We start from the raw sequence: 82,475 nt of genomic DNA, 5'->3' as shown, positions 1-82,475 counted from the left end.
CTCGCCCAGGGCGGTCAGAATGGCGCTCTCGTCGTTGGGGACCTTCTTGCTCCACACCGTTGTCCCGGTGTCGTCGACCGCGGCGAGCCAGTGATGGGCTTTACCGGCGTCGATCCCGACCCATAGGTGGGTCAGCTGCTCGGCCATGTGCGTCTCCTCGGTTCAGGCAGCATGCCGTTCGGTCCGAGGAACACCCGCCGTCAGCTCCGTAAACAGCGATCAGTGCGCAGATCTCAATCAGCGGCCAGGGCGTCCCGAAGAGCGGGGCGGCCACTCCACCGGAGCCACTTGGGCAAGCGACTTTAGAGCCACACCCCACTCTTCCGGACCGCCAAACAACTTACGGAGCCACACCCCACTCTTCCGGACCGCCAAACAACTTACGGAGCGGCTTTGGGGTGGCGCTGCTTTGGGGCGAGTGATCATGGCCCCGTAAGCTTTCGGCGCGTCGGGCAGTCTGTGGACCTGCCCGGTAAAGCACGACGTTGGGGCCATGATCTTCGAGGCTCGCGCCAAAGTGGCTCCGTAAAGCCGTGGAGCCGACCGCCCCAGCCACGGCGTATCCCTTCTCTGGCATCAGGTGGCTGATTGCCGTGCGCGCGGCACGGGCGCCGGCCGGGCTGGAGCGGGGCGGAGACAGGAGCGCAGGCCCGGCCGGGGGCCGGGCCGCGCGCGGTGAGCGGAGCGAGCCGCCTTGAACCCGTGAAGAAGGTTGTTACTCAGCAGCGGCGGGTCAGCGCGGTGGGCACGGTCATGGTCTGCCGCCAGACCGTCTCCCTCGGCCGCCCCTACGCAGGCCGGACGGTGACCGTGCACGTGTCGGACACGACGATCACCGTCGAACTGGACGGGCAGATCCGGGTCATCCGCCGCACGACCGACGTCCCCGTCCGTAACGTGAAAGCGAACAAGCCCCACGGGGCTTCCCACGTTGTCTAGGCCCACCGTCAAACAACAGCTGGGACCAGAACGTCAAGCATCACCTGGGACCCGACAAGTGGATGTGATGCGCCACAAGGGTGCGTCGTACTTCTCCGGGCGGCTGCTGATCAGCAGTTGGCGTAGGTCTTCGCGTAGGGAGCCGTTGAGGTTCAGGGCCTCGGTGATCCGGCGGAACGTCGTGTGGGTGACTCCGCGGCTCCGGGCCTCGGCTTCGAACTGGTCGAGTTGAGCCAGCACGGCCTGGGAGTCGAGCGGTACCGGTGGCTGGTCTTTGAGCCATGCGGCCTTGTTGCGCTCGTAGTCGATTTCCGAGTAGCCGCAGATTTCGCGGCTGTGTGCCTCTACCTCGTCCAGGGTTGCGCTCGTCGTGATGGCACGGGCCAACTGGTTGCGGCTCAGTGCTTCGTCCAGGTCGACCTCATGGACGGTTGGACCTTCGTCAGTGAGAGGGACGGGAAGGCCAGCGTCTCGCATTTCGCACGTGCCGCGTACACCGCGGGCTGTCGCCGCGAGCATCCCGGTTGCCTCGGAGGGGTGCCACTCCAGGACCGAGCTGATCGACTCAACGTCCTTGGCCGTGAAGGTGTGGACGAGCGGGCCGAGCATGCCGTGCAGTTCATCGGGAGGCAGTTCGCCGTCCAGGCCGGGGCCTGCCACCAGGAGGCGGATGGGCGCGTTCACCTGGCAGCACGCGGCAAGGGTGACGGCGTCGGCAAGCGGGCTCTTCAACGTCGGCTCATCGCCTCGGGCGAGGATGTCTCCGCCAACGTCCAGGAGATCGATCGACTCCGGTGACAAGTGGCTCACTAGCTCTTCGAGCTGGCGGGTGATGCCCTCGACTCCGTGGTGTGGGTCGATCAGCGCGAAGGTATGCGGGAGCTCTGCTGCGAGTCGGGGGAGTGTGGAGCCTGCTGGAGCGATCGGGCGGGCCTCGGCCGGCACTGTCCAGACTGCTGGGGTGAGGCGTTGGAGGCCAGTGAAGTTGTCCGGCCCTCGGGGGCCCGGTACCGGATCGATCAGGAGGCGGTCCCACGCGTACGTGAGGACTACCGCCTGGTCCTCGCCGCCGTAGAGGGCGGCGTGAAGCATTGCGGCGGCGACTGCGTCGCCCCCTCCTCCTGCTGCGACGATCAACCGCTTCATGCGGTTCAGCGTACGGGGTCGAGGGTTGACCACTCACTCTATAGTGGCTACTGGCCATAGCCACTTGGGCTGGGAAGATGAGGAGGAGACATGCCTCAGATCGAAGAGGCTCAGCCGAAGTATCTCCAGATCGCGCACTACATCCGTGATCAGATTCTTCGGGGTGACCTGCGGCCGGGGGACGAGGTGCCCTCGGAGCGGCAGTTGGCTGCGAACTGGAAGGTGTCCCGCCCTACTGCTGCGCGGTCGCTGGAGGCGCTGAGCCATCAGGGGCTCGTTGAGAAGCGTCAGGGATCGGGCACGTACGTGCGCAGCCTGGAGGTCAACCGGCGGGCACGGGAGCTGTACGGGAGGGCTCGGCAGACCGGGAAGATCTACACGCCCGGTGAGTACGCGGTGATTACCTCGGCCGGCTGGATGGAAGCACCAGATCACGTTGTCGAGTCTTTGGGCCTGGTCAAGGATCTGCGGGCTGTGCATCGGCGGCGGGTGACGAACAATCAGGACGGGCCGATCACGCTGTCCACTTCGTGGTTCGCTCCGGACGTCGGCCAGCGCGCCCCGAGGCTCCTGGAGCCGGAGCGGATCCAGGAAGGGACGCTCATGTACGTCGAGAACATGACGGGGCGCCAGGGGAGCTATGCCGAAGACCGTATGTGTGCTCGCAGTGCGACGGCGGAGGAGGCGGCAGACCTCCAGCTGCAGGCCGGGTCTGCAGTCCTGATCGTTCATCACGTCGTCTTCGACCTCCAGGACCGGCCACTGGAGTTCGCCGAAGCCACCTATCCGCCGCATCGCTGGGCGTTCGAGCAGGGCTACCCGCTCACCTGATGGCCTGGGAGTTGTGTCGAACCGCTTGCACAGCCCAAGTGGCTAATGCCACTATCCAGCAAGTGGCTAAGGCCACTTGGATTCGGAAGGGGGCACGGAGTGACGAGTCAGCGGCCGGACCAGGGCGCGCGTGCAACTTGCCGGGGATGTCGGGGGCGCGGTTGGAAGCGTGTCGGCTCCCGCACGGCACTGGCGCTCTCCACGGCCAATGACCGCCTCGGTGCCACATCGAAGCGACGCTGCCTCGACTGCGACGGCAGCGGCAAGGAGTGAGTGCGGATGGCCTACACGATCGACCGCTTTCCCTCTGCGGACTCGCCGCGACTCGGCGCCATGACCCTGCACCCTGTCGCGGAGTCCGTACCTCGGGCCCGGCGCTGGTTCCGGAAGTTCATCGCCCCGTACAACCCGGCCTGCTCGATCGACGACTGTGTGTTGATGATCTCGGAGCTGGTGACCAACGCCATTCTCTACGGACGGGCTGACGAGACCTGGACGGTGCGCGTTGCTTGGTACCGCGTGGAGACGTCGCTCCGGATTGAGGTGCATAATCCGGGGTTTCCGGCGAGTGTGCGCATGCGGCAACCGGAGGCCAGTGATGCCCATGGGCGCGGGTTGCTCCTCGTCGACTCCATCGCCGAGTCGTGGCACTCCGGTCCAAGTCGCTTCGGCGGGACAGTCGTCTCCTTCGACGTTGCCGACGCGTGGCCGTCAGATGAGGGCTCCGGGCCGGTTCTGTCCTGACGGCCTAGTTGTCGCTAGTCTGGTTGACCAGTTGACTTGGCCAATCTCGACAGGCGGCGTTCATGGCGTATGAAGTGGCGGCACCGAAGTATGTGCGCCTCGCGCAGACGCTCCAGCGCCGCATCGAGGACGGCACCTATCCGCCCGGCACTCGGGTGCCCAGTGAGAACCAGCTGGTACAGGCCTTCGGGATGTCCCGTCCGACCGTCGTGCGGGCGTTGGAGCTGCTGAAGCGTGACGGTTGGCTGGAATCCCGGCAGGGGTACGGCACGATCGTTCGGGGCCGTCCGGAAGTTGTCGAGCAACAGGATCGGCGGGGGCGAGAAGCCCTGGAGCGCGATGAGTCGCGGGCCTCGGGGCGCTTGGTCGAAGTCGCCGAAGTCCCCGTTCCGGCGCGGGTCGCCTCCGCGCTTGGGCTTCCGAAGCGAGCCAAGGTCCTCATGCGCCGCTTCCTGGTGGAGGGGGACGGCGAAGCGGTCGAGTTGGTCTCGTCGTACTTCCCTGCCGGCCTGGTCGAGGGCACCGAGCTGGCGAGTGCCGAAGCCCTGAGCGGCAGTGTGCGCAAGCATGTGGAAGCTCGGAAGAAAGTCCGCTACGACCATGTGACGGAGCGGGTCTCGGCTCGACTGCCTGAGAGTGGTGAAGCCAAGCTGCTGGGCTTGCCGGACGGGGTGCCTGTGCTCAGTGTCCTGGTCATCGCGTGCGATGCGTCCGGGCAGGCGCTGCAAGTCTCTGACGTGCTGCTTCCTGCCGATCGTCAGGAACTCGAAGACACCTATCGCTTGAACTGACGCCTGATTCAGGCGGGTTCGCCCACAACTTCACTTGACAAGTCAACCTGTCATCTCTAGCTTCGAACTTGCTAAGTCAACTTGTCAGGTGGCGAGTTGATCGACTCGAAGGAGAAATCTCTGTGCGTGTGATCCGCATTGACGCCTCGACCGCCACGATCCTGCTCACCGAAGCGCCGGCGCCGAAGGTGCGCGACCGGCAGACCGGTGAGATCGCCAAGGACGCCGTGAGCGGTGAGGCACTGATGACGGTCGGCGTCGTCTTCATCGACGAAGGCGAGTCGTCCCTGATCCAGGTCACCATCCCCGAGAGCGGGGTGACCGACGGGCTGACGGTCGGTGCTCCCGTCTCGCTGCCGGGGCTCATCGCCCGGCCGTGGGAGAGCGTGTTCAACGGCCAGCAGCGGCACGGCATCGCCTACCGGGCCACCGCCGTGGCTCCGGGCGTCTTCCCGATGGCACAGGCGGGCTGATCGCCATGACCGACCTGGTGACGCTGGCCGAGTGGGGTGCGCCGCTTGCTGCGATAGGCGGCGGCGCGCTCTACGCCCGGCACGCCCACCCTGCGGCGTACTGGTCCACGGTCGGGCTGCCGGTCTCGGTGGCCCGGCTGCTGGCCTCGTACTCCTCGACCATGGACGCGTGCGGCCTGACGGTCCCGCCGTCCCGGTGGCGGGCGCTGGCCGTCAAGGCGGCCACTCGGCGGGAGATCCGGCCGGTGCCGCCTCGGCGGGGCATGATCCGGCCCACCTCGACCGGCCTGCGGCTCCGGCTGCGGCTGGCTCCGGGGCAGGAACCCGCGGATGTGGCGGCCTCGGCCGAACGTCTGCGGCACGCCTGGGGCGTTCACGCCGTGTACGTGCGGGACATCAAGCCCGGGGTCGTGGAACTGCGGCTCGTCGGCTTCGACGTCCTGCGGAAGGTGCGAATGCCTCGCAGGACCGGATCCGGGCCGCTTCGGGTGCCGGTTGCTCTGCGCGAGGACGCAACAGCCTTCGTACGGGACACCGCGCCGTTCCGCATCAACTCGTCCTCGGCGCCACGCTGTCGGGCAAGTCCATGTTCCTGCGCAACCTGCTCACCGGGCTGGCCGCTCAGCCGGTCGTCCTCGTCGGAATCGACTGCAAGCGCGGTGTCGAGCTGGCGCCGTTCGCGGCTCGGCTCTCCGCCCTGGCCACCGATCCGGTACAGGCGGCCGAGCTGCTGCCCGTGCTGGTGAAGGAGATGGAGGACCGCTACGACCTGATCAAGGCCCGGCAGGGCATCGGCCCCGGTACCCCGGATGAGCTGATCACCTCGGACATCTGGGGCCTGCCGGACGACGAACGCCCGTCTCCCATCGTGCTGTTCATCGACGAGGTGGCGGAACTCTTCCTCGTCGCCACCAGGAAGGAAGAGGAACGGCGGGACGAGATGGTCACCCAGCTCATCCGCCTCGCCCAGCTCGGCCGCGCGGCCGGCATCTACCTGGAGGTCTGCGGGCAGCGCTTCGGCGCCGAGCTGGGCAAGGGCGCCACCATGCTCCGCGCGCAGCTGACCGGCCGGGTCTGCCACCGCGTCAACGACGAAGCCTCCGCCAAGATGGCACTCGGGGACATCGCACCTGAGGCGGTCTACGCGGCCTGCGGCATCGCCCCCGAGCTGCCCGGCCTCGCCGTCGTCGGCGACACGTCCGGCGGCTGGTCCCGCATCCGCACGCCTCACCTCTCCCTCGCCGAAGCGGCGGCCATCTGTCGCGAGACGGCCCACCTCGCACCCGACGTGCCCGCGCTCGCGCCCTTCCGCCCCTACGTCCCGCCCGCGCCAGTGGAGACGTCCGGGCCGCCCGTAGCAACTCCTCACCCCGTCGCCGAGTAGCGCACCCGCTCCCACGGTCGGCGCGACCGTCCCGCGCCACGTCCCTACCCCACCCATGCCCGAAACCGGAAGGAGTCGCGCCGTGCCTGCTGCCCTGCCCGTCCGTGTGGACGCCGTACTCGTCCAGGCGCTCATCGCCGCCGCGCTGTCCTTCGCCCACCTGCACGAACTTGCCTCCGCCGCCGGACAGGACGGCTGGAAGGCGTGGGCCTACCCGGTCTCCGTCGACCTGCTGATGGTGGCGGCCTGGCGGCGGCTCCGCTCGGGGGAGGCGAAAGCCGCCGGGTGGTGCTGGTTCCTCGTCGCACTGGTCGCCTCCCTCGGTGCCAACGTCGCCACCGCTGGGCTTCTCGACCTGGAGAACGTGCCTGCCTGGCTGCGCATCGTCGTCGCCGGGTGGCCCGCGGTCGCTTTCCTCGGCGGCACGCTCCTCGCCCACGGCGCACCCAAGACACCCCGCGCCATAGCCGACACCGAACCACCCTCGACCATCACGGACCCGGCGCCCCAACCGGCCACTGCCGCAGAGATGGCGCCGCCCGTGGCCGTGGCCGAGCTGCCATCTGTCGAAGCCGGGTCGGCTCCGCCCTCGTCCGCCCCCGTACGGCCCACTTCCGTACCTCCTGCCCTCGTCGCCCTCGCTCGCAAGGTCGCCGACGAACACCACGCCCGCACCGGCACCCCCATCGACACCTCGACCCTTCGCGCCCGGCTCGGCGTCCCGATGCCACTGGCCGAAGCCATCGCCGCTCAACTCATCTGACTCCGGAGGACTTTCCACCTTGCGACCGTCCACGCTCCGCGCACTCAAGCGTGCCGCCGAGCTGACCCGACAGAACCGCCTCACCGAAGCCGTGCTCATCGCCGAACCGGTGATCCTCACCGCCGACACCTACGAGGGCGACGAAATCTTGCGCTGGCTCGCCGACCACGTCACCGCCTTCACCGGCGAAACCCCCAACCACCAGAAGGAGAACCCCTGATGCCCGCCAACCGCCGCTTCCGCAACCTCGTCCGCATCGGTCCCGTCCAGGTCGGCACCTACTACGACGGCCGTGGCCGCGAGAAGCACACGGCCGCCTGCACCGCCCCGCGCTGCGGCTTCTCGACCGACTACGACAGCCGGGCCGCCGCCGAGCTGGCCGCGCGCACCCACCGCTGCGCTGTCCGCTGAGCCGAGACGACACCCGAGGAGATCCCGTGACCGTCTCGCTTCCGCTCGTCTTCGTCCTGGGCGTCATTGCCTGGGCCGCAATCAAGTTCCTCGGCGTCCGTCTGTGGGTCGCCGCCGTGATCGCGCTGTTCGGCTTCTGGCTCTCGCACACCGTCCTCGCCCCGGCCATCGAGTCCGGGACCCGCTCCGGGGTCGACGTCGTCAACGGCAACCGCGACTGAGCCAACGACCACACACGACCGCAGAGGAGACCCGCTGTGTTCTGTCCCAAGCTGCCCGACACTCCGCACGTCCCGAGCATCACCACCCACATTCCGCAGAACCACGCCCCGGTTCCGGCTCACTCCGCCGGCCGCCCGATCGCCCCGTTCGTGGGCGCCGGTGTCGGCGCGGTCGCCGCCGTGCTCGTCGTCGGCGTCGTCCTCACCGCGCTCCTGGCGGCGGTCGCCGTCTCGGCCATCTCCGTGGCCATCGCCGCCGTCGTCCTGCGCTCCCTCGTCAACAACGCGCACAAGCACTGACCGGCCGCCGGGGCGGCAACAAGCCGCCAAGCATCCCGCCGCCCCGGGGCCGTCCCTCCCAACCGCCGAAACAGCCGAAAGGAACACCCATCATCACCCGGCAGACTCCGCCCCCGCTGGCGGAACTCTCCATGCTCGCCTCACTCGGCACCCTGCCCGAACTGGCCCGCCAACTCTCTGGCCTGGGCGGCTGCACCCACCCCGTACGCCTCGACGGCCACCGCACCGAGTACGCCGTCGACACGACGACCGGTGAGGTCGGGCGCGTCCTGCACCACCTCGACTCCACCGCCCTCCCCGCCGGAAACCTCCTCGTCCGCTGCAACAACCGTCGTGCCACGCGTTGCGCGGCCTGCGCGGAGGTCTACCGCCGCGACACCTTTCACCTGATCACCGCCGGACTGTGCGGCGGCAAGGGCACCCCCGAACAGGTCGGAACGCACCCCCGCGTCTTCGCCACCTTCACCGCGCCGGGCTTCGGCCCGGTCCACAACCGCCCCTCCAGCGGACGGCCATGCCACTGCGGCATCCGACACGACGACACAGACCCGGTCCTCGGCACGCCCCTCGATCCGGACACGTACGACTACGAAGCGGCCGTGCTCTGGAACGCACACGCCGGCGACTTGTGGCGGCGCTTCTCCATCTACCTGCGCCGTGAGGTCGCCAAGCTGGCCGGCCTCACGCAACGCGCCTTCCGCGACCACGCCCGCATCTCCTTCGCCAAGGTCGCCGAGTACCAGAAGCGCGGAGCCGTCCACTTCCACGCGGTCATCCGCCTCGACGGCCCCGAGGGCGGCGACACCTCGCCCCCGGCCTGGGCCACGGCCGAGCTGCTGAGCGACGCCATCCACGCCGCTGCCACCGCCGCCTGTGTCAGTGGTCCGACTGTCGACGGTCGGGCCCACACGTTCACCTTCGGCCGTCAGCTCGACGTCCGCCCGATCCGCTCGGCCGACTTCGACGGCGGCCAGGAGCTGACCGAGCGAGCCGTAGCGGCGTACATCGCCAAGTACGCCACCAAGGGCGCCGAGACGACGACCGGCACCCTTGACCGGCCGATCCGCTTCCTCGCCGAGCTGGCCGGGGCCCGGATCACCGACCACGCCCGCCGCATGATCCGAACCGCCTGGACCCTCGGCGCACGCTCCGAGCTGGCAGACCTCCGCCTACGGGCCTGGGCGCACATGCTCGGCTTCCGCGGCCACTTCTCCACCAAGTCCCGCCGCTACTCCACCACCCTCGGCGCCCTCCGCGACGCCCGCGCCGACTGGCGCCGCGCCCAGGCCGCCCCGCCCGCACCCCAGGACGGCGAAACCACGCTCGTCCTCGCCCACTGGGTCTTCGCCGGTACGGGCCTCAGCGCGGGCGAGACCTGGCTTGCCGCGTCCCTCGAACCCGCCCCCGGAACGGAAGGAGAACCGACCACATGAACAACCGGGTCAACACCAAGGGCAAGCAGACACCCCGCGACAGCCTGATGAGCAAGGACGAGTGGATCGCGAAGCACTTGCGCAGGGCTCCGACCAGGGACGACGAATGGGTGCACCGGCTTCGCGTGCTGCAGGGACGGGCAAAGTGAGGGCTTGCAGAGTTGCCGTCTACACCCGGATCTCCCGGGACGACGAGGGCGACGGGCTTGGTGTCGCGCGTCAGCGAGAGGACTGTGAACGGCTTGCTGACCTCCGTGGCTGGGTCGTCGCCAAGGTCTACCAGGACAACGACGTGTCGGCGTTCAAGCGGAACGTCCGGCGGCCCGAATTCGAGCTGATGCTGAGCGACTTGGCAGACAGCTTGATTGATGGCGTCGTGGCCTACGACCTGGATCGGCTCGCCCGTCAGCCGAAGGACCTCGAACGTCTTATTGACCTGTACGACGAACACAAGCGGCGCATGTTCGCGACCGTCACCAACGATGTGAACCTCGGAACGGCGGATGGCCGCACCATGGCTCGCATCATGGTGGCGTTCGCCAACAAGTCGTCCCATGATGCCTCGCGCAGGATCCAGCGCAAGCACCTGGAGCTGGCGCGGCAGGGGAAGTCGAGCGGAGGGCCGGCGCCGTACGGCTGGCTGAAGGGCGGAATCAAGGTCGATCCCGAAGCCGCCGAACACATCCGTGCTGCCCAACAACAGCTGCTGGCAGGTGTTCGGATCGGCACTATTCGTACGGACTGGCAGAAGCGAGGGCTGGGGCATCCCCGTGAGGGGACCAAGCGGATGGCTCATCACCACCTTGAGCACATGCTGACCAACCCGCGACTGTGTGGATATCGCACCTATCGCGGTGAGGTCCTCCTCGGCGAAGACAACCAGCCGGTCATCGGCGAGTGGGAGACGATCAACACCGTTGAAGAGTGGGAAGCGGTGCGCGCTGTCGTCGCCGAGCGCAAGCAGAAGGATCCTGGCCGGACGTTTGCCCGGAAGTACCTGTTGTCTGGCATCGCGCGGTGCGGACTGTGTCACACCAAGATCCGGGGTCAGGTCAACCGGAAGTGGAAGCCGGGCTCCAGAGCCGCCAAGTTCACCTACCAGTGCTCCGTGGCCAATGGAGGGTGCGGCAAGGTCGGGCGCGTCGGTGAGCCCGTTGACGAGGTCGTCGTCAGTCTCGTACTCGCCGAGCAGAGGGAGAGAGCTGCCGTCAGCAGCGTTGTTCCGGCCGAGCAGTGGCCCAAGGCAGTTGAGCTGGCCGCCGTCGAGGCGGACCTCACTGAGCTGACGCAGGCTGCTAAGGCTCAGAAGATCACCGTTTCGACTCTGCTGCTGCTCCTGCCTGATCTTGAGCGGCGTCGTGATGAGCTGAAGCTGGAGCGTGGCCGCTGCAACAAGGAACGGCATCAAGCCGATGCCCTGACCGCTGACATCGGCGAGGACTTCCGGTCCCTGCCCATCGAGCGTCAACAAGCGCTGATCTTGCACAGCCTGTCGGCCGTGCTGATCCATCCGGCGGGGCGGGGGCGGTGCAAGTTCGATCCGAGTCTGATCGAACCAGTGTGGCGCTGAGCTGACCTGCGGCAAGCGCTGATTCCGGTAGGCAAAGGCCCGGCCCTCGTGCCGGGCCTTTCCGCTGTCCGGGGGCGTGGTCCGGGAGGCTAGGACAGAGGACGACCCTCATAAGGTCAACGATCCCTGGAGCGTCGAACAGCCGGTCGTCAGGCGGGCCGGGCAGGTGCTCGACGCCTGAGGGAGTCTGGCCGGCGGTGACCGGTCCGGGCGGCGGGGGTGCGGTGCCGTGTTCGGCGGGTGGGTCTGTCGGCGCCGCCCGGGTCGGCCTGGGGTGCGGGGTGGGTCAGTGGGCCGGGAGGGCTCTGACGCCCCACCGTTCGAAGTCGTAGATGGTCTCGTTGATGCGGAAGCCGTCGATGGCGCCGATCCACATGAAGTCGCGGCCCTTGCCGACCGCGGCGGTGTAGATGAGGGCCGGGTCACCGCCCTCCTGGAGCGCGGCCTTCACCTGGTTGAAGGTGCACTGGGTCGTCTGGTTGCAGTTGGTCCCTGTCGCTCCGCCCGCGGTGCCCGTGAGGTACCAGTAGCCGGTCGTGGTGGCGTTGAGGTAGGGGCTCCAACTGTTCGTCACCGGGGAGGCGGGCGGCACCCATACCAGCGTGGAGTAGTTGGCGGAGGGGAGCGCGGTCAGGTTCGGGTCGATCTCGAACCTGATGTTCGGCATGTTCGTCGCGGTGCCGCCGTAGCCGACGTTCTCTCCCGTCTGGAACACGTGGAAGCCGACCTGCCGCAGACCTGACACCGGCTTGCCGTAGAAGTCGACCTCGTTACCGAAGTCGACCTTCTCGCTGGGGGGTGTCAGGGTGGTGGAGTTGTTCGCCACCGCGATACCGAGGCTGCCCCGGCCGTAGGGCGGCCGTTGTTCCGGGCCCAGCGCGTCGTACGAGCCGAACGGGCCGTTGCGCAGCTCGGCGACCGGGGAGCCGATCGTGTTCCGGGTGATCACACCCCAGTGGTCGGAGGAGCGGCCGTGGGGGCCGTTCCCGTCACCGTCCCCCTCCCCTCCGTCGGCGGTGGCGGTCCCGGGGAGGACCGCGGCGGACATGGCGACGAGCAGTGTGGCCAGGAGGATCGTTCCCCGGCGGACGCCAAAGCGAGCTTTCACGCGCACTCCTGTGGAGGTCTTCGTGGTGCACGGTCAGGACGCGATGACATTATCGGGCGGTATGTGAATTGATGGTGTGATTGTGCGGTTTATGTGCGTGGTTCGTCCATTTGATGGTTATTCGTCTATTTGTGCTGGGAGTGCGTCCGCACACGGAGATACGGCGGGGCCCCGGCGCGGTGACTGCGCCGGGGCCCCGTCGTACGGAGACGTACCGCCTAGAACGTACCCAGCTTGATCAGCGACAGGATCGCCACCAGCTGGATCGCCGAGGCGCCCAGGGCCTTCGGCCAGGGGAGGTCGTGGGACTTGGAGACCATCAGGGTCAGGAGGGCGCCGGCCGCGACCCAGGTGATCCAGCCGAGGATCTGGACGAAGGAGGCGTTGCCGCCCGCGAACATGGCGACGACCAGGCGGGGCGCGTCCGTGAGGGACATGATCAGCATGGAGAGGCCGACCGTGGGCTGCCAGGCGCCGTCGCCGCCGAGCTGGCGGGCCAGGGTGTGGGTGACCACGCCCAGGACGAAGGTGCTGAGCACCATCGTCACGGCCGTGACGAGGACGATCGGGACGGCGTTCGACAGCGTCGCGTTGATCGCGTCCTCGCGGGCGCCGTCGAAGCCGAAGACGGCCAGCAGGCCGTACAGGAACGTCACGATCAGGGCGGGGCCCCACACCGCGTAGTCGCGCATCACCAGGAACGTCTGGTTCGGGCTGGTGACGATGCCCTTGAGGAGGCCCTTCCACGGCAGGCGGGGGCCGAGCGGGGCCGCCGGGGCGTTGCCCGCCCGGTAGGTGTCGCCCTGCTGGTACGGGTCCTCGCCGACGGCGAACATCTGCGTGTGACCCGCGTTGTTCGCCGCGTACGGGTCCGCGCCGCCCTGGGGGTGCCCGCCGTCGCCGAAGTACTCCGGCTCGCCGTGGTTGCCGTGGCCCCCGTGGTTCCCGCGTGGCCCGTGGTTGCCGGGCTGCCCGCCGCCGTGTGTCTGCGGCCAGCCGCCCTGACCGCCGCTCCGGCCGCCGCCGTACGGCGGCCCCGGGGGCGTCTGGGGGTAGCCGTACGACGGGCCGCCGGCCTGCGGGGCCTGCTGTCCGTGCGGAGGGTTGTGCGGTCGCGCTTGAGGAGCGCCGTTGTCCCGGCCGCGTCCGATCCTGAATCCAGCCACGTCATCGAACGTACCTGGTCCCGGGCGGCCGCGTGCCGGGCCGGGGCCGACCGGCCCGGCTTTGCGGCCGAGCTGTGACATCCCCTAAGGGGTCGTCAGGGGTGCGTCAGGGACGTGGGAGGGACGCGAGAACCAGGTGCCCCGCAGGCCTGTCCCGCAGGTCGGCGCCGGTCCGCGTGATCGCTCGCCGACGCGTCAGTGGCTGCTCAGGTACCTGCCGTACGACAGGGCCGAAGTCGGGGACGGGAGGCCGAGGTTCTTCGGGGTGAGGGCGCGGGAGTTCGTCGCGGACATCTTCGGGAAGGCCCAGACGCCGCCGGAGTTCGCGTTCTCGCCCGGGGCGCCGACGGCCATGTCGGGGACGCCGTCCTTGTCGTAGTCGCCGGTGGCGACGGCCGCGCCGAAGGCGTCGTTCGTCTCCGCCACGCCGGGGACGTGGGGACGGTTCTGGTGGTACGGGACGGAGGTCGCCTCGCCGAAGGCGTCGACGATGCCGCCCTTGTGGCCCAGCAGCAGCGTGGCCGCTCCGGCCGCCTCGCGGGTGCCGATGGCCTCGCCGGGGGCGCCCGCGATCAGGTCGTCGCGGCCGTCGCGGTTCCAGTCCAGTACGGCGAGGGCGGCGCCGAAGCGGTCGCCGGTCTCGGCGACGCCGTACACGCCGACGGTGTCCTGGTTGAGGGTCTGGGAGCGGTACCCGAAGGAGTTCTCGTCGCCGTACTCGATGTGGATGCCGCCGCCCTTGGCGTACGACTCCGGGCCGCACGGGTCGTCGATGTTCTCGTCGGCGATCTCACGGCACTCGCCGAGGGCCAGGTCGTCCAGGCCGTCGCCGTCGAAGTCGCCGACGGCGAGTGCGGAGGCGGCGCCGTTGTCGGAGTTCCAGGTGTTGGCCATGCGCCGCTCGGCCTCGTCCCACGCCCACAGCCGGACGTGCGACTGCGTGAAGGGGGCGTCGACCGTGTGGTAGGCGAGGGCCAGGTCGTCGATGCCGTCGGCGGTGAAGTCGCCGGTGGCGAGGATCGGGGCGCGGCCGCCCATCGGGGTGGTGAGGACGGTGGTGATGACGAGGTCCTCGCCGTCGTCGACGACCGCGCGCATCGCCACCGTGTCCCTGCCGCCGACCACGATGTCCCTCTGGTGGTCACCGGTGAGGTCGGTCGCCGCCACCGACAAGCCGTACTCGGACTTCGCCGACGGGCCGGTCAGGGCGGTGGACCCCGGGCCCGTGCCCTTCTTCGCGCCCCCGACGACGGTGATCGCGCCGGCGTCGGTGCCGCGCCCGTCGATGTCCTCGCCGGGCGCCCCGACGATCAGTTCCGCCCTGCCGTCGCCGCTCAGGTCCCGCAGCAGGACGGACGCGCCGAAGCGGTCGCCCTTCTCCGGGGAGCCGGGGACCTCGGGGGTGGCCTGGCTGACCCGGATGCTCCCGTACCTGCCGAGGCCCTTCGCGCCGCCCCAGACGAGGTTCACATAGCCGGCCTTCGCCTTGCCGTTCACGGTCGCGTCGGGCATGCCGACGGCCAGGTCCGCGTAGCCGTCGCCGTTGAAGTCGCTGGTCGCGGCGGTGGGCGTCGGGGCGGGCTCGGTGCGCGGGGCCGCGGTGGCGCCCGTGGCGAGCGTCAGGGCGAGGGCGGCCGTGGTGGCGGTGGTGGTCGCCACGGTGGCGGCGGCCAGGGCGTACGTCCGTCGGTGCGTCCGTCTGTGCACGGGTGGCTCCAGGTGAATGGCCGGATGTCGAGGGTGTGGCTGGTTCACCTGTGTGACACCTGGAGGCCGTGCGGGGTTGTGCGGGCGGGGCCGGAAGAGTCCCGCCCCACGCGGCTAGGACCAGAACTCGCTCTCCTTGTCCAGGTCCTCCTGGCACTCGTCGATGTCGGTCATCTTGTCCCCGACGATGCGGAAGACGAGGCAGCCGTTCTGCTCGATCCGCCTGCCGCCGCGCTCGGCGGTGTAGCGGTGCACGGAGACGGCGTGGCCGCGGCCGTCCACGCAGACATGGCTCAGGGTGACGCTGAAGGTTCCGGCGGTCTCCTCGAAGAGCCGCTGGTAGAGGCCGATGATCGAGTCCTGGCCCTTGTAGTCGCCCGACAAGGAGTGGCTGCCGGGGACGTGGTGCGTGCAGTCCGAGGCCATCAGGCTGCGGAGGGTGTCCATGTCGCCGCGGGTGAAGGCGTCGTAGCCCTTGCGGACGAGGCTTGCGTTCGGATGTTCGGCCATGGGGATCGCCGGCTTTCCGATTCAGTGAGGGGTTGGTGCCTGTACAGGGAATTATCTCCGCGCGCAGGTGCCTTCGCGAACGCGCTGCGTGGCGTCAGCCCTGACGTGTGGCGTCGAGGCGTTATGGCTGGGTGCGGACAAGGAGGAGGATCTGGTTGTCGGTCGTCCGCTGCGACGGGGGGGTGATGGCATCGGATACGAGGCTCTGCCACGCCGAGTGCAGAAGCCGCACCGGCTCCCGAGTGGGCAACCCGGTGGCATGCAGAGCCGTGATGGCGGCGATCAGGGCGGTGCGGGCGGATGACAGTACCAGTGTGTCGGACGGCACCCTTCGGTTGCGAATCGTGGTGAGGAGTCCGGCGGTGTCGTGCACCAGCGCCAGAACTGATGAGAGACGGCGGCCGTCGTCGGTGCGCTGTGTTGTCTGGAGGAGGGTGAGCGCCTCACGTACGAGGCGAGCCGGATCTTCGGGCGGCCGCCGCTCCCACGGGCATCCCTCCGCTGTGCGGGTCAGGACGGTGTCGAGTTCCGCAAGTACGGACCCCGTGGCGCGCACCCGTCGTCGCGGCCGGTACGTGGAGAACAGGGTGCGGAAGGACGCCAGGGCGAGCCGCTGCACATCGATGTGGGATTCGTGGGTGCGGGCGAGGGCCAAGGGGAGGGCGAAGGCGGGAGCGTAGTCGGGGTTCAGAGCCTGATCGGGGTGGAGTCCGAGTGCCTCGGTGATGGCAAGGGCGAGGTCGGGGTCAGGGGCAGGGCGAGGGTTGAGGCCGGGGTCGAACAGGTCAAGCTCGGGGTCGGGACGGGGGCCGTGACGGAAGACGGGGTTTTGGGCCAGGGCAGAGGCGTGTGCCCGAGCGCGGGCGAGGTCACGGGCGAGGGCGAGGTCGGGGTCGAGCGAGAGGTCACGGTCGCGTGCCAGGTCGGGGGCGAGGGTACGCGCGCGTCCGAGGGTGCGGTCGAGGGCGTGGTCGAGGACGCGTGCGCGCTCGCGTGTCCGGTCGAACACCAGGTCGTGCGTGGGGTCGAAGTCGATCCCGAGGCTGCGTGCGAGGGCACCGTACGGTGCGAGGTCTGTCGCGAGGGCGTGAGTACGTGTCAGGTCGAGGGTGAAGGCCAGGGAGAGAATGAGGGCGAGTTCCAGGGACGCGAAATCCGGGTGGCTCCGGCGCGCGGGCACATGTTGCAGGGCTGTGGTGAGGGCTGCGGCCCAGGCTTCCACGGACCGGCTCTGCGCCGCGGGGATCCCCATGAACCGTAGGTAGAGCATGAGCTGCTCGCGGTCCGCGACCGCGATGGACCGCAACTGCTCAGGGCTGGACGTGTAGGGCCAGTGGACTCCCGGCGGCTGGTGCAGGACAGTGCTGCTGCCGTCGTGGGCCCAGACGGTGTGTTCCTGGAGAGCGGTGGCTCCGGCGGCAGCGGGTTGCCTGAGCTCCTCCAGGGAGGGAAGGCGGTAGACGGGGTCCCCGGTGACGGCATTCAGCCAGACGACGAAGCGTTCGGCATCTCCGATCCGTATACCTTTCGCCGGCCTTTGCCGCTCCTCGTCGCTTCCGGTATCGGTGATGAAGGGGGGGTGATGGCGGCCCTCAGCCTCCTCCTCGCGGACGAACAGGTCGTAGAGCGAGCGTGGCACGGCATGCGTGCACAGCGCCGTGGTCTCGTCGACGGGGATGGCCTCACGGAAGGTGCGGGTGGCCAGTACCCCGGTGCGGAGGCGCTGTCGAGCGGGGTCGGTTGCCTCTCCGGGAACCGGGGGCGCCAGCTCGGCCTCCAGGCGCTCACGGACGGCGGGGGCGACCTGGGCCTGGGCGGCGCAATCGAAGGCAAGAGCCAGTGCGGGGACGGTGCCGTTGGCCAGGCAGGCGGCGACTATGGGCGTGGCGTTGTTGCCGGCGGACCAGAGAAGAATGGTCTCGCGCCACCAGGAGACGTCGACGTTCGAGGTCAGCAGGGCGGTGTCGGCGCCGGGGGTGCTGAGTTGGGCGGCGGCCAGGTACTCCTGCAGGGTCAGGTGGGCGAACCCGTATACGCCGTGTTCCCGTTCGACGAGCAGGCCGCTCTTGCGGGCCTCCGTCAGGAACAGGTCGGCCGCCACATCGCCCGGGATCTGCTGCAGGGGCCCTCGGATTGCCTCGGCTGCCTCCGACACCGGCCAGTACCTGTCCTCGGCCCTCATCATGGCCAGCGCCAGATGCTGGGCCACCTGCTGTTTGTGCGGGCCGGTCAGTCCGGTGGCGTCGTGCATGCGTCGTGCTTCGGCGCGCCGGTGCAGCAGTACGTCGCACATCTCCGCGTACAACTCGGCGCGGCTGCCGGGCAGCTGATCTCGGTAGCGGTGGACATTGGCGGTCATCGTCAGCAGCAGCGGATTGGCCGCCAGGTCGTAGAGTGCGGGTTGCTTGCGCAGACGAGAGAGCAGTTCGTCGGCGCTTCCGTCCGCGTGCACCTGTATCTCCTGCGGGGTGCCTTGGCGGGCACGACTCTCCGTTGCGAACGACCACTGTCGGAGGAACTGCTCGATCTGCTGCCAGGTAAAGCGGCGTACCTGGAGCACTTCCGCGTTCGGCAAGGGATTCGACTCATAGCCGTGGTGGCGGGAGGTCACGACGTAAGTGTTGTCGGGGTGGCGTTGGATGCGGCCGGCCACCCAATTGACCACACGGATTCGTTCCGCCGGGTCGGCTACCTCGTCCAGGCCGTCCAGCAGAACCACGCAGCGGCCCTGATCAAGCTTTCGCGTCAACCAGTCGGCCGAGACCTTGCCGCTCAGCCAGTCGGCCGAGACCGCCACGGCCGCCAGTTCGGGTGGGTCGTCGGCCAGTAGAGCGGCGGCGTGGTCCCGGAGGTAGAGGAGTACAGGAAGGCGGCGCTTCCAGGGACGCCAGCGGTGACCGCACAGCTCCAGGGCCGTGTAGCGGGCCAGGGTCGTCTTGCCTGAGCCGGGGCCGCCGATTACTGCCAGGGTCCGCGACCGCTCGTTGCGTTCGGCGTCCCGGAGCACCGAGGCCAGGGTGCGGCGTTCGCCGACCGCCATCGAACCCAGGTATGGCTCCCGGGCCGCGTCGTGCAGCGGCTGCGGTGCGACGCTGACATCCACATACACCTGGCGCATCCGGAACACGAACTCACTCTGTGTGGCGATGCCAACAATCTCCATATCCCGGACACTGGCGCGGAGTTGGCGCAGGTAGACCCTGCGGCGACCTCGGGGGGCGGGGTCGGTGGCGGGCGAGGCCGGGCCGAGTTCCGCGTAGAGGAGGCTGACGACTGCCACCGCGTACGAGACGTACAGCCATGTCCAGCTGAGTTTTCCCTCGGACAGGACCTGGTTCGCAGTCACGCTCAGGCCCAGTGTCAGTGCCGCCCCGCCCAGGGTTCGGAGTACGCCTCGTGCGCCCGTCATTCCCATCCCCCCGTGTCGCCCAACGTCAGTCGGGCTTCGTTTCTGTACCCAGTTCACACCAGACGTACTTTCCCCGCGTGCCGTTCACCGCGAACCAACCCCAGTCGTCCGCATAGACGTTGACGAGGTGCAGGCCTCGGCCGGATGTGCCGGTCTCGGTTGGTGTGGTGATCGTCGGGGGCGTCGGGTCCGTGTCCCAGGCGCCGACGCGGATAGAGGCTCCGGACTGTCTGAGCTTCAGGGCGGCCGGGCCGGTGGTGTGGCGGAGGGCGTTGGTGAGGAGTTCGGAGGCCAGCAGCTCCGCCGGTTCGATGAGGGTGGGGAGGCTGTGGGTGGTCAGGATGTCGCGGAGGGCGCGGCGGCTGATGGCTACGGCTCGGGGGTCGTGGGGGATGTAGAGGGTGTACTCCCAGTCGGTGCGCATGGGGCTCCTGGTGAGGCGTACGGAGGGGTGGGGGCGCTGGGTGGCGGGCGGTGGCATTGTCGCGGCCGCCGTGGCAGGGCGGCGCGGTGCGCTTCCGGGGTCCCGGTGTTCCGCAGCGTGTGCGTCGCGTCACTGAAGGTAGGGGTGAATACTCACCCCGGTCAAGCTGGGCTGGGATACTGGTGCCGTCAAATTGTCGGGAGGGAAGAGCTACATGCCGGCCAGGAGCATCGTCACCGCACGTCAGGCGCGGCTGGGCGCCGAACTACGGAAGCTGCGGGAACGGACGGGGCGGTCGATCCGTGAGGCGTCCGATGCCATGGGGATCGCGCAGAGCAAGATCTCCATGATGGAGGCGGGCAATGTCGGTGTGAGTACCGAGCGCGTACGGTACTTGGCTGACCGGTACGCATGTGATGACGCCGCTCTCGTAGAGGCGCTGGTGGCCATGGCGACCGAGCGGGGGCGGGGCTGGTGGGAGGAGTACCGGGGGCGGGTGCCGTCGGGGTATCTCGACCTGGCAGAGCTGGAACACCACGCCACTCACCTGACCAACTTCGAATGTGTGCACATCCCTGGGCTGCTCCAGACCGAGGGACAGGTGCGGGCGATTTTCGAGGGGTCGGTGCCGAAGCTTACGGAGGAGGGGCTGGAGACTCGGGTGGAGTTCAGGCTGCGTCGCCAGCGGGCTCTGGAAGGAGTGCGGTACCTGGCGTTGGTGCATGAGGCGGCGCTGCGGATCAGGGCGGCTGATCGGAAGGTGGCTCGGGAGCAGTTGTCGCGGCTGCTGGAGAGTGAAGTCGCGGTGCGCGTCGTGCCGTTCGACGTGGACGGCTTCGCCGGGGTTGTCGATCCGGTGGTGTACGCGAGCGGGATGGTTCCGCAGCTCGACACCGCGATGGTGGACAGCCAGCACGGCAGTGCTTTCCTGGATGAGGAGGCGCAGCTCGTGCGCTATCGGGAGGTGCTCCGCAAGGTGGAGGAAGCGGCGTTGGAGGTCGTAGAGTCCCGGGAGTTGATCCACCGACTCGTACAGGAAGTGTGAGAGGTCAGGGCATGGCGGACGGCATAGCTTGGCAGAAGTCCTCGTTCTCCAGCGGTGGTGATGCGGCCAACTGCCTTGAGATCGCCGCCGCTCCGGAAGCGGTCCGTCTCCGTGAAAGCGAAGAGCCCGGCCAGGTTGTTCGCACAACCCCCGCCGGGCTCGCCGCCCTCATACGCGCGCTACGCGCCCCGCGTTACTGAAGCATTCCCCGGACCGCGTCGCCGTCCACCGCCATCAAGTCGGCGGTCGTGACGCCCCTCGACGAACCTCGCAGGACCATCGAACCGTTCTCCCCCAGCACGTACAGGTCGGCCTTGCCGTCGCGGTTGGTGTCGCGGAGGCGGATCGTGTGGCCGAAGTGGTCGCCGGCCGCCAAGTCGCCCGGCATGCCTGCAGTGTTGCGGGTGAGGAACTGAGAGCCCTTGGTCGTCAGGCCCGACTCGCCGCCGTAGAGGACGTGGATCGCGCCCGCCTCGCCCTTGCCGCTCAGGCTCTCGTCCGGCGCGGCCACCGCGAGATCACGGTAGCCGTCTCCGTTGATGTCGCCGGAGGTCACCACGTCGCCGAAGGCGTCGTACGACTCCGGGGTGCCGGCCATGCCGGACGTGGACTGGGTGAAGCGGGCCGACTCGGACGGGCCCTCGGACCCGCCGTACCAGACCGTCACGCGGCCCTTGACCTTGTCGTAGATCGGTGTGCCGATGGCGATGTCGCCGTAGCCGTCCTTGTCGAAGTCGGCGATGACGCCGTCGCCGCCGCGTTCGGCCTGGCCGCCGTTGCCGTTCTGGCGCTCCAGGCGGAGGGTCTTGCCCGGGTAGAGCTTCGCCTTGCCGCCCTTGATGAACCAGGCGTCGGAGGCGATGTACTCCGGGTACACGACGTCGCCGATGACGACCAGGTCGGTCTTGCCGTCCTTGTCGACCTTGCCGGAGACGACGGCGGTGGAGTAGAAGCTGGAGCCGTCCTTGTCCAGGACCGTCACCGCGCCCTTCGCGCCCGACCTGGTGATCGCGCCCCGGTAGACGTACGTCTTGCTGTCGCGGACGAGGGCCAGGTCCTGGTGGCCGTCGCCGTCGAAGTCACCGGAGGCGAAGTCGCGGGCCTCGCCGGAGACGCCCTTCGGGCCCTTGAACGGGAGGGCCGTGCCGCCGGAGAGGCCCTGCTTGCCGCCCCACAGGACGGTGACCGTGCCGTTGTCCTTGTGCGTGCCGACGTTCTCGCCGTTCGCGGCGACCACCAGGTCGCCGTATCCGTCCTTGTCGAAGTCCGCCGCCGCGCGTACCTCGCCGAAGAAGTCGTTCGACTCGTCGGCGCCGGGGACGCCCGCGCTCGCCTGGTCGACGAACTGGGTCTTCGTGCCGGGCCCGCCGGCCGCCGTGCCGAAGGTGACCAGGACGCCGCCGCCCTTGCTGTCGCCCTCGGGGCCGTACGAGAAGGCCGCGTAGTCGCGGTGACCGTCGCCGTTGAAGTCGTCCGCGTGACGGGCGGGCGCGGCGGAGGCGGAGCCGGCCGAGAGGGCGAGCGGGGTCACGGTGGCCGCCACGAGTGTCGCGGCCAGCGTGGCGCTACGGAATCGCATGCATGTCCTTCGAAGTGGGAGGAGGGGAGGGGAAGGGCGCGGCTACTGGGCGAGCTGCGCGCCGAAGCTGTACGCGGTCTCCTTGAGCCCGACGTTCGCCGCCGTGATGCTCCCGGCGCCCTTCGTGGTCAGGCCGGAGGCCGTGCCCCTGAGGACGAGGAGCGCGCCCCTGGTGTTCTCGCCGGGCGCCGCGACGACCAGTTCGGCCCTGCCGTTCCGGTCGAGGTCGATCAGGCGGACGGCGCCGCCGAAGCCGTCCTGGGTCTCGGGGGTGCCGGGGACGCCCGCCGTGTCCTGGTGGTACGCCTTGGCGCCCTTGGTGGTCAGACCGGCGGCCGAGCCGTACATCACGGTGACGCTGCCGGCGTACCGCTTGCCGTTCACGCCCTCGTACTGCGCGCCGACCGCGAGGTCGGCGTACCTGTCGCCGTTGACGTCGCCGACGGAGAGCGAGCCGCCGAAGAAGTCGGACTCCTCGCCCGTGCCCGGGACGCCGGGGGTGTCCTGGTTGATGACCGTCGGGGTCTGGGTGAGGTCGGGGCCGCCCTTGCCGCCGTACCAGATCTCCACCTGGCCGCCCAGATGGCCCGTGCCCTCCTGGAGGGCCGGGTCCTCGGGGTTGGCGAGAACGAGGTCGCCGTAGCCGTCGCCGTTGATGTCGCCGACGGTGACGCGGCCGTCGCCCTCGGCCTTCGGCATGTCGACGACGGTGGTCCTCCCGCCCTTGTACGTGTGATACCCGACCTGGCCGCCGGGGTCGGAGGCCGCGAACTGCGTGTAGATGCGCTCGGCGGCCCTGTCCCCGGTGAGGTCGCCCGCGCCCACGTCGCGCGTGGAACCGACGGTGCGGACGTAGCTCGCGCTCGCCGCGGCGCCGGTGCTCTTCTTGAACGGGCCGTTGTAGATCCGGGTCTGCCGGAGGCCGGTGACGGTGAGGTCGGGTGAGCCGTCACCGTTGAAGTCGGCCGCCGCGAGGCCGTGGCCGTAACCCTGCTCGGCGGCGATGTCGGACGGCTGCGGCAGCGCGGTGCCGCCCGACAGACCCTTCTTGCCGCCCCACAGGATGGTGACCTGGCCCACGTACGTGTCGACGCCGACGCCCTCGCCGGTGGCGCCGACGGCGAGGTCCGCGTAGCCGTCCTTGTCGAAGTCGGCGGAGGCGAGGCTGGCGCCGAAGGAGTCCTGCCTTTCGGCCGAACCGGCGACTCCGCTCGTGTTCTGCGTGATCACGCTCCGGTTGGCGGCCGAGGCGCCCGACTTCGAGCCGTAGAGCACGACCACCGCGCCGGCCGAGGACGCGCTGCCCACGTCGGTGCTCGGCGCGCCCACCGCGAGGTCGTGGTAGCCGTCCCCGTTGTAGTCGTCCGGGTACTTGGCGACCGCCGCGCCGGCGGGCGTGGACAGGGCGAGCGGCGTCAGACCGGAGGCGAGGAGGCCTGCGGCCACGAGAAAGGAACGAGTGCTCAAGGAGGACTCCAGGAGAGAGGAGGGCGCGCGCCGAGCGGACCGGCCCCACTGCCGTCGTAAAGATGTGCGAGCAGAAGACCCGTGAGAGGGCCGGAGGGTTGCACGGGAGCGCGGCGTATTTCTCCCGTTTCCCTCCCCGTCCCCCTCCTCCTCTCGTCCCGGTCCCCGCCCGTTTCCGTCCTTGACCCCGTCCTTGTGCCCGTCAGCCCGCGAGTACGTCCCCGAAGTACGCGTCGCCCGAAGGGCCGCCCACGGTCACGCCGTTGAAGGAGTTCGCGCCGGTGCCCGTGATGCCGGACTTGCCGGACTTCAACGTCCAGACGGCACCGTCGGCGGAGTTCTCGGCGTAGGCGCCCGCGACCAGTTCCGCGTAGCCGTCGCCGTTGCTGTCGGTGAGGCGGACCGCCGCTCCGAAGTAGTCGTACGCCTCCGCGGCGCCGGGGACGCCCGAGGTGTTCTGGGAGTAGGACTTGGCGCCGCTGCCGGTGAGGCCGGACTTCGAACCGCGCAGGACGACGACGGCACCGGCGTGCTTCGCCGAGCCGACGCTCTTCTGGGGGACGCCGACCGCGATGTCGGTGTACCCGTCGCGGTTGACGTCTCCCGCGGACAGGCTCCAGCCGAACCTGTCGTTCCTCGTCGCGGTGCCGGGCACGCCCGCGGTGTCCTGGTTGATACGGACCGGGGTGCGGGAGCTGAGGCCCGTGGCGCTGCCGTAGGTGACGGTGATCGCGCCGCCGACGCCGCCGTTCGGCTCGTCGGTGGACTTCTCCATGAAGTTGCCGGTGACGATGTCGCCCCGGCCGTCCTTGTCCACGTCGGCGATGACGGCGGCGTAGCCGCCGGCGACCTTGGGGCCCGCCTTGAGGCCGGAGGCGGAGCCCTTGTAGAGGACGCTGCGCGTGCGGTAGCCGTCCTTGATCTCCTGCTGGCCCATGACCAGGAGGTCCGTCGTACCGTCGCCGGTGACGTCCCCCGCGACGATCGTGTCGGTGTTGATGCCGGTCTGCTCGTATGTGTCGATGCCGACGAGTTCCGTCGCCTTGCCGGTGCGGGAGATCGGGCCCTCGAAGATGTTCAGCTCCGGGACCGCGAGGTTGGCGGCGGCCAGGTCGGTGTCGCCGTCGCCGTCGAAGTCACCGGTGGCCACGGACCAGCCCAGCTCGTTGCGGTTCTCGGGGAGGGGCGAGGTGATGTCGGTAGCCGTCTTGATACCGCTTTCGCCGCCCCACAGCACGGTGAGGGCGCCCGAATCGCCGGACGAGCCGAGGGAGCGGCCGTGCGCGCCCACGATCAGGTCCGTGTAGCCGTCGCCGTCGAGGTCGCCCGTGGTCAGACGGTCGCCGAAGTAGCCGGACGACTGCGGGGAGCCGGGCACACCGGCCGTGGCCTGGCTGATGATCTGGCGCTTGGCCGTGCCGAGGCCCTTCGCGGTGCCGTAGACGACCGCCACGTAACCGGCGCCCTTCTTGCCGGAGACCTTGGCGATGGGAGCGGCGATCGCGAGGTCGCGGTAGCCGTCGCCGTTGAAGTCACCGGAGAGACCGGAGGGCGCCGCGACGGCGGTCGCCGGGAGCGCGGTGAGGAGGCCGGTGGTGAGGGCGGCGGTCAGGAGGAGGGAGCGAGTACGCAAGAGGGCTCCAGGAAGCAAGAGGAGGAGGCAGGAAGCAAGAGGAGGAGGAAGGAGGGCACGTGCCGAGCGGACGGGGCCCGCACCCGGTCGGATGCGGGCCCCGCCACAGGCGGTGGAGCGACGGTCCGTGACTTCTCAGTTGGCCGCGTTCGCGCCGAAGACCGGCTGGCCGGAGGTGGAGACCCCGACCGCGGACGGGGCGAGGGAGCGCGAGCCGGTGGTGGTGATCTTCGTGCCGTCGGAGGGCAGGTAGAGCAGCGAGCCGTTGAAGTCGTTCTCGCCGTACGAGCCGACCGTCAGGTCCGCCTTGCCGTCGCCGGTGACGTCGGTGAGCTTGACCTCGCCGCCGAGCATGTCGTCCTTCTCGTCCGAGCCGGGGACGCCGGCCGTGGACTGGGCGAAGTACTGGTAGCCGGAGGTGGTGTTCACGCCGGAGGCCGAGCCGTACAGGACGGTGACCGCGCCTGCGTTGACGACACCGCCGAGGTTCTCGCCGGGCGAGCCGACGACCAGGTCGGCCTTCCCGTCGCCGTTGATGTCGCCGAGGGACAGCTCGCTGCCGAACCAGTCGCCGCGCTCGGAGGAGCCGGGGACGTTGCCGGTGTTCTGCGTCACCGCGACCGTGGTGGCCGGGCCGTCGGCGGAGCCGTAGATGATGTGGACCTTGCCGCCGGTGGACGATCCGGGCACGCTGGGCTCGCTGCCGTCCTTGGACGGGTCCCAGTCCTGACCGGTGACGACGTCGCCGAAGCCGTCGCCGTTGACGTCGCCGATGCCGGTGATGACACCGCGCTTCAGCTCCCGCACACCGCCGTCCGAGCCCAGGCCGTCGGCCGCGCCGGGCACGTACCAGTTGGTGTTGTAGCCGTAGTCGCCGTCGGTCTCGAAGCCGTCGACGACCAGGTCGGTCCGCTTGTCGCCGTTGGTGTCGCCGGCGGTGAGCATGATCACGCCCGAGCCCTTGCCGGAGCGGAGGTCCAGCTTGATGCCGTACTGGTCGCCGAACGACCCGGACTTGGTGATGCCGTCGCCGACGACGTACACGAGGTTCGACGAGTTGCCGATCGCCAGGTCCTCGGTGCCGTCGCCGTCGAAGTCGCCCGAGGCGAGCGCCCTGCCCCATTCGTCGTGGGACGAGGGTGCCTGGTCCTTGATGGTGGTGGCGCCGGAGAGGCCCTTGGCCGAGCCCCACACGATGAGGACGGTGCCGCCGTCGGTGTCGCCGGACACGTCCTCGCTCGGGGCGCCCACGGCGAGGTCGTCGAAGCCGTCGCCGTTGTAGTCGCCGTACGCGCTGGTCCAGCCGAACTGGTCGCCGGTCTCGGCGTCACCGGGCACGCCGGTGGTGTTCTGGCTGATGGTCGTGCGCTTGGTCGCCGTCACGCCGCTCGCGGAGCCGTACAGGGCGACGATCTGGCCGGCGCCGCTCTTGCCGCCGACGGTGGCGTTGCCCGCCGAGTACGCGACATCGCCGAAGCCGTCGCCGTTGAAGTCCGCCACGGGGTGGTGGACCGAGTCGGCCGCCGTCGCCGACGCGGCCGAGAAGGTGAGCAGACCGCCGGTCAGCGCGACCGCGGAGGCCGTCGCGAGGGCGAGTCGCAAATGCTTGCGCATGCGGGAATCTCCTGCCGCATGCGGGACGCCTGGCAGACGTCCCGCGTCAAATGGGGTGCCTTCCTGTCCGCGTTCGCCCGGATTTCACCTGGGCTTCACGGGAAAGTCGGTGAACAAGAGACCGGTGAGGTGGCGGGAGGGTTGTACGGGAGTTCGAGAAATTTTCGGGACGGGAGGGACGGGAGAGGTTGCGATGGGAGGGATGGGAGGGACGGGGGAGAGGTTGGGACCGCGTACGGGTCAGTTGGCCGCGTCGGCGCTGAAGTTCGGGGAGGCGTGCGTCGACACGCCCACGGCGGACGGGCCGAGGGAACGCGTGCCGGTCGTGGTGATCCTCGTGCCGTCGGAGGGCAGGTAGACCACCGAGCCGTTGGCGTAGTTCTCGCCGGCCCTGCCGACCGTGAGGTCCGCCCTGCCGTCGCCGGTGAGGTCGGTGAGCTTCACCTCGGAGCCGAAATGGTCGTACCTCTCGTTCGTGCCGGGGACGCCGGCCGTGGACTGGGTGAAGTACTGGATGCCGGAGTCCGTGTCCAGGCCGGCGGCCGAGCCGTAGAGGACCGTCACCGCGCCGGCGTCGACGACCCCCTTCAGGTCCTCGTCGAAGGTGCCGATCACCAGGTCCTGGAAGCCGTCGCCGTTGATGTCGCCGAGCGAGAGTTCGAAGCCGAAGCTGTCCTCGCGCTCGGAGGTGCCGGGCACCCGGCCGGTGTTCTGGGACACCGTGGTGGACGTGGCCGTGACCGGGCCGGCGGCCGAGCCGTAGGTGATGTTGACCTTGCCGCCGGTGACGGAGCCGGGCGCGGAGAGCACGTCGGGGTCGTCGATCGGGTCCCAGTGCTGGCCGGTGACGATGTCCCCGAAGCCGTCGCCGTCGATGTCGCCGATGGCGCTGACGAGGCCGGGCTTCAGTTTCCGGGCCGAGGCGACGGACAGGCCGGAGGCCGTGCCGGGTACGTAGAAGTTGACGTTGTAGCGCCACGCGCCGCCGGCCTCGATGCCGCTGACGATCAGATCGGTCCGCCTGTCGGCGTTGACGTCGCCCGCGGTGAGGTCGAGCGCGCCCGTGAACTCCTCGGACCTGATGGGCGCCTCGAAGGTGCGGTACGAGCCGGGCTTGCCCGACTCGGCGATGCCGTCCCCGAACACATGGACCGTGCTCGACGCGGTGCCGATCGCGAGGTCCTCCGTGCCGTCGCCGTCGAAGTCGCCCGCCGCCAGCGACTTGCCCCAGCCGCCGTGCCTGGAGGGCGCCGGGTCCGCCAGCGTCGTACCGCCGGACAAGCCGCGCGGTGAACCCCAGACGATCGTGACCGTGCCCGTGTCCCGCACGCGTCCGGTGTCCTCCAGGCTCGCGGACACGGCGAGGTCGTCGAAGCCGTCGCCGTCGAAGTCGCCGTACGCGCTGACCCCGCCGAAGCGGTCGCCCTGCTCGGCGCTGCCGGGAATGCCGGGGGTGTTCTGGCTGAGCGTGGTGCGGTTCTCACCCGTCACGCCGTTCGGCGAGCCGTACAGGGCGACGATCTGGCCGGCGTAGGTCTTGCCGTCCACCGTGGAGACGGGGGCCGAGTACGCGATGTCGCCGTACCCGTCGTCGTCGAAGTCGGCCACGGGGTGGTGGACCGGGTCGGCGGCCGTGGCCGTCGCGGCGGAGAAGGTGAGCAGACCGCCGGTCAGCGCGGCCGCGGAGGCCGTCGTGAGGGCGAGTCGCAGGTGCTGGTGCATGCGGGGATCTCCTGCGGCATACGGGACGTCCGGCAGCGGGCGTCCACGTCGATGGGGTGCCTGTTCCGCCCGCGTACGCCGGGAGCCGGTCGGCGGTCGGCGGTCGGGGAGGACGTCGGCGAAGAGGAGACCATCGGAGGGGTGGGTGGGTTGTACGTGAACTCAGGGGAAATTCCGGAGTGTTGGGTGCGTCGGGGGTGGGGGTGGGAGTGGGGGTGTGGGGCGGTGCCGGCGGTCCGAACGTTCTTCCGCGCTCGTGCGTCTGCGGTGACGAGGCAACGACAGACGAGCCGTCGACCGGTGGGAGACATGATGCTGAGCGGTACCCGTGTACGGATCGCCCTGACCGTCCTCGCGATGACGCCCCTGGCCGTCGGGTGCGCGGCACTGGACACCGGGGGCACGAGTTCGGCCTCGTGCGCGTTCGCCGTGGACTACGACAACCGGCAGTACGTCGACGCGGGCAAGGTCGGTCACACCCTCGGCGCCGAGGTGGGCACCGCACGGGACTCGGTCTGCGACGACCAGGGCGGTGGCGAGGAGGATCAGGTGGAGCCTGGGGACCTGGGCGATTACGCGGCCTACGCCATCAAGGGCGTCGACACCGAGGACGCGATCGCGGTCCGCGAGTCCCCGGGGGGCGAGGTGCGCGTCGTGATCCACATGACCGCGGACGAGGGCGTGCGGGAAGCGGCCGAGCGCCTCTTCGGGAAGCAGCACCGGGGCGACGAGGGCGACGGCACCCACGACGACGGCACCCACGACGACGGTTCCGACAGCGGAGACAGCGGTAGTGGGGTGGCTGCGGGGAAGTGTGCGCTCGTCGTGGAGTACGGGGACGAGAGCTACGTCAGCCGGGGCGACGCGAAGTTCGAGCTGGGGGCCAAGGCCGGGATCGCCCGGGCGGTGCCGTGTTGGGACACACCCGGCGAGGTCGACCCCTCGGCCGAACCGACGGCGTACCAGGCGTACGAGATCAAGGGGCTGGACCCGGCCGACGCCATAGCGATCCGTTACTCGGCGGACGAGGAGCCGTTCCTCATGGTCCCCCTGTCCGACGACGACCTGGCGCCGGAGGTCGAGGCCCTGCTCGCGGCCGAGGAAGGGTGAGCGGTACCAGCCCTGAGCCGCAGGTTCCCTGAGCTGTGCGTGCCCGTGCGGGCCGGGTGAGCTGGGCGTGCCCGTGCAGGCCGTGTGAGACGTGCGGGCCGGGTGAGACATGCGGGCCGTGGCACGGCGACGCCCCCGGTCCGCTCGGACCGGGGGCGTCGGGGCGACTGCCGTGCGCGGACGGCTACTTCACCGGCTGCGGCTCCGGCTCGCTCTCCGCGTCCGTCGTGCCCGCCGGGGGCTCGTCCTCGTCCGGGACGGGCGTCTTGACGGACTCCAGCAGCAGCTGGGCGACGTCGACGACCGTGATGGACTCCTTGGCCTTGCCCTCGTTCTTCTTGCCGTTGACCGAGTCGGTCAGCATGACGAGGCAGAACGGGCAGGCGGTGGAGACGATGTCCGGGTTGAGGGAGAGGGCCTCGTCGACGCGCTCGTTGTTGATGCGCTTGCCGATCCGCTCCTCCATCCACATCCGCGCGCCGCCGGCGCCGCAGCAGAAGCCGCGTTCCTTGTGGCGGTGCATCTCCTGCTGGCGCAGGCCCGGGACGGCCGACATGATCTCGCGCGGGGGCGTGTAGATCTTGTTGTGGCGGCCCAGGTAGCAGGGGTCGTGGTAGGTGATCAGGCCCTCGACCGGGGTCACTGGGATCAGCTTGCCCTCGTCGATGAGGTGCTGGAGCAGCTGGGTGTGGTGGATGACCTCGTAGTCGCCGCCGAGCTGCGGGTACTCGTTGCCGAGCGTGTTGAGGCAGTGCGGGCAGGTGGCGACGATCTTCTTCGCGGACTTGGGCTTCTTGGTCGACTCGTCCTCGTCGTCCTCGCCGAAGGCCATGTTCAGCGCGGCCACGTTCTCCATGCCGAGCTCCTGGAAGAGGGGCTCGTTGCCGAGGCGGCGGGCGGAGTCGCCGGTGCACTTCTCGTCGCCGCCCATGATGGCGAACTTCACGCCCGCCATGTGGAGCAGCTCGGCGAAGGCCTTGGTGGTCTTCTTGGCGCGGTCCTCCAGGGCGCCGGCGCAGCCGACCCAGTACAGGTACTCGACCTCGGAGAGGTCCTCGATGTCCTTGCCGACGACCGGGACCTCGAACTCGACCTCCTTGAGCCACTCCAGGCGCTGCTTCTTCGCCAGGCCCCAGGGGTTGCCCTTCTTCTCCAGGTTCTTGAGCATCGTGCCCGCCTCGGACGGGAACGCGGACTCGATCATCACCTGGTAGCGGCGCATGTCGACGATGTGGTCGACGTGCTCGATGTCGACCGGGCACTGCTCGACGCAGGCGCCGCAGGTGGTGCAGGACCACAGGACGTCCGGGTCGATGACGCCGTTCTCCTCGACGGTCCCGATCAGCGGCCGCTCGGCCTCCGCGAGAGCGGCGGCGGGCACGTCCTTGAGCTGCTCCTCGGACGCCTTCTCCTCGCCCTCGGCGTTCTTGCCGCCGCCGGCGAGGAGGTAGGGGGCCTTGGCGTGCGCGTGGTCGCGCAGCGACATGATCAGCAGCTTCGGGGACAGCGGCTTGCCGGTGTTCCAGGCCGGGCACTGCGACTGACAGCGACCGCACTCGGTGCAGGTGGAGAAGTCGAGGATGCCCTTCCAGGAGAACTGCTCGACCTGGGAGACACCGAAGACGTCGTCGTCACCGGGGTCGGTGAAGTCGATCGGCTTGCCGCCGGAGGTCATCGGCTGCAGTCCGCCCAGCGCGGTGGCGCCGTCGGCGTTGCGCTTGAACCAGATGTTCGGGAAGCCGAGGAAACGGTGCCAGGCGACACCCATGTTGGTGTTCAGCGAGACCGTGATCATCCAGATCAGCGAGGTGCCGATCTTGATCATCGCGGTGAGGTAGATCAGGTTCTGGAGGGTGCTCGGGTCCAGGTCCCGGAAGGCCACGACCAGCGGGTACGAGGCGAAGTACCCGGCCTCGTAGTGGTCCACGTGGTGGATGGCGCCTTCGAGGCCGCGCAGGGTGTAGATCGCGAGGCCGATGGTGAGGATGACGTACTCGACGAAGTACGCCTGCCAGGCCTTGGAGCCCGCGAAACGCGACTTGCGGCCGGCCCGGGAGGGCAGGTTGAGCAGCCGGATGGCGATCAGCACCAGGATGCCGAGGATCGTCATCACACCGATGAACTCGATGTACATCTCGAACGGCAGGAAGCCGCCGATCACCGGCAGCGTCCAGTCGGCCTGGAACAGCTGGCCGTACGCCTGCGCCAGGGTCGGCGGCAGCGTCAGGAAGCCGATCGCGACGAACCAGTGGGCGAAGCCCACGATCCCCCACCGGTTCATCCGGGTATGGCCGAGGAACTCCTTGACCAGGGTGATCGAGCGCGCCTTCGGGTCGTCCGTACGGCTGCCCGCGGGCACCGGCTGACCGAGCTTCACGAACCGGTAGATCTGCGCCACGGCTCGGGCGATGAGCGCAACGCCGACCACGGTCAGGACCAGCGACACGATGATCGCGGCGAGTTGCATTGGGGGCTCCTCGGGCCTGCGAGGGTTTTCTCCGGGGTGCCTGCCCGGCTCCTCGGAGATCATTGGAGATCATTACTAAGCGGTAACTTATGCAGTCCGTCTGAGACTACCCAGTTCTCCTGCCGCACTGTAGCCAGGAGGGCGGTGATCTGCGTCGCTGAGGGTTGCCTGAGTGCGGGCCTGTCGCGCCGGGGGTGGTACGGGGGCGGTGTCGGGGTGAGGGCCGGTTGCGGTGCCGGCGCGGGCATGCTGTTTCAAAACGATCGTGTTATTCATGAGAAATTGTGACATTCGCGCCTAACTTGGATCCGTGCTGTACGGAATCCTCGCTGCCGCCTCCGCCCTGTTGCTGACCGCCGTGCTCTCGGCGGCCGTCCGTGTGCCCGCGCTGCGGCTGGGGATCGTGGAGCGGCGGCGCGGACGGCGCGTACCGGTGCTCGGCGGTGTCGCGGTGATGGCCGGGGTGGGGGCCGTGGCCTGGGTGGGGGAGTGGAGCGGGGTCGCTCCACTGGGGGGCGAGGCCGGGTGGCTGATCGTCGCGGGGGCCGGGCTCGGTCTGCTCGGGCTGGTCGGTGACGTGTGGCGCCTTCCGGCGGTGGTCGGGGCGGCGGGGGTCGTCGTCGCCGCCGCGCTGGTGGTGCCGTATCGCGACCTGGGCGTGCTGGGCGGTGTGTCGGGGATCGTCTGGATCACCCTCGTGGTGCACGGGTTCAAGGGGATGGCGCGTTCCGACGGGGCGCTCGGGGTGGTCGGGGCGGTCACCGCGTTCGCGCTGAGCGGGTGTGCGGCGGCGGAGGTCATGGACGGTCTGGCGACGCTGTTCAGCGTGGTGGCGGCCGCGCTCACCGGGTTCCTGATGCACAACTGGCCGCCCGCGCGGGTCGTGCTCGGCACGTGCGGGGCGCTCTTCGTGGGCTTCGTGCTCGCGGGGGGTGTGCTGCATGTGTACGCCGTCGGGTACGGGGCGGGGATCGGGGCACCCTTCGCCCTCACGGCCGTGGCCACCGCCGACGCCGTCCTCGTCCTCGTGTCGCGGAAGCGGGCGGGGCGGGAGCTGTGGCGGGGCGGGCCCGACCATCTCGCCCACCGGCTGCGGCGGATCGGTCTCACGCCGCCGGGGGTGGTGGTGGTGCTGGGGATCGCCGCGGGGGGCTCCGCCGGGGTGGGGCTCGCCATCCACATGCTGTGGACGGAGCCGGGGGTCGCGTGGTGGGTGGCGGGGGTGGCCGGGGTGGTCGTCCTCGGGATGCTCTTCGTGCCGGTGGGTCCGCCTCGCACCGCCGTGGCCGCCGGTCGGGCCGCGCGGTCCGGTGCGCGGTCCGTTCCGGCCGCCGGGGGTGCCGCCGCTTCAGCCGCCGCGGGTGCCGCCGCGCGCCGTCCGCGGCCCACGGTCGCCCGGGTGGTTCCGACGGGCGTCCACCGGGTGCCCGACGCCGCCGCGCCTCGCTCCATTCCGGGGGGCCGGGCCCCCAGCCCCTCCTCCCGGCCGACCCGCCTCGGCCGACAGGAGGCGGCCGAGCTGGGGCGGCGGGGGTGGGTGGGGTAGAACCCCCTCCACGCGCCCCCACCCAGCCGCCGTCACCCCCATGCCCCCGCCCCTCCCCGTAAGCCCAGGTCAGCCCCCACTTGCGTATAAGGAAAACATAAGAGTTGAGCCCCCTCGGCTCAGGTCTGTTGACCCATCGGGAGGCGTCGTGCACACTTGAGCCTGTTCCACTCAAGTCATTGTTGGAGGAATTGAAATGGCACGTGCGGTCGGCATCGACCTGGGCACGACTAACTCCGTCGTCAGCGTTCTTGAAGGCGGCGAGCCCACCGTCATCACCAACGCAGAGGGCGCCAGGACCACGCCGTCCGTCGTCGCCTTCGCCAAGAACGGTGAGGTGCTCGTCGGCGAGGTCGCCAAGCGCCAGGCGGTCACGAACGTGGACCGGACGATCCGGTCCGTCAAGCGTCACATGGGCACGGACTGGAAGATCGAGCTCGACGGGAAGCACTTCAACCCGCAGCAGATGAGCGCCTTCATCCTGCAGAAGCTGAAGCGCGACGCCGAGGCGTACCTGGGTGAGAAGGTCGCGGACGCGGTCATCACCGTCCCGGCGTACTTCAACGACTCCGAGCGCCAGGCGACGAAGGAGGCCGGTGAGATCGCGGGGCTGAACGTGCTCCGTATCGTCAACGAGCCCACCGCCGCCGCCCTCGCCTACGGCCTGGACAAGGACGACCAGACGATCCTCGTCTTCGACCTCGGCGGTGGCACCTTCGACGTGTCGCTCCTGGAGATCGGTGACGGCGTCGTCGAGGTGAAGGCCACCAACGGTGACAACCACCTCGGTGGTGACGACTGGGACCAGCGTGTCGTCGACTACCTGGTGCAGCAGTTCCGCGCCGGCCACGGCGTGGACCTCGCCAAGGACAAGATGGCCCTGCAGCGTCTGCGCGAGGCCGCCGAGAAGGCGAAGATCGAGCTGTCCTCCTCCACGGAGACCTCGATCAACCTGCCCTACATCACCGCCTCCGCCGAGGGCCCGCTGCACCTGGACGAGAAGCTCACCCGGGCCCAGTTCCAGCAGCTGACGGCCGACCTGCTGGAGCGCTGCAAGACGCCGTTCCACAACGTCATCAAGGACGCCGGGATCGCCCTCTCCGAGATCGACCACGTCGTTCTCGTCGGCGGCTCCACCCGTATGCCCGCCGTCGCCGAGCTGGTCAAGGAGCTGACCGGCGGCAACGAGGCCAACAAGGGTGTGAACCCGGACGAGGTCGTCGCCATCGGCGCCGCCCTCCAGGCCGGTGTCCTCAAGGGTGAGGTCAAGGACGTCCTGCTCCTCGACGTCACCCCGCTGTCCCTCGGTATCGAGACCAAGGGCGGCATCATGACCAAGCTCATCGAGCGGAACACGACGATCCCGACCAAGCGGTCCGAGATCTTCACCACCGCCGAGGACAACCAGCCGTCCGTGCAGATCCAGGTCTACCAGGGCGAGCGCGAGATCGCGGCGTACAACAAGAAGCTCGGGATGTTCGAGCTGACCGGTCTGCCGCCCGCCCCGCGCGGTGTCCCGCAGATCGAGGTCGCCTTCGACATCGACGCCAACGGCATCATGCACGTGACCGCGAAGGACCTGGGCACGGGCAAGGAGCAGAAGATGACCGTCACCGGCGGCTCCTCGCTGCCGAAGGACGAGGTCGACCGGATGCGCCAGGAGGCCGAGAAGTACGCGGAGGAGGACCACGCCCGCCGCGAGGCCGCCGAGAGCCGCAACCAGGGCGAGCAGCTCGTCTACCAGACCGAGAAGTTCCTCAAGGACAACGAGGACAAGGTCCCCGGCGACATCAAGACCGAGGTCGAGGCCGCCGTCGCCGAGCTGAAGGAAGTCCTCAAGGGTGAGGACACCGCCGAGATCCGCACGGCCACCGAGAAGGTCGCCGCCGTCTCGCAGAAGCTCGGCCAGGCCCTGTACGCCGACGCGCAGGCCGCGCAGGCCGCGGGCGGCGAGGCGGGCGCCGGTGACGCCAAGGCCGACGACGACGTCGTGGACGCCGAGATCGTCGACGAGGACCGTGAGCGCAAGGACGGTGCCGCGTGACGGAGGAGACCCCGGGCTTCGACGAGCAGCAGCCGCAGTCGGCTCAGCCGCAGCAGCCTGATGTCCCCTCCGGCTCTGACGACGCCGAGCCGAAGGCCGCCCCCCAGGAGGGGGCGGCCCCGGCCGGGGACGCGGCGGCGACGGCCCAGGTGGCCGGTCTGACGGCACAGCTGGACCAGGTGCGTACGGCGCTCGGTGAGCGCACGGCGGACCTCCAGCGCCTCCAGGCCGAGTACCAGAACTACCGCCGACGGGTCGAGCGCGACCGGATCACGGTCAAGGAGATCGCCGTCGCGAACCTCCTGACCGAACTCCTGCCCGTACTCGACGACATCGGCCGCGCGCGGGAGCACAGCGAGCTGGTCGGCGGCTTCAAGTCCGTCGCCGAGTCGCTGGAGACGGTCGCGGCGAAGATGGGCCTGCAGCAGTTCGGCAAGGAGGGCGAGCCCTTCGACCCGACGATCCACGAGGCCCTGATGCACAGTTACGCGCCCGACGTCACCGAGACGACGTGCGTGGCGATTCTCCAGCCGGGGTATCGCATCGGCGAGCGCACCATCCGCCCCGCGCGGGTGGCCGTGGCCGAACCGCAGCCCGGTGCGCAGTCCGCCAAGGCCGAGGAGTCCGAGGGCGCCTCCGGTGCCTCCGGTGCCGACGACAAGGAGAGCGGTGGCCCGGACGAGGGCTGACGCAGGCGGCATGCAGGCTGAGCGGAAGGAGGGACGTCGCGGATGAGTACCAAGGACTTCATCGAGAAGGACTACTACAAGGTCCTCGGCGTCCCCAAGGACGCCACCGAGGCCGAGATCAAGAAGGCGTACCGCAAACTCGCCCGCGAGTTCCACCCGGACGCCAACAAGGGGAACACCAGGGCCGAGGAGCGCTTCAAGGAGATCTCCGAGGCCAACGACATCCTCGGTGACCCCAAGAAGCGCAAGGAGTACGACGAGGCCCGCGCCCTCTTCGGCAACGGCGGCTTCCGCCCGGGGCCGGGTGCGGGCGGCGGCTCGTTCAACTTCGACCTGGGCGACCTCTTCGGAGGCGGCGCCCAGGGCGGGGGGCAGGCGGGCGGCTTCGGCGGGGGCATCGGCGATGTCTTCGGCGGCCTCTTCAACCGGGGCAGCTCCGGCACCACGCGCGTGCAGCCCCGGCGCGGCCAGGACATCGAGTCCGAGGTCACGCTGAGCTTCACCGAGGCCATCGAGGGCGCGACCGTCCCGCTCCGGATGTCCTCGCAGTCGCCCTGCAAGGCCTGTTCGGGCACCGGCGACGCCAACGGCACACCCCGCGTGTGCCCGACGTGCGTCGGCACCGGCCAGGTCGCGCGGGGCTCCGGCGGCGGCTTCTCCCTGACCGACCCCTGCCCCGACTGCAAGGGCCGGGGCCTGATCGCCGAGGACCCCTGCGACATCTGCAAGGGGTCGGGCCGCGCCAAGTCGTCCCGCACCATGCAGGTCAGGATCCCGGCGGGCGTCTCCGACGGCCAGCGGATCCGGCTGCGCGGCAAGGGCGCGCCCGGCGAACGGGGCGGCCCGGCAGGCGACTTGTACGTCGTCGTGCACGTCGACCCGCACCCGGTGTTCGGCCGCAGGGACGACAACCTCACGGTGACCGTCCCGGTGACGTATCCGGAGGCGGCCCTGGGCGGCGAGGTCCGGGTCCCGACCCTGGGCGGACCGCCGGTCACCCTGAAACTGCCTCCGGGCACCCCCAACGGCCGTACGATGCGGGCCCGGGGCAAGGGCGCCTTCCGCAAGGACGGCACCCGCGGGGACCTGCTGATCACCGTCGAGGTGAGTGTTCCGAAGGACCTGTCGGGGAAGGCTCGTGACGCCCTGGAGGCGTATCGCGAGGCGACCGCGGGCGAGGACCCGCGGGCGGAGCTGTTCCAGGCCGCGAAGGGAGCATGAATGTGATGGACGGCCGCCGTAGGCAGAATCCGTTGGGCAGGGCGTACGAGCTGACGGAAGAGACACCGGTGTACGTCATCTCGGTGGCCGCCCAGCTCTCCGGTCTGCACCCGCAGACCCTGCGCCAGTACGACCGTCTCGGCCTGGTCTCCCCGGACCGCACCGCCGGGCGCGGCCGTCGCTACTCGGCCCGCGACATCGAACTGCTGCGCACGGTCCAGCAGTTGTCGCAGGACGAGGGCATCAACCTGGCCGGCATCAAGCGCATCATCGAGCTGGAGAACCAGGTCGCGGCCCTCCAGTCGAGGGTCGCCGAGATGGAGGCCGCCCTCGACGGCGCCGCCGCGACCATGCGCCAGCGCGAGGCGGCGGTCCATGCCTCCTACCGGCGCGACCTGGTGCCGTATCAGGAGATGCAGCAGAGCAGCGCGTTGGTGGTGTGGCGGCCGAAGAAGGCCAAGGAGTAGGCGGCAGCGCGGCAGGCCCTACGGGCGGCTGGGGAAGCCATGTGAAGGGCCCGGTCTCGGTGCGAAGCGAGACCGGGCCCTTGTGGCGTTCCGTCAGGAGGCCGGTGGTACGGCCACGCTCACCAGTACCGGCAGCGAGGTGGTCCCGTCCGCGTGGACGCCGACGACCTGGTACCACAGGGAGGTGCCGGCCGGGACGTTCTCGTCGAGGAGCGGGTCGGAGTCCGGCAGCGCGTCGAACGTGGCGGTACGCGCGTTCCAGCGAGCGGCCCGGAAGGACGCGTAGTCCTCGGTGCCCGCGGGCGACCAGCCGTGCACCTGCACATGGCCGATGGCGGAGAGCGACGCGTCGGCCGCGTGCGTGGCTCCGGCCGGCGTGTCCACGGTGGGCCGCAGATCGCGCTCGGTGACCTGGACCGTGGTGCCCGCGCCGAGGTTCTCGGCGAAGTCGACGGGGCGGACGACGTAGCAGAGGTTCTCACCGTCCGCGACATCGACGTCCCGCCACGTCGTCTCGGTCACGCGGGTGTGGTCGACCTGTTCGGCGTCCGTGCAGACGCCGTCGGCGATCGTGCCCCGCCACACGGTGTACCCGTCGAGATCGGCGTCGGCCACCTGCGACCAGGTCAGGGTGGTGCCCCAGTCCTCGACGGTCGCGGTCACGGACGCCGGAGCCGCGGGCGCCTGCTTGTCGCTGCCGGTGGTGGCGGCCACCTCACCACTGCGCAGGCCCTCCTTGTCGTTGCTGTCGTAGCCGCTGACGGCGTAGCGGTAGGAGGTCCTGGTGGCCGCCGACCAGTCGGTGCACAGGTACTGGTCGGTGCCGTCGGCGAGATCGCGCTCGGTCCAGCGGCAGCGGTCGGTCACCTCGACCCATGTGGCGCTCGTGCCCGTGGCGCGGTAGACGCGGTAGCCCATGGAGGAGCCGCCGGTTCTGGAGTCCGCGTCCCAGGTCACGGTGACCGCGCGGGCATGGGGGAACGCCTTGCCGATGGTGGGTGCGGCCACCAGCCGGCGGGCGGCCCTGGCCGTGCTGTAGGCGGTGACCCGGCCGCTCGCGTCGATCGCCGCGATCCCGTACTCGTGCCGGGCGGAGCGGGTCACACCGGTGTCGGTCAGGGAGTTGCCAGTGGTCTGCCAGCTGGTGCCCCCGTCGATCGCGGAGTGCGACCGGAGCACCCGGTACCTCACTGCCCCGGGAACGGCGTCCCAGGTCAGGTGGATCCCGGTGTCGGTGCCGGTGGCGGTGAGGCCGGTCGGCGTGGTGACGGCGACACTGGTCACGGAGGCGGTCGAGGTGTCGGCGGAGCGGTTGCCGGCCTTGTCGTACGCCCGGACCAGGTACTCGTACGTCTCCCCGGTGGCGGCAGGGGTGTCGGTGTACGAGGTGGTGGTGGCCCCCAGGGTGCGCAGGATCTGCCAGTCGGTGGCGGTGGTGGCTGCCACGCGTCGGTACACCCGGTATCCGGCCAGGTCCGCCTCGGCGTTCTTCCGCCAGCTCAGCCCGGTCTGCTGGGTGGTGTCGGAGTAGGCGGCCGTCAGGCCGGCCGGGGCGAACGGCTTGACCTTGTCGACGTCGGCCGAGGTACGGGGCGTGTACGTGAACTTGACCTTGGCGGAGCCGGTCCAGTGGACGTGGTCGACGCGCAGGGTGTGTTTGCCGGGCGGGACCGTCAGGTTGACGGACTTCGAGACGGCCGTCGTGCCGTTCTTCCAGAGGTCGATCTTCCGCTTGCCGTCGAGGTAGACACGGATGCCGTCCAGGCCGGAGACGGAGAGCGCGAAGGGGCCGCCGGAGCCGAAGTCGCGGGTCATGGACCAGCGGACACCGAAGTTGTCCTTCGGCAGGCCGGACGCGGGGGCCCCGGTCTTCCAGTTCTCGTCGACGGCGCTGTCGCAGTCGGTCTTCTTGGGGGTGCCGGAGAAGGAGGTGTTCGCGAAGAGCTGCCGCTTGAAGACGGGGGAGGCGCAGGTGACGGCCGCGTTCGCCGGCGTGGCGGTCGAGACGAGCAGACCGCCGGCTGTGGCGAGCACGACGACGGCGGCCGTGGCGGCCGTCGAGCGTCTGACTGAGGTCATGGGGTCCTTCGAAGCGTGATGCAGAGCGTCACCGGCGGGGGACACCGCTGGTGACGATCAGACTCTTGGAGTGAGGGGATGGTTGTACGAGGTGGGTGGGGTGTGTGGGGCGGGGAGCGGAGGCGGGCCGACGCTCGTGGGGGTGAGTCGTTTCTGCGTCACCAGTTCGAGTGAAGCGAGGGCGTTTTCGCAGGTGAGCGAGCACGCCCGCCTAGCGTGGCGGCGTTGCTTGTGCCCCGTGCACGCCCAGCCCACACTTGAGGAGGAGGTGCCACCTTGACCGCTCTTGCACATGAGAGGCCCGAGACCATGTCCGAGGCAGGGACTGAATTCGCGAACGGACCCGGCCCGGACGAGGCCCTGTGGCAGGTGTGGAAGGCCATGGACCCACCCGAGGGCTACCGCGCTGAGATCATTGAGGGAGCCATCGAGTTGTCGCCCACCGCCCGCCGTTCGCACATGCTGATCGCCAATCGAGTGCGACGGGCCCTGGACCGGTTCTTGGACGGCGGCGAGTACGCCTGTTACCAGGACGGGAACGTGATCCACAACCGTAAGGCGTGGATCCCGGATGCCTTCGTCGCTCCGGAGGACACGGAGTCGTGCCATGACGAGGACGACATGGGTGTGCGTGCCGACTCCGTGCAGCTCATCGTCGAGGTCGTCTCCCCGGGGAAGCGGAACCAGGACCGGGACCGGGTGAAGAAGCGGCGCGAGTACGCCCGTGCCGGTATTCCGGTGTACGTGGTCATCGACGACTACGACAGTGAGGGGGCCGTCACGCTCTTCACCGGACCACGCCCGGAGGCGGCCGACTGGGGGGACATCCGGCGGTTTGCCTACGGCACGGAGGTCGTCATCCCCGAAGGGCCCGCGAAGGGCTTCGCCATCGACGAGGCCATCACGGGGGCGGGGCGGGGCTGATTCTCGGCCCCGCCCCACGAGACATCCAGAGTGGGCCTGGTCAGTCGCCGATGCCCACCCCTGGGCCAGGGCGCTCGTGGCCGGGCGGCAGTTGCTGGGGCTGGGGGGTGGGGCGCGACGGGCCGGGGGCGCGGCGCTGGGGCATGCCGACTTCCCAGAGGGGGTGGCGGGTGCGGGCCGGTCGGCTGTGGGGCCGGCGGGTGCCGGTCCGCCGGGGGTGGGAGCGCTCGGACCTGCATCGGTGCGAGTGCGGGTCGGGCGAGTTCGACCGCAAACACCGGCTGGAACTGCGCGGCGATTCCCTGGTCGCGGTGTACGAGGGTGCTTGCGCACAGTGCGCACGGACCCGCCGTTTCGAATTCCGCATGACAGAAGAGCTTCCGCCGCCCCCGCCGGCGTTCGGTGGTGCGGAGCCGTCGCAGATCATCGATCCCGGAGAGTTCGAGGCGGTCGCAGGCCGGCTCGCCGAATCCACGGGAATTCAGCTCCTCAACACCCCTGAGTCGGAGCACCACAAGTTTCGGGGAGCGATGGCCTACGTTGTCGCTGCGTACGAGGAGATGCTCAAGTTCCTTCCGCCGGACCAGGACGCCATTCCGGCCGGCGCATTCGTGTCGGAGGTGGGAAGGGCCCGCTACCGGCGTGACCCCCGGAACTACGAGCGCGACATCCTGGAGATGAACGTCCGCGACGCGCGCGCGGTCCTCGACGACATCGACGAGGTCAGCAACAACTCTGGGCCCGCTGCGTAGGGCACGAGGGGCGGATTGCCCGCGAACCGGGCCGAGCTTGGCTGAGCCCGGGGCCGGGGCTCATGAAGGCGGCGGCAGCTGGTCGGCCACGAAGGTCCCCAGCCCGACTTCGCCTCGTGTCCAGCCCTGCTCCCGGACGTGCCGCATGGCCTTCGCCGCAGTCGCGTTCACCACGCCGAACTCCTGCGCGAGCTCCAGAGTGGACGGCACGCGGCTTCCCGGCGGGTAGGTGCCGTCCTCGATACGCCGGATGATCTCCGCTGCGATCTGCCGCCACAGCGGGCGCGTACGGTCAAGATCCATGAGTTCAGCGTGGGTGACCACGGCTTTCCATGCATCCGTGGTTATCTGCGGTTATCCACGGGTATCGTGGACGCCGAACGCACAGCGGCCCCGACGGGAAGCGGCTACTTCCGTGTCGCGTCTCCGCGGCCTCGGCGTCGATCCGGCGACCGGCCGGGAGGCCCTCGCGGACACACATCCCGGCGGTCTGCTCGACGCGCTCGCCGACGCGCACGCGCTGCGGGCCGCGGCCGTACTGGTGACGGTCGTGGGTGCCGTCCTGGACGCGGGCAAGACGTCGGACGCCGAACTCGCCGCGTTCGTACCGGCGTTGTGTGCGGCGCTCGAAGAATGCGTCGGCATCATGGCGGTGGAGAGGGGCTGACCCGGGAGGGTTGCCCGGTCTTGGAGCCGTAGCCGCGGCGTGATGCTCAGGCGCCTCCTTGGCCATCACGCCGCTCCCCCTCCGCCCTGGCGATTCGGGCGTGGCGTTCGTCGGAGCAGTCGGCCGTCACAGGGCTCGACCGCCTTCCAGGTGTGCATCTCCATGTGTCCGGAGCCGGAGTGCTGCAGGGCGACCACTCGGTCGACCAGTCGGCTTGTGCTTCCCGGGCGTTCATGATCTCGACTTTAGCGTCGAAGAGACGATAATGGCCGTGGGGGTCGGCGAGTGTGAGGCTCGATCGTCGTTGCTCTCTCTCCGTACCGAGAGAGTTGATTTCCTTGCCAGTTGTGAACAGCGGGCCGGTATCCGGCCCCAAGGTCCATACGACACCGCAGGAGTTGGCGACGGAGCTCGCCGTACTGACCGAAGTCGACTGGCGAAAGGTCTGGCCAGGAGCAGGTGGCGGCTATCGGCCCGACCCCGCGTGGCTCGCCCAGTTCGACTGGCAGGTGATCGACTTCCAGTGGCGCACCAACGACTGGGGGCCGATAACGGTGCAGACCCGCACCGGAAAGCGGCATCACCTGGTGACCACGACCTCCCATTCGCGGGATTACGCCCGGGCCTCCCATCGGCTGTGGTCCGGCGGCGATCCTGACCGGCACAAGGGGATGCACGCCAGGGAAGCGGCAGAGGCGGCCACGGCGTGGGCCGACTACCTGGCGGCCGCTCGGAGTGTCCTCGGCGCGCCCACCTGGGACGGCGCCTGGGACGGTGCCGGATTTCCCGTCAGCTTCGGCAGGAGGTCCGGAGCCGATGATGAGCGGCGGCGGTACAACCCGTACCGGCTGGCTGTGTGGAATCCGCAGGAGCCCGGGGCCGCGGTGATCGCCCTCGAGGTCTTCGCCGACGCCTTCGGTCGACATTCTGTCGACCTGAACCTGCACGACCCCGCGCGTATCGTCCTGGACGACAGCGACGCCGAGGTGGAGAAGGTCGTCGAGGTCACCAGCAGGGGTACGGCCCCGGGCGCCCCGCGATTCCTCGGCGATCCGGACCCGGTGGACATGCCGGACACGACCTGGCAGGACGTGGCCACCCAGCTGCGAGCGGTGGCGACCTGGGACTGGGACGCGATCTTCGGCGCCCACGAGTGGAACCGGGCATTCGCCTCGGTCGACGAACTGGAGCGCTGGGCGCGAGGGCTTGGGTGGACCGTGTCCGGCGTCGACACATCACAGTGCGTCTCAGTCACCACAGGGGAAGGCCTCTCCCTGCGGCTGCCCCCGGTGCTCCGCTACCCGGCACGCGTGAACTGGCTGGAGGCCAAACTCTGGAGGACCAGCTCCGAGCCCTCTTCACGCCACCACAAGAACGTGCTCGACCCCGCGGCCGCCCTGTGGACGGACTGCGTGGCCGCAGCCGCCGAGATCCTGGGCGAACCCGGGTACTGCGGTGACCCGAACGGAGGGGGGTACCCGAAGGAGTGGAAGAGCCGGAGCCAGGGCCTGAGTCTCAAACTCGACACCCGCTGGGTGGCGATCTGGCCCTCGGCGGGCGAGCCCACTCCCGCCATCGGGCTCTTCATGCAAGGCGGATTCCTGGAGCGGGGCTACGAGAGCGAAGCCGCACAGCTCGACCTGCGGATCTGGCGCCCGGCCACGCCCCGCGCCATCTGACCGCCGCGCCGCGTGGTCGGACGGATCAGATCTCGGGTGGGCGGCAGCTGATGTTGATCGAAGGCGTTCGCAGTTCGCCCGGTTCGAGTGCGGGGCCCAGGTTCACCTTCAGGACGGTGATGCGGTCCTCGGCATGGCGTTCCCGCCAGATCGTCATCCGGTACGGGCACATGTCCTCCAGCCGGAGATCGCGGGGCATGAGCCAGTGGTGTTCGTGCCAAGGCTCGGGAAAGTCTGCATCATCCCAGGCGCCCGAGTACTCCGGTTCGCCGAGGATGGGCCGGAGAGCCGCTTCGAAGGTGCTCCAGGCGTCGGCCGCACGGTCGAGGACTGCGTCGTTCTCGGAGGTGTTGTCGGCGCTCAGACCACAAGGGGTCCAGCTGACGAGCTTCACCGGCGCCCAACCACGCTCCTGGACGGGATAGAGCGCCATGTACTGCCCGGTGGGGCCGGTGACGCCCAGGACCCACTCGGCGGACCGCGGCTTCCAGCCGAACTGGGCGCACCAGTCCTCCAGCGGCCGGCCCGGAGCGGGGGGTCCCGCCCACACCGTGGGCCAGTGCACGCGTTCGAGTGCCCGTATTTCGTCGGCCAGTTGGGCGGCAGCCCGGTTAATTCTCGCGGTCGCCACTACCTGTCACCTCTCTCCAAGACCCTTCTCGAAGTCTGTGTCAACGGTGATCCTCCGCGTGGTGGGCGTGCAGTTCGATCCGTGTGTTCGCGAGCCAAGGCCGTTCCTCGGACCCCATGCCGAGCAGCACGGTGAGTTCGATCGGAGGCGACCCCGGGCCGTCGAGGTGCCACAGTGCCAGGCGTTGGGGCCGCTCTGCGCCGCCTCGGGAAGCGTGTCGCGGCACCACAGGGAAGTCACGGGAGGCCGGCGCACCCTGCCCCGAGGGCGCTCCCAACTCCGCGGTGATGGCGTCCGCGTAGGCCTGCGAACGCTCAAGGGCCAGCTCCCGCAGCCGTGGGTTCTCGTCGAGTGTCTCTCCGCGGAGCGCCCAGATGGTTGAGCTGATGGACGTGATCGGCTGCCTGGCCCTCCCGTGCCGGACGAAGTGGAAGCGCCCTCCAGGGGCCGTACGCACGTACTGCCTGTGGTTGTGATGCCAGAGCGGCTCCCAACTGAGGCCCCCGTACCACTGCTTCAGGTCTTCCTCGCCCTCCGGCATCGCGGACCAGCGCCCGGGCCAGCCGCTTATCTTCAGCGCGAGCAACTCGTCGAGCACCTGCCGCGGACTGCGGCCGGCGATCAGGTGGGCCATCGGATGCGCCTCGCCTCCCGGGTTGTTGGTGTCCTCTCGAACCTGTGGCTACTGCTGCCCCGGCCAGTTCGGCGGCGGCCCCTGGGTCCAGCCGCCCGGGGGCTGCTGGGGCGGGGGCGGCTGCTGGGGTATGCCCCAGGCGCGGGGGTCGGTCGACTGACCCGGTGACGACGACCACGGGGCTCCCGTGGCCTGCGGTGCCGCCGGAGCATACGGCTGCTGGGGCGGCATCACCTGGGGAGCGGGGGCGTACGGCTGCTGGGGCGCTCCGGCGTACGGCTGTTGCGCTGTCCCGGGCTGCACCGGTGTGTAGTGATGCTGTGGCTCCGGGTGCGCCTGCTCCCCGGCGATGGCGGGGGCGGGGCTGTGGTGCGGCAGGGCGTCGAAGCGGGGCAGCGGCTGTGTGCTCACCCGGTCCAGCAGGACGACGTTGGGGTTGCAGTCGGCGGCGTGCACCTGCACGGCACCGCCGGGCTGCCGTTCCACCACCAGCAGGTTGAACTCGGCGAGCGACTGGAGCTGTGTGGGTTCGAGGGCGTACTCGTAGACGCGCTGCCGCCCGGTCGCCAGGCTCGTGCTGTCACTGTCGCCGGTCGTGTGAGTGGTGGACTCGTTTGTGGTGTGCGTGACGCTGGTGGAGGTGCCGGTCGTCTCGCTGTAGCTGCCGCCGGAGTTGGTGGAGTCCGATGTCGAGAGCGGGTTGAACCAGCCCTGGTAGGTGGAGGATCTGCTGCTGCCCCAGTTCCTGCCCTCGGTGACCGAATGGCTGGTCGTGGTGCCTCGGCTGATGGAGGACCCGAGCGTCTTCGCGACGGACGTGTTGACGGTCCTGCCCTCGGTGTCCGTCAGGGAGTGCAGGACGAAGGAGTGGTGGCGGCCCAGGAAGTCGGCGGCGACCGTGGCCTCCTGGTGGTTGCCGAGCCGCATGAAGGCGACCGTTCCGCCGCCGATGAGTTCCTCGCCGGCATCCCGCAGATGCGAGTGCACGAAGGTGAGCTGGGCGCCCCTGCGCTCGCAGAGCTGGGCCAGTTGTTCGAGATGGCGTCGCTGGAGACCCTGCTCTCCGAGCATCACGACGACGCTGGGGGCCTCCTCCTGGAACGAGGAGAGCCGTCTCATCACGCTCTGCATGGCGAGGTCGGCCAGGAGTTCCGTGCTCGCCGAACCCGCGCTGAAGTCCAGGGCGACACATGTCAGATAGCCGGGCCCGCGGCCCTCACGGGCTGTTCCCAGCTGCTCCAGCGGGTGAACGAAGGACGCCAGCCGGATGAGGCTGTCCCGCATCTGGTCCTTGTTCTTGTCGCTGAACAGGTCGTCCGCGATGCGGTTGCGCTCCTCCCTGCTCAGCGCCTTGGCGTCATCGGCCTCACCCACCAGGACCCGCAACCCGGCACCCAGCCGCGCCAGGGACACGTCCTCACCCAAAGCGCCGCACAGTTGCGTGAGGATCCGGGTGTACACGGCCCGCTCGGCCCGGCCCGACTCCGGGCTGTCCCCGTGCATGGCCTCCACCAGGGCCTGCACCAGTTCGTGGGGCGCGAGCCCGCCCACGATGCCACTCTCCGTCATACGGCTGGGCAGCAGTTGCACGTCCACGGGTACGCCGCCCGCCTCGGCGAGCACGGACAACTCGCGGCACACCAGGGCCTGGGTCAGGTCCAGCACGATCAGCGGCCGGTCGCGCAGCGTCGACGCGCCGAACACCGTGAGGAAACCCTCGCGTCCACGCTGGCTGCCGCCGAAGACGTCCAGCCGGCGGGTGTCCGCTCCGGAGGGCAGCGCGCCCCAGGCGTCCAGGCCGGCGACCCACTGCGATTGCTGTCCCTCGTGGAGCGTCCAGCGCTGGTGCCATGACTGCCAGTCGTGCTGGAACCTTTCCTCCAGCGCCCTCTCCTGGGCGGTGCGGGCGCGGGTGGCGACGGAGAACCGCAACGAGGCGTAGAGGGCACGCACCACCAGAATGCCGACGATGACACCGCCGATGGCGAGCATCACCGTGAAGACGAGGCTCAGCAGGTAGAAGACCACCGCGACGGGGAGACCGATCCTCAGCGCGGAGCTGATGCGCTCCTTGCGGTCCAGCCGGGCGGCCTGAACGCGGTTCTCGTAGCTACCGTCCAGCACTTGGCGTTGCGGCTCAGCTTCGACGAAGGGCTGACGCAGCGACTCGGGGTCGCGGTAGACCCAGCCGACGCGCTGTCCGGGGTCGAAGAGTCTGAGATACGGGCCGAGCGGCCCGGCCTCGGTGGTCTCGATCGTCATGGGAGGGCTCCAGGCCGGTCAGGCGACGAAGGTCTCGATCGCGCGTATGCGCTTGTGCAGCGGCGGATGGGTGGACATGAGGCGTGCGACGGTTCGCTGCTTGCGGCGGGCGTCATCGGCTCCCTCCGCATGCCACGCGGTGAACACGGAGACCAGGAGCGGGCCATAGCCGATCAGGCCCGCGAACCGGTCGGCCCGTAGTTCGCTCTGACGCCCGGACCAGGCGAGCAGGAACGGTACGGCGTAGAGGGCGAGCGCGGCCGGGAAGGTGAACAGCAGGGCGATGGCCAGTACGCCGAGAAACAGCACGAAGAGCCCGGCGAGAATTTCGGAGATCGCGGCGATGACGCGGATCACCAGCCTCAGGGCACTCATGACCAGCCGGGCGGGTACGGCGTACCAGTGGCCGAGCAGCCCGGCCCATGCGTGGCCGCCGACATGATGGCCCAGTTCGTGCGCGAGTACGGCGGCCAGGTGCTGGGGAGGAAGGTTGCGCATGGCGCCTCGGGTGACCCCGACGATGTGGCCTGCGGCGGCGGAGGCGTTCAGCTCGTCGGTGTCCTCCATCCACAGGTCGTACCTGGACCCGTCGACGCCGGCGCGATGGGTGACCTCGTCCCAGAGCGGCTGGAGAACGGCGAGTTCGCTGCCCAAGGGTTCGCGCATCTTGAAGTACAGCTTTGCCAGGCCGCGTTCGGTCGGCCGGTTGAACACCAGGGCACCCGATGCCAGCCAGGCGACGACGAACGCCACGTCCATACCGCTCGGCATGGACAGTGATATCAGGATCATCACTAGCAGGCTGCCCAGGAAGAGGGGGATGTTGAGCAGCAGGGTGGTCACGGACGTGGAATCGGCACCGCGGCGGACCTCGGGCGTCCCCGCCGGGGTGTAGGCAGCGGGAGATGAGACACCGGGGGCGGTGGTGGGCGGGGCCGGGGGAGGCGGTGCGTACTGCTGGTACTGCGTCGTCTGAGGAAGAGCCGACTGCGGCTGAGGGTGTGGTGGGTTACCCAGTGGGGGCTGCGCGTAGGCGGATGGTGGCTGGGCGGGCGGTGCGTACGCGGACTGCGGTTGGGGGGACTGCGGGTACAGCGGGGCCTGCGGAGCCGCGTACAGCGGATGGTGGGGGGCCTGGGGCGGCATCTGCGGTGTGGCGTAGGGAGGTTGGGGCGCCTGCGGAGGCGTCGGGTAGTGCGGCTGGGGATGCTGCTGTTGCGGGTACGGCGGCGGTGCGAACTGCTGGGGTGGAGCCACCTGGTAGTGCGGTTGTGCCGGAGGCGGGTGGGCGGGACCCTGCGCGTGCGGCTGTGGAGGCTGGGCAGGGGTGCCGTACGGCGGCATGGTCGGCGGCGCACCGGGAGGCGGGTACGCGGGCGGCATCTGGGGCGGCCGGCCCTGGTGAGGGTGGCCGGGGCCGACCGGCCGGCCCGGTTGGTGCGGATCGACAGGATGGGTCACGTGAGAGGTCCGCCCTGGGGAGAATGTGTGCCGAAGAGGCAGTCACATATGGACAGTTGAGAAATGACCGTCCCGAGGGCGGCAGCACGTACGCCTGTGATGATTGAACTCGCCCCCGTGGCCGCCGAAGCGGACAGCCAGTCATTATTCGCAGCCGAAACATGCTGCACGAATTCGTCCCCCGAGTCCAGTTGGAACCACGGCAAACGAAGTCACAGTTGCAAGGCTTGGCCTGGGGCCCAGCCGGCCCTAGGGTGTAGCCGCAAGATCGACAACGGGGGAGACGTTGCCAACCGCACTGCTTGCGCACGATCCTGGTCAAGTGGGGGCTGATGCCTCTTTCTTCACGGCGTCGGACATCTCCGGCATCCGGGGTGGTTCGCTCGTTCGCCGGAGTGAAGCCGGCCGAGGGGCGGTCTGAACCCCATGGACACCACGTCGTACGTCGGCACATGGCAGTGCTTCGTCGGCATGGAGGCCTGTCTGCTGCGCGAGGTTCCGCGCCAGCGCCTCACGGACGACCGGCCGGGCGGCCCCGGTGACGACCTGCACGCCCAGCGGCTCGCCGCACTGGTCTCGGCGCATCACGCCAGGCGCCCCGACGACCCGACGGGCGGAGCGGTGTTCGTCGGCTGGGCACGGCGGGCGGCGGACCGGCCCATCGATGTGATGGTCGGGGGGAGCGCTCTGCTCGGCGGTCGTGCCGACGCGGAGGGCGACACCACTCTGCTACGGCTCCCCGCCGGCGCACGTGGGCTGGCCCAACCGACGGGAACCGCCGCATCCCTGTTCGCGGACTTCCCGCACTGGAGCGTCGTCGCCGGTGTGACCGACGGGCTGCTTGTCGACGCGGAACCGAACGCCACCGGGACCGGCGCCGCGCAGCAGCGGCCCGGCCTGGAGGACTGCCTCCTCGCGGTGTGGCAGGAGCCCTTCGCCTGGATGGTGTTCGCCGAACCGGTGCCCGCCACCGAACTGGACGACCTCACCGGCGACATCGCCGACGAACAACGCCGCGCGATGTCCAAGGCGGACGGCTCGCCCGAGTACGCCATCGCGGCGGCCCGGTTGGAGCGACGGCACAAGGATCTGGCCAGGGCGACGGCCACCGGGCTGTGGCGGATACGCCTGCTGGCGGGTGGCCGTACGCCGGAGGACGCGACCCGCGTCGCCGCGCTGGTCTGCGCGTCCGCGGACCTGGAGGGGCTGCCCTACGCGCTCCGGCCGACCGGGCGGGTCGGAGACCTGCCCACGGCGCTCGGCGGAGTTCTCCCCGCTCCCCAGGAGTATCCCTTCCACGCAGGATCCGACCTGCTGGCATCTCTGGCACGGCCGCCTGCCCAGGAGATACCCGGCGTACGTTTCGCGCTGCGCCCGGAGTTCGACGTCACCCCCGAGACCACGGGCCGTCCGGCCGCGGCCGACACCCCGCCCCCGATCCGGCTCGGGTCTGTGCTCGACCGCAACCGCAGCCCGGTGGGTGACCTGGAACTGACCCGCTCCACCCTCAACCGGCACACCTTTGTGTGCGGGGCGACGGGCGGCGGCAAGTCCCAGACCGTGCGCGGCCTGCTGGAAGCGGCGACACATGCGGGCATCCCGTGGCTGGTGGTGGAGCCGGCCAAGGCCGAGTACCGGTTCATGTCGGCACGGCTCGGCGACACGAGCGAGGTCGTCGTCATCAAACCCGGCGACCCCGACGCGCTCCCGGCCGGCCTGAACCCCCTGGAGCCCTCGGCCTATGCGAACGGATCGCGCTTCCCCCTCCAGACGCACCTCGACATGGTGCGTGCCCTCTTCCTCGCCTCTTTCGATCCGCAGGAGCCGTTCCCGCAGGTCCTGAGCGCCGCGCTGACCCGCTGCTATGAGGACCTGGGTTGGGACCTCACCCTCGGCGAACCGCTCGTCCCCGGCGCCGAGCCTCGCTACCCCACGCTTGAGGACCTGGAGCACACGGCCCTGAAGGTCGTGACCGACATCGGCTACGGCAAGGAGGTCGCCGACAACGTCCAGGGCTTCATCAAGATCCGTCTGGCCAGTCTGCGGCTCGGCACGACGGGCCGCTTCCTGGAGGGAGGCCGCCCGCTCGACTTCGGTGAACTCCTGCGCTGCAACGTCGTCTTCGAGATCGAGGACGTCGGCGACGACAAGGACAAGGCGTTCCTGATGGGCACGATCCTCATCCGGCTCGTCGAGTACCTGCGCATGGAACAGCGCGTGACCCGTCGACTGTCCTTTCCCTTGCGGCACTTGAGTGTCTTCGAGGAGGCTCACCGGCTGCTCCGCCGGGCGGAGGAGGGAGGCGCGAGCGCCCACGCGGTGGAGATGTTCGCGGGTCTGCTGGCTGAGATCCGGGCCTACGGCGAGGGTCTGATCATCGCCGACCAGATCCCCTCCAAGCTGCTTCCGGACGTCATCAAGAACACGGCGGCGAAGGTGGTGCACCGCCTGCCGGCCCAGGACGACCGCGAGGCGGTCGGCGCGACCATGAACATCACGGCGGCCCAGTCCGAGTACCTGGTCACCCTGCGACCGGGTGAGGCCGCTGTCTTCACGGACGGTATGGATTACCCGCTGCTAGTCCGCATGCGGGACGGGACGGACCGTGAGGACGCGGGGGCGATCCGGCCTGCGTCGGCGGCCGCGCTGACGGGCGAGCGCAGTCGGGCATGCGGCCCCTGCTGCACTCCGGAGCCGTGCACTCTGCGGGACCTGCGCAGGGCGCAACGGCTGATGGACCAGCCGGAGCTGCGGATCGTGCTGTGGGCGGAGATGGCGGTGGCGGCACATCTGTTGGGGTGGACCACGCCGTTGCCTGGAGAAGCGATGCGGCAGGCACTCGCCTCGTACCAGACCACCGACCAAGACCGCCGCCTCCTGCACTGCGCGATCGGCCAGGCCGCCGACCGCGCGGTCCACAGCCGGGTGGGTGCGCCCACGGCACCGGATGCTCTGGCTGAGCACGTGGCCGCGATGATGTGGAGCCAACTGGAAGGAGAGGACCCGTGCCCGGTGGGGGAGCCTCGGTTCAGGGCGCGGAAGGGCACGAAGACACGGCTCTTCTACCACGGTCGCCATGCGTCGCCATCCGTGTTGGAACGCATCGTCGGGTGCCCGGATCCGTCGGAGAGGTGGGCCGAGCAGTTCTCCCGGGCCCTTGCGTGCTTCGAACGGGTACCGCGGCGCATGCGAAATACGGGGGCGGACAGGGGCATGGAGTGACCGTGAAGATCGAGGAAGGCGGCGCGTGAGCGAACTTCGAGAGGCCGACCGTCCACCCGCGCCGGAGACCGACGTGCCCGCATCGTGGGCGGCCGCGGACACCGGCGTACCGACAGAGCCGAAGGCCGCTGAATCGTTCACCGAGGCGAAGGACGACACCACCGACGGGCAGATGCAGGAGCCGGTCGAGCCGGCGATCACATCACCGGCCGAGTCGGGTGAGTCGGCCGAACTCACGGAGCCTTCTGAACCGACGGAATCCGTGAGCGTGGGAGATCCGACGGAGCCTGACGAGACGCCGTGGGAGCCCGGCGAGCTGGTGCAGCCGGAGGGTCCGACGGAGTCTGGGGACTTCAACGAGCCCAAGGATCCCAACGGGCATGGGGTACCAGAAGCCTCAGAGAAGTCCGGGGAGCAGGAGCAACTCAAGGAGCACGAAGAACCGGAGGCGCCGGAGGGGTTCGAGGAGTCGGGGGGACCTGAGGAGCCGGAAGGGTTCGAGGAGGCCGGGGGACCTGAGGAGCCGGAGGATCCTGACGTGCCCGGGGAAGTCGACGCTTCGGAGGGCGACGAGGGAGCTGATGCTGATCCGGGAGAGCAGGCTGGTGACAGCGATGACGAGAACAGCCCTCAGTCGGGGGAGACTTCGGAGCTCGAAGCACCCGTAGCTCATGATGCCGAAGGCAGCACGGACGGTCTCCCGTCGCACGAGGAGAACCCGGAGTCGACGGGGCCCGAGGACGACGAGCAGGTGACGGAGAACCTGGAGTCCGACGATGTGGGAGAGCTCGGTGACTCCGGCGACAAGATCCAGGAGACTGTTGAGCAACCGCCTCTCGAGAACATGTACTTCGAGACGGGGCACGAGGTCAAAGGACTGACCTACGGGGACCCGATCAACGAGAGTCCGGTGGGTAAAGTGCCGCTCTTCGACGGACCCCCCGCGCGGGACCAGATCGCTCAGGGGCGCCTGGGCGACTGCGGTGTCATCGCCTCCATCGGAGCGGTAGCCGGTCACAGACCGGAAGCGATCGAGAATGCCGTTCGCGAGAATCCTGACGGTACCTACACGGTCACGCTGCACGACGCGGCACCCGGTGCGGACGGTGTCTTCCGCGCCACCGAACGGCGGATCGAACTGTTGGTCAAGCCTGACCTCCCGATTGTCGAGAGCAACCCGAACGCACCGGCCTTCGCGGCGTTGAGAGGGTCCGCATGGGGCGCGGTACTGGAGAAGTCGATGGCGGGCGTCGACCAGGCCTGGGAAGCCAACCGCAGGGAGAACTGGGAGGCGGCGTGGCAGACGAATCCCAAGGCCGGACCACCTGACAGTCCTACACCCGCCGGCTACGAGCGCCTCAACCAGGGCTCCAGCCAGTGGGACCAGGCCGAAATACTCACCCAGCTCACGGGTGAGGACAGCGCGGTGTACCCGTTCCCCAAGGGTGAAAGTGCCGGCGCCGCCCTGGAGAGTCACCTGCGGCAGCAGCTCGCCGACAACAAGCCGATTCTGGCCGGAACGCGTCCGCTCGACGAGGACGCCGGCGAGAAGGCGCTACCGCACAATCTGATTGCCGGGCACGCGTACGAAGTGGTTGGTGCGCAGGACGGCTTGGTTCACTTGCGAAACCCGTGGAACATGGCCCACCCGGAGCCGATGAAGGCCGAGGAGTTCATGGAGAATTTCAGTTACCAAGGGTGGGGTTTCTACGCCACGCTCACGTAGATGAGTGACAAATCCGCTATGCAATCATGCGCAGAACGTGAGGAAAGGATGGAAATGCCGCAGGACGAGCTGGTGATCCACTCCGGGCAGGTCACCACCACGGTCGCGGGAGGCCGGATCGGTGGGGTGAGCAGCGCCCGTCCCACGGGATCGGAACGGGCCGAGGTGCGGCTGGTCATCAGTGAGGTGGACGGTACGGAGCGGTACGAGCATCTCCGTGTGGAAGACACGTTCGCGGTGGATGGTGAGACCTGGCGTGTCATGGACGTCCGGTACTTCAACGCCGGTCAGTGGGAGGTTGTGGCCGTGCCGGCGAACGTGGGTTCTGCCATGGCGGATATGAAGAATCCTCATGCCTCGGACGCCTCGGACGCCTCGGACGCATGACGTGATGACGCTCGACCTCACCGAGGAAGTGCCGACTATTCGCGAGTTTCCTGTCCGGCCGGGATACGAGAACCAGGACAGGCATGGGGCATTTCGACAGTGATGAGGACGCCTCTCACGACGGGAGGCGCCCGCTGACAGAAGCCGAGGTCGCCTGGTGCCTGACGCGTGATGGGGAGCTCAGGGGCAACTCGGGGACGCTGCAGCACTGGGTCGACTTGGCACAGATGGTCCGAGCCACGGGCAGAACGAGGGGCGTCTGGGAGAGATGGTGCTGGGACAACCGGGCTCGCGTCGCCCGACTGTACGACAGCAACAGTGGTCATCGTCTCTCGATGTTCGAGAGGCATCCCTGGGCACGATTGATCTGCAATGACCTGCACCACCGCTGGTGGGTTGCCTTGGAGGGCCGGGTCGAGATCTCCGAGCCGAGTCGAGAGCCGGGCGACGCCGTAGGGCGTGAACTCGTGATGAAGACCGATGTCCTATGGAAACGCCGAGAAGAGAAGTACCAGCAGGCGGTTGACCTGCGATTGCGAGTGATCCGCATACACGTCGTCCGGCTGTATGGCGCGGCAAAACCAGAGCGTGAATGGGTGGAGTACGAGGAGCCGACATACTGGTAGTTCCTCGTTCGTGCACGGAACCGAGACGGATGGACTGAAGTGACTCCGGCTCGACGACTCCAAGCCGCCTTGCGTGTGGAGTGTGGAGCGCGGATTTGTAGAGGGGTGGAGCGTTGACTGATTCTGATATCTCTTCTGGGGAACCCGAGTACTATTTCGAGGACGTCTTCAGTTTCGTCTCCGACTACCTGTCCCAGATGATCCGCCGCCCGGTCAACGGTATGTCGGCCACATGGTGCCCCCAGTGGTGGCAGCACCCCGAGGCCGGCGCCAGGCTCCTTGCGTTGTGGTTGGCCTGGGAGCACCTGCGCAAGGACCCGGCCCTCGGCATGTCGACGTGGTGGCTGGATCACGCCGACCGGCATCTGCGGGCTTTGATGGACCCGGACATGGGTCCCTTCGCGGCTTGTTCGCCCAGTGACGGGCACACAGAGCAGCCGTTCGATCCGCTTCCGGTGGACTTGCCAGCCCCTGACGCCAACCCTGTTCTGCCGTCTTGGGGAGAGCCATCGGTTCCCCCTCCTCCTCCACCACCTCCGTTCAGATCGGTGTGACGGAATAAGTGGTGGGGCCGGCGCTCAGCTGCATGATCGGTGGCACCCATCCCCACCACTCGGCGTGCGGGCTGTGCGTGTCCTGGTGTCCTCGACATCCGGACCGGGTCCGTCGACTGTTCCTCTCGAGTGGGCGGTGTACAGCTCAGCCTGGGCCGAGAAGGCCTTACTCCCTGCCGGTCCGGAGGTACACGCAACGGCGTGTTGGTGGAGGCAGTACTCGATGGACGCCATGTCCGAAGCCGGGGAGAGGTGTCGGGTCACTTCTGAGAATGTTGTTCCGCCTCGCCTCAGACGCCGCTTTCCGCGTACGCCTCCGTCATCAGAAGCCGTATGTCTCCCTGAGTTCGCGGCCGATTCCCTGGGCGACGAAGTCCGTCATGTCGTAGGCGGAGAGGTGCACGACTCCGCACCGGGCGCCCGGGTGGATCCTCGCCGCGTACTCGTCCAGAAGCTCCGCCAGGATCTCCGCGCGGACGGCAGAGATGGCGACGTTCTCGGGGTTCCCCTTCTCACGGAAGATGCGGTGTTCGTTCGCGTGGGGGGCCCTCGGCTTCCGGCCCAACTCCACGCTGCACAGGAACCCCTTGGCGGTGCCCGTGATCGGCCGCGGATCAGGCACGTCCTCGGCCCAGTCCACCCCCAGCAGCGTGTGCACGCGCGGATCGATCGTCTCGTGGCGCTCGCGCCAGTACAGCCCCGACCGTCCCGCCAGCAGGTCCTGCAGATCGTCGGCCGCGATCGTCGTCGCCGGATTCACCGAGAAGTCCCCGTGGTCCCGCATGTCCTTCAGGGACGGCAGGTTCTCCGACGCGCGCCAGGCCGCCCGGGACATGGTCTGGTATCGCGTCTCCAGGTCGTCCACGTCGGACGGTCGGTGGAACACCCGCGCCACGTCGACCGAGCCGACCGGGTGCGGGGTCGGTGCAGGCTTGCCGGTCGCCGCCCGCAGCTCGTCGGCCGCTTCGTGCAGAAGACGGCTCAACTCCGCTGTGTCCGCACCGATGGTCACCCCAGGCCGTCCTGCCGCCAGCCGGTGGACCAACTCGTCGAGCGGGCGGGTCAGCACCATCATGTGGCCCTCGGGAATCACCACGGCCCGGCCCGGCACCATGAAGTCGTCCGGGTAGGGCTCCATCCGCGGCTCGTAGGGGCCGGGGTCCTCGATCAGCCGGGCCGTCCACTCGGCGACCGCCTCGGCGAAGGTGATCGGTCGATCGACGGGACCCGCTGCCCGACGGGAGATCAGATGACGTACGGGATCGGATGGTTCGCCGGCCTGCGGCTCGGGTGCCTCGGAGATGTTGAGGGCCGCCTCCAGTTCCCGCCAGGCCTCCCGGCGCTCCTCCGGCCACCCGCCCCCCGGGCTGTCCAGGCGCCATACACGGGTCTCCTCCACCCACATCATCCGCGCTGCCGCCGAGTACACGAGGTCGTAGGTGTCGGCAAGCTGCATCCGGCCGCTCATTCCGGCTCTCCTTCACGACTGATCAAGTAACTCTCATTCTCACACTGCGCTTTGGCGAAACGGTGAAGATCCGGTCGGTGCGTGCCGAGGGCTGAGGACGTCGTTCGACCGCTGAACCATCCGGGGCGGCGTAGCGTCTCACCAGGGGAAACGCACAGGTCGCCGAAGGGGAGGCACGCATGGCCATGGTCGGGCTGTTCTGGATCGCCGAGGACGGTGGGGTGTACGTCGGGGCGCAGCCGGAGGGGTTCGGGCCCGGGGTGCGGCTGACGCGGGACTGGGTGGAGGGGCTCGGGACCGGGCAGAGCGCGGTGTGGGGCTGGTCGGAGATCGGGTCGGTCGCCGTGCGGTACGTGCGGATCAGGTCCGCCGCCCGACTGCTCGCCACCACGGCCGTCGACCTCGTCACCAACGCCGTCGTGGGCGGCGGTGAGGCCGCGGCGGCCTTCGAGGTGCACCTGGAGACCGTCGACCGCACCGTCGAACTCACCGCCCAGTCCGCCGCCGCGCTCGGCGGCTACGTCCAGTCCGAGTACGACCTCTCCGTCGCGCTGCTGGAGCGCTTCGCGGCGGGTACGGCGGAGGTGGAGACCCTGGCGAACTGGGGCCGCGCCCACGCCGCCGAGGGCACCCCGCGACGCGAGGAGCGCGAGGCGCTGCTGCGGGAGTGGAGCGGGGGCTGAGCCGCCGCAGGGGCCGAGCCGCCGGTGGGGGCACGGAACCGCCGGTGGCCGGAGGGTAGTTGTCGGGAACCCGGTTCCCTCTGTCCACCGTCCCCGACAATGACCATTGGACACCGGAGGGACACATGACCACACCTGACGCACCACAGGACGGTTCACGGGACACCGCACGCGGCAACGGCATCTCCGTGACCCACGACCTCGAGGCGCACGACTGGTCGAACGAGGAGACGGCCGCGTACGAGGCGGCGATCGAGGCCGTCAACGGGGCGGTCGGCGCGTACAGTGCGCGGATCGCGGCGGAGGAGGCCAAGGACGCCCCCGACGCCGCCGTCATCGAGGCCGCGCGCGCCGCGCAGGGGCGGCTGGCGAAGGAGCGTGAGCGGCTCCGCTCGGCCGACCGCGAGCAGATCGCCGAGGCCCGTACGCACTACGCCCGGCTCGCCCGCGAGGTCCTGGCGGGCCTCGCATGACCGACCCGGCCGAGCGCACGACCCGTCCGGGCGATCGGGTGCCCGAGCCGCCCGCGCGAGCGTCTACCGCCGGGGCGAGAGCAAGCCCCGCTACGGCAACGCGCTCGACGGCACCGGCGACTGGACCGGCCCGCCGGAACTGCGCCAGGCGCTCGCCGCGGAACGGGTCCGCCCCTGGACACCGGCCGAGAGCGACTCGTTCGTCAGCACGCAGCTGCGTCTGCGGGAGTCCGCCCAGGCGCTGGATCCCGAGTGGCCCGGCCGGCTCACCCGTATCGAGGACCAGGCCCGCTCCCTTCCGACCCCGGCGGCAGCGACTCGGCTCCCCGCACCGACAGCACCGACAGCACCGGCCGCACCGGCTGCGTCAGCCGCTCCAGCTCCTCCAGCGGCATCCTCGGCCCCGGCACCGGCCACGAGCCCGTCGACAGCGCCCACTACCCCGTCGGCCACCACCACACCCACCTCCCGATGTCCGCAGCCGCTGCTGCGCGCTCCCGCAGCACACCCCGCCCCGCCGGCCCCGGCACACCACAGCCCCCGAGCAACCAGGCCCCCCCGCCCGGCTCCCGGCCAAGGGGCCGGCCTTGGCCCTGTTCCCGGCCGGGCGACCCCACCGCAGGGCCCGACCGGCCCCGATCCGAACCGGCGCGGCAGGTAGTCAGAGCGCGCCTGCCCACACGCCCGCTCGCCGTCCACCGCCGCTCGCCGTCCACAGCCGACCGGTGGATCGCCGCCGGCTGGTGGACCCCGCCGGTCCACCAGCCACGCACGGCCGGGCGTGAGGTCCGCCACCCGACCCCACTCCCCTTCCCCATCCCGGCGCCCGGACAAGGGCCCGGCGGCCCCATGGGACCGGCGCGGCCCCGTCGCCGTGGGACCGGCCCGGGCCGTCCGCAGGCCGCCGCCGGGCACCCCGCTGACCTGCCGCCCCACCCCCGACGGCCCCGGAAAACCCCGTCACGGACCTCCTTCGCCCCCAACGTGTGCCCCTCCCGGCGCCCCTGACCGACGGCGGTGACCCGGCCCGGGCGGCGGCCCCCGGAGCGGGAAGGCCGAGCGGCGACAGAGGAAGCCCTTTGCTTTACCCTCTTCACACCGAGACCACACAAGGCTGTTGTCATCTCGTTAAGTGATTAGTCCTTGACGCTGAGGTGGTCACCGCGTTGGCTTTCAGCCACATGGGTCGCAGTTGCTGCACCCACGCCCGGAAGGCCCTTGATGTGAACGCCCGTACCACCCGCAATACCCCCGGCACTCGTATACGTCGTCGCACCACCGCTCTGCGCCGCACCGCCACCACCCTCGCCGCCTCGGCCGCGGCCGTCTCCCTCGCCGCCTGCGGGGTCGTGGACGTCGGGGACAGCGCGGAGGCGAGTCCCACGAAGGGCGACGACATCACGGTGGGCGTGCTGTTCCCCGACAAGGACACCAAGCGGTACGAGCAGTTCGACTACCCGAACATCAAGAAGAAGATCGCCGAGCTCACCGACAACAAGGGCATCACCAAGTACGCCAACGCGGAGAAGGACCCGGAGACCCAGAGCAGCCAGCTGGAACAGATGGTGCAGGACAAGGTCGACATCATCATCGTCGACGCCGTGGACGCCAAGACCATCGCTCCCGCCGTGCAGAAGGCGGACGACGCCGGCATCCCCGTCATCGCCTACGACCGCCTGGCCGAGGGCCCGATCGACGGCTATGTCTCCTTCGACAACGAGCTCGTCGGGCAGGTGCAGGGCCGCTCGCTGGTGGAGGACCTGGGCGACAGCGCCGCCAACAAGATCGTCATGATGAACGGGTCCCCGACCGACCCGAACGCCGCCATGTTCAAGGAGGGCGCGCTCTCCGAGCTCCAGGACAAGGTGACGATCGCCGAGACCTTCGACACCAAGGACTGGGACCCGGTCGTCGCGAAGGCGAACATGGAGAAGGCCGTCGCCAAGCTGGGCGTCGACAACATCGACGCCGTCTACGCCGCGAACGACGGAATCGCCGGTGCCGTCATCGACGTGCTGAAGACCGCCGGTGTCACCAAGGTGCCGCCGGTCACCGGGCAGGACGCCGACCTGGACGCCGTGCAGCGGATCCTCACGGGCGACCAGTACATGACCGTGTACAAGTCGTTCCCGACACAGGCCGCCGCCGCCGCCGAGATGGCCGTCGCCAAGGTCCAGGGCCGCTCCATCGAGTTCGACGCCCTCGCCAAGGACAGCGTCGACTCCCCGACCACCAAGAAGATCCCGGCCCAGCTGGTGCCCCCGGTCGCGCTGACCAGGTCCAACATCAAGGACACGGTCGTCGCCGACGGCATCTACACGGTTAAGCAGATCTGCACGTCGGCCTTCAAGGCCAAGTGCGACGCGGCCGACCTGAGGTAGCCGCCGACGGCCCGACGGGGCCGGGGGCCCTGCCCCCGGCCACCGGAACCCCGCGGAGGGTCCTCCCGGCCCTCTCAAGCCACCCGCGTGAACTCGATCGTCACCTCCGGCGGCCCCCCGGCCACCCCCCGGTAGATGCCCTTGTGCGGGGTCACGTCGTCGTAGTCGCGGCCGCGGCCGACGACGACGTGGGACTCGTCGGCGGGGACGCGGTTGGTGGGGTCGTAGCCGGTCCAGTCGCCCGCCCAGTATTCGATCCAGGCGTGGCTCTGGCCGGCGACGGGCCGGTGGAGTTCGGCCTCGCGTTCGGGGTGGAGGTAGCCGGAGACATAGCGGGCGGGCAGGCCGAGGGCGCGGAGCATGCCGAGCGTCAGGTGGGCGATGTCCTGGCAGACGCCGGCCCCCTGCTCCCACGCCTCGGCCGCACTGGTGTGCACCCCGGTCGCGCCCGGCACGTACGCGACGTGGTCGGCGACCATCGACGACACCGCCGTCGCCGTCCCGTGCACGTCGAGGCCGGCGGACGCCTCCCGGGCCCGGTCCAGCAGCGCGGCCGGGAGTGTCGTACGGCCGGTCGCGGCCAGGTACTCCAGCAGGCGGGAGCCTGCGGTCGCCCGGTGGACGTCCGCCCACCCGGGCGCGTCCGGCAGCGGCTCCGGCGGGGCCGTCTCCACGAGGCTGGTCGCGGTGATCGTCAGGTCGGAGTGGGGCTCGATGAGGTCGAAGCCGGTGACCTGGGTGCCCCAGTAGTCCCAGTACGACCAGGTCGGCGTCGAGGGGTTCACCAGCACCCGCGCGTCCAGGGTGGTCTGGCCCGGCAGCGTCAGCGGGGTCATGCGGACCTCGTTGTGGGAGGAGGCCGCGGGCTGCGCGTACGCGACGCGGGTGATGTGCCGGATGCGCAGGCGCCGGGTCGCCCGTACAGCCGCTCCAGGCAGGTTCATCGTGCTCACGCGCCTTCCTGGGCCCATTCGACGGGCCCCTGGTACGGGAAGAACTTCTCGGCCACCGCCTCCGCCGAGGCCATGCATGCCTGCTGCAGGTCCCGCAGCAGCGTCGGCAGGCCGGCCTCCAGGGCCTCGGAGTCGAGGTATTCGAGGTGGGTGCGCAGGGCGCCGATCGGGCGGCGGGCCGGGTCCTGACGGGGGCGGCCGAGCGCGGCCAGGCACTCCTCCGCCGTGGTCAGCGCGTGCAGCGCCGAGCGCGGGAAGTCCCGGTCGAGCAGCAGGAACTCGGCGACCTTGGGGCTGTCGCCGAAGCCGCCGTGCAGCCGCGCGTACGCCTCGTCGGCGCCGCTCGCGCTCAGCAGCGTCGGCCAGTCGGGCGCGTGCGCCGCGTCCAGCACCCGCACCGACAGCAGCCGCACGGTCATGTCCACCCGCTCCAGGCTGCGGCCGAGCACCACGAAACGCCAGCTGTCGTCCCGGCTCATCGTGGAGTCGGCGAGCCCGAAGAAGAGGGCGGCACGCCGTCGTACCAGCTCCAGATAGGCGTACGGGCCGCCCGTGCGGCGCGCGGCCGTCCGCTGGTCGGCGAGGGCGTGCCAGGTGGAGTTGAGGCACTCCCACATCTCGGAGGAGACGGCCTCGCGGGCACTGCGGGCGTTGAGCCGGGCCGCCCCGAGCGCGCCCTCGATGGAGCCTGTCGAGCGGGCGTCGAAGGCCAGTCGGTCCAGCACCTGCTGCATGTCGCAATGCAGGTCGGGCGCGTCCACGCCGAGGATCGCGTACAGCGAGCGGCAGGCCGCGTCCTCGTCCCGCCAGGGGTCTTCGAGGAGGCGGTGGAGATAGGCGTCGAGGATGCGGCCCGTCGCGTCGGCCCGCTCCACGTACCGGCCCGTCCAGGTCAGGGCCTCGGCTATCCGGGAGAGGATCACGTCGTTCACTGCTGCTGCGCCCCTTCCTGCACGACCGTACGGGTGCCGTCGGGGCCGAGCTGGCGTGGAGCCTTCTCCGGCAGTGTTCCCGGTCCGCCGCTCTCCTCGTACCGCTGCTCGGCGGGTCCCTCGGCGAGCACCCAGGTGTCCTTGGAGCCGCCGCCCTGGCTGGAGTTGACGATGAGGTTGCCCTCCTGGAGGGCGACCCGGGTCAGCCCGCCGGGCAGGACCCACACGTCGCTCCCGTCGTTCACGGCGAAGGGCCGCAGGTCGATGTGGCGCGGGGCCATGTGCTCGCCGGCGAGGGTGGGGGAGGTGGACAGCGCCACCGGCCGCTGCGCGATCCAGCCGCGCGGATCGGCCCGCACGGCCTCCCGGGTGCGCTCCAGCGTCTCCCGGTCGGCCTTCGGACCGATGACGATGCCCTGCCCGCCGGCCCCGTCGACCGGCTTGATCACCAGCTGGTCGATCTGGTCCAGGACGGCCTCCAGCTGCCCGGGTTCGTCCGGCCGGAAGGACTCCACGTTCGGAAGGACCGGTTCCTCACGGAGGTAGTAGCGGATGAGGTCGGGGACGTAGGTGTAGAGGAGCTTGTCGTCCGCGATGCCGTTGCCCACCGCGTTCGCCAGCGTGACGTTCCCCGCCATCGCCGCGCCCATGATCCCCGGGCAGCCGATCACCGAGTCGGGCCGGAAGTGGAGGGGATCGAGGAAGTCGTCGTCGAGCCGCCGGTATACGACATGGACGGGCATCTCCCCACGGGTCGTCCGCATCCACACTCGGTTCCCCCGGCAGACGAGATCGTGGCCCTCCACCAACTGCACGCCCATCAGTCGTGCCAGCAGGGCGTGTTCGAAGTAGGCGGCGTTGTTGGGACCGGGGGTGAGAACGACGACGCGCGGATCGCCGATGCCGCCGGGCGCGGCGGCCCGCAGCGCGGCGAGCAGCCGCTGCGCGTAGCCGTCGACGGGCACCACGTGCTGCTCGGCGAAGAGGGACGGGAACACCCGGGTCATCGCGCGCCGGTTCTCGATGACGTAGGACACCCCGGACGGCACCCGGACGTTGTCCTCCAGCACCCGGAAGTCACCCGCCTCGTCCCGTACGAGGTCGATGCCGGCCACGTGGATACGGACCCCGCCCGGCGGCTCCACACCGTGCGCGGCCCGGTGGAAGTGCGGCGAGTTGAGGAGCAGCCGCCAGGGCACGACACCGTCCTCGAAGGCCCGGCACGGCCCGTACGCGTCCGCGAGGTACGCCTCCAGCGCCCGTACGCGCTGCGTCACTCCGCGCTGGATGAGGTCCCACTCCAGGGCGTCCAGGATGCGCGGCACCAGGTCCAGCGGCCAGGGTCTCTCCTCGCCCGCGAAGGCGTACGTCACGCCCCGGTCGGTGAACGCGCGGGCCATCTGGTCGGCCCTGAAGCGCAGTTCACCCGGCTCGATGGGCCGGAGCGCCGCCAGCACCGGCTCATAGGCGGTCCTGACCTCACCCGGCCGCTCAAACATCTCGTCCCACGCGTCGGCCAGCGCGTAGGCGTCAAATATGTCCGCCATGGGCCGACGGTAAGCGCGTGCCGTAACACCCCGGTCACCGGTGCGTTTCCGCCGGCTTGCGGCGGCGATCGCGACCTGCGGAAACGGAGGGTTTGACGTACGGCCGGGCGGGGCAGCCGACGGTTCTACGATCCGGGGGCACCTGCCCGGCGCCGGACGGCGTCCGGGCGACGTCCCGCCTTGCCGTGCCCGCCCGGAATCTGGTCTCGGGCACGTGCACACCCTTGCCGTCCGCCCGAACTTCAGCTTGTTGCAGAGCGCACTGCCTGAGGGGTGGAGGAACTCGGGCATAAGTGCTTCTACGGGGATGTAAACATGGCGGAGCCGTGTTGCGGTGCCCGTGCGGGCCGCGCATAGTTGCGCTTCGAACAGGGCGGAACCGGGGGTGAAGTGGGTGATGGTCGGGCACGCGACCGACGAGCATCCGCATGGGGCCGACCGGCTCTGCGCGGCCGGGGACCGCGTGTACTCCAGAGCCGTGCGCCGGGGCCGCGTCCCGCGCGAGGACGCCGACCCCGTGCCCTGTCTCCTCGAACTCGCCCTGCTGCACCCCGATCCCGACGACATGGGCTGGCTGGTGCCCACCTCCCCGCAGGAGGTCATGACCCGGCTGCTGCGCGGTGTGCACGCCGAGGTCAGCGCCAGCCAGGCCCGGATGGGCGCGGCGGTCGACGCCGTCGAGTGGTACGCGGGCCTCGGCAGTTCGCGGATGCGGACGCCGGCGGAGAGTTCGGCGATCCGGGTGCTCGACGGGCTGGCCCGGATCCGGGCGGCGATCGACGAGGCCACCGACCGCTGCACCGTCGAGGTGCTGACCGTGCAGCCGGGCGGCATCCGTCGCGAGGACGAGCTGCGCGAGGGGCTGCACCGGGCGCTGGCGATGTGCCGCCGGGGTGTGCGGATGCGGGACCTGTACACGCATGTGGCCAGGCACGGGCAGGGCCTGCACAACTACATGGAGCTGATGGGGGAGTCGGCGGAGGCCCGCACCCTGGACGAGGTCGTGGAGCGCCTCATCGTCTTCGACCGGACGGTGGCCTTCATCCCCGCCAACACCGACCGCACCATGGCCCTGGAGATCCGCCACCCCGCGCTGGTCGAGTACCTGGTCACGGTCTTCGAACGTCTCTGGCGCCTAGGGGTCCCGCTGGCCGCGTCGCTCCCCTCCACCGGTGTCGCGGGCATCACGCACCGGGAGCGGTCCATCGCGGCGTTGCTGGCGGAGGGCCACCAGGACGCGGTGGTCGCCGAGCGGCTGGGCATCAGCGTCCGCACCTGCCGGGCTCACATCGCCCGTCTCTCCGAACGCCTCGGCGCGGCCAGCCGCACCCAACTGGGCGTCCGCATAGCCGAGGCCGGCCTCGACGGCCCGCCCCGCTCGACCCCACCGGACGACCCGCCCGCCCCCGCTGCCGCCGAGTCGAGCACGACTCCTACTGCTCCGTGCCCTCCTGTTTGAGGATGCCGGACTCCGCGATGCGATAGCCGAGTTGCGCCCGGCTGCCACTGCCCAGTGCCGTCGCCAGCTTCGCTATGTGGGCGCGGCAGGTGCGGACGTTCATACCGAGGCGCCGGGCGATGGCCTCGTCGACGTGGCCCTCGACGAGGAGTTTGGCTATGGAGTGCTGGATGTCCGTGATGCCGTCAGGGGCCGTCTCATAGGGCGCGCCGGCGGTCAGTGGGACAGCTCGGCCCCACATGAACTCGAAGACCTTGACCAGGTAGCGAACAAGTCCGGGATGGCGCAGCTCCAGGGCGACCTGCCGGTCGTCCCTGATGGGGATGAAAGCGACGCTCTCGTCGCAGATGATGAGCCGATCGACGAGTTCGTCGATCGTGCGTATCTCCACCTTGCCGTCGCCGATCTGGTCGATGTAACCCAGACGTTCGGGGCTGTAACGAGCCGTGTGCTGGTAGAGAGTGCGCAGGCGCACTCCTCTTTCGATCAGCGGCCGGTCACGTTCCAATCCCTCGATGAGCCGCTGCTCGGGTCGGCGGCGCCCACTCGGCTGGACCGTCAGCATCTCGGTCTGACACTCGGCGGTAGCCAGGTCAAGCGCCGTGTTGATGCGGTCCAGGCCCTCCAGGACCGTGATCGAGTGAGTGGGTGCGGCCTCCTGGGCGGTGAGGGCCATAAAGGGCTCGAATACGTCGGAGAGTTCGATGGACAGCCGTCGGCGCTCACTGATTTCGCGCTCTATGGGGGTCAGTCGCTGGGCCAGGGCGACCAAGGGGGCCACGGGGCGCAGCCAGCCGATGTCGTCCGGATCCGGGTGGAGGAGTGCGAACTCCATCAGGCAGGGCGCAGACTCTACGTCAGCGCGAGCGATACGTCCCACCCGCAGCGCGTTCGCGTAGAGGCGCCCACCTTCCTCGCACAGCTCGGTCACTGGATGGGGATGTGTCGCTTTAGTCGGATCTGTCACCAAATCTCCACCCCCCAGGGTCCTGAACATGCAGGAACATGATGCATCGATTATGTGGCCATGACGTGCCCGAATGAGTCATCGTCATACCCGACGGGGGAAGAGGGGACCTTCAAGTGAGGACGAAGCCGACTATGCGTAACAGAATGCTTCGCTCGGTGCTTGTCGCCGCCTTCTCCGCCGTTGTGGCTTTCGGGGCGCTGAGCGGCCTTTCCGGCGCGGAGAGTGGTGCTCGCCCGGCGGACGGTGGCGAGGCGTCGACTGCCGTGGTGGCAGCTGAAGTCAGTGCTACCGGAGAGACTGGCGAACAAGACAGCGTCTGGGACTGAATGACATGACCACTCCTCCCGACGACCGTTCCTTCCGCCGCGAAATGGCCACCGCCTACCGCTCCGGTTGGCACTTCATCGACCTGGCCACCGCCATCCCCCACAGCGGTGACTCGTTGATGGTGACCGTGTTCGGCGAACCGGTGGTGGTGACGCGGGACGAGGACGAGGACATCCGGGCGTACCGGTGTCTGCGGCGACCGCGCGGCGCGCCGCAGCCAGTACGGTGTGCCGTTCGGTACGGGATGGTCTTCGTCAATCTCGACCAGCGCGACCACCGGCTCGCCGAGCCGGAGACCCCGGCCTCCACGGCCGTTACAGCCACCCCCCGCAGTGCCTGAAGCGATTCCCCCGTCGTTTCAAATCGCTCAGGCGCTTCCCCCCAGCAGCGGCGTCACCGTGACCTGAACACGGTGACGCCGCTGCAGGCTTACGGGGACATTTCTGGATGTCCGCCGGTATCGGAGCAGGCCCGCCCGCTCGTTCATCTGTCCGAAAAAAGGTCAACCGGCAGCGGACGGTGACCGAGGGAACCGTCAGCCGCGCCCCAGCGCCCCGGTCAGTTCGATCTCGATCACGACGCGGAGCGGGTTCGGCCGCGGCTCCCTGCCGTAGCGCTCCGCGTACCGCCGCTCCGCCTCCGCGACCCGCCCCCGGTCCTCGTACACCCGGCCGAGCCCCTCCAGCGTGGCCCAGCGCGCGCCCTCCATCTGGCACACGGCCACCCGCGCGCCCCCGGCGCCCGCGGCGCGCACGTGCCGTGCCTTCGCGCTCCCCGTACGGGTGATGACCCGAGCGATCCGGGCCTCGGGGTCGTATGTCACTCCGACGGGCACCACATGGGGGCTGCCGTCGGCGCGGAGGGTGGTCAGGGTGCAGAGATGGCGCTCCCGCCAGAAGGCGAGGTACGCGTCATCGGGCTCACCGGGGTCCACTCGATAGGTGCTCACGGCCAGGAATCTAGCGGGGAAAAGGGTTACCCGGCCCCCGGGTCCACGGGAAGGTCCTCGGGAACCTCCGGAACCCTCCCCAGCCCTACCTTGAGTGGAATAGACTCAACTTTGTGTACGTTACTTGAGTCACCCAAGCCGACGACGCCAGGAGGGAAACGCGAACGTGGACGCCGAGCTGACCAACAGGAGCCGGGACGCGATCAACGCGGCCAGCAACCGGGCCGTGTCCGAGGGACACGCCGACTTCACCCCCGCCCACCTGCTGCTGGCTCTGCTCCAGGGGCAGGAGAACGAGAACATCACCGACCTGCTCGCCGCCGTCGACGCCGACCAGGCGGCCGTACGCGCGGGCGCGGAGAAGATCCTCGCCGGTCTGCCCAGCGTGACCGGCGCCACCGTGTCGCCGCCCCAGCCCAACCGCGAGCTGCTCAGCGTGGTCGCCGAGGCCCAGGCCAAGGCGAAGGAACTGGGCGACGAGTACGTCTCCACCGAGCACCTCCTGATCGGCATCGCCGACAAGGGCGGCCAGGCCGGGGACGTACTCTCCCGGCAGGGGGCGAACGCCAGGAGGTTGCAGGAGGCGTTCCAGAAGGCAAGGGGAGGACGCCGGGTGACCACCGCCGATCCGGAGGGCCAGTACAAGGCCCTGGAGAAGTTCGGGACCGATTTCACCGCCGCCGCGCGGGAGGGGAAGCTCGACCCCGTCATCGGCCGGGACCAGGAGATCCGGCGCGTCGTGCAGGTGCTCTCCCGCCGGACCAAGAACAACCCCGTCCTCATCGGTGAGCCCGGCGTCGGCAAGACCGCCGTCGTCGAGGGCCTTGCCCAGCGGATCATCAAGGGCGACGTGCCCGAGTCGCTGAAGAACAAGCGGCTGGTCTCGCTCGACCTGGGCGCCATGGTCGCCGGGGCCAAGTACCGGGGTGAGTTCGAGGAGCGGCTGAAGACGGTCCTCGCCGAGATCAAGGACTCCGACGGTCAGATCATCACCTTCATCGACGAGCTGCACACGGTGGTCGGCGCGGGCGCCGGCGGCGACTCCGCCATGGACGCCGGCAACATGCTGAAGCCCATGCTGGCCCGCGGCGAGCTGCGCATGGTCGGCGCGACGACCCTCGACGAGTACCGCGAGCGCATCGAGAAGGACCCGGCGCTGGAGCGCCGCTTCCAGCAGGTGCTGGTCGCCGAGCCGACCGTCGAGGACACCATCGCGATCCTGCGCGGCCTCAAGGGCCGCTACGAGGCCCACCACAAGGTCGTGATCGCCGACGCGGCCCTGGTCGCCGCCGCCACCCTCTCCGACCGGTACATCACCTCCCGTTTCCTGCCCGACAAGGCCATCGACCTCGTCGACGAGTCCGCCTCACGGCTCCGGATGGAGATCGACTCCTCGCCCGTCGAGATCGACGAGCTGCAGCGGTCCGTGGACCGGCTGCGCATGGAGGAGATGGCCCTCGACAAGGAGACCGACGCCGCCTCCCGCGAGCGTCTGGAGCGGCTGCGCCGCGACCTCGCCAACAAGGAGGAGGACCTGCGGGGCCTCACCGCCCGGTGGGAGAAGGAGAAGCAGTCCCTCAACGCGGTCGGTGAACTCAAGGAGAAGCTCGACGAGTTGCGCGGCCAGGCCGAACGCGCCCAGCGCGACGGCGACTTCGACACCGCCTCCAAGCTGCTCTACGGCGAGATCCCCACCCTGGAGCGGGCGTTGGAGGAAGCCTCCGAGGCCGAGGAGGAGGCCGCCGCCTCCAAGAACACCATGGTCAAGGACGAGGTCGGCGCCGACGACATCGCGGACGTCGTCGCCTCCTGGACCGGCATCCCGGCCGGCCGTCTGCTGGAGGGCGAGACCCAGAAGCTGCTCCGTATGGAGGACGAGCTGGGCCGCCGCCTCATCGGCCAGACCGAGGCCGTACGGGCCGTGTCCGACGCCGTACGCCGCTCCCGCGCGGGCATCGCCGACCCGGACCGCCCCACCGGCTCCTTCGTCTTCCTCGGCCCGACCGGTGTCGGCAAGACCGAGCTGGCCAAGGCCCTCGCCGACTTCCTCTTCGACGACGAGCGGGCCATGATCCGCATCGACATGTCGGAGTACAGCGAGAAGCACAGCGTGGCCCGGCTCGTCGGCGCGCCCCCCGGGTACATCGGCTACGAGGAGGGCGGCCAGCTGACGGAGTCCGTCCGTCGGCGTCCCTACTCGGTCGTGCTGCTGGACGAGGTGGAGAAGGCGCACCCCGAGGTCTTCGACATCCTGCTGCAGGTGCTGGACGACGGCCGGCTCACGGACGGACAGGGCCGTACGGTCGATTTCCGCAACACGATCCTGATCCTCACCTCGAACCTGGGCAGTCAGTACCTGGTCGACCCGGTCATCAGCGCCGAGGTGAAGAAGCAGCAGGTCATGGACGTGGTGCGGGCCTCCTTCAAGCCGGAGTTCCTCAACCGCCTCGACGACCTGGTCGTCTTCTCCGCCCTGGACAAGGCGGAACTGGAACGCATCGCCGCGCTCCAGATCGACCGGCTGGCCAAGCGTCTGGCCGAGCGCCGCCTCACCCTGGAGATCACCCCCGAGGCCCTGACCTGGCTCGCGGACGAGGGCAACGATCCGGCGTACGGCGCCCGCCCGCTGCGCCGCCTCGTCCAGACCGCCATCGGCGACCGTCTGGCCAAGGAGATCCTCTCCGGCGAGGTGAAGGACGGCGACACCGTCCGGGTGGACACCTTCGGGGAGGGCGAGGGGCTGATCGTGGGCCCGGTCCCGTCTATGGAGAAGAAGCCGTGACGGGGGCCGATCGGGGGTACCCGAAAGGTTCCCCGCCACGCTCGTAGCTGAATCCCCCGGCGGATCCGGCCAAGGGCGACGAACCGCGCGGGGCGGGGGTTGCCACCCCCCGCCCCGCATGGGAGAGGATGGCGGAATCCGTACGAAGGGAAAATCACGGTGAGCATCGACCCGTCCTCGATTCCGAACTTCGGGGGCCAGCCCGAGCCGCAGCCCCAAGGGCCGGCGGGCCCCGTCGTTCCGGATCAGGACCTTGTGAAGCAGCTCCTGGACCAGATGGAGCTGAAGTACGTCGTCGACGACGAGGGTGACCTCGCGGCGCCGTGGGAGGAATTCCGCACGTACTTCATGTTCCGTGGCGAGGGTGACCAGCAGGTCTTCTCGGTGCGCACGTTCTACGACCGCCCGCACCAGATCGACGAGAAGCCGTCTCTGCTGGAGACCATCGACGACTGGAACCGCCGCACCCTGTGGCCCAAGGTCTACAGCCACACCCACGACGACGGCACGGTCCGCCTCATCGGCGAGGCCCAGCTGCTGATCGGCACCGGCGTCAGCCTGGAGCACTTCGTCTCGTCGACGGTCAGCTGGGTGCGGGCCGCCATCGAGTTCGACAAGTGGCTCGTCGAGCAGCTCGGCCTGGCCGAGGACGTCGACGAGACCGACGACAAGCCGAAGGACGGCGACGACGACGCGGAGTAGTCGCCGTCGAACGCCCCGCAGACAGACATCCGAGAGCCCGGCCCGGGCGCCCGCCGCACGGCGGTGTGCCAGGGCCGGGCTCTCGCCGTCCGGACCGACGCCACCGTGTCGACAGCAGCGAGAACGCGGGCAGCGGGGAGAGCGAGCTACGCCGCAGCCGCGGGGATGGCGACGCTGATCCGCCCGTCGGGCTCCTGACCGAGGAGGTCGTCGAGGACGGCCTCCGGAGGCGGGTGACGGTCATCCGTGAGTACGCGGCTCCTGTGGTGCCCGGCTTGTTGCAGACGGAGGACCACGCACGGGACGTGCTGCGAACCGGCCGGACACTCGGCAGCTAGGAGCAGGGGAAGAGCGGGTCGTCTTTCGTATGGGACGACAGGAGCGCCTCGGTACGCCTGATCGGCCCGAGCTGTGGGTGATGTTCGACGAGGCGGTGCTCAGACGTTCGGTCGGCGGCCAGCCGGTGATGCGTGAGCAGTTTGGCGCGACTCATCAGGACCTCAACCGAGCGTCACATCACTGTGCAGGTACTGCCGTTCGACCAAGCGAGCACGAAGTCAGCCCGGCGCCGTGCTTCGAAGCCGCCTCCTGGGCCGCCTTCATAGGCGAGTTGAGGCCGGGCAGCACCACCGCCCCTCAGGCGGCCGGGCCCCGGCCGCCGTCCGTCTTCCGGGCTCACCGGGCCCTTGTCCGCGAGGGTCCGGCGGGCCACTGACCTCCCCAAAGAACCGGGGGGAAGAACTACCCGCCCACCCACCCTCCCCGGCCGCGAGGCCCGCTTCACCCGTCCGGGTGACCGGCTTGCAGGCGCGGGATGCGGGCGGTTACGTTCGCCGCGACAACCGCAAACAGATACGGCCCCCGGCCGGGACTGGCATCCCGAACGAGGGCCTGACCAACCAGGAAGTACGGCTTCCCGATGGCTGACTCGCAGTCTAACGCGCCCCTGCGCGCCGACGCCGGAGCTCCGAGCTCCGGTGTGATCCACGTACGCACCCGGCTGACGGCCGACTTCACCGTGATCTCCAACGCCCTCGCCCAGCGGCGCGGCAGCGCGGTCACGGTCGGTGTCGCGGCGTACATCTCCTCTCTGCCCAGCGGCACTTGTGTGAGCATCGCCGCCCTGTGCGAGCACTTCGACGAGGGCGAGATCCTCATCTCGCGAGCGCTGAGGGAGTTGGAAGCGGCCGGATACCTGGAACGCCGCCGCGAGCGAACGCCCACCGGCCAGGTCCGTACCCGGACGTACTTCTACGACGTACCCGGCGGCGGACCAGAACCGGACCCGGACCCTTACGGGCCTCCCGAGCCCCCAAGGCCTCGTCGCTCCCGGAAGCAGTCCGCCACCGCCACGCCCGCGCCCGGGGCTGTGCGGGACACGGAGGGGGCACCTGTACCGGGGGAGGAGACGACGGCGGAGACAGCGGAGCCGGAAGCACAGGCCGAGCCCGAGTCCAAGCCCGAGTCCAAGCCCGAGGCACCGGTCCCGCCCGCCGACTCCGACCCCCGAGCCATCGCCGTACTCGCCGGCCTTCGCCGGGCCGACCCCCGTCTCGTCCTGTCCGAGCGGGAAGCCGCCCGCCTCGCCCCGGCCGTCACCCGGTGGCTCGGGGCAGGCCTGCTGCCCACCCAGATCACCGACCACCTCACCGTACGACTCCCGGCAGACCTCCTCGTCCGCCCGGCCGGCATCCTCGCCTACCGGCTCAAGGAGACTCCACTGATCGCACCGGAGCCCGGAAGCCCCGAGACCCCAGAGCGCCCGGCGGTCCTGAGAATGCGGAACTGCGACGGCTGCGACCGGGGCTTCCGCTCGGCGGGACACAGCCACTGCCGGGACTGCCGGTCCCGGGACCAACTCCCCGCGACCGGCTGAGCCGGTCGCCGGGTGTGCGGTCCACCCGCAGGTGGGAGGCTTGATGTGGCACGATGCGAAATCTGACGCCATGATCGGTCGGCTCGCCATGCACAGGGACGCGGCCGCACTCTCCGTGGCCACCGGCAGGTCATCAGCCCCCGGTGGCCGTCCGGAGGGGCGTCAGAAGGCGGCCTTGAGTCGCTTCGCCGCCTCCTCCAGCACCTCCAGGCGCTTGCAGAACGCGAACCGCACAAAGGGCGCGCCCTCCTCGCGGTGGTCGTAGAACACGGCGTTCGGGATGGCCACCACGCCCGCCCGCTCGGGCAGCGCCCGGCAGAAGGCGAAGCCGTCGGTCTCGCCGAGGGGGCGGATGTCGGCGGTGACGAAGTACGTCCCCGCCGTCCGGAACACCCCGAAACCGACGTCGGCCAGCCCCGCCGCCAGCACGTCCCGCTTGGCGAGCATGTCCGCGCGAAAGGCCTCGAAGTAGCTGTCCGGAAGCGCGAGGGCCTCGGCGACGGCGTACTGGAACGGTCCGGAGGCCACGTAGGTGAGGTACTGCTTCGCCGAGCGCACCGCCGTCACCAGCTCGGGCGCGGCCGTCACCCAGCCCACTCCTCGTTCACGCACCTATTTTCCTGGCCGGATGCCATCTCGCCATGGAAATCAGAGGGCAGTCAGATTACAGTCTGAGTATGGGCATCGTGTACTCGGCATCCGAATCGGAATCCGTCTCGTTCACCGATCTGTCCCGGAACCCGAAGGCGGTCGCCGCGAGGGCAGCCGCCCTGGGGTGCCTGCGTGTCACGCACCGAGACGCGCCCGACATGGTGCTGAGCACGGCCATACACGCCGAGCGCACCGAGGAGAACCTGACCACCGCGTCCCGACTGTTCCTTGCCCTGATGAAGCAGGACGGGGGCGCCAGGTCGCTTCTGCTCGCGCTGCCAGAGGTGTTCCCGTGGGTGCGTCACCTGGACGACGAAGAAGTCCGGGAATTCACCGTCGAGCTCCTGGAAGCCCTGTCCGACGCCGCTGAGCTGGGAGCCAGGGAGGCTGTGCACCGGGCGATCGTCTCGTGGCGGGCAACTGCCCGCATCAACGCTGACCCTGACCAGCTCAGGGAAGCACTCCGTCCGCTCGGTGACGTCGACCTCGGCCCGGTCGAGGTGCACGGGTGAGCCCGAAGAAAGGCGATCGGGTCAGCGTCCCTCCGCTGAGCGGCTGGAACGTCATCCACGGGACGACGGAGGCCGCGACCGGTTGAGAGGAGCTGTGCCGGGTGGCGTGCCGAACGCGCATCGCTGCCGGGAAGCCCTCCGCGCAGACCCGCTGTCGCGGGCCAACTGGAACCGTCAGCACCAGCTCCGCGGCAGGCACGCCATCAGGGACTGGAAGGGCTCATGACGTAACCGAGCCGGGCATCTGCCGCTTCCAGAATCTCCGGCTCTTGGGGAAGGCGAAGCGGACCGGGGTGCGGCCCGCAGCCCTGTCGTCAAGTCACCTACTCTTACCGATGCAGGCACACAGGGCCACCAAGTCAGTTGTCGCTAGCCGGGGCGTCGTTACGGCCGCAGAACCTGTCCAGACTGCTTCCGCAGCCGTACCGCCGGGCTCGGTGGTACCGCGTTTTCCGCCGTATCCTGACCGCACACGGGAAGGAGCCCTCCATGAGCGTCGACGCGATCGTGCACACCGAATTTCCCAAGGGGTACACGGTCCTGTTCGGGGCCGACGGAAAGGTGATCATGACCCCCCAGAGCGAAGAGCACTCCAGCACCATCAGGTCGATGCAGATCGACTCCGCTCTCGCCCTAGGCCGTCACGCGAAGGTCACCTCCGATGTCTACATCGACTTCCCCGCCGACGAGAACTCCGCCCCCGACCTCGCCATCCTGCGCGAGGACGCGCGCAAAGAGGGCAAGCGCTACAGCTTCGAGGACGTCCTGCTGATCTCCGAGGTCGTCTCGACCTCCTCGGCGCGCAAGGACTACGACGACTGCACCGCCAAATACGGCCGGTACGGCATCCCGATCTACCTGGTCGTGGACCCGTACGCCCAGGAAGTCGTCCTCCACACCCAGCCGACCGCCACCGGTTACATCGCGGCACACACGCACAAGTACGGCACGGGCAAGCTCCCCATCCCCCTGGCCGACGGCCGCACCTTCACCCTCGACCTTGACGAACTCCCGCGCCCGGAGCCCGAGGCAGACGCCCGCGGATGAAGGACTCCCGATGCGGCGGTGTAGGCGCGTGGCGGCTCGGGGCAGCCGTGTACGCGTGGCCGGTACGTTGGTCGGCTGTCACGCGGCCGGCGACTTGAGCCGTTCGGCCGCCTCCTCCAGCACCTCCGTGCGCTTGCAGAAGGCGAACCGCACGAAGGGCGCGCCGGCCTCGCGGTGGTCGTAGAAGACCGCGTTGGGGATGGCGACGACACCGGCCCGCTCGGGCAGTGCCCGGCAGAAGGCGAAGCCGTCGGTCTCGCCGAGGGGGCGGATGTCGGCGGTGATGAAGTACGTGCCGGCGGTCCGGAACACGCCGAAGCCGGCGTCCGCGAGCCCCGCCGCCAGCACGTCCCGCTTGGCGAGCATGTCCGCGCGGAAGGCCTCGAAGTAGCTGTCCGGAAGCGCGAGGGCCTCGGCGATGGCGTACTGGAACGGTCCGGAGGCCACGTAGGTGAGGTACTGCTTCGCCGAGCGCACCGCCGTCACCAGCTCGGGCGCGGCCGTCACCCAGCCCACTCCTCGTTCACGCACTCATTCGTATGCGGGCCCACAGGGCTGCACCCCTGAGTGACAGTGAGCCGTTGTGTACACATGGCACACTCGGTACTCTTGGGTGCATGACGCAGCCAATGCCCATAGAGTCCATCCGCGATGTCCGGGCCCACCTGGCCGAGGTCGTTGAGCGAGCCGACCGGGACGATGTGCCTACCGTCATCACCCGGCGCGGCAAGCAGGTCGCCGCTGTGGTGTCCATCGAGGTGCTGCGCAAATACCAGGAGTGGGAAGAGCGCGAGATCAACCGGATCATCGACGAGCGCATGACCAATCCGGCGCCCGGCATCCCGATCGAGGACATCATGAGGGAGACGCTGGCGCGCAGTGAGTGAGTACCGCACGGTCTTCCGGGCCGAGGCTCAGGCCGAACTCCGCAAGGTCCCGCGAGACATGGCCCTCCGCATTTTGGCCAAGTTGACTGAGCTGGAGAGCGACCCGATGGGGTTCAACACCACGGCCCTCGTCTCCCAGCCCGACCGGCGCCGCCTACGGGTGGGCGACTACCGCGTGATCTACACGATCGACAACGGCGAGCTGGTGGTGTGGGTCGTACACGTCGGGCATCGCTCCACCGTCTATGACACCTGAGCGCTCCTGGCATCGGGTCGGACCTGATGTCCGGGCGTCGGCGGCGCTCGCTGCGGCGGCTGCCGTTGTGGGCGCCGCGGTCATGCGCCGCCGGGACGTGGAGGCGGGCGGTGCGGCAAGCGTCAGAATGACGACCGAGACCGGGGCGCCTCCGGCGCAAGTCCCTGGCGGGTGAGGTACGGCAGGCAACGAGGAATGCGACGAGCGGCCTCGTCTGGCGGTGGTCAGCGCGCGAATGCCCTGCGGAGCCGTTCCGCCGCGTCCGCCAGTACCTCGGTGCGTTTGCAGAACGCGAACCGGACGTAGGGTGCCCCCGTCTCCTTGTGGTCGTAGAAGACCGCGTTCGGGATGGCGACGACGCCCGCCCGCTCGGGCAGCGCCCGGCAGAAGGCGAAGCCGTCGGTCTCGCCGAGGGGGCGGATGTCGGTGGTGATGAAGTACGTGCCGGCCGTCCGGAACACCCCGAATCCGGCGTCCGAGAGCCCCTTCGCCAGGAGGTCCCGCTTGGCCAGCATGTCCGCGCGGAACGCCTCGAAGTAGCTGTCCGGCAGCGCAAGGGCCTCGGCGATGGCGTACTGGAACGGTCCGGAGGCCACGTAGGTGAGGTACTGCTTCGCCGAGCGCACCGCCGTCACCAGCTCGGGCGCGGCCGTCACCCAGCCCACCTTCCACCCCGTGAAGGAGAAGGTCTTGCCCGCGGACCCGATGGTGACGGTCCGCTCCCGCATCCCCGGGAAGGTGGCGAGCGGCAGGTGCTCGGCCCCGTCGAAGACCAGGTGCTCGTACACCTCGTCCGTCACCACCAGCAGATCCCGTTCCACGGCCAGCTCGGTGATCGCGGTCAGCTCCGCGCGGGTGAGGACGGTGCCGGTCGGGTTGTGCGGCGTGTTGATCAGCAGCAGCCGGGTCCGGTCGGTGACCGCGTCCCGCAGCTCGTCCAGGTCCAGCCGGAACCGCCGGTCCCCGTCCGTGTCGCCGGACCCCTCGGACGGCCGTAGCGTCACCGGTACGCGCGTCCCGCCCGCCATCGCGATGCAGGCCGCGTACGAGTCGTAGTACGGCTCCAGGGCGACCACCTCGTCGCCCGGCTCCAGCAGCCCCAGCAGGGCGGCCGCGATGGCCTCCGTGGCACCCGCCGTGACCAGGACCTCGGTGTCCGGGTCGAACTCCAGTCCGTACCGCCGCCGCTGGTGGTCGACGATCGCGGTCCGCAGCTCGGGGACGCCCGGCCCCGGCGGGTACTGGTTGCCCCGGCCGTCGCGCAGCGCCCGTACGGCGGCCTCGCGGATCTCTTCGGGGCCGTCGGTGTCCGGGAAGCCCTGGCCCAGGTTGATCGACCCGGTCCGCAGGGCGAGCGCCGACATCTCGGCGAAGATCGTCGTCCCGAACTCGGCGAGCCGCCGGTTCAGCGCCGGACGAGGGGCGCGGGCGGAGCGTGCGCTGGAGGTCATGACCGTCATCCTGCGCCGAACCTCTGGAGTTCCTCAACTCGGCTTTGACCGGTGAGACGGGAGGGCATCCCCACGTCACGCACGGCTCATGGGGGGCCTGCAGGGGGAGTGAAAGGCAGGTGCCGAGATGGAGGGTCTCTTCTTCGTCTTCATGGGCGCGGTCGTTCTGGTCGGCATCGTTTCGAGCCTCAGCCGCGGCGGCTCGCGGTCGGGCCGTCGGCGTTCGCACAGCTGGTGGGCGGACGGCGGGTCGTCCCACCACCGCGGCGGCGGGGGGTCGTCCTGCGGCGGGGGGTCGTCCTGCGGTGGCGGGTCGTCCTGCGGTGGTGGTGGTGGCGGTGGGGGTGGCTGCGGCGGCGGAAGCTGACCGGCGACCGGGGGACACGGACGGAGGGGGTGGGTGACCTTGAACGAGGACATGCAGCTGTTGTTCGTTGTTTGGGGGGCGTTCGGTGTGGTCGTCGCGGTGGTCCTCGTGGTGACCCGCAGGCGTCCCGGGCGTCGCGCGGGGCGCCGCAGCTGGTGGGCTGACGGTGGGGGATCGTCGGGTGGTTCGTCGTGCGGGGGCGGGTCCTCCTGCGGCGGTGGCTGCGGCGGCGGAGGGGACTGACCGATGGTCATGGCGCTTCTGACGTTCGGCGCCCTGGTGTTCGTCGCGCTCGTGGTGATGGCGGCGATGGTGGTGCCAGTCGTCGTGCTGATCGCGCGAGGCGGTGCCGTTGGTGCGCCCGGCCTGGGCGCTCCCCGCTCACCGCGACGGCACGACAGCTGGTGGGTGGGCGCCGCGCGGTCTCCGTGGCCCGACGGTGGCGGTGGCGACCACGGCCACGGTGACAGCGGCGGTCATGGTGACAGCGGCGGCTACGGTGACAGCGGTGGTCATGGCGACAGCGGCGGCCACGGTGACAGCGGTGGTCATGGCGACAGCGGCGGTCATGGTGACCCGTCGTCGTGCGGCAGGGGCGGTGGCGCGTCCTGTGGGGGAGGCTCGTCCTCCTCCTGCGGCGGCAGCGGCGACTGACCGCCGCTGGAGGAGGACAAGCTCTGGACTTGCTCAACTCGGCTTTGAGCGGTCCGCGGCGGGGGAATCCCCGCGACACGCGAACGAGTGACACACAAGTGAGCGAGGCGCCCACGGGGGGCCGCTTCGGGGGACTCGGAAGAAAGAGGGGAGGGTGACGCCATGAACGCGATCGCGGTGATCGGCATCATCCTGGTGGTGGTCTGTGCGGTACTGGCGCTCATCGTGGCCGACAGCCGCCGCAGGACGCGCGCCGCGCGGGCGGGGGCCCGGAGCGGACGGCCGTCCGGCCGCGGCGGCAGCGGCTCGTCGAGCGGCAGCGACAACAGCTGGTGGGTGCTGGGGGCGGCGGGCGTCGGCGACAGCGGCTCGTCCCACTCCTCCTCGGACCACGACCGGGGTTCGTCGTCCGGGGGCGGGGGATCGTCGTGCGGCGGCAGCTCCTCCTCGTGCGGCAGCAGCAGCGGCTCGTCCTGCGGCGGGGGGTCCTCCTGCGGCGGCGGGGGCGGATGCGGTGGAGGCAGCTGACACGGGGCAGCTGAGCTCCACGACACGAGGCGCCCGCCGGGAGGACTTCCCGGCGGGCGCTCGCGTGTGTAGGACCGCCCGGACGGGGCAGGCGGGCCCCGGGCGCCCGCGCGGTCCCTGCCGGGCGGCGCACGGGTAGCACTTCTGTTCACGCCTGAGTACGCCGGGTGGGCCCGGTTGTCCGAAGGGCGCTTGCCGAGGTTCGCGCGCCTGGCTCGATGGGCGCGTGGGGAGCGTGTGGACCGACGGGGCGCACGCCTGGTTGAACAGTTGAACTGGGCAGCCCTCGGGGGGATGGAAAGCACGCCAAGTTGGGTAAAAACGCTGTGGTTACGCCACAGTTCATGATTCCCTATAAATCGCCAACGCAGCCCCCGGACGTCCCTCCCGGCAGGCCTGACACGGCTGACCGGACCGACTGGGACGTCGTCCTCACCCGACCTGGCTGACCGGGCCACGATTCCCGGCGCCGACCGGGGCGCGCCGGACCCACTCCTCTTCACTTTGCGTCGCTGCGGAGCCGATCCATGCTCACGACCCTCAACACCGCCTACACCGACACGCGCGCGGCAGACCTCGCCTGGGCCCTTGGGCGCGAGCCGCTGCCCGCGCTCGCCACGCTCGATCTCGAACTCAGCGGCGCGAAGCTGCAGTTGCGGCTGCTCGGCGCGTCCCACCAGGTGCTCCTTGAGGAGGAGCGGGGCAGCCACTGTTCGGAGACGGTCGCCTGCATCCCGGGGTCCAGCACGCCCCTACCGCTCGGCGTGGCGAAACGGGTGGGCGACTGGGAGTACGAGTTCGCCGCCCGCGTCGAGGTGCTGTCACCCGGGTCCTTCGCCGGCCGCGCGCAGGAGTTGCTGGCCCTCGTCGCCGACCACCCGCACGGTCTGGCCGGTGTCTTCCCCGGCAGCCCGCACGCCTTCACGGCGATGCTCGCGCAGCGGTACGAGGGACAGGTGCACTGGCGTACGTGGCACGCGTATCCCCAGGACGGGCAGTTGGTGGCCACGAGAACGAGGGTGGGGGTCAGGGTGTCGGTGACGCTGTGAGGGGCGCCCAGTAACTCGGGGGTGCGGGTGGGTCGGCGGGTGCGGGTCCGTCGGGGCCTCTCGCGCAGTTCCCCGCGCCCCTGAAAAGCAGGGCTGCGCCCTGTGCTTTCAGGCCCGCAGGGCCGAGGTCTTTGAGGCCCGCGGGGGCCGTGGTCTTTCAGGCCCGCAGGGGCCGTGGTCTTTCAGGCCCGCAGGGGCCGTGTCTTTCAGGGGCGCGGGGAACTGCGCGACCAGCCCCCACGCACCCGCACCCGCACCCGCCACATCACCCGAACGCCCGAGCGATCAGACACCCGGCCCAGCGCCCAGCGCACCCGGCGCAGCGTCGCAGACCACCCGTGTGGGTGACCCAGCGGAGCGTGACCGTGACGGTAGCGTGCCAGGAGTGATCGAGCCGCACGCCCCCGCACCCCCCGGCGCCCCTCCCCCCTGGCGCGGGGACGGAGGCCCGGGCGCCCAGGCGTGGTTGCCGGTCCGCCCGGGAGTCGGCCGCTTCCTCGTCCTCGCCGGTGTCTTCGTCTGCGCCGCCTGCGGACTCGTGTACGAACTGGAACTCGTCGCCCTCGCCTCGTACCTGATCGGCGACTCGGTCACCCAGGCCTCCGTGGTCCTCTCGGTCATGGTCTTCGCCATGGGGATCGGCTCCCTCGCCGCCAAACGCCTCCGCCCCCGCGCCGCCCTCGGCTTCGGCGCCATCGAGGCCGCCCTCGCCCTGGTCGGCGGCTGCAGCGCCCTCGTGCTGTACGCGGCGTTCGCCTGGACCGGCGACTGGGGCGGCATGTGGGCGAGCGGCTCCCGCTACCTCCTCGTCGCGTTCTCCCTGGCCATCGGCCTGCTCATCGGCGCCGAGGTGCCGCTGCTGATGGAGCTGATCCAGCGCATCCGCCGCCAGGACGCGGCCGGCACGGTCGCCGACCTCTTCGCGGCCGACTACGTGGGCGCGCTGGTCGGCGGCCTCGCCTTCCCCTTCCTCCTGCTGCCCTGGCTCGGCCAGCTGACCGGCGCCCTGCTCACCGGCACGGTCAACGTCCTGGTCGGCGGCGCCCTCGTCCTCGGCCTGTTCCGCCACGACATGTCCCGCCGCGACCGCCGGCTGCTGCTGGTCACCAATCTCGCCGTCCTCGGCCTGCTCGCCACCGCCGCCGCACACGTCGACGACTTCGAGCGCGCGGCCCGGCGCGCGGTGTACGGCGACGACGTACGGGTCGCGCTGCAGACCGACGTCCAGGAGGTCGTCCTCACCGGAGGCAGGGACGGCCGTCCGCTCGCCCTCTTCCTCGACGGCCGCCTGCGCATCAGCGGCCGCGACGAGCAGCGCTACCACCGGGCCCTCGTCCACCCGGCCATGAACGCCGGGCCCCATGCCAGCGTCCTCGTCCTCGGCGGCGGTGACGGCCTCGCCGCCCGTGAAGTGCTCCGCCACGACGGCGTACGCCGGGTGGACATCGTCGAACTCGACCCCGGTGTGGTGCGCCTGGCGCGCACGGACCCCGCGCTCTCCGCCCTCAACGGCCGCGCCTACGCCGACGACCGCGTCCGTGTCGTCACCCAGGACTCCTTCGCCTGGCTGCGCGGCGCCCGCCCGGTGCGGCCGTACGACGTCGTGATCGCGGACCTCCCCGATCCCGGCATCACGGCGAGCACGAAGCTCTACTCGCAGGAGTTCTACGGCCTGGCCCGTGCGGTCCTGGCCCCGGACGGCCGCATGGTGGTGCACGCGGGCCCGGTGTCGTCCCGGCGCAAGGTCTTCTGGACGGTCGACGCGACCGTGCGCGCCGCCGGCCTGCGCACCGCGCCCTACCGGGTCACCGCCGCCGCCCCGGGCTTACTCACCGGACCCGACCGCACCGCCCACACCTCCCGCGCCCCCCACGACTGGGGTTTCGTCCTCGCGACGCGGTCCGACACGGGCCGCCGCCCGCCACCGGACCCAGGCACCGGGGCCGGGCGACTCGACGCCCCCGACCGGATGGCGGATCTGCCGCCGTCGACGCTGGTGCACCCCAGGTACATCGGCTGAGGCAGGCGAGGTG

Annotated in this window: 72 protein-coding genes and 5 pseudogenes; 48 read left to right on the top strand and 29 right to left on the bottom strand. The window is 69.9% G+C overall.

Going from position 1 to position 82,475, the window contains the following annotated elements; genetic code table 11:
- The coding region (locus tag ACWCRJ_RS15680) for an IS110 family transposase (RefSeq protein ID WP_450939793.1) at window positions 1-147 on the bottom strand (147 nt) is incomplete at its 3' end.
- A gap of 498 nt (window positions 148-645) precedes the next feature.
- Here ACWCRJ_RS15680 and ACWCRJ_RS15675 point away from each other — a divergent pair.
- Window positions 646-939: pseudogene (locus ACWCRJ_RS15675) on the top strand (IS481 family transposase); the annotation flags it as partial.
- Between the two features lie 33 nt (window positions 940-972).
- Here ACWCRJ_RS15675 and ACWCRJ_RS15670 read toward each other — a convergent pair.
- Window positions 973-2,031: a DUF1152 domain-containing protein gene (locus tag ACWCRJ_RS15670; RefSeq protein WP_450939792.1), complete on the bottom strand. Its 1,059-nt coding sequence runs from the start codon at window positions 2,029-2,031 to the stop codon at window positions 973-975.
- A 144-nt stretch (window positions 2,032-2,175) separates the two neighbouring features.
- Between ACWCRJ_RS15670 and ACWCRJ_RS15665 the strand changes: the two genes are divergently transcribed.
- From ACWCRJ_RS15665 to ACWCRJ_RS15605, 13 genes and pseudogenes are all read left to right on the top strand, one after another.
- Window positions 2,176-2,916, top strand: coding sequence for a GntR family transcriptional regulator (locus ACWCRJ_RS15665; RefSeq protein ID WP_450939782.1), 741 nt, complete (start codon window positions 2,176-2,178; stop codon window positions 2,914-2,916).
- A 279-nt stretch (window positions 2,917-3,195) separates the two neighbouring features.
- Window positions 3,196-3,660, top strand: coding sequence for an ATP-binding protein (locus tag ACWCRJ_RS15660; RefSeq protein WP_381194191.1), 465 nt, complete (start codon window positions 3,196-3,198; stop codon window positions 3,658-3,660).
- A 62-nt stretch (window positions 3,661-3,722) separates the two neighbouring features.
- On the top strand, window positions 3,723-4,451 hold the full coding sequence (locus ACWCRJ_RS15655; RefSeq protein WP_450939781.1) for a GntR family transcriptional regulator: 729 nt from the start codon (window positions 3,723-3,725) through the stop codon (window positions 4,449-4,451).
- Window positions 4,452-4,573: 122 nt separating this feature from the next.
- Window positions 4,574-4,924, top strand: coding sequence for an SCO3933 family regulatory protein (locus tag ACWCRJ_RS15650; RefSeq protein ID WP_450939780.1), 351 nt, complete (start codon window positions 4,574-4,576; stop codon window positions 4,922-4,924).
- Between the two features lie 5 nt (window positions 4,925-4,929).
- A pseudogene (locus ACWCRJ_RS15645) lies at window positions 4,930-6,308 on the top strand (FtsK/SpoIIIE domain-containing protein).
- 55 nt (window positions 6,309-6,363) lie between these two features.
- The gene (locus tag ACWCRJ_RS15640; RefSeq protein ID WP_450939779.1) at window positions 6,364-7,071 is read left to right on the top strand and encodes a DUF2637 domain-containing protein; all 708 of its coding nucleotides are present in this window, start codon (window positions 6,364-6,366) and stop codon (window positions 7,069-7,071) included.
- Between the two features lie 19 nt (window positions 7,072-7,090).
- Entirely contained in the window at window positions 7,091-7,291 is a 201-nt protein-coding gene (locus ACWCRJ_RS15635) for a hypothetical protein (protein WP_450939778.1), read from the top strand.
- Window positions 7,291-7,482 (top strand): mobile element transfer protein, encoded by a 192-nt coding sequence (locus ACWCRJ_RS15630; RefSeq protein ID WP_033530338.1) that lies wholly within the window; start codon window positions 7,291-7,293, stop codon window positions 7,480-7,482. Before ACWCRJ_RS15635 ends, ACWCRJ_RS15630 begins: the two co-directional genes overlap by 1 nt.
- A gap of 26 nt (window positions 7,483-7,508) precedes the next feature.
- The gene (locus ACWCRJ_RS15625) at window positions 7,509-7,703 is read left to right on the top strand and encodes a hypothetical protein (protein WP_450939777.1); all 195 of its coding nucleotides are present in this window, start codon (window positions 7,509-7,511) and stop codon (window positions 7,701-7,703) included.
- A 36-nt stretch (window positions 7,704-7,739) separates the two neighbouring features.
- Complete coding sequence (locus tag ACWCRJ_RS15620; RefSeq protein WP_450939776.1) at window positions 7,740-8,003, top strand: SpdD protein; 264 nt, start codon at window positions 7,740-7,742, stop codon at window positions 8,001-8,003.
- 131 nt (window positions 8,004-8,134) lie between these two features.
- Window positions 8,135-9,436: a replication initiator gene (locus ACWCRJ_RS15615; RefSeq protein ID WP_450939775.1), complete on the top strand. Its 1,302-nt coding sequence runs from the start codon at window positions 8,135-8,137 to the stop codon at window positions 9,434-9,436.
- Window positions 9,433-9,585: a hypothetical protein gene (locus ACWCRJ_RS15610; protein ID WP_450939774.1), complete on the top strand. Its 153-nt coding sequence runs from the start codon at window positions 9,433-9,435 to the stop codon at window positions 9,583-9,585. The genes ACWCRJ_RS15615 and ACWCRJ_RS15610 overlap by 4 nt, the downstream gene beginning before the upstream one ends.
- Window positions 9,543-11,006 (top strand): recombinase family protein, encoded by a 1,464-nt coding sequence (locus tag ACWCRJ_RS15605; protein ID WP_450939773.1) that lies wholly within the window; start codon window positions 9,543-9,545, stop codon window positions 11,004-11,006. Before ACWCRJ_RS15610 ends, ACWCRJ_RS15605 begins: the two co-directional genes overlap by 43 nt.
- A 286-nt stretch (window positions 11,007-11,292) precedes the next feature.
- On the opposite strand, the gene ACWCRJ_RS15600 is transcribed toward ACWCRJ_RS15605, so the two are convergent.
- The 6 genes from ACWCRJ_RS15600 to ACWCRJ_RS15575 all read right to left on the bottom strand — a co-directional run bounded on the left by ACWCRJ_RS15600 (window position 11,293) and on the right by ACWCRJ_RS15575 (window position 19,330).
- Window positions 11,293-12,114 carry a hypothetical protein gene (locus tag ACWCRJ_RS15600; protein ID WP_450939772.1) on the bottom strand — a complete coding sequence of 274 codons (822 nt, stop codon included), beginning with the start codon at window positions 12,112-12,114 and terminating at the stop codon, window positions 11,293-11,295.
- A 218-nt stretch (window positions 12,115-12,332) separates the two neighbouring features.
- Entirely contained in the window at window positions 12,333-13,361 is a 1,029-nt protein-coding gene (locus tag ACWCRJ_RS15595) for a Yip1 family protein (protein ID WP_450939771.1), read from the bottom strand.
- Between the two features lie 114 nt (window positions 13,362-13,475).
- Window positions 13,476-14,987 carry an integrin-like protein gene (locus ACWCRJ_RS15590; protein ID WP_450939770.1) on the bottom strand — a complete coding sequence of 504 codons (1,512 nt, stop codon included), beginning with the start codon at window positions 14,985-14,987 and terminating at the stop codon, window positions 13,476-13,478.
- 114 nt (window positions 14,988-15,101) lie between these two features.
- Window positions 15,102-15,497 (bottom strand): nuclear transport factor 2 family protein, encoded by a 396-nt coding sequence (locus tag ACWCRJ_RS15585; RefSeq protein ID WP_450939769.1) that lies wholly within the window; start codon window positions 15,495-15,497, stop codon window positions 15,102-15,104.
- Between the two features lie 121 nt (window positions 15,498-15,618).
- Window positions 15,619-18,843, bottom strand: coding sequence for an NACHT domain-containing protein (locus ACWCRJ_RS15580; protein ID WP_450939768.1), 3,225 nt, complete (start codon window positions 18,841-18,843; stop codon window positions 15,619-15,621).
- Window positions 18,844-18,931: 88 nt separating this feature from the next.
- Window positions 18,932-19,330, bottom strand: coding sequence for an ATP-binding protein (locus tag ACWCRJ_RS15575; RefSeq protein WP_450939767.1), 399 nt, complete (start codon window positions 19,328-19,330; stop codon window positions 18,932-18,934).
- Between the two features lie 214 nt (window positions 19,331-19,544).
- Between ACWCRJ_RS15575 and ACWCRJ_RS15570 the strand changes: the two genes are divergently transcribed.
- Both ACWCRJ_RS15570 and ACWCRJ_RS15565 read left to right on the top strand, forming a co-directional pair.
- Window positions 19,545-20,375: a helix-turn-helix domain-containing protein gene (locus ACWCRJ_RS15570; protein WP_328837851.1), complete on the top strand. Its 831-nt coding sequence runs from the start codon at window positions 19,545-19,547 to the stop codon at window positions 20,373-20,375.
- An 11-nt stretch (window positions 20,376-20,386) separates the two neighbouring features.
- Complete coding sequence (locus ACWCRJ_RS15565; RefSeq protein WP_328837850.1) at window positions 20,387-20,575, top strand: DUF397 domain-containing protein; 189 nt, start codon at window positions 20,387-20,389, stop codon at window positions 20,573-20,575.
- On the opposite strand, the gene ACWCRJ_RS15560 is transcribed toward ACWCRJ_RS15565, so the two are convergent.
- The 5 genes from ACWCRJ_RS15560 to ACWCRJ_RS15540 all read right to left on the bottom strand — a co-directional run bounded on the left by ACWCRJ_RS15560 (window position 20,569) and on the right by ACWCRJ_RS15540 (window position 28,390).
- On the bottom strand, window positions 20,569-21,954 hold the full coding sequence (locus tag ACWCRJ_RS15560; RefSeq protein WP_450939766.1) for an FG-GAP-like repeat-containing protein: 1,386 nt from the start codon (window positions 21,952-21,954) through the stop codon (window positions 20,569-20,571). The two genes, ACWCRJ_RS15565 and ACWCRJ_RS15560, sit on opposite strands and share 7 nt — an antisense overlap.
- Window positions 21,955-21,996: 42 nt before the next feature.
- Window positions 21,997-23,421 carry an FG-GAP repeat protein gene (locus ACWCRJ_RS15555; RefSeq protein ID WP_450939765.1) on the bottom strand — a complete coding sequence of 475 codons (1,425 nt, stop codon included), beginning with the start codon at window positions 23,419-23,421 and terminating at the stop codon, window positions 21,997-21,999.
- Window positions 23,422-23,623: 202 nt separating this feature from the next.
- Window positions 23,624-25,054: an FG-GAP and VCBS repeat-containing protein gene (locus ACWCRJ_RS15550; RefSeq protein WP_450939764.1), complete on the bottom strand. Its 1,431-nt coding sequence runs from the start codon at window positions 25,052-25,054 to the stop codon at window positions 23,624-23,626.
- Window positions 25,055-25,189: 135 nt separating this feature from the next.
- Complete coding sequence (locus ACWCRJ_RS15545) at window positions 25,190-26,668, bottom strand: FG-GAP-like repeat-containing protein (RefSeq protein WP_450939763.1); 1,479 nt, start codon at window positions 26,666-26,668, stop codon at window positions 25,190-25,192.
- A 240-nt stretch (window positions 26,669-26,908) separates the two neighbouring features.
- Window positions 26,909-28,390, bottom strand: coding sequence for an FG-GAP and VCBS repeat-containing protein (locus ACWCRJ_RS15540; protein WP_450939762.1), 1,482 nt, complete (start codon window positions 28,388-28,390; stop codon window positions 26,909-26,911).
- A 309-nt stretch (window positions 28,391-28,699) separates the two neighbouring features.
- Here ACWCRJ_RS15540 and ACWCRJ_RS15535 point away from each other — a divergent pair, with 309 nt between their 5' ends.
- Complete coding sequence (locus tag ACWCRJ_RS15535) at window positions 28,700-29,500, top strand: DUF6281 family protein (protein ID WP_450939761.1); 801 nt, start codon at window positions 28,700-28,702, stop codon at window positions 29,498-29,500.
- Between the two features lie 184 nt (window positions 29,501-29,684).
- Here ACWCRJ_RS15535 and ACWCRJ_RS15530 read toward each other — a convergent pair whose 3' ends face one another.
- A complete protein-coding gene (locus tag ACWCRJ_RS15530; protein WP_450939760.1) occupies window positions 29,685-31,967 on the bottom strand; it encodes a heterodisulfide reductase-related iron-sulfur binding cluster in 2,283 nt (760 codons plus the stop codon).
- A gap of 310 nt (window positions 31,968-32,277) precedes the next feature.
- On the opposite strand from ACWCRJ_RS15530, the gene ACWCRJ_RS15525 reads away from it, so the two are divergent.
- The 5 genes from ACWCRJ_RS15525 to ACWCRJ_RS15505 all read left to right on the top strand — a co-directional run bounded on the left by ACWCRJ_RS15525 (window position 32,278) and on the right by ACWCRJ_RS15505 (window position 37,934).
- The gene (locus tag ACWCRJ_RS15525; protein WP_450939759.1) at window positions 32,278-33,513 is read left to right on the top strand and encodes an MraY family glycosyltransferase; all 1,236 of its coding nucleotides are present in this window, start codon (window positions 32,278-32,280) and stop codon (window positions 33,511-33,513) included.
- Window positions 33,514-33,709: 196 nt separating this feature from the next.
- Window positions 33,710-35,557 carry a molecular chaperone DnaK gene (dnaK, locus tag ACWCRJ_RS15520; protein WP_037727370.1) on the top strand — a complete coding sequence of 616 codons (1,848 nt, stop codon included), beginning with the start codon at window positions 33,710-33,712 and terminating at the stop codon, window positions 35,555-35,557.
- Window positions 35,554-36,246, top strand: coding sequence for a nucleotide exchange factor GrpE (gene grpE, locus ACWCRJ_RS15515; RefSeq protein WP_450939758.1), 693 nt, complete (start codon window positions 35,554-35,556; stop codon window positions 36,244-36,246). Before dnaK ends, grpE begins: the two co-directional genes overlap by 4 nt.
- Before the next feature lie 42 nt (window positions 36,247-36,288).
- The gene (gene dnaJ / locus ACWCRJ_RS15510; RefSeq protein ID WP_450939757.1) at window positions 36,289-37,467 is read left to right on the top strand and encodes a molecular chaperone DnaJ; all 1,179 of its coding nucleotides are present in this window, start codon (window positions 36,289-36,291) and stop codon (window positions 37,465-37,467) included.
- A 5-nt stretch (window positions 37,468-37,472) separates the two neighbouring features.
- Window positions 37,473-37,934 (top strand): heat shock protein transcriptional repressor HspR, encoded by a 462-nt coding sequence (locus ACWCRJ_RS15505; RefSeq protein WP_450939791.1) that lies wholly within the window; start codon window positions 37,473-37,475, stop codon window positions 37,932-37,934.
- 93 nt (window positions 37,935-38,027) lie between these two features.
- On the opposite strand, the gene ACWCRJ_RS15500 is transcribed toward ACWCRJ_RS15505, so the two are convergent.
- Complete coding sequence (locus tag ACWCRJ_RS15500) at window positions 38,028-40,013, bottom strand: fibronectin type III domain-containing protein (RefSeq protein WP_450939756.1); 1,986 nt, start codon at window positions 40,011-40,013, stop codon at window positions 38,028-38,030.
- 276 nt (window positions 40,014-40,289) lie between these two features.
- Between ACWCRJ_RS15500 and ACWCRJ_RS15495 the strand changes: the two genes are divergently transcribed.
- The gene (locus ACWCRJ_RS15495) at window positions 40,290-40,937 is read left to right on the top strand and encodes a Uma2 family endonuclease (RefSeq protein WP_450939755.1); all 648 of its coding nucleotides are present in this window, start codon (window positions 40,290-40,292) and stop codon (window positions 40,935-40,937) included.
- A 365-nt stretch (window positions 40,938-41,302) separates the two neighbouring features.
- The gene (locus tag ACWCRJ_RS15490) at window positions 41,303-41,689 is read left to right on the top strand and encodes a hypothetical protein (protein ID WP_450939754.1); all 387 of its coding nucleotides are present in this window, start codon (window positions 41,303-41,305) and stop codon (window positions 41,687-41,689) included.
- Between the two features lie 60 nt (window positions 41,690-41,749).
- Here ACWCRJ_RS15490 and ACWCRJ_RS15485 read toward each other — a convergent pair whose 3' ends face one another.
- The gene (locus ACWCRJ_RS15485; protein WP_381325167.1) at window positions 41,750-41,992 is read right to left on the bottom strand and encodes a GntR family transcriptional regulator; all 243 of its coding nucleotides are present in this window, start codon (window positions 41,990-41,992) and stop codon (window positions 41,750-41,752) included.
- Window positions 41,993-42,104: 112 nt separating this feature from the next.
- Here ACWCRJ_RS15485 and ACWCRJ_RS15480 point away from each other — a divergent pair, with 112 nt between their 5' ends.
- Window positions 42,105-42,356, top strand: a complete 252-nt coding sequence (locus ACWCRJ_RS15480) for a hypothetical protein (RefSeq protein ID WP_450939753.1) — start codon at window positions 42,105-42,107, stop codon at window positions 42,354-42,356.
- Between the two features lie 347 nt (window positions 42,357-42,703).
- Complete coding sequence (locus ACWCRJ_RS15475; protein WP_450939790.1) at window positions 42,704-44,035, top strand: hypothetical protein; 1,332 nt, start codon at window positions 42,704-42,706, stop codon at window positions 44,033-44,035.
- Window positions 44,036-44,060: 25 nt separating this feature from the next.
- Here ACWCRJ_RS15475 and ACWCRJ_RS15470 read toward each other — a convergent pair whose 3' ends face one another.
- Genes ACWCRJ_RS15470 through ACWCRJ_RS15455 form a run of 4 tightly spaced genes read right to left on the bottom strand, consistent with a single transcriptional unit; the run spans window position 44,061 to window position 48,405 of the window.
- On the bottom strand, window positions 44,061-44,666 hold the full coding sequence (locus tag ACWCRJ_RS15470) for a hypothetical protein (protein ID WP_450939752.1): 606 nt from the start codon (window positions 44,664-44,666) through the stop codon (window positions 44,061-44,063).
- A 40-nt stretch (window positions 44,667-44,706) separates the two neighbouring features.
- Window positions 44,707-45,300, bottom strand: coding sequence for a hypothetical protein (locus tag ACWCRJ_RS15465; protein ID WP_450939751.1), 594 nt, complete (start codon window positions 45,298-45,300; stop codon window positions 44,707-44,709).
- 48 nt (window positions 45,301-45,348) lie between these two features.
- Window positions 45,349-47,562, bottom strand: a complete 2,214-nt coding sequence (locus ACWCRJ_RS15460) for a hypothetical protein (protein WP_450939750.1) — start codon at window positions 47,560-47,562, stop codon at window positions 45,349-45,351.
- Between the two features lie 18 nt (window positions 47,563-47,580).
- Window positions 47,581-48,405: a M48 family metalloprotease gene (locus tag ACWCRJ_RS15455; RefSeq protein WP_450939749.1), complete on the bottom strand. Its 825-nt coding sequence runs from the start codon at window positions 48,403-48,405 to the stop codon at window positions 47,581-47,583.
- Between the two features lie 1,044 nt (window positions 48,406-49,449).
- Between ACWCRJ_RS15455 and ACWCRJ_RS15450 the strand changes: the two genes are divergently transcribed.
- The 5 genes from ACWCRJ_RS15450 to ACWCRJ_RS15430 all read left to right on the top strand — a co-directional run bounded on the left by ACWCRJ_RS15450 (window position 49,450) and on the right by ACWCRJ_RS15430 (window position 55,538).
- Window positions 49,450-52,245: an ATP-binding protein gene (locus ACWCRJ_RS15450; protein ID WP_450939748.1), complete on the top strand. Its 2,796-nt coding sequence runs from the start codon at window positions 49,450-49,452 to the stop codon at window positions 52,243-52,245.
- 25 nt (window positions 52,246-52,270) lie between these two features.
- The gene (locus ACWCRJ_RS15445) at window positions 52,271-53,971 is read left to right on the top strand and encodes a hypothetical protein (RefSeq protein WP_450939747.1); all 1,701 of its coding nucleotides are present in this window, start codon (window positions 52,271-52,273) and stop codon (window positions 53,969-53,971) included.
- Window positions 53,972-54,358 (top strand): DUF6406 domain-containing protein, encoded by a 387-nt coding sequence (locus ACWCRJ_RS15440; protein WP_450939746.1) that lies wholly within the window; start codon window positions 53,972-53,974, stop codon window positions 54,356-54,358.
- A gap of 83 nt (window positions 54,359-54,441) precedes the next feature.
- Window positions 54,442-54,984 carry a hypothetical protein gene (locus tag ACWCRJ_RS15435; protein WP_450939745.1) on the top strand — a complete coding sequence of 181 codons (543 nt, stop codon included), beginning with the start codon at window positions 54,442-54,444 and terminating at the stop codon, window positions 54,982-54,984.
- A gap of 113 nt (window positions 54,985-55,097) precedes the next feature.
- The gene (locus ACWCRJ_RS15430) at window positions 55,098-55,538 is read left to right on the top strand and encodes a DUF4913 domain-containing protein (protein ID WP_450939744.1); all 441 of its coding nucleotides are present in this window, start codon (window positions 55,098-55,100) and stop codon (window positions 55,536-55,538) included.
- 322 nt (window positions 55,539-55,860) lie between these two features.
- Here the strand turns inward: ACWCRJ_RS15430 and ACWCRJ_RS15425 are convergent, their stop codons facing one another.
- The gene (locus ACWCRJ_RS15425; RefSeq protein WP_450939743.1) at window positions 55,861-57,006 is read right to left on the bottom strand and encodes a hypothetical protein; all 1,146 of its coding nucleotides are present in this window, start codon (window positions 57,004-57,006) and stop codon (window positions 55,861-55,863) included.
- 179 nt (window positions 57,007-57,185) lie between these two features.
- Here ACWCRJ_RS15425 and ACWCRJ_RS15420 point away from each other — a divergent pair, with 179 nt between their 5' ends.
- From ACWCRJ_RS15420 to ACWCRJ_RS15410, 3 genes are all read left to right on the top strand, one after another.
- Window positions 57,186-57,689, top strand: coding sequence for a hypothetical protein (locus tag ACWCRJ_RS15420; protein ID WP_450939742.1), 504 nt, complete (start codon window positions 57,186-57,188; stop codon window positions 57,687-57,689).
- A 125-nt stretch (window positions 57,690-57,814) separates the two neighbouring features.
- Entirely contained in the window at window positions 57,815-58,162 is a 348-nt protein-coding gene (locus ACWCRJ_RS15415) for a hypothetical protein (protein WP_450939741.1), read from the top strand.
- Between the two features lie 1,223 nt (window positions 58,163-59,385).
- Window positions 59,386-60,543 (top strand): sugar ABC transporter substrate-binding protein, encoded by a 1,158-nt coding sequence (locus ACWCRJ_RS15410; RefSeq protein WP_450939740.1) that lies wholly within the window; start codon window positions 59,386-59,388, stop codon window positions 60,541-60,543.
- Window positions 60,544-60,617: 74 nt separating this feature from the next.
- Here the strand turns inward: ACWCRJ_RS15410 and ACWCRJ_RS15405 are convergent, their stop codons facing one another.
- Genes ACWCRJ_RS15405 through ACWCRJ_RS15395 form a run of 3 tightly spaced genes read right to left on the bottom strand, consistent with a single transcriptional unit; the run spans window position 60,618 to window position 63,975 of the window.
- Entirely contained in the window at window positions 60,618-61,487 is an 870-nt protein-coding gene (locus ACWCRJ_RS15405; RefSeq protein ID WP_450939789.1) for a transglutaminase family protein, read from the bottom strand.
- A gap of 5 nt (window positions 61,488-61,492) precedes the next feature.
- Window positions 61,493-62,428 (bottom strand): alpha-E domain-containing protein, encoded by a 936-nt coding sequence (locus ACWCRJ_RS15400; protein WP_450939739.1) that lies wholly within the window; start codon window positions 62,426-62,428, stop codon window positions 61,493-61,495.
- Window positions 62,425-63,975 carry a circularly permuted type 2 ATP-grasp protein gene (locus ACWCRJ_RS15395; protein ID WP_450939738.1) on the bottom strand — a complete coding sequence of 517 codons (1,551 nt, stop codon included), beginning with the start codon at window positions 63,973-63,975 and terminating at the stop codon, window positions 62,425-62,427. Before ACWCRJ_RS15395 ends, ACWCRJ_RS15400 begins: the two co-directional genes overlap by 4 nt.
- A 397-nt stretch (window positions 63,976-64,372) precedes the next feature.
- Here ACWCRJ_RS15395 and ACWCRJ_RS15390 point away from each other — a divergent pair, with 397 nt between their 5' ends.
- Complete coding sequence (locus ACWCRJ_RS15390) at window positions 64,373-65,434, top strand: LuxR C-terminal-related transcriptional regulator (protein WP_450939788.1); 1,062 nt, start codon at window positions 64,373-64,375, stop codon at window positions 65,432-65,434.
- Here the strand turns inward: ACWCRJ_RS15390 and ACWCRJ_RS15385 are convergent.
- Entirely contained in the window at window positions 65,409-66,431 is a 1,023-nt protein-coding gene (locus tag ACWCRJ_RS15385) for a helix-turn-helix transcriptional regulator (RefSeq protein WP_450939737.1), read from the bottom strand. The two genes, ACWCRJ_RS15390 and ACWCRJ_RS15385, sit on opposite strands and share 26 nt — an antisense overlap.
- Window positions 66,432-66,735: 304 nt before the next feature.
- On the opposite strand from ACWCRJ_RS15385, the gene ACWCRJ_RS15380 reads away from it, so the two are divergent.
- Window positions 66,736-67,071, top strand: coding sequence for a Rieske (2Fe-2S) protein (locus ACWCRJ_RS15380; protein WP_013001918.1), 336 nt, complete (start codon window positions 66,736-66,738; stop codon window positions 67,069-67,071).
- Window positions 67,072-67,266: 195 nt separating this feature from the next.
- Here ACWCRJ_RS15380 and ACWCRJ_RS15375 read toward each other — a convergent pair whose 3' ends face one another.
- Complete coding sequence (locus ACWCRJ_RS15375) at window positions 67,267-67,680, bottom strand: pyridoxamine 5'-phosphate oxidase family protein (protein ID WP_450939736.1); 414 nt, start codon at window positions 67,678-67,680, stop codon at window positions 67,267-67,269.
- Window positions 67,681-67,846: 166 nt separating this feature from the next.
- On the opposite strand from ACWCRJ_RS15375, the gene clpB reads away from it, so the two are divergent.
- The 4 genes and pseudogenes from clpB to ACWCRJ_RS15355 all read left to right on the top strand — a co-directional run bounded on the left by clpB (window position 67,847) and on the right by ACWCRJ_RS15355 (window position 73,040).
- Entirely contained in the window at window positions 67,847-70,462 is a 2,616-nt protein-coding gene (gene clpB, locus ACWCRJ_RS15370; RefSeq protein WP_450939735.1) for an ATP-dependent chaperone ClpB, read from the top strand.
- 159 nt (window positions 70,463-70,621) lie between these two features.
- Entirely contained in the window at window positions 70,622-71,164 is a 543-nt protein-coding gene (locus tag ACWCRJ_RS15365) for a YbjN domain-containing protein (protein WP_450939734.1), read from the top strand.
- A gap of 230 nt (window positions 71,165-71,394) precedes the next feature.
- Window positions 71,395-71,709, top strand: a pseudogene (locus tag ACWCRJ_RS15360) (DUF5753 domain-containing protein); the annotation flags it as partial.
- A 374-nt stretch (window positions 71,710-72,083) separates the two neighbouring features.
- A complete protein-coding gene (locus ACWCRJ_RS15355) occupies window positions 72,084-73,040 on the top strand; it encodes a hypothetical protein (RefSeq protein ID WP_450939733.1) in 957 nt (318 codons plus the stop codon).
- Window positions 73,041-73,202: 162 nt separating this feature from the next.
- Here the strand turns inward: ACWCRJ_RS15355 and ACWCRJ_RS15350 are convergent.
- Window positions 73,203-73,637 (bottom strand): annotated as a pseudogene (locus tag ACWCRJ_RS15350) (aminotransferase class I/II-fold pyridoxal phosphate-dependent enzyme); the annotation flags it as partial.
- Between the two features lie 44 nt (window positions 73,638-73,681).
- Here ACWCRJ_RS15350 and ACWCRJ_RS15345 point away from each other — a divergent pair.
- Entirely contained in the window at window positions 73,682-74,203 is a 522-nt protein-coding gene (locus ACWCRJ_RS15345; protein ID WP_450939732.1) for a prevent-host-death family protein, read from the top strand.
- 489 nt (window positions 74,204-74,692) lie between these two features.
- Complete coding sequence (locus ACWCRJ_RS15340; protein WP_450939731.1) at window positions 74,693-75,250, top strand: Uma2 family endonuclease; 558 nt, start codon at window positions 74,693-74,695, stop codon at window positions 75,248-75,250.
- Between the two features lie 78 nt (window positions 75,251-75,328).
- On the opposite strand, the pseudogene ACWCRJ_RS15335 reads toward ACWCRJ_RS15340, so the two are convergent.
- Window positions 75,329-75,766 (bottom strand): annotated as a pseudogene (locus ACWCRJ_RS15335) (aminotransferase class I/II-fold pyridoxal phosphate-dependent enzyme); the annotation flags it as partial.
- 101 nt (window positions 75,767-75,867) lie between these two features.
- Here ACWCRJ_RS15335 and ACWCRJ_RS15330 point away from each other — a divergent pair.
- Window positions 75,868-76,137 carry a type II toxin-antitoxin system Phd/YefM family antitoxin gene (locus ACWCRJ_RS15330; protein WP_005483715.1) on the top strand — a complete coding sequence of 90 codons (270 nt, stop codon included), beginning with the start codon at window positions 75,868-75,870 and terminating at the stop codon, window positions 76,135-76,137.
- Window positions 76,130-76,393, top strand: a complete 264-nt coding sequence (locus tag ACWCRJ_RS15325; RefSeq protein WP_045558184.1) for a type II toxin-antitoxin system RelE family toxin — start codon at window positions 76,130-76,132, stop codon at window positions 76,391-76,393. The genes ACWCRJ_RS15330 and ACWCRJ_RS15325 overlap by 8 nt, the downstream gene beginning before the upstream one ends.
- Before the next feature lie 224 nt (window positions 76,394-76,617).
- Here the strand turns inward: ACWCRJ_RS15325 and ACWCRJ_RS15320 are convergent, their stop codons facing one another.
- Window positions 76,618-77,853: a pyridoxal phosphate-dependent aminotransferase gene (locus tag ACWCRJ_RS15320; RefSeq protein ID WP_450939730.1), complete on the bottom strand. Its 1,236-nt coding sequence runs from the start codon at window positions 77,851-77,853 to the stop codon at window positions 76,618-76,620.
- 610 nt (window positions 77,854-78,463) lie between these two features.
- On the opposite strand from ACWCRJ_RS15320, the gene ACWCRJ_RS15315 reads away from it, so the two are divergent.
- From ACWCRJ_RS15315 to ACWCRJ_RS15300, 4 genes are all read left to right on the top strand, one after another.
- Window positions 78,464-78,865 (top strand): hypothetical protein, encoded by a 402-nt coding sequence (locus ACWCRJ_RS15315; protein ID WP_450939729.1) that lies wholly within the window; start codon window positions 78,464-78,466, stop codon window positions 78,863-78,865.
- A 162-nt stretch (window positions 78,866-79,027) separates the two neighbouring features.
- Window positions 79,028-79,393, top strand: a complete 366-nt coding sequence (locus ACWCRJ_RS15310; protein WP_450939728.1) for a hypothetical protein — start codon at window positions 79,028-79,030, stop codon at window positions 79,391-79,393.
- Window positions 79,394-79,920: 527 nt separating this feature from the next.
- Window positions 79,921-80,442: a DUF2617 family protein gene (locus tag ACWCRJ_RS15305; RefSeq protein WP_046916965.1), complete on the top strand. Its 522-nt coding sequence runs from the start codon at window positions 79,921-79,923 to the stop codon at window positions 80,440-80,442.
- A 385-nt stretch (window positions 80,443-80,827) separates the two neighbouring features.
- Window positions 80,828-82,462, top strand: coding sequence for a polyamine aminopropyltransferase (locus tag ACWCRJ_RS15300; protein ID WP_450939727.1), 1,635 nt, complete (start codon window positions 80,828-80,830; stop codon window positions 82,460-82,462).
- Window positions 82,463-82,475 lie beyond the last annotated feature (13 nt).

The sequence above is a fragment of the Streptomyces sp. NPDC002324 genome, assembly GCF_053593335.1.
This window is presented reverse-complemented; position numbering and strand designations above follow the sequence as displayed.

Excerpts from the sequence above, each read along its gene's own strand:
- ACWCRJ_RS15670 (WP_450939792.1), bottom strand. The coding sequence starts at position 2,031 with ATGCTTCACGCCGCCCTCTACGGCGGCGAGGACCAGGCGGTAGTCCTC.
- ACWCRJ_RS15665 (WP_450939782.1), top strand. The coding sequence starts at position 2,176 with ATGCCTCAGATCGAAGAGGCTCAGCCGAAGTATCTCCAGATCGCGCAC.
- ACWCRJ_RS15660 (WP_381194191.1), top strand. The coding sequence starts at position 3,196 with ATGGCCTACACGATCGACCGCTTTCCCTCTGCGGACTCGCCGCGACTC.
- ACWCRJ_RS15655 (WP_450939781.1), top strand. The coding sequence starts at position 3,723 with ATGGCGTATGAAGTGGCGGCACCGAAGTATGTGCGCCTCGCGCAGACG.
- ACWCRJ_RS15640 (WP_450939779.1), top strand. The coding sequence starts at position 6,364 with ATGCCCGAAACCGGAAGGAGTCGCGCCGTGCCTGCTGCCCTGCCCGTC.
- ACWCRJ_RS15630 (WP_033530338.1), top strand. The coding sequence starts at position 7,291 with ATGCCCGCCAACCGCCGCTTCCGCAACCTCGTCCGCATCGGTCCCGTC.
- ACWCRJ_RS15615 (WP_450939775.1), top strand. The coding sequence starts at position 8,135 with ATGCTCGCCTCACTCGGCACCCTGCCCGAACTGGCCCGCCAACTCTCT.
- ACWCRJ_RS15610 (WP_450939774.1), top strand. The coding sequence starts at position 9,433 with ATGAACAACCGGGTCAACACCAAGGGCAAGCAGACACCCCGCGACAGC.
- ACWCRJ_RS15605 (WP_450939773.1), top strand. The coding sequence starts at position 9,543 with ATGGGTGCACCGGCTTCGCGTGCTGCAGGGACGGGCAAAGTGAGGGCT.
- ACWCRJ_RS15595 (WP_450939771.1), bottom strand. The coding sequence starts at position 13,361 with ATGTCACAGCTCGGCCGCAAAGCCGGGCCGGTCGGCCCCGGCCCGGCA.
- ACWCRJ_RS15585 (WP_450939769.1), bottom strand. The coding sequence starts at position 15,497 with ATGGCCGAACATCCGAACGCAAGCCTCGTCCGCAAGGGCTACGACGCC.
- ACWCRJ_RS15575 (WP_450939767.1), bottom strand. The coding sequence starts at position 19,330 with ATGCGCACCGACTGGGAGTACACCCTCTACATCCCCCACGACCCCCGA.
- ACWCRJ_RS15570 (WP_328837851.1), top strand. The coding sequence starts at position 19,545 with ATGCCGGCCAGGAGCATCGTCACCGCACGTCAGGCGCGGCTGGGCGCC.
- ACWCRJ_RS15565 (WP_328837850.1), top strand. The coding sequence starts at position 20,387 with ATGGCGGACGGCATAGCTTGGCAGAAGTCCTCGTTCTCCAGCGGTGGT.
- ACWCRJ_RS15560 (WP_450939766.1), bottom strand. The coding sequence starts at position 21,954 with ATGCGATTCCGTAGCGCCACGCTGGCCGCGACACTCGTGGCGGCCACC.
- ACWCRJ_RS15545 (WP_450939763.1), bottom strand. The coding sequence starts at position 26,668 with ATGCGCAAGCATTTGCGACTCGCCCTCGCGACGGCCTCCGCGGTCGCG.
- ACWCRJ_RS15540 (WP_450939762.1), bottom strand. The coding sequence starts at position 28,390 with ATGCACCAGCACCTGCGACTCGCCCTCACGACGGCCTCCGCGGCCGCG.
- ACWCRJ_RS15535 (WP_450939761.1), top strand. The coding sequence starts at position 28,700 with ATGATGCTGAGCGGTACCCGTGTACGGATCGCCCTGACCGTCCTCGCG.
- ACWCRJ_RS15530 (WP_450939760.1), bottom strand. The coding sequence starts at position 31,967 with ATGCAACTCGCCGCGATCATCGTGTCGCTGGTCCTGACCGTGGTCGGC.
- dnaK (WP_037727370.1), top strand. The coding sequence starts at position 33,710 with ATGGCACGTGCGGTCGGCATCGACCTGGGCACGACTAACTCCGTCGTC.
- dnaJ (WP_450939757.1), top strand. The coding sequence starts at position 36,289 with ATGAGTACCAAGGACTTCATCGAGAAGGACTACTACAAGGTCCTCGGC.
- ACWCRJ_RS15505 (WP_450939791.1), top strand. The coding sequence starts at position 37,473 with ATGGACGGCCGCCGTAGGCAGAATCCGTTGGGCAGGGCGTACGAGCTG.
- ACWCRJ_RS15500 (WP_450939756.1), bottom strand. The coding sequence starts at position 40,013 with ATGACCTCAGTCAGACGCTCGACGGCCGCCACGGCCGCCGTCGTCGTG.
- ACWCRJ_RS15490 (WP_450939754.1), top strand. The coding sequence starts at position 41,303 with ATGACAGAAGAGCTTCCGCCGCCCCCGCCGGCGTTCGGTGGTGCGGAG.
- ACWCRJ_RS15485 (WP_381325167.1), bottom strand. The coding sequence starts at position 41,992 with ATGGATCTTGACCGTACGCGCCCGCTGTGGCGGCAGATCGCAGCGGAG.
- ACWCRJ_RS15465 (WP_450939751.1), bottom strand. The coding sequence starts at position 45,300 with ATGGCCCACCTGATCGCCGGCCGCAGTCCGCGGCAGGTGCTCGACGAG.
- ACWCRJ_RS15460 (WP_450939750.1), bottom strand. The coding sequence starts at position 47,562 with ATGACGATCGAGACCACCGAGGCCGGGCCGCTCGGCCCGTATCTCAGA.
- ACWCRJ_RS15450 (WP_450939748.1), top strand. The coding sequence starts at position 49,450 with ATGGACACCACGTCGTACGTCGGCACATGGCAGTGCTTCGTCGGCATG.
- ACWCRJ_RS15440 (WP_450939746.1), top strand. The coding sequence starts at position 53,972 with ATGAGTGACAAATCCGCTATGCAATCATGCGCAGAACGTGAGGAAAGG.
- ACWCRJ_RS15435 (WP_450939745.1), top strand. The coding sequence starts at position 54,442 with ATGGGGCATTTCGACAGTGATGAGGACGCCTCTCACGACGGGAGGCGC.
- ACWCRJ_RS15425 (WP_450939743.1), bottom strand. The coding sequence starts at position 57,006 with ATGAGCGGCCGGATGCAGCTTGCCGACACCTACGACCTCGTGTACTCG.
- ACWCRJ_RS15420 (WP_450939742.1), top strand. The coding sequence starts at position 57,186 with ATGGCCATGGTCGGGCTGTTCTGGATCGCCGAGGACGGTGGGGTGTAC.
- ACWCRJ_RS15415 (WP_450939741.1), top strand. The coding sequence starts at position 57,815 with ATGACCACACCTGACGCACCACAGGACGGTTCACGGGACACCGCACGC.
- ACWCRJ_RS15405 (WP_450939789.1), bottom strand. The coding sequence starts at position 61,487 with ATGAACCTGCCTGGAGCGGCTGTACGGGCGACCCGGCGCCTGCGCATC.
- ACWCRJ_RS15395 (WP_450939738.1), bottom strand. The coding sequence starts at position 63,975 with ATGGCGGACATATTTGACGCCTACGCGCTGGCCGACGCGTGGGACGAG.
- ACWCRJ_RS15390 (WP_450939788.1), top strand. The coding sequence starts at position 64,373 with ATGGTCGGGCACGCGACCGACGAGCATCCGCATGGGGCCGACCGGCTC.
- ACWCRJ_RS15385 (WP_450939737.1), bottom strand. The coding sequence starts at position 66,431 with ATGTTCAGGACCCTGGGGGGTGGAGATTTGGTGACAGATCCGACTAAA.
- ACWCRJ_RS15380 (WP_013001918.1), top strand. The coding sequence starts at position 66,736 with ATGACCACTCCTCCCGACGACCGTTCCTTCCGCCGCGAAATGGCCACC.
- ACWCRJ_RS15355 (WP_450939733.1), top strand. The coding sequence starts at position 72,084 with ATGGCTGACTCGCAGTCTAACGCGCCCCTGCGCGCCGACGCCGGAGCT.
- ACWCRJ_RS15345 (WP_450939732.1), top strand. The coding sequence starts at position 73,682 with ATGGAAATCAGAGGGCAGTCAGATTACAGTCTGAGTATGGGCATCGTG.
- ACWCRJ_RS15340 (WP_450939731.1), top strand. The coding sequence starts at position 74,693 with ATGAGCGTCGACGCGATCGTGCACACCGAATTTCCCAAGGGGTACACG.
- ACWCRJ_RS15330 (WP_005483715.1), top strand. The coding sequence starts at position 75,868 with ATGACGCAGCCAATGCCCATAGAGTCCATCCGCGATGTCCGGGCCCAC.
- ACWCRJ_RS15320 (WP_450939730.1), bottom strand. The coding sequence starts at position 77,853 with ATGACGGTCATGACCTCCAGCGCACGCTCCGCCCGCGCCCCTCGTCCG.
- ACWCRJ_RS15315 (WP_450939729.1), top strand. The coding sequence starts at position 78,464 with ATGGCGCTTCTGACGTTCGGCGCCCTGGTGTTCGTCGCGCTCGTGGTG.
- ACWCRJ_RS15310 (WP_450939728.1), top strand. The coding sequence starts at position 79,028 with ATGAACGCGATCGCGGTGATCGGCATCATCCTGGTGGTGGTCTGTGCG.
- ACWCRJ_RS15305 (WP_046916965.1), top strand. The coding sequence starts at position 79,921 with ATGCTCACGACCCTCAACACCGCCTACACCGACACGCGCGCGGCAGAC.